This is a genomic window from Aquimarina amphilecti, assembly GCF_900109375.1.
Taxonomy (GTDB): domain Bacteria; phylum Bacteroidota; class Bacteroidia; order Flavobacteriales; family Flavobacteriaceae; genus Aquimarina; species Aquimarina amphilecti.
Map to the genome: position 1 here is coordinate 230,686 of NZ_FOAB01000002.1, position 115,343 is coordinate 346,028.

At 32.8% G+C, this 115,343-nt stretch carries 78 protein-coding genes, 1 tRNA gene and 1 other annotated feature (2 of these 80 only partly in view); of the genes, 28 read left to right on the plus strand and 51 right to left on the minus strand.

Annotated features, from left to right (window positions below; all coding sequences use genetic code 11):
* From BMY33_RS05455 to BMY33_RS05470, 4 genes are all read right to left on the minus strand, one after another.
* Window positions 1-715 carry the beginning of a Tex family protein gene (locus tag BMY33_RS05455; protein ID WP_091406467.1) on the minus strand. Its footprint begins 1,412 nt before the window's first position, so 715 of the gene's 2,127 nt are visible here — the first part of the coding sequence; it begins with the start codon at window positions 713-715; its stop codon lies beyond the left edge, outside the window.
* Between the two features lie 47 nt (window positions 716-762).
* A complete protein-coding gene (locus BMY33_RS05460; protein ID WP_091406469.1) occupies window positions 763-1,746 on the minus strand; it encodes a DUF4837 family protein in 984 nt (327 codons plus the stop codon).
* A 121-nt stretch (window positions 1,747-1,867) separates the two neighbouring features.
* A complete protein-coding gene (locus BMY33_RS05465; RefSeq protein ID WP_091406471.1) occupies window positions 1,868-3,499 on the minus strand; it encodes a LysM peptidoglycan-binding domain-containing protein in 1,632 nt (543 codons plus the stop codon).
* A 218-nt stretch (window positions 3,500-3,717) separates the two neighbouring features.
* Complete coding sequence (locus BMY33_RS05470; protein ID WP_091406474.1) at window positions 3,718-4,905, minus strand: phosphoglycerate kinase; 1,188 nt, start codon at window positions 4,903-4,905, stop codon at window positions 3,718-3,720.
* A 204-nt stretch (window positions 4,906-5,109) separates the two neighbouring features.
* Here BMY33_RS05470 and BMY33_RS05475 point away from each other — a divergent pair, with 204 nt between their 5' ends.
* Both BMY33_RS05475 and BMY33_RS05480 read left to right on the plus strand, forming a co-directional pair.
* Window positions 5,110-6,264, plus strand: coding sequence for a DNA polymerase III subunit (locus BMY33_RS05475; protein ID WP_091406476.1), 1,155 nt, complete (start codon window positions 5,110-5,112; stop codon window positions 6,262-6,264).
* A 45-nt stretch (window positions 6,265-6,309) separates the two neighbouring features.
* Window positions 6,310-6,708: a DoxX family protein gene (locus BMY33_RS05480; protein WP_170837013.1), complete on the plus strand. Its 399-nt coding sequence runs from the start codon at window positions 6,310-6,312 to the stop codon at window positions 6,706-6,708.
* A gap of 49 nt (window positions 6,709-6,757) precedes the next feature.
* On the opposite strand, the gene BMY33_RS05485 is transcribed toward BMY33_RS05480, so the two are convergent.
* From BMY33_RS05485 to BMY33_RS05535, 11 genes are all read right to left on the minus strand, one after another.
* Entirely contained in the window at window positions 6,758-13,306 is a 6,549-nt protein-coding gene (locus tag BMY33_RS05485; protein WP_091406478.1) for a PA domain-containing protein, read from the minus strand.
* A gap of 260 nt (window positions 13,307-13,566) precedes the next feature.
* A complete protein-coding gene (locus tag BMY33_RS05490) occupies window positions 13,567-14,544 on the minus strand; it encodes a PorP/SprF family type IX secretion system membrane protein (protein WP_091406479.1) in 978 nt (325 codons plus the stop codon).
* 5 nt (window positions 14,545-14,549) lie between these two features.
* A complete protein-coding gene (locus BMY33_RS05495) occupies window positions 14,550-29,525 on the minus strand; it encodes a T9SS type B sorting domain-containing protein (RefSeq protein ID WP_091406481.1) in 14,976 nt (4,991 codons plus the stop codon).
* Between the two features lie 54 nt (window positions 29,526-29,579).
* The gene (locus tag BMY33_RS05500; protein WP_091406483.1) at window positions 29,580-33,053 is read right to left on the minus strand and encodes a PorP/SprF family type IX secretion system membrane protein; all 3,474 of its coding nucleotides are present in this window, start codon (window positions 33,051-33,053) and stop codon (window positions 29,580-29,582) included.
* A 3-nt stretch (window positions 33,054-33,056) separates the two neighbouring features.
* Window positions 33,057-35,093, minus strand: a complete 2,037-nt coding sequence (locus BMY33_RS05505) for a T9SS type B sorting domain-containing protein (protein WP_091406485.1) — start codon at window positions 35,091-35,093, stop codon at window positions 33,057-33,059.
* A gap of 672 nt (window positions 35,094-35,765) precedes the next feature.
* Entirely contained in the window at window positions 35,766-36,287 is a 522-nt protein-coding gene (locus BMY33_RS05510) for an OmpH/Skp family outer membrane protein (RefSeq protein ID WP_091406487.1), read from the minus strand.
* Between the two features lie 229 nt (window positions 36,288-36,516).
* Window positions 36,517-37,365: a class I SAM-dependent methyltransferase gene (locus BMY33_RS05515; protein ID WP_091406489.1), complete on the minus strand. Its 849-nt coding sequence runs from the start codon at window positions 37,363-37,365 to the stop codon at window positions 36,517-36,519.
* A 163-nt stretch (window positions 37,366-37,528) separates the two neighbouring features.
* The gene (locus BMY33_RS05520; protein ID WP_091406491.1) at window positions 37,529-38,008 is read right to left on the minus strand and encodes a hypothetical protein; all 480 of its coding nucleotides are present in this window, start codon (window positions 38,006-38,008) and stop codon (window positions 37,529-37,531) included.
* Window positions 38,008-39,879, minus strand: coding sequence for a tRNA uridine-5-carboxymethylaminomethyl(34) synthesis enzyme MnmG (mnmG, locus tag BMY33_RS05525; RefSeq protein ID WP_091406493.1), 1,872 nt, complete (start codon window positions 39,877-39,879; stop codon window positions 38,008-38,010). Before mnmG ends, BMY33_RS05520 begins: the two co-directional genes overlap by 1 nt.
* 84 nt (window positions 39,880-39,963) lie before the next feature.
* The gene (gene ybeY, locus BMY33_RS05530) at window positions 39,964-40,386 is read right to left on the minus strand and encodes an rRNA maturation RNase YbeY (protein ID WP_091406495.1); all 423 of its coding nucleotides are present in this window, start codon (window positions 40,384-40,386) and stop codon (window positions 39,964-39,966) included.
* Entirely contained in the window at window positions 40,379-43,750 is a 3,372-nt protein-coding gene (locus BMY33_RS05535; RefSeq protein ID WP_091406496.1) for a DUF4175 family protein, read from the minus strand. Before BMY33_RS05535 ends, ybeY begins: the two co-directional genes overlap by 8 nt.
* 102 nt (window positions 43,751-43,852) lie before the next feature.
* Between BMY33_RS05535 and BMY33_RS05540 the strand changes: the two genes are divergently transcribed.
* The 5 genes from BMY33_RS05540 to BMY33_RS05560 all read left to right on the plus strand — a co-directional run bounded on the left by BMY33_RS05540 (window position 43,853) and on the right by BMY33_RS05560 (window position 48,634).
* Window positions 43,853-44,890 (plus strand): alkane 1-monooxygenase, encoded by a 1,038-nt coding sequence (locus tag BMY33_RS05540; protein ID WP_091406498.1) that lies wholly within the window; start codon window positions 43,853-43,855, stop codon window positions 44,888-44,890.
* Between the two features lie 114 nt (window positions 44,891-45,004).
* Entirely contained in the window at window positions 45,005-46,516 is a 1,512-nt protein-coding gene (gene gltX, locus BMY33_RS05545; protein ID WP_091406500.1) for a glutamate--tRNA ligase, read from the plus strand.
* 130 nt (window positions 46,517-46,646) lie between these two features.
* Entirely contained in the window at window positions 46,647-46,826 is a 180-nt protein-coding gene (locus BMY33_RS05550) for a DUF4177 domain-containing protein (protein ID WP_170837014.1), read from the plus strand.
* A 63-nt stretch (window positions 46,827-46,889) separates the two neighbouring features.
* Window positions 46,890-47,834, plus strand: coding sequence for an SPFH domain-containing protein (locus BMY33_RS05555; RefSeq protein WP_091406504.1), 945 nt, complete (start codon window positions 46,890-46,892; stop codon window positions 47,832-47,834).
* A gap of 287 nt (window positions 47,835-48,121) precedes the next feature.
* The gene (locus BMY33_RS05560) at window positions 48,122-48,634 is read left to right on the plus strand and encodes a hypothetical protein (RefSeq protein WP_139195595.1); all 513 of its coding nucleotides are present in this window, start codon (window positions 48,122-48,124) and stop codon (window positions 48,632-48,634) included.
* 58 nt (window positions 48,635-48,692) lie between these two features.
* Here the strand turns inward: BMY33_RS05560 and BMY33_RS05565 are convergent, their stop codons facing one another.
* Entirely contained in the window at window positions 48,693-50,744 is a 2,052-nt protein-coding gene (locus BMY33_RS05565; RefSeq protein WP_091406508.1) for a glutamine--tRNA ligase/YqeY domain fusion protein, read from the minus strand.
* Between the two features lie 152 nt (window positions 50,745-50,896).
* Here BMY33_RS05565 and folB point away from each other — a divergent pair, with 152 nt between their 5' ends.
* Both folB and BMY33_RS05575 read left to right on the plus strand, forming a co-directional pair.
* Window positions 50,897-51,253 (plus strand): dihydroneopterin aldolase, encoded by a 357-nt coding sequence (folB, locus tag BMY33_RS05570; protein ID WP_091407192.1) that lies wholly within the window; start codon window positions 50,897-50,899, stop codon window positions 51,251-51,253.
* Between the two features lie 53 nt (window positions 51,254-51,306).
* A tRNA-Cys gene (locus BMY33_RS05575) sits at window positions 51,307-51,377 on the plus strand.
* Window positions 51,378-51,412: 35 nt separating this feature from the next.
* Here the strand turns inward: BMY33_RS05575 and BMY33_RS05580 are convergent.
* From BMY33_RS05580 to rnr, 3 genes are all read right to left on the minus strand, one after another.
* Window positions 51,413-52,108 carry a LysE family translocator gene (locus tag BMY33_RS05580; RefSeq protein ID WP_091406510.1) on the minus strand — a complete coding sequence of 232 codons (696 nt, stop codon included), beginning with the start codon at window positions 52,106-52,108 and terminating at the stop codon, window positions 51,413-51,415.
* Window positions 52,109-52,148: 40 nt separating this feature from the next.
* Complete coding sequence (locus BMY33_RS05585) at window positions 52,149-52,823, minus strand: head GIN domain-containing protein (RefSeq protein WP_091406513.1); 675 nt, start codon at window positions 52,821-52,823, stop codon at window positions 52,149-52,151.
* A 66-nt stretch (window positions 52,824-52,889) separates the two neighbouring features.
* The gene (rnr, locus tag BMY33_RS05590; RefSeq protein ID WP_091406515.1) at window positions 52,890-55,088 is read right to left on the minus strand and encodes a ribonuclease R; all 2,199 of its coding nucleotides are present in this window, start codon (window positions 55,086-55,088) and stop codon (window positions 52,890-52,892) included.
* Window positions 55,089-55,323: 235 nt separating this feature from the next.
* Here rnr and BMY33_RS05595 point away from each other — a divergent pair, with 235 nt between their 5' ends.
* The 4 genes from BMY33_RS05595 to BMY33_RS05610 all read left to right on the plus strand — a co-directional run bounded on the left by BMY33_RS05595 (window position 55,324) and on the right by BMY33_RS05610 (window position 57,271).
* Window positions 55,324-55,506, plus strand: a complete 183-nt coding sequence (locus tag BMY33_RS05595) for a hypothetical protein (RefSeq protein ID WP_091406517.1) — start codon at window positions 55,324-55,326, stop codon at window positions 55,504-55,506.
* Between the two features lie 55 nt (window positions 55,507-55,561).
* Entirely contained in the window at window positions 55,562-55,801 is a 240-nt protein-coding gene (locus tag BMY33_RS05600; RefSeq protein ID WP_027394514.1) for a hypothetical protein, read from the plus strand.
* 579 nt (window positions 55,802-56,380) lie between these two features.
* The gene (gene rpiB, locus BMY33_RS05605; protein ID WP_091406519.1) at window positions 56,381-56,812 is read left to right on the plus strand and encodes a ribose 5-phosphate isomerase B; all 432 of its coding nucleotides are present in this window, start codon (window positions 56,381-56,383) and stop codon (window positions 56,810-56,812) included.
* A gap of 9 nt (window positions 56,813-56,821) precedes the next feature.
* Window positions 56,822-57,271 carry a GNAT family N-acetyltransferase gene (locus tag BMY33_RS05610; protein ID WP_170837015.1) on the plus strand — a complete coding sequence of 150 codons (450 nt, stop codon included), beginning with the start codon at window positions 56,822-56,824 and terminating at the stop codon, window positions 57,269-57,271.
* A 56-nt stretch (window positions 57,272-57,327) separates the two neighbouring features.
* Here the strand turns inward: BMY33_RS05610 and BMY33_RS05615 are convergent, their stop codons facing one another.
* From BMY33_RS05615 to BMY33_RS05650, 8 genes are all read right to left on the minus strand, one after another.
* On the minus strand, window positions 57,328-58,950 hold the full coding sequence (locus BMY33_RS05615; protein ID WP_091406521.1) for a S41 family peptidase: 1,623 nt from the start codon (window positions 58,948-58,950) through the stop codon (window positions 57,328-57,330).
* Between the two features lie 38 nt (window positions 58,951-58,988).
* Window positions 58,989-59,369, minus strand: coding sequence for a ribonuclease P protein component (gene rnpA / locus BMY33_RS05620; RefSeq protein ID WP_091406522.1), 381 nt, complete (start codon window positions 59,367-59,369; stop codon window positions 58,989-58,991).
* Between the two features lie 104 nt (window positions 59,370-59,473).
* Complete coding sequence (locus tag BMY33_RS05625) at window positions 59,474-62,188, minus strand: T9SS type A sorting domain-containing protein (RefSeq protein WP_091406524.1); 2,715 nt, start codon at window positions 62,186-62,188, stop codon at window positions 59,474-59,476.
* A 245-nt stretch (window positions 62,189-62,433) separates the two neighbouring features.
* A complete protein-coding gene (locus BMY33_RS05630) occupies window positions 62,434-64,266 on the minus strand; it encodes a M1 family metallopeptidase (RefSeq protein WP_091406525.1) in 1,833 nt (610 codons plus the stop codon).
* Window positions 64,267-64,277: 11 nt separating this feature from the next.
* Complete coding sequence (locus BMY33_RS05635) at window positions 64,278-65,981, minus strand: S8 family peptidase (RefSeq protein ID WP_244542984.1); 1,704 nt, start codon at window positions 65,979-65,981, stop codon at window positions 64,278-64,280.
* Window positions 65,965-66,825, minus strand: a complete 861-nt coding sequence (locus tag BMY33_RS05640; RefSeq protein ID WP_091406527.1) for an MBL fold metallo-hydrolase — start codon at window positions 66,823-66,825, stop codon at window positions 65,965-65,967. The genes BMY33_RS05635 and BMY33_RS05640 overlap by 17 nt, the downstream gene beginning before the upstream one ends.
* Before the next feature lie 43 nt (window positions 66,826-66,868).
* Entirely contained in the window at window positions 66,869-69,127 is a 2,259-nt protein-coding gene (locus BMY33_RS05645) for a SulP family inorganic anion transporter (RefSeq protein ID WP_091406528.1), read from the minus strand.
* The gene (locus BMY33_RS05650; RefSeq protein WP_244542985.1) at window positions 69,128-69,985 is read right to left on the minus strand and encodes a universal stress protein; all 858 of its coding nucleotides are present in this window, start codon (window positions 69,983-69,985) and stop codon (window positions 69,128-69,130) included.
* Between the two features lie 131 nt (window positions 69,986-70,116).
* Between BMY33_RS05650 and BMY33_RS05655 the strand changes: the two genes are divergently transcribed.
* Both BMY33_RS05655 and BMY33_RS05660 read left to right on the plus strand, forming a co-directional pair.
* Window positions 70,117-71,967: a cation:proton antiporter gene (locus BMY33_RS05655; RefSeq protein ID WP_091406530.1), complete on the plus strand. Its 1,851-nt coding sequence runs from the start codon at window positions 70,117-70,119 to the stop codon at window positions 71,965-71,967.
* 101 nt (window positions 71,968-72,068) lie between these two features.
* Window positions 72,069-72,350, plus strand: a complete 282-nt coding sequence (locus BMY33_RS05660) for a hypothetical protein (protein WP_091406532.1) — start codon at window positions 72,069-72,071, stop codon at window positions 72,348-72,350.
* A 51-nt stretch (window positions 72,351-72,401) separates the two neighbouring features.
* Here the strand turns inward: BMY33_RS05660 and BMY33_RS05665 are convergent, their stop codons facing one another.
* Window positions 72,402-73,457, minus strand: a complete 1,056-nt coding sequence (locus BMY33_RS05665) for an endonuclease/exonuclease/phosphatase family protein (protein ID WP_091406534.1) — start codon at window positions 73,455-73,457, stop codon at window positions 72,402-72,404.
* Between the two features lie 125 nt (window positions 73,458-73,582).
* On the opposite strand from BMY33_RS05665, the gene BMY33_RS05670 reads away from it, so the two are divergent.
* Both BMY33_RS05670 and BMY33_RS05675 read left to right on the plus strand, forming a co-directional pair.
* On the plus strand, window positions 73,583-76,537 hold the full coding sequence (locus BMY33_RS05670; RefSeq protein ID WP_091406535.1) for a TonB-dependent receptor: 2,955 nt from the start codon (window positions 73,583-73,585) through the stop codon (window positions 76,535-76,537).
* Between the two features lie 29 nt (window positions 76,538-76,566).
* Window positions 76,567-77,976 carry a DUF5689 domain-containing protein gene (locus BMY33_RS05675; RefSeq protein ID WP_139195596.1) on the plus strand — a complete coding sequence of 470 codons (1,410 nt, stop codon included), beginning with the start codon at window positions 76,567-76,569 and terminating at the stop codon, window positions 77,974-77,976.
* Window positions 77,929-78,044: a sequence feature (His leader region), on the plus strand. (Overlaps the previous gene by 48 nt.)
* Before the next feature lie 315 nt (window positions 78,045-78,359).
* On the opposite strand, the gene BMY33_RS05680 is transcribed toward BMY33_RS05675, so the two are convergent.
* Window positions 78,360-79,334, minus strand: coding sequence for an endonuclease/exonuclease/phosphatase family protein (locus tag BMY33_RS05680; RefSeq protein WP_091406538.1), 975 nt, complete (start codon window positions 79,332-79,334; stop codon window positions 78,360-78,362).
* 106 nt (window positions 79,335-79,440) lie between these two features.
* Here BMY33_RS05680 and hflX point away from each other — a divergent pair, with 106 nt between their 5' ends.
* Window positions 79,441-80,649: a GTPase HflX gene (hflX, locus tag BMY33_RS05685; protein WP_091406540.1), complete on the plus strand. Its 1,209-nt coding sequence runs from the start codon at window positions 79,441-79,443 to the stop codon at window positions 80,647-80,649.
* Between the two features lie 9 nt (window positions 80,650-80,658).
* On the opposite strand, the gene BMY33_RS05690 is transcribed toward hflX, so the two are convergent.
* On the minus strand, window positions 80,659-81,684 hold the full coding sequence (locus BMY33_RS05690) for a DUF3078 domain-containing protein (protein WP_091406541.1): 1,026 nt from the start codon (window positions 81,682-81,684) through the stop codon (window positions 80,659-80,661).
* 166 nt (window positions 81,685-81,850) lie between these two features.
* Between BMY33_RS05690 and BMY33_RS05695 the strand changes: the two genes are divergently transcribed.
* Window positions 81,851-82,282, plus strand: a complete 432-nt coding sequence (locus tag BMY33_RS05695; RefSeq protein WP_211482375.1) for a GNAT family N-acetyltransferase — start codon at window positions 81,851-81,853, stop codon at window positions 82,280-82,282.
* Between the two features lie 57 nt (window positions 82,283-82,339).
* On the opposite strand, the gene BMY33_RS05700 is transcribed toward BMY33_RS05695, so the two are convergent.
* From BMY33_RS05700 to BMY33_RS05720, 5 genes are all read right to left on the minus strand, one after another.
* On the minus strand, window positions 82,340-83,287 hold the full coding sequence (locus tag BMY33_RS05700; protein ID WP_091406542.1) for a DUF3078 domain-containing protein: 948 nt from the start codon (window positions 83,285-83,287) through the stop codon (window positions 82,340-82,342).
* A gap of 193 nt (window positions 83,288-83,480) precedes the next feature.
* Window positions 83,481-83,990 carry a DUF2480 family protein gene (locus tag BMY33_RS05705; protein WP_091406544.1) on the minus strand — a complete coding sequence of 170 codons (510 nt, stop codon included), beginning with the start codon at window positions 83,988-83,990 and terminating at the stop codon, window positions 83,481-83,483.
* A 20-nt stretch (window positions 83,991-84,010) separates the two neighbouring features.
* A complete protein-coding gene (locus tag BMY33_RS05710; RefSeq protein ID WP_091406545.1) occupies window positions 84,011-84,337 on the minus strand; it encodes a DUF59 domain-containing protein in 327 nt (108 codons plus the stop codon).
* Window positions 84,338-84,389: 52 nt separating this feature from the next.
* Entirely contained in the window at window positions 84,390-84,812 is a 423-nt protein-coding gene (locus tag BMY33_RS05715; protein WP_091406547.1) for a SufE family protein, read from the minus strand.
* Window positions 84,813-84,906: 94 nt separating this feature from the next.
* Window positions 84,907-86,121, minus strand: coding sequence for an aminotransferase class V-fold PLP-dependent enzyme (locus tag BMY33_RS05720; protein WP_091407201.1), 1,215 nt, complete (start codon window positions 86,119-86,121; stop codon window positions 84,907-84,909).
* A 78-nt stretch (window positions 86,122-86,199) separates the two neighbouring features.
* Here BMY33_RS05720 and BMY33_RS05725 point away from each other — a divergent pair, with 78 nt between their 5' ends.
* Together BMY33_RS05725 and BMY33_RS05730 are read left to right on the plus strand one after the other, a co-directional pair.
* Window positions 86,200-87,552 (plus strand): serine hydrolase domain-containing protein, encoded by a 1,353-nt coding sequence (locus BMY33_RS05725; protein WP_091406549.1) that lies wholly within the window; start codon window positions 86,200-86,202, stop codon window positions 87,550-87,552.
* 141 nt (window positions 87,553-87,693) lie between these two features.
* Window positions 87,694-89,658, plus strand: a complete 1,965-nt coding sequence (locus tag BMY33_RS05730; RefSeq protein ID WP_170837016.1) for an alpha/beta hydrolase family protein — start codon at window positions 87,694-87,696, stop codon at window positions 89,656-89,658.
* Between the two features lie 58 nt (window positions 89,659-89,716).
* Here the strand turns inward: BMY33_RS05730 and sufD are convergent, their stop codons facing one another.
* Genes sufD through BMY33_RS05755 form a run of 5 tightly spaced genes read right to left on the minus strand, consistent with a single transcriptional unit; the run spans window position 89,717 to window position 94,072 of the window.
* A complete protein-coding gene (gene sufD / locus BMY33_RS05735) occupies window positions 89,717-91,030 on the minus strand; it encodes a Fe-S cluster assembly protein SufD (protein WP_091406554.1) in 1,314 nt (437 codons plus the stop codon).
* Window positions 91,031-91,032: 2 nt separating this feature from the next.
* Window positions 91,033-91,785, minus strand: coding sequence for a Fe-S cluster assembly ATPase SufC (sufC, locus tag BMY33_RS05740; RefSeq protein WP_091406557.1), 753 nt, complete (start codon window positions 91,783-91,785; stop codon window positions 91,033-91,035).
* A 30-nt stretch (window positions 91,786-91,815) separates the two neighbouring features.
* Window positions 91,816-92,226 carry a hypothetical protein gene (locus tag BMY33_RS05745; protein ID WP_211482376.1) on the minus strand — a complete coding sequence of 137 codons (411 nt, stop codon included), beginning with the start codon at window positions 92,224-92,226 and terminating at the stop codon, window positions 91,816-91,818.
* 26 nt (window positions 92,227-92,252) lie between these two features.
* On the minus strand, window positions 92,253-93,698 hold the full coding sequence (gene sufB / locus BMY33_RS05750) for a Fe-S cluster assembly protein SufB (protein ID WP_091406560.1): 1,446 nt from the start codon (window positions 93,696-93,698) through the stop codon (window positions 92,253-92,255).
* Window positions 93,699-93,742: 44 nt separating this feature from the next.
* Entirely contained in the window at window positions 93,743-94,072 is a 330-nt protein-coding gene (locus BMY33_RS05755) for a HesB/IscA family protein (protein WP_027394541.1), read from the minus strand.
* 347 nt (window positions 94,073-94,419) lie between these two features.
* Between BMY33_RS05755 and BMY33_RS05760 the strand changes: the two genes are divergently transcribed.
* From BMY33_RS05760 to BMY33_RS05770, 3 genes are all read left to right on the plus strand, one after another.
* On the plus strand, window positions 94,420-95,124 hold the full coding sequence (locus BMY33_RS05760; RefSeq protein ID WP_091406562.1) for a LytR/AlgR family response regulator transcription factor: 705 nt from the start codon (window positions 94,420-94,422) through the stop codon (window positions 95,122-95,124).
* Window positions 95,125-95,136: 12 nt separating this feature from the next.
* Window positions 95,137-96,441 carry a sensor histidine kinase gene (locus BMY33_RS05765; RefSeq protein WP_091406563.1) on the plus strand — a complete coding sequence of 435 codons (1,305 nt, stop codon included), beginning with the start codon at window positions 95,137-95,139 and terminating at the stop codon, window positions 96,439-96,441.
* 197 nt (window positions 96,442-96,638) lie between these two features.
* Window positions 96,639-97,586, plus strand: coding sequence for a hypothetical protein (locus BMY33_RS05770; RefSeq protein ID WP_091406565.1), 948 nt, complete (start codon window positions 96,639-96,641; stop codon window positions 97,584-97,586).
* A 59-nt stretch (window positions 97,587-97,645) separates the two neighbouring features.
* Here the strand turns inward: BMY33_RS05770 and BMY33_RS05775 are convergent, their stop codons facing one another.
* The 6 genes from BMY33_RS05775 to BMY33_RS05800 all read right to left on the minus strand — a co-directional run bounded on the left by BMY33_RS05775 (window position 97,646) and on the right by BMY33_RS05800 (window position 106,242).
* Window positions 97,646-98,698, minus strand: a complete 1,053-nt coding sequence (locus BMY33_RS05775; protein WP_091406567.1) for a cytochrome-c peroxidase — start codon at window positions 98,696-98,698, stop codon at window positions 97,646-97,648.
* The gene (locus BMY33_RS05780; protein ID WP_091407202.1) at window positions 98,699-99,469 is read right to left on the minus strand and encodes an MbnP family protein; all 771 of its coding nucleotides are present in this window, start codon (window positions 99,467-99,469) and stop codon (window positions 98,699-98,701) included.
* Window positions 99,470-99,471: 2 nt separating this feature from the next.
* Window positions 99,472-100,836, minus strand: coding sequence for a hypothetical protein (locus tag BMY33_RS05785; RefSeq protein ID WP_091406568.1), 1,365 nt, complete (start codon window positions 100,834-100,836; stop codon window positions 99,472-99,474).
* 21 nt (window positions 100,837-100,857) lie between these two features.
* Window positions 100,858-103,344: a choice-of-anchor B family protein gene (locus tag BMY33_RS24005; protein WP_091406570.1), complete on the minus strand. Its 2,487-nt coding sequence runs from the start codon at window positions 103,342-103,344 to the stop codon at window positions 100,858-100,860.
* Between the two features lie 206 nt (window positions 103,345-103,550).
* Entirely contained in the window at window positions 103,551-104,993 is a 1,443-nt protein-coding gene (locus tag BMY33_RS05795; protein WP_091406572.1) for a choice-of-anchor B family protein, read from the minus strand.
* A 34-nt stretch (window positions 104,994-105,027) separates the two neighbouring features.
* On the minus strand, window positions 105,028-106,242 hold the full coding sequence (locus BMY33_RS05800) for a choice-of-anchor B family protein (protein ID WP_091406574.1): 1,215 nt from the start codon (window positions 106,240-106,242) through the stop codon (window positions 105,028-105,030).
* 445 nt (window positions 106,243-106,687) lie between these two features.
* On the opposite strand from BMY33_RS05800, the gene thiL reads away from it, so the two are divergent.
* Window positions 106,688-107,734 carry a thiamine-phosphate kinase gene (thiL, locus tag BMY33_RS05805; protein WP_091407204.1) on the plus strand — a complete coding sequence of 349 codons (1,047 nt, stop codon included), beginning with the start codon at window positions 106,688-106,690 and terminating at the stop codon, window positions 107,732-107,734.
* Window positions 107,735-107,736: 2 nt separating this feature from the next.
* Here thiL and BMY33_RS05810 read toward each other — a convergent pair whose 3' ends face one another.
* Both BMY33_RS05810 and BMY33_RS05815 read right to left on the minus strand, forming a co-directional pair.
* Window positions 107,737-108,006 (minus strand): hypothetical protein, encoded by a 270-nt coding sequence (locus BMY33_RS05810; protein WP_091406576.1) that lies wholly within the window; start codon window positions 108,004-108,006, stop codon window positions 107,737-107,739.
* 220 nt (window positions 108,007-108,226) lie between these two features.
* Entirely contained in the window at window positions 108,227-109,006 is a 780-nt protein-coding gene (locus tag BMY33_RS05815) for an alpha/beta fold hydrolase (protein ID WP_091406578.1), read from the minus strand.
* A gap of 62 nt (window positions 109,007-109,068) precedes the next feature.
* Here BMY33_RS05815 and brnQ point away from each other — a divergent pair, with 62 nt between their 5' ends.
* Window positions 109,069-110,346 (plus strand): branched-chain amino acid transport system II carrier protein, encoded by a 1,278-nt coding sequence (brnQ, locus tag BMY33_RS05820; RefSeq protein WP_091406580.1) that lies wholly within the window; start codon window positions 109,069-109,071, stop codon window positions 110,344-110,346.
* 125 nt (window positions 110,347-110,471) lie between these two features.
* Window positions 110,472-111,812, plus strand: a complete 1,341-nt coding sequence (locus tag BMY33_RS05825) for a cytochrome-c peroxidase (RefSeq protein ID WP_091406582.1) — start codon at window positions 110,472-110,474, stop codon at window positions 111,810-111,812.
* Here the strand turns inward: BMY33_RS05825 and BMY33_RS05830 are convergent.
* From BMY33_RS05830 to BMY33_RS05840, 3 genes are all read right to left on the minus strand, one after another.
* Window positions 111,809-112,192: a VOC family protein gene (locus BMY33_RS05830; RefSeq protein ID WP_091406583.1), complete on the minus strand. Its 384-nt coding sequence runs from the start codon at window positions 112,190-112,192 to the stop codon at window positions 111,809-111,811. The two genes, BMY33_RS05825 and BMY33_RS05830, sit on opposite strands and share 4 nt — an antisense overlap.
* 143 nt (window positions 112,193-112,335) lie before the next feature.
* A complete protein-coding gene (locus BMY33_RS05835) occupies window positions 112,336-113,625 on the minus strand; it encodes an aminopeptidase P N-terminal domain-containing protein (protein WP_091406585.1) in 1,290 nt (429 codons plus the stop codon).
* A 135-nt stretch (window positions 113,626-113,760) separates the two neighbouring features.
* Complete coding sequence (locus tag BMY33_RS05840; RefSeq protein ID WP_027394558.1) at window positions 113,761-114,042, minus strand: hypothetical protein; 282 nt, start codon at window positions 114,040-114,042, stop codon at window positions 113,761-113,763.
* 181 nt (window positions 114,043-114,223) lie between these two features.
* Between BMY33_RS05840 and BMY33_RS05845 the strand changes: the two genes are divergently transcribed.
* Window positions 114,224-115,343, plus strand: the 5' portion of a protein-coding gene (locus BMY33_RS05845) for a VPS10 domain-containing protein (protein WP_091406586.1). The gene runs 1,733 nt beyond the window's last position; only the first 1,120 of its 2,853 coding nucleotides appear in the window; its start codon is at window positions 114,224-114,226; its stop codon lies off the right edge, out of view.

The following is a 115,343-nucleotide window of genomic DNA, read 5'->3' on the forward strand; positions in this document are numbered from 1 at the left end:
GGACAGTAATTTTTACCCTTACTATCTTTTCGTTTTCGGCTCTAAGAATAGCTAATAATCGATGAGAAGGGCATTTATGTAATGGTTCTTCCCACTCAAAATATTGTTGGTACTTCTGCGCCTCATCTTCATCTTTTTTAGTTTTAATGACCGCAGAACTTATTGCAGCTCTACGTTGATATAATCTACGAAGTCTATTTCTAATCTTTTCATTTTCATTTACCCATTCTGCAATAATATCTCTTGCTCCTTGTAGTGCTAATTCTTCATTGATAATTGTGTCATTAATATATCTAGAAGCAACAAATAGAATCTCCTCTTCTCGTTGTTCCATGATTATTTTAGCCAAAGGTTCGAGACCTTGCTCCTTAGCAACGGTTGCTTTTGTTTTTCTCTTTTTCTTATAAGGAAGATAAAGATCCTCTACTTCAGACAACGTTTGTGCAGTTTCTATACGTTTTTGTAACTCTGGTGTTAGCGCCTCCTGTTCTTTAATTGAAGTAAGAACACTTTCTTTTCTTTTTTGTAAGGCTTCAAATGCTGTTTTATACTTTACAATTTCACCTATCTCAACCTCATCCAAATTACCAGTCATTTCCTTACGATATCTGGAAATAAATGGAATAGTAGCGCCATCATTTAGTAATTCGATGGTTTTGTTGATTTGCTTTTCTGAAACAGGAACCTGTTTAGAAATAAAAGAAACAATATTCATTGGTTACATTTTTTGAACCGCTAAATATATTATAAAATTACCTATTTCTACTCAAATTTAATAGACTTGATGATCGCTTCTAATTCGAACATAAAATTTCTTTTTCTTACGGATGGGGCTAAAACAAACCCTTCTATTACAAGCTGTCGATCGTTAGCTACATCATCAATTACGTAATTAACGAAAGGTCCTGCCATATAACGATCCTTAATTTCCCAAGTACCTTTCGTTTCGAAAGCAAATTTATCATCCAACTTAGTTTCATAAAGATAAGGCGCATATGCTTCTTCCGTAATAAATTTCCCAGAATTAGTAGGAATTTTTAGCATTCCTACGGAGTCTCTTACTTTTATAATTTTAGCAATTGTATTAGAGTCTTTAGGAATACTCCCCATAGGAAGTTCGTATATCATAAGGTTCATATCTCCATTGGTAATATCTTTACGTAACCAAAAGAATTTATCTTCTTCATTAGCAATTCGATATGCAGAAGGTATTTTTAGCGTAATACCCATTTTCTCTTTTAATTGTGGAATATATTCTACCGATTTTTTAATTCGAGATTGTTTTTCTCTCATTTCCAGTTTTTTATACTTCTTGATCATATCTGCTGATCGTTCTTGAATAAGACGCATAATTTCATCCTGACTAGTTCCAGTAATCACATATCCCAATTGTGGGGTCGCATATTTATTGTTTGCAACATATACTTTAGACTCCTCTCCTTCTTGAATCTTAAGAAATGTACGATTTCTTCTAGATAAACCGGTAAAAGCTTCTGTAGGAAGTTGTCTCATAGAAAACACTGGTTCTTCTTGTGGTAAACCAGGAACTTCCGCTCCGAAATACTTGCGTATCGTATCCCCTAAACTACCTGTCCAAAGTTCGTTATCTATAATTACAGATAGTTCGTTTATTTTACCAAAAGATTGTGCAAGTGAACCTTTTATTTTTTCTGAAGTATTTTTTTTAGTTTCTGTACAACTTGCTATACAGAATACACAAATAATGGCTAGAGCTAGTTTTTTCATAATGCAAATATACTTGGGATGTTATAATATTAAAAATAATACTATCCAGATAACGGATATCCTTCGGGTTATAACATCATAAACCGTTCCAATTGCACTTTTTAATAAACAAAATCGAAGATTAAGATTTAGATAATTTTAGCTTCATACCAGGTTTAATTCCTGTGCCACTGATATTATTCCAACTACGTAGGTTCTCTATCGAAACTCCTTTAAATTTTTGAGAAATACTCCATAAAGTATCACCAGACCTTACTGTATATGTTTCAGAATTACTGGGGTTGGTACTTGCTACGGCTTTTTTGGTATTTGTTTTCTTTTTTGGTCTACTAACTACGGGACGACGTGGATAAATAGTTAATCTCTGTCCAATTCTAAGATTATTACTTCGTAATCCGTTCCATCTTTTTATTTGGCTAACACGGACTCCGTATCTTCTAGCAATTTTTCCCAAAAAATCACCACTACGCACACGATATCTTATCTTGTCATTAGCTTCAATAAGCTTAGGCAGTGGTTTTTCTCTCTTATTAAACTCTTCTTGTGCTAGTGCGTATATTTGATTTTCATTAGCTACAAATTTACCTACTTGATCTAACGGCAAACGTAACACATAATTTTCATCCTTTATATGAGGAATTATATCTAGCTTATAAGAAGGATTTAAAAACTGTAACTCTTCCATATTAATATCCATAACTTCTGAAACCTGATCCAAGGTGATCATCTGCTTTACTTTAATGGTATCAGTTTCGAAATATGCAAATTCAGGTTTTCTTGGTTTGAAACCGTGTTCTTCTGCATACTCAAAGATATACATCGTTGCTAAAAATGCTGGTAAATACCCTGCAGTTTCTCTTGGTAGGTTATGACGAATATTCCAATAATTTGTATAACCACCACTTCGTCTGATTGCCTTTGTTACATTTCCTGGTCCCGAATTATATGATGCTAATGCTAGATCCCAGTCCCCAAATACTCGATAAAGACTAGCTAAATATTTACAGGCAGCTTGAGTAGCCATAATAGGATCCATCCGTTCATCTACATATGAGCTTACCTCTAATCCAAACATTTTTCCAGTTCCAAACATAAATTGCCACAATCCGGTTGCTCCTACTCTTGACTTGGCTCTAGGTTTTAATGCAGATTCTACAATCGCTAAGTATTTTATTTCTAAAGGAATATTCTGATTATCTAATTCTTGTTCGAACAATGGGAAATAAAATTCACTTAATGCCATTAACCTCTCAAGATGCTCATGGCGATTTTTAAGGTAGTTCTTAATTACACTTTCTAATGAGGTGTTATATTCAACGTTAAAAGGTGTACGTGCATTTAATTCCGCTAATCTAGCCTTCAACGTATCCGTAGGAAGATCTACATATTGAACGGGCTCATAATCTAATTCAGTTACTGATTTATAAATGGTATCGAATAAACTAGAATTATACAACTCCTCTTTCCATATAGAATCTAACTTGGCTAACTGTGGATGATCCTTAACTGCATACATCACACTATCTTTAACACTTGTCCTTGTAAACGTAGTTGTTTTAAGTTCACCAACCGCACTAATGACTTTGGTGGTATCGACTACCTGAACAGTATCTTTTTGTAAAGTTAATTCTTTATCAAGTGTTACTATTCTTGATGGCTTCGTTTTTGTGCTAATGGATGGGATTGTATCTTGTGCTTGCAATGAAGCTAGACAAAAAAGAAAACTAAGATAAAACCAACAATTTTTAATCATTTCAGATATTGTTTACAATTACTCAAACTAACGGATATTTAAGTGCAATTAGTGTTATGTTTCAACAAGTTATTAACAACACTCCTGCGAAAGTCGTATTTTTTTTCTAAAATCCAAAAAATCAACAAGTTAAAAACATAAAAAAATCAGTCGAAACGACTGATTTTTAATAACTTTTGGGTTTATTAAGACTTTTCTTACAACATTTTAGCCTATTGTTAATTTTTAATTGCCGCTATACCTGGAAGAGTCTTTCCTTCTAAACTTTCTAACATGGCTCCACCACCCGTAGAAACATAACTTACCTTATCTCCAAATCCAAACTGTTTTACTGCAGCAACAGAATCCCCTCCACCTACAAGAGAAAAAGCTCCTTTTTCTGTAGCTTCTGCTATAGAATGTCCTAAAGCAATTGTTCCATTAGCGAAGTTTTCCATTTCGAAAACACCTAAAGGTCCATTCCAAAGTATTGTTTTTGAATTTAAAATTACTTGATGAAAATTCTTTATCGTTTCTGGTCCTGCATCAAGTCCTTGCCATCCATCAGGAATTGCATCCACACTCATCGCTTTTGTATTTGCATTGTTATCAAACGCATCTGCTCCTATCACATCTACTGGCAAATGTATTTGTACTCCTTTTTCTTCAGCTTTCTTTAAAATCTCTAATGCTAATTCTTGTTTATCATCTTCGCAAATAGAGTCTCCTATTTTTCCTCCTTTCGCTTTGATAAACGTATAAGTCATTCCACCACCTACAATAAGGTTATCTACTTTGTCTAAAATGTTTTCTATAATTGTGATTTTAGAAGAAACTTTAGATCCGCCTAAAACTGCTGTAATTGGCTTTTCTCCACTTTTAAGTACTTTATCAATACTTTCGATTTCTTTTGCTAATAGACTTCCAAAACACTTGTTTTCCGGAAAAAACTGAGCAACTATAGTTGTAGAGGCATGTGCTCTATGCGCTGTTCCAAAAGCGTCATTTACATAAACATCTCCTAGCTTTGATAGTTGTTCTGCAAAATTAGTATCACCAGCTGTTTCTTCTTTATGAAATCTTAAGTTTTCTAATAATAATACCTCTCCTGGGTTTAACTGAGAAACTGCAGCTTCTGCTTCCTCTCCTATACAATTAGATACAAATTTCACCTGAACTCCAATTACATCTGCAACTTGTTCTACGATATGATTTAATGAAAACTCCTCCTGAACTCCCTTAGGGCGACCTAAATGCGACATTAAAACAGCGCTTCCTCCATCTTCTAATACCTTAATAATAGTTGGTTTAGCAGCTTGAATTCTTGTGTTATCAGTTACTTTAAAATTTTCATCTAAGGGAACATTAAAATCTACTCTGATTAATGCTTTTTTATTTTCAAAATTGAAATCATTAATTGTTTTCATCGGATTGGATTGATTTTGGTAAACGAAAATAATTTTATTTCCTCAAAAACACTGAAAACTATTAGAAAAATTAAACTAATTTTTCTGCAAACTTCCACTTTTATCGATTTTTAGCAAAAAGATGCTTTTCAATGAAAAAATCACATTTTATTTATATCTATTCTCCTAGTTAAATATTGTGCATTATTAAATTATATTTGCTCTATGCTTTTTTCAGAAATATTGGGGCTTGCACATATTAAAAGTTACCTTACTACAAGTGTAGAAAGAGGACGTATTCCTCATGCTCAACTTTTCGTAGGGCCAAGTGGTAGCGGTACTTTACCAATGGCTATTGCATATGCTCAATATATTTTATGTCAAAATACTGGAGGTGAAAATACGGGAGGTAATTCATCTTGTAATATAAAATTTGATCATCTCGCGCATCCTGATTTACATTTTGCGTATCCAGTTGCCACTAACGATAAAGTAAAAAAACATCCTACCGCAAATCACTTTGCTGAAGAATGGAGAACTTTTATAAATGATAACCCTTACGGGAGCATTTTTGATTGGTACCTTTCTCTAGGTATTGAAAAAAAACAAGGGCAAATTGGTGTTGATGAAGCATTAGATGTTGTAAAGAAATTATCTTTAAAAAGTTATGAAGGTGGTTATAAAGTCATGTTAATATGGATGGCTAATAAAATGAATATAGCTGCTTCTAATAAGTTACTTAAACTAATTGAAGAACCACCTGAAAAAACCGTTTTCATATTAATTACTGAGGATGAGGAGCAATTGATACAAACCATTAGATCTAGGTGTCAAGTATTGCATTTTCCTCCTTTAGGCGAACAGGTAATAAAAGATGCTTTAAAAGCATCAGAAAACCTTTCTGATACAGAAGCTTTAAAGATTGCACACCAGGCAAACGGTGATTATAGTAAAGCATTACATTTATTGCATCATGATGGTGGCGATGAACAATTTGAAGATTGGTTTATACAATGGGTACGAACAGCTTTTAGAGCTAAAGGAAATAAATCTGCAGTTAATGACTTAATTAGTTGGAGTGAATCTATTGCTGGTTCTGGAAGAGAAACGCAAAAGAGGTTTCTGAATTATTGTCTTGATTTTTTTAGGCAAGCGTTATTATTAAACTATAATGCGGAGGATCTTGTATTTCTTCAACCCAAAACCAATGGTTTTAAACTTAAAAATTTCGCTCCATTTATTCATGGAGGTAATATAATGGATATAAGTAATGAACTGCAAGACGCAATTTACCATATAGAACGTAATGGTAACGCTAAAATCATTTTGACCGACCTTTCTATTAAACTTACTAGATTACTACATAAAAAGGTCTCGTAGGCTTTTTTAGAACTTATTGTTTATCTCAAAACTAAACTCAATTTTATGGATAATTTTATGACTCATATTGTCTCGATTACAATTTTACTGTTTTTACTTATTACTTTTTTACAATCAGGTATTGATAAGATTGCAGATTGGAAAGGGAATCTAGGTTGGTTAAAAGAACATTTTTCAAAAACATTTTTAAGTAATATGGTACCGTTACTTTTAGGATCTATATTAATTATTGAAATCATAACTTCGATACTTTGTATCGGCGGTATTTATCATTTAATAATGGATAATCATACTGGATTTGGAATTGCAGCAATGTTCGCTGCATGTATCACTCTTTTAATGCTTCTGTTTGGTCAACGAGTTGCTAAGGACTATCCAGGCGCTTTAACTATTACATGCTATTTTATAGTAGCTGTTTTTGGATTATATGTAATTACCTCATAAAAAAAGAGCACTATAAAAGTGCTCTTTTGTATTATGAAAATAATTAATGCTATTGCTTTACTAATTTTATAATTTTCTTAGCACCTTTACTAGTTTCAACTTCTGTAAAATACACTCCTTTTTTTAGTAAACTAATATCAAAAGAGTTCTGGATACTTTGTAACACTAACTTTCCAGATACATCAAAAACTTTTATTAAACTTATATCTGTATTAATACTTACTACAGTATTTGCCGGGTTTGGATATAGATGAATATTTGTCTTTTCATTGTCTATTACATCTAATGTATTCCCTTCTGCTCTAAAATAATATATTTCTGTGCTTTGTGTTACTCTATTAGCAAATGTAATAATCACTCTATACTCTCCAGGTTCTAAGACCATACAATCAGCCCCTGTTTCAAAATCAAACCAATCCGAACTACAACTATCATCTGTAGTTGGACAAGTGTCATCAAGTGGTCTATTACAAGAAATATCATCCAATCTTTGCCATACAATAGATGCTGCATTTGTAAAAGACACATCGACCTCTTCTCCATTTTCATCCTGAATACTAATAACCGGATAACTCTGTCCTATCAATGCACAGAATAGAATTTCATCCGCATAATCAATGATTGGGTTTTGGTTAGTTATTGTTACCGTAATCGATTTTAAGACTTCACAACCATTTACATCTAGGACTTTTACCACATATTCACCTGAAACATCAACATCAAAAGTATTACTTGTTTGTTCTGGGAAGAGCATCGTAATTCCATCTGCACTTAATAATTGATAGGCATAAACTGGTGTGCCTCCACTGGCATTTACGATAATTGTTCCTGTTTCATCAGTATCTACGGATACCAAAAGTTCTGATGGATCTATCAGTGTTATCGGAATAATAAAACTACAACCTAGGCTATCTTGTGCTAAAAATTCATAAGATCCCGCAGGAATGTCTGTAAATGTATGTTGGCCACTAACACCATCCTCATTATCAGAATAGAACAAAGATGGGTTTATAGAAGATGCAAAAGCGTAAGGCGGCGTTCCACCTGAGACTTCCAGTCTTACAATTCCATCGGCCTCACCATTACAACTTATATCAGATACTAACTCCCCTGTTACAACTAATGGAGTTATAGGATCTATTCTATAATCTTCTGTATAACTGCAGCCATCATCTGTTCTTACCTCAAAGGTGTAGGTGTATCCTTGTTCCAAATCAGCAAACATATTTGACGTTTGCCAAGGAGTTGTTATTGGAGCGCTAATTCTATATTCAAAAAAGCTGGTATCATTAGTACCAGTTGCAACTACTGTAATACTGGTAGAAGAAGTAGAACAAGTAATGTCTGTAGCTGTAAAATCAAGATCTACTATCTCCTTGATTGGATCTATGTTCAAGGTTCCTAATAAAACAGGACAAGTAATTGTATTAGAGTCTCTAATATAAACAGTATAATCCCCGTCTATTAATCCTGTAAATTGATTATTCCCCGACCAAATTATAGCATCCAAGCTGTATTCATATTGCCCATTTCCTCCAGTGGTGTTTGATACTGTGATTTCTCCAGATGTATCACAATTGTAATCTTGGGTAATCGCCATATCTGCCGTAATCGGAATGTCATTCTCTGTAGATATCACAGTGCTGAAAGAACAAAAAGAAGTTATTCCTCGTCCGTCATCAGTGGCAACTACAATGTAATCTCCCGAAGACACTTCAGTATATACTCCAGTAGTATTTCCTGTTATATTAGCAGTAGGTGTTCCAGTACTATCCTGTAACTCATAAGATAATGTACCTTGCACAGCACCAGATGTTATTGCTGTTATTACTCCATCAGCGTCTCCACAAGTAGGAGTCGTGGTAAATGCCGCGCTAATTATTAACTCATCATAAACCCTAATGATCGTATTCATTGAACACCCAGATTCATCTGTAATGGTTATTGTATAGGTTCCAGAGGTCGCTACAATAAATTGGTGATTATTATTATCTATATTACCTACTACTGCAGCTCCTTCATCCAACTGATACAATAGAGTACCAAGACCTGTTCCTTCAACATCTATTACGTTATTATTATCATAAACACAATCATCTATAAAACTCGCTACAACTGTCGGAAGAGGGTTTACTATTACATTAACATCTACTGGCCCAAAACTACATCCATTAGCATCTGCAACCCATATATCAAAATCACCAGCGACGTTACCCAAATCAATTATATTGCTATTTATAGGATAAACGCCTGGGTTACCAGCTCCATCAGCTGTAAATGCATAGGTATAACCATCAGCCGTCTGAGAAATATCAAACGGAGTACCACCATCCGTTTGCATTATTATCTGTGCATTATCACCACAACTATTCGCTGGTGTTATATTTGTTGGAATTGAATACAATGAATCGGGAATATCTATCACAAAATCTTGTCTAGCTGGACAACTCGTACCATTTTCTCTAACAATTACGTAATATTGACCTGCTGAAAAATTTGATATAGTTACCGGAACGTTGGTTCCAGTTAGGTTCGTTGCAGTTCCAAAATACGAGGCTCCTAAAGAAACGTTTGTAGTTTGAGAAAACACTTCCCATGAAACTTGAGTTACGGATGGGTTGTATTCCGAAATTTCAAAACTAATTTCCCCGTCTCCTGAATCTGATACCTGTGCACAACTTGCATCTGTAACCGTAAGATTCAAAATTTTTGGTTCAGACGGAGGATTAATTGGTGAAATTAATTCCCTATAGACACAATTTGTAGCATTATCTCTAACTTCAATCGTGTAAGCTCTATAAAATGCTAAACCATAATATTTATGATCTCTTATTGGTGTATTAGCATCTACTATTGTTGATCCTCCTTCACCATCATTTAGCGGCACAAAATCTCCAAGACCTGGGGATGGTTCACCTACAATGCGTATATCAAAACCTGGTGGCGGATCCACTGGGGGATTTATACCTGCGCCTCCTTGTACAATGACATCTAGAATAATACCCTCTGAACAACTAGGGCCTACAGTTATATTAGCTACTAAATCATCTGGTGGAGATACCATATTATAAGGTCCAAATGATACTTGACTGCAGCCATTGATATTATCTGTACCCTGAACGAAAATATAATACTGTCCAAAATTAAGTCCTTCAAAGCGAACTTCTGTAGCCGTTGTTATAATTGGATTCGAAGAAATCGTTATAGAAGGAATCAATGGTGTAATTGCTATATTTGCAGCATCTACTAAAGTATATGTATATGATCCTGCACCTCCACTTATAGTTAAATCTATAGCTCCTAAGTCAGTAATAATATCTGATCCTCCACAAGTTACTGGTGTAATCGTATTAGACACCTCTATAATAGCATTAGATTCATTAATAATAACATTTTCGTAATTTTCGCATTGGTTACCATCTATTACTTGGATCTCATACCCTCCAACGGCTACATTATCAAAAGTTATTGTGTCATCTTCTACGGGTCCAATTTCAACATTTCCATCCAAAATATAAGTAAATGGAGGTGTCCCGTCCGTAATTACAACTTCTATTCGTCCAAGTTCTTCTGCACATACAGGATCTACGGTAGTCACAGAAACTACAGGATCGATAGAAGGTACATTAATGGTTGAGACATATTCACATCCAGGAAAGTTAGTATCTATGGCATAAACCGTTACATCTCCGGGCGTAGAAATAACAAATGTTCCTGTAGTATTCGTATAAGGTCCTCCAGAAGTTAAACTAAAAGCAAAATTAATTGGTACGTTTACAACACTAACATTACCTTCATTATCACAACCTATAGGATTCATGGAAAGTTCTTGTTGATACTCGTTTTTAAATACACTAAAATAAAATGGAATGATACATCCACCTTCAAACTCTGCAAAAATTCTATAATCACCTGCTTCTGAAACCGTATATCTTGAAGTATTACCACCTGTAACTTCTTCCCAGTTAGCATCTGTACAATTACCATCTAATAAAGAACAAGGATCATTAGAATTTGCCTGGCAAGTACCTGAATAACTTAAACGTTGCCAAGAAATACCATCCAAAACAGATGAATCGAAATTAGTTTCTAAAAATAAACTTTGATCACCACATAATAAAATTTGTGGAATAGAAAGACCATTACAATCTTCAGTTACTACAGTGGTTCCATTAACATAGTCCAAAATTGGATTCTGGATATCGTTAAAACCTTCGACGTTGAATTCTTCGACTGATGTTGCACATTGTGAATCCGTGCCATCCACATCTTCTTTTGCTACTTTAAAAACACCTGTCTGAGGATTTGGAACTTGAAATGTATTACTTGTAGTAACTACCGGAGTAGAAATACCCGGTCCAGACCAAGTATAATTACTATAGCCGGCACCCGCTATTAATAATAACTCTCCACCACAAAATGGTACATCAATTTGACAAGGAGCAAAATTTACAATAGTATTTCCCATTACTTCTGGTGTAGCGTTACAACTTTCTGAAGAGACTCCAATATCATCCACAACAGCTATTCCTGAGAATAATCCTGTATATGAAGCTGTAGTTGTATTAATAACTTGGTCAGAACAAGCATCTATTAAATCATTACAACTGGTTACTAATTGGGTTCTAAATCGAATGGATATCGCATCACTTGTTACTTCCAATAAGCTACTTGGTACTAAAAATTGTAATATTCCTGGAGATATCTCTGTATACGTTACTCCTGTTGGCAGCGTTGCGTCAGCAATACCCAATAAATTTGTATTTACCGGAAGTATATCTGTAATTATCACCGATCCATCAATGAAATCTTCGTTACCAATATTTTCTATTTCAAGATCATATATAATTTCATCTCCTAGCTCAACATTTCCTCCGGTGATTTCAACCGTTCCATCTGCGTTAAAAACACGTTGTACCAAACTAAGTTCGGGTTCCATTGTTGTGGTAGAAAAAGAATTTAAAAAAACACTAAATCTATCTCTAGTCGTTATTAATTGAAATACTGCGGAAGTTTGACCATTCCCAATAATTGAATTACTTGGATTTGGTAAATCAAAAATATCGATGTCAAATCCTTGGGTATTCCTAGAATTAGGATTTCTGCTAGTAAAGTATGCTCCTTCAGAAGAAATTGAACTATTAAAAAAATTTGTAGTTGGATTAGCCGTATTAGACCCTTGTCCTAATGCTACATAATCACCACTTGTATTCAATACATTTAATTGGTCTCCATCAAGACTAAAGTCTCCTTCCAATGATGCCACTCCATATCTAGTAGATACTGGCAGATTTCCTTGTGGTGTCATAAAACCATTATATGTAAATTCTATTGGGTCATCTCCACTAAATATCTGAGCAAATCCATCGCTAATACTTATGTATTTTGCATCATCTTGAGGGTCTTCATAAATAGCAACTAAAACCCATCCTCCGCAAGCTCCATCTCCACCACTTGTAAAACCTTGTGTTGCATTCATATCCGCAACGGTATACGTTCCAAAAGGATTATCTAGATCCAATAAGCTAGTAACATCCGCATAACATACATAAGGAAATTCATCATTCGCGGTATTTCCTAAAGGATTCGTAGGTGTATTGCTGTATCCGTCAAAAACTACACTAGTAGCAGCAACATCTAGATAGGTACCTCCTGGAATTTTAAATTTTACATTTCTAAAATCTGCAGGCCCCTGTTTTCTTGGATCAACAAGGGGAAGGTCTGTTAAAACATCGTCTCCCTGATCCGTAGATAACGTAGCTAGCACTACGTTAGTTTGTGACTGAAGAAGTGTTACTAAATCTTCATCAAGAAAATTAGCATTACTAATATCGTCATTACCTATAGATACTACAGGTACTGTTATCTCCGGTCCGTTCCCAATAAGTCTTGGCAAAAGACCATTATCATTTACAATAACTACTCCTACCGCACCGGCATTTTGAGCATTTACAACTTTCTCTCTTAAAGAACAAATACCTCCTTTTCTAAGCACCGCTATATTGCCAGTTAGCTCCGCCTCATTAGTAATACTACAACCATCAATAGGTTCTGCTGCTACCAAATAAGAAGTTACCGGACTTCTTTGTATATCTACATTATCATTATCAAACTCAGCATTTCTTACCGTATATTGTTGAGCTAATGGGCCATTATTTATAATTAATGCCGTATTCGTATCGGAATTACTAGCGATTTCAGCATCCAAAAAATTATTAGGACTATTCGCTCTAGTCATATAATAATTTGCTGACCAATATAATCCAGCATACACCAATTTACTGCACTCTTCTCTAGGGGCTGTTAACCTAGCTTCACTTGAACTAAAAGTAGTTGGATCATCATCTACATCTATATAAGCAGTAACGGTATTACCATTATTATCAATACCGTTATAATTCCCATTAGGATTTGTAAACCTATTTCCATCTTTGTCCTCAATCATACCAACAATATCGTTGCCGGTCATGATCAAATCTCCTTTAACCCCTGAGATAGATTTTCTAATCTTAAATGGAACAGTTTCTTGACTAAAAATGGATGTACTAACAAATAACAAGCATATCGCTATTAATTCGAGACGTAATTTTTTATTCATTTTTTCTAAAATTGATAAATCTGGTTTTTAATGTAAGTATCATAACAAAGGAAAATGTTACCATAACTTTACTTTTTATTTGACTTATACACCAAATATTCTCTCTTTTTTATTTTAATAATGATTTAGTAAATTATTTTATGTTTCTAAACATAATAATAACTGCATTTTAAAGGCAAAAAAAACACCTATCTAATAGATAAGTGTTTCCAATATTTATATTTTACCGTAGTAAAAAGAGTCTTTATGTACAATTCATTTTAATAAGTACATCCACATTTACTTTGTCTACATCCGAAATCGATTCCTAATGTAATCATATGTGATCCTGCCGCATTACTTGCATCAAAAACTTCATTAACATTTACTTGATATCCATACGCTACATAAAAGTTAGACTTCTTTATACCAATCATTGGAGAAATAGATAAAGGTTTGAAATCCTGATCTACTAATGATCTTAAACTTATCCCTGCCCAATAATAATCTCCTCTGTGCAACTTACGTACCTTTAGGTTAAGATCTGCAGTACTTCTGCCATCTCCAGCAAAGTTTTGATATAATACAGAAGGTTCTACTTCTATGTCGCTAAACCGATCATAAAAAGTATATCCAGAATACACATAATAATTCTGTATTGAAGAAGGTTCTGTTGGGTTAAAATCATCAATCTGCTTCTGCAATAAATTTACTGCATTCGCACTTAAGAAAAACCTTCCTAATCTATACAGTACTCCAATATCAAAGTTAGAGTTGTTTACTGTAACGTTCTCTAAACTCTCACTTGGTGGCAAATTAGGATCACCATCATTGAACTGAGATGTATCTATACCAAACTGAGTAAACTTATAACTAATACCAAAAGAAAGGTATTGATTCGTATACTCATTCAATGTTAAGTGATGAGCAAAAGATAACTGTACTCCTTTTTGGGAAGTTGCACCATTTTTATCATTAAACAAAATAGCACCTACACCTGAACGATCTGATATACGACCATCTATAGATATCGATTGTGTTCCGGGAGCATCAGCAATATCAACCCATTGTTCAAACCCTGAGGCACGAACTTGCCAACAATCTCCTATACCTGCATAAGCACTAGATATCAAATATGGATTATCTGCAATGTATTGGTTCTGAACTGGTGCAAAAAACTCCTGGCCATAACTTCTATTGCTTACTACAGTTGTCAATAAAACTATAGCTATTATTATATGTCTTGTGTACGTTCTCATACTTATTATCTATATAAAGTAAAGTGACCTGTAAACTCTCTGTTATCAATGTCATTAAGGATAATGGTAAACCAATAATCACCAGATGGTAACTCGCTTCCTTGGTAAATTCCATCCCATCCATTATTTGTTCCTTGATCTCCCATAAACTCAGCCAATAATCTACCATATCTATCGAATACTTTGACTTCCATATCATCAAAGAAGAATGGATCTCTAAATGGATCTTGTCTAGGGTACCAAGTATCATTTGTACCATCACCATCTGGAGTAAAGTAATTAGGAATAATAATATTAATAAATATCAATTCTTGAACTCCAACTACTTCACAACCCATATTATCTATAACTCTTAATGCATAAATCGCAGTTTCGTCAATAGAGAAGATATTACTATCTAATTCTCTATAATCAGAGTCTGTTAAATCATTTACAGTTAAGCCATTTGGTATAATTGCTACAAAATAGGTGTAATCTCCACTACCTCCTGTGACAGTAATCTCATACTCATTAGGATCTTGAGGATTATTTGTCATCTGAGCAATAGGAGTTGATAAAGGAATATATTCTTCTATAGTAATTGCTCCTAAATCAAATACACATCCTGTAGGAGTATATGTCATGGTTCCTTGGTATTCTCCTGGCTGTACAATAAATGTTGGAGATAAACTATCTCCTGGACTTACACCCCCATCTAATGATACTAGGTTATAAAGAATATCCGTATCTACAGAATCATCTCCAAGTATAAAGTCTATATAGTATACAGGCGGTTGATTTATCGAACCATCCGTATTTATTATCGGACAATCCACTCTAGGACTCATTACTCCGTTAAGAATAGCACCTTCTGGAATATCTACTGGTAGATTGATTCTACAATTATTAGCATCTCTAATAAAGATTGTAGTAGTTCCACCTGGAAGATCCATATACGTTAATACACCATCCATAAAATCTCCATCATTATTCGTAATATTTGTCGAATACGGTGGTGTACCTCCTGTAATATCAATAGTAACTGCTCCATCACTATCTCCAAAACAAGTTTCTGGAGTTATTGCTCCAACTATATTGGCCATTAACTGATCCGGTTCGCCAATAGTTACATCATATACTTGTCCACAACCATTAGAATCCTGAGAAAATACTTGATACACTCCAGGAACTAAATTTGTAAACGTGTGTTGATTAGGAACATTATCCGATTCATCATTAAAGAACTGACCAGGATTTGTACTTATTGCAAAAGAATAATCCGGTGTACCTCCAGCTGCAAATACAATTATAGATCCATTATCTTCTCCGAAACAAACTACATCTGTAATCTGAGGTGGAATATTTTCAAACTCCGCAGGATTTATAATATCGAAATCTACTTGAGAAACACAGTTTCTATCACTTCTTACTAAGTACGTATAATTTCCTGGTGGAAGGTCTATAAATTCGCTACTGTTTTGAGGTCCCCAAGTTTGAGTAGTAGTATTATTTGTTAATTCAAAAATATAATCTCCAATACCACCTGTAACTATTGCATCAATTACAGCAGTTGCTTCATTGAAACAGTTAATATTTGCAGCACTCGTATCTAAAGCAATCATTATCTGACTAATTGGTATTACAGGTACTGGTGAAGATAATTGAGATCTACAACCATTTACATCCTCCACAAAGAATTGATACTCTCCTGCTCCAAGACCTGTGAAAATTCCAGATCCACCATTTGCTACTTGATTACCATCTTGATCTACGTAATAATATTCCGTAATTGCTACATCACTAGTTCCACTAATTGTTACATCTATTGTGTTAATATCACAAGTAACTTCCGTAACACTATCAATACTAACAGTAACTTCACTAGGTTCATTTATAATAGCAGTCGTTGTTGCTGTACAATTCAAATTATCAGAAACAGTAATCGTATAAGTTCCTGCACCTAAATTATTAAACACATTAGTAGATTGAGGTCCACTAGTAGTAACTCCATCAGGGAATGTTAACGTGTATAAATACGTTCCTGCTCCTTGACCTCCACTAGCAACTACTGTAATACTACCATCAACATCATCAAAACAAGTTACACTACTATCTGCAATAGGATCAACGATGATAGCGTTAGGCGATTGTATCGTAAACTGCTCATCATCCGTACATCCTTGACTATCTTCCGCAGTAACTGTATATAATCCTGCTGTTAGATTTTCAAATAACCCTGTAGTATTAGAGATAGCACCAGGAGTTAACGTATATGTAACTGTTCCCTGAGCTCCAGTAACAGAAGCTTGGAAAGATCCATCGCTACCAGGTACACAAGATTCTATAGTATTAATTGCTGATATCGCCGTTACAATTGGTGCGCTAGGGCCTGTGACTGCAATAGCATTAGACCTTTCTGTACATAATGGATCCGCAGTTTCCACAATTTCTACAATATATACACCTTGCGGTAGATTTACTGGTAAAATATATGGATCTGGATCCGTAGTTGTATCTCCTGTTCCGGTAAACGCTGTTGGATTACCGTTTTCATCAAGAATCGTAAAATTATAAGGTCCTGAATATCCAGTTATTGAAATATTGATTGTACCGTCCGCGTCTCCTAAACAAGTTTCAGGCGTTTCTTGTGCAGCTACTAATTCCACAAAATCGAATTGATCAATTTCATGAGTAACAGTAATCGTACACATTGTAATCTGATCTGTTATTCTAAACGTGTAAATACCTAAGGTTCTTGGCAACACAAAATTAGCAGTTGACACACCAGCAGGAGTATCTACAGGAGCAGGTGGATTAATTACAGTACCAGTATTATCAATTAACTCGAATAAGAAATCACCAGAACCTCCTTGCACAGACACAGTAACTTCTTCATCTACAGCACACGTAATATCCGTTACTATAGCAACAGCTGGGTTTGTCATAATTGGGAATGGTGCTACTGTTTCTGTTTCAGTTACAGGGTTTGTAGCACAGCTATTACTATCAGTTACTGAAATTAAATAATCCCCTTCTTCATCAGCGGTAATTTCATAATCTATTTCAGGTGTACCTAAATTAGCATCAGCTATATCCAATTCAGTAATAACAACTCCAGAAGGTGTTTCATAAGAAATACTATATGGTGCAGTTCCTGTAGTTATAGTCACGGTGATTATAGGGAACACAGAACTATTATCAGGAGCACAACTATATGGACTTTGTGAGATTGCTACAGCAACTTGTGTAGCATTAGCTACAGTAATAGCAAACTGACCAGAACAACTTCTCTCTGAAGTTACAACAACAACATAGTCTCCAAATGGTAAATCAGTAAATACTGGATTATCTATTTGATCAACTCCAACCTGTTGCGCTAAATCAGGGTTTCCTGTTCCATCATCAACATATATTTGATATGTATAAGGTCCATCTAAATCAGTACCTGTTTGCAATGTTACGGTAACTGTTCCATCTGTCGCTCCTATACATGATACAGCAGTTGACGTTGCAGATGGAATAGGATCCAACGGCACCGTTAATTCTGGAACATCTATCGTAATTGTACATGGCGTAGTAATAGCAGCAATATTGATATCCGTAATTTCCACTATATAATCACCCGCAGCTATCGGAGTAAAAATATTATTTCCAACCTGAGGTCCAGCAACGATCGCAGTTGTAGCTTCATCTCTTAGAGTAAAAGTAAAATTACCTGGATTGACAGCAAAATCTGATCCACCATTAACTGTTACTGTTATAGTTCCATCAACATCTCTACAAGTAGGATCCGTCGTGAAATCCGCAGTAGCGGTTAATTCTGGTAATATCGTGATTGATTCTACATTAGAAGGACATCCGTTTTCATCATAAGCAGTAACCGTATAATTTCCAGGAGTAGCTACAGTGAATGTATGCGCAGTACTTCCATTATTAGCATCTTCTATGACACCAGTATCTAATTGGAACCTTAGTATCCCTGAACCTGGTGGTACTGGAACATTACTAGTTCCTGATGCAGATATTACATAACTTCCATCATGGGTACATACATCATCTACAGTAAGTGGATTAAGTACAGGATTATCAGTTCTATTTACCGTAACCACTATAGAAACAGGGTTAGAAGTACAAGAATTATCATCCACAACGCTAATTGTATAATCTGTACTAGCGCCAATAACTGGTAAATCAAATATTCCCGTAGTACTTGTTGTTGTAAAAGTCCCACCACTTGGCACGTCGGTAGCAGTAAAAGTATAAGGAGCCGTTCCTCCAGAAGCTGTCACTACAACTCTTCCATCATCGTTACAATTCGCATTAGTATTTGAATCCAAAGCTAACAGTAATTCTGTCGGTTGTGCTATATTGACAACATTTGATATGTCGTTACAAGTAGAAACAGGATCAACAATCGAAACTTGAATGCTTCCCGCCTCTAAACCAGTTATGGTGATAGGATTCTGTACCGTAGTATCTGCACCTATAGGACCTGTAACTGTACCTGTAGTCGTATTTGTTACGGTATAATTATAAGGACCTGTATGCCCTGTAACCGTAAGCTCTATATTACCAGTAGCATCACCAAAACATAAGATATTTGGGGTAACCACGGCAATTTCAGCTTCTATTGTATCATAAGGAGTAATTTCATAAGGTAATGTCTCAATAGAACATTGAGTTCCTTGATCAAACACTCTAAAAATATAATTACCTACACCAGGTAAAAAGAATGAACCACTTGTAGTCGTAGCTCCTCCAGAAGCAACTCCTATCTGAGATGGCACTGCTCCATTGATTTCTATAAAATCAAATGGACCTGTTCCTCCAGTTACTGTAACCGTAACCTCTTCTGTGTTGGTCGTACAGTTAATACCTGTTACTAAATTTACTACTGCGTCTGTCATTACAGGGAACGCAGGAATATTAAATGGTACTAGGACATTAGGACAGTCATTAGTATCAAATACAGTAAAAGTATAATTACCTGATTCGTTTGCTATAATCTGAATTCCTGCTAAACCAGTATCAGTATCCAATGTAGCTGGATCTACTGGTCCAACTATATTTCCTGATGGATCTGTATAAGATATAGTGTATGGCGAATTACCTCCACTAAAGTTATCCACAGTAATTACAGGAAGATTTACTGCAGCACCAGTACATCCATAAGGTGTCTCCAATACAACAGTTGCTACAGGAAGTGAAGGTTGATCTATAATATAATCTTCGGTATCCAAACAAATCACATTTAAAGCTCCATTTGGCTTAGTAACCGTTACTTGTACTGTATACGTACCAATACCTAATCCAGAGAATACCGGACTAATCTGTGATGGTCTTGTAACCGGTCCTGCTATTATTTCGTATTCATATGTTACTGCTGGATCCGAGTCCGTTGAAAGAGCAGTTAATGCAGCCGTTATCACACCGTCGGTATCACCTATACAAGTAACAAAAGTAGTTTCAGGTACAAGTACTGGAGGCGTTGGAGCATCTATACTCACCGGAGCAGAGAACGAACAAAATGGTGCAATAGCTCCACGCCCATCATCTGTAGCAACTACGATATAATCGCCAGGAGCAACACCTGTATAAATTCCATTAACATCACCCGTTACATTTCCTGTTGGGGTTCCAGTTCCATCTTGTAGTACATATGTTAATGTTCCTTGTACAACACCTGATGTAACCGTTGTAGTAATAACACCTGTAGCATTTTCACAATCCGGAGCTGTTGTAAATGCAGCACTTATTACCAATTCGTCATATACTGTTACCGGTGTAGAGGCTGAACAACCTGAATCATCTGTAATCGTTATAGTGTAAGTTCCTGGAGTAGATACAATAAATTGGTGATTATTATTATCTATACTACCAGTAACTGCAGTTCCTCCATCAATTTGATATAATAACGTTCCAAGACCGGTACCATCTACATCAATTACATTACTATTATCGTATGCACAATCGTCAATAAAACTAGCTACAACAGTCGGTAATGGGTTAACCACAACCGTAACATCTACAGGACCAAAACTACATCCATTAAAATCTGCTACCCAAATATCAAAATCTCCCGCAGTATTACCTAGATCAATTGTGTTATCATTTAATGGATACGTACCTGGATCACCAGCACCATCAGCCACTACAGCATATGTATATCCATCGGTAGTTGGTGGTATTCCAAAAGGTGTACCGCCATCAGTATCCATAATTACCTGTGCATTCGTACCACAACTATTAGCAGCGGTAAGATTGGTAGCTACAGAAGTTAGTGGATCGGGAACAAGTATTTCAAAATCTCTTCTAGATGAACATTGTGTGCCATCTACTTCTTCAGCTATTACATAATATCTTCCCGGAGGAAAATTAGAAATAGTCACAGGAACATCTGCTCCTGTAAGTCCCGTAGCGTTACCTGAATATACCGCTGGTGCAAGACTAACATCTAAAGAAATATTAGTAAACTGATCAAAAACTTCCCAACGCACTTCTGTAACAGGCGGAGGTGGAGCAGTTGTATATCCAGAAATATCAAAACTTATTGCTCCATTATCTAATGCCGGCGTCTCATTACAAGTGATATTTGTCTGAGTAAAATTAATAATATCTGGATCAGAAGGAGGAGTTACAGGTGGCACCAATTCTTGATACAAACAACCCGTAGCATTATCTCTTACTTCTAAGATATAAGTTCTATTAAACTGAAGAACATCAAAAGCACCAGCAGTCATTCCTCCATATCGATGAATTCTTATTGGGTTAGTAGGAGTTGTAACTGTTGCGTTCAATGGTTCATCATTTAAAGGAACAAACGTACCTAATGGTCCAGTTTCTCCAACAATACGAATATCAAATCCTAAAGGTGGATTTGTAGTGTTATCCTGACCCACACCACCAACAACATCTATATCAAAAATTACACCGGCAAGACAATTACCAGTTGCAACAACATTCTGAACTAAATCACTTGGTGGTGAAAATATATTAAACGGCCCAATAGGATCCGGATTAGAAACACAACCATTATCATCTTCTACAAAGATGAAATACTGACCAAAATTTAATCCTTCGAATCGAACTGTTGTTGAAGCACTTAGTACAACAGGATTCGTTGAAGTAGTATTAGTAGAAGGAACAATAGGTCTTGTTGAAACATCACTTGCATCTACCAATGTATAAGTATATGTTCCTGAACCACCACCTATTTCTAAATCTATCGCTCCTAACTCCGTAATAATAACAGATCCACCACAAGTAACCGGTGTTTCTGTTCTACTAACTTCTAGTATCTCATCTGGAGCTATTATCTCTACTGTACCTATTTCAAGACAACCTCTAGCACTTCTTACAGTAAAATCATACACTGCTTCTGAGAGATTAGGGAAAGTTATTTGTGTTCCTGTAATCGTTACAAACGTTCCTGTATTCTCGAAATCAATTTCATAAGGAGTTTCTGTACCAGTAACTGTAATTACAGCAGTACCTGTATCTCCAAAACAATCTACATTAACATCGTTCGCTGTTATTGCAATTGGTGCCGGATCTGTAACCGTAAAAGGAGAAGTAGTAAATGTACATCCTCTATCATCAGTAACTCTAAAAATATAAGTTCCAGCTCCTGAAGTAGCTACATAATCAACAAATGGTGTAGTACCATTAGTAATATGATCTACAAAAGCACCTCCATTAAATGAAACCGCAATGTCATAAGGTGTATATCCTCCATTCACAACAAAAGAAAAAGAAGCATCTTGAGGAACACCTGCGGCATTACACGCAATATCCGATACTTGAGTAACATCAAGTGAAACTGCCTCTGCAATAGTTTCCGTAAGTGTTACTGGACAACCATTGCTATCTGTTAATGTAATTGTATATGTTCCTGCCTGTGTTAATGCAGGCGTTGTAGTAAAAGTAGTAAGCGCACCCACATTAGTGTCAGGTATTACTATCGTTCCACCTAATGCAACATTATAAATGTAATCTGGGGTTCCAGAGTTTGTTCCGTCAATGTTTATAGTAAAACTTACCGTTCCATCATCTAAACAGAAATCAGAACCAGTATCTACTGTAGCTGCTATCTGTGGTAATTGATTAATATCTAAAGTTTGTGTAGCAGATACACAAGAGTTACTATCTGTTACTATAATTTGATATCCTGTTCCGTTCGGAACATTTAAATAAGGATCAGTAACTGGTCTACTTGGACCAACAGCAGTTCCTCCTGAATCATTTAATATCCAAGTGTAACCAACACCACTTCCACCCATCACATTACTAATGCTAACTGTATTTGTATTAGCAACACAATCTTGATCAATAGGATCTATAGTAAAAGTAATAACATCAGGTTCTCCAATAATTACTTGATCTGTAGCCGTACAATTAGTCCTTTCATCTGTAACTAAAATATCATATGTTCCAGCTGCTAGTATATCACCTGTTGGAATAGTTGCGGCATTTTGACCTGTTGCCTGTGCAACAATAGTACCACCAATAGAAACCTCATATTCATATGTTTCTGTAGTCAAATCAATTCCTGAAACTGTAAATGATAATTCCCCTGTACTTTGTCCATTACATAAAGGTTCATTTACAATAGTAGCATTCACTGCTATTAAATCAATAGTAGGGACTGTAAATGTTTCAGTATATACACATCCGTCAGTATCTGTTCTAGCTAAAAATGTATATGTTGTTCCAGAGGTTAACCCTGTAAATACATTAGATACCTGAGGGCCTACTGTTATTGGAGCGGTAATTTCATACATTACGGTACTCGTTCCATCTAAAGTTGGAGTCAACGTAACATCTGCTTCTAAAGCAGGACATTGAACTTGTGTTGCAGCAAAAGAAAGATCTGTAACCTGAACTAACGGATCAATTGTTAACTGACCTAAGTTTATTGGACAAGAAACTGTATTTCCGTCTCTAATAAACAATGTATAAGTACCATCTGTTAATCCTGTAAATATTCCTGTTGTATTACTAAAGTCTACACCATCTATACTATATGCATATGGCGGTGTACCGTTTGCAGGATTAGATACCGTAATTGTTCCTAATTGAGGAGTTGTACTTGATCCCGTAGCATCACATCTATATTCTTGGGTAATAGCTATATCTGCTGTTATTGCAACTGGAGCAACAATTGTAGCGTTGACATCCAATGTACAAGCGGGACTAGCTCCCGATCCATCAGTAATAGTTATTGTGTGTGGTCCTACTGGAACATTATTAAACGTTATTGGCCCAGTTCCTGTTGGTCCTTGCGTAGTAGTTGCGTCTCCATCCAACACATACGTGAATGGTCCTTCTCCTGCTGTAACCGTAATTTCTATGCTTCCGTTATCTGTAGGACAATCTGGATTTGTAATTACAGGTGCACTTGTAGCAATAGCTTCATATGCTGTAACAGTTTCTGGATTCGAGAAAGCTGTACATCCTTGATCATCCGTAACCTGAACAACATATGTTCCTGGTGTTGAAATTGTATGAGGAGATGTAATATTAGCTTGTACTAATGTTGGTGGTGAACCTTGAGCATATAAATCAAACTGCGTATACACTGTACTTCCTCCTACAGGAACAAAAGTTAAACTAGCATCTTCATTACAATTAATATCATTAGCCAAATCTGCAGTTATCGTCAGTTCGGGATTTATCGTAAACGGTAATGCCGCAGTAGAACAATTTGTAGCTGTATTTGTAACAACTACTGTATAATTTCCTGGCGTTAAATTAGGAATCTCAAATGTGTTTGCTGGAGCAGGTGTTGCTACCGGTAAAAACGTTATCAAAACTCCTGTTCCTCCATTAAGACTGTACTCAAAAGGACCTAAAGGAGTAGGTATCCCTGGAGTAATTGTTACCCATTGAGTTGCTTGATCCGTTCCATCATAACAATTATCTCCTCCTGTTGCCAATGCTATTGTAGGCGAAGCAGATTGAGTAATCGATTCAGTATTATTGATTTCACAAGCAGCAGTAGAATTACCGTCTCTTACAAAAATAGTATATGTGTCAACTGCAAGGCCTGTAAATACATTATTTGTGTTAGGGTAATCGACAATTACTCCACCACCACTATCTACTAATCTATATTGATAATTTCCTCTTCCACCATTAGCAGTTACCGTAATAGTACCAGTATTAGCACCACAATTAGTCTCAGTAGCCACTGTGGTAAAGGTAAGTGGTGTTGCTGGCTCTGTTATATCTACAGTTGCTGTATCAGAACAGTTTAACGGTGAACCTGAACCTCCTGGATTAGTATCTGTAACAGTAATAATATACGTTCCTGCGGCTAATCCTGTAACATTTACAGGACTTGTAGTAATACCATTCCCCGAGTCAACAGTAGTTCCTCCGAGTGTAACTGTATAATCAAAAGAAGTACTATTTGTTACCGTAAAAGATAACGCTCCATTACTTTCGCCCACACAAACTACAGGTGTAGTTTCTACTGCATTAGTTATATCTATAGGATCAATTACATCTACTCTGTAATCATCACTAAATGTACATTGATCATCACTTCTTCTTGCAGTAACAGTGTAAGTTACTCCTTGTGCAATTGTATAACTATTTGTAGTTAAAAACCCTGTGTTTCCTGTAGCACCTGTTCCTGTAGCTGGATCAGGAGAGACATCATATTCATAAACAACTCCAGCTGTTATATCAGCTGCTGATAATGCTGGTTGCGCTTCGAAACTTACTTCTGAACTTTGACTTGTACAATCACCGTCTCCAGGCGTAAAGGTAATAGAATCAATAGCTACAAGTGCAGGTACATCAATAGCAAACGGAGCTGCACAATCTCCACTTCCTTGGTTTCTAATATATATTGTATAAGATCCATCTGTACTTACTAAAATATCAAACGGAGTAGTTGTTACATTCGTAAAAGTAACATTATCCAAACTCCATTCGTAATTACCAGAACCTCCTGCTATATTATCTACTTGAATAATCGCATCTTCACTTCCAACGATACAACTCAAAGGTCTATCAAGTGTTACATCCGCTGTAATACCTACGGGAGATGTAATAGCAAAAATCGATTCTCTAACCGGACAAACTGTTGGTTCCGGAACAGGAAAAGCACAATCAGCATTAGTAATCGCTGGTGTTGTATTCGCGTGTAAAACTGTAACAGCGTATGAATTTCCGTCAGGAACTCCTGTAAAAGTAATCGTTTGGCTTCCTGTAGAAGCAATTTCATTAACCAAAGTCCACAAAGTCACATCCCATGTCGTTTGATCAGTATTACCACAATTTGGATCTGTTGCACAATCCCAAAGTTGATATGTATAAATTCTTCCTGCTACTGTTGGTGATACATCTACCTGTATTTGTCCCGTATCTCCAGGACAAGGAGGTTGAGTAACTGTTACATTATCTATTACAATAGGTTCATATGGTGTTATATTATCAATACTTGCAGAAATAACACAAGCTGGTGAACCACTAGGAATACTATTATCACTTATCCTAAAGGTATATGTTGTAGCTGGATTTGCAGGACTAGGAATCTCGAAAATATTACAAGCCACAAAATTACCATCACCATTATCATATAAATAATCTCCTGAACCATTTAGAACATTTACCTGTACTAAAGCTCCACTATCACAAGTTTCAGGAGCTAATAATACTACTTCTGCGTCAAAAGCAGGTGCAGGATTAATAGTTACCGTAGCATCAAAAACACACTCTGGTGTAGGTCTATTCGAAATTACTTCTACATTATAGGTTCCAGCAGGTAAATTATTTTGCGTATAATTTCCATTGTTTGCACTACTATTAGGAACAATTATTGGATCTGCTGCTCCTAAAGCAGGGCTAGAAATAGTATATTGATATTCAGGTATTCCACCTGTAACACTTATATTAATTCTTCCAAAACCAGTTCCATTATCATCATTGACACAAGTTGGGTCAACTCCTGTAACACTAAATGTTGGGTCGATGGAAGGAACGTTTATTGTTTCTGAATATTCACATCCAGGAAAAGTAGTATCAATTGCATATACTGTAACATCTCCAGCCGTAGAAATTGGAAAAACACCAGTAGTATTAGTATAAGGACCACCAGATGTTAAACTAAATGCAAAATTAGTAGGCACATTTATTACGCTAACACTACCATCGCTACCACATTCTATTGGGTTCATAGAAAGGTCCGGTTGATAATCATTCTTAAATACACTGAAATAAAATGGTATAATACATCCACCTTCAAATTCGGCAAGAATTCTATAATCACCTGCTTCAGAAACAGTATAGCTCGAAGTATCACCTCCTGTAACCTCCACCCAATTAGCATCGGTACAATTACCATCTAATAATGAACACGGATCATTCGGATCTAAAACACAAGATCCCGAAGGAGTTAATCTTTGCCAAGAAATATCATCTAAACTAGATGGATCAAAATTAGTTTCAAGTAACTGTGTCTGATCACCACATAATAAAATTTGTGGAATTGGAACACCACTACAGTCTTCAGTAACTATAGTAGTCCCATTTACATAATCCAAAACAGGATTTGTTATATCTCTAAAAGCAGTTACCGTAAATTCTTCAGTAAGCGACATACAACTAGGATCAACACCATCGGTATCTGCTTTAACCACCATATAAACCCCGGTTTGAGGGCTTGGTACATTAAAAAAGTTAACGGTAGTTACTACCGGCGTAGTAATACCAGGTCCTGTCCACGTATATTCATTATAACCAGTTCCTGCTACTAAAAGTAACTCATCATCACAAAAAGTCACATCTAATTGACAGGCAGGGATATTAACAAGTATATTAGAAGCCTCATTTAATTGATCTCCACATATTCCTAATTGTGAACTACTTGTAGTACTTCCAAGCGTACCAGATTGTAATCCAGTATAAGTTGCTGTAGCTGAGTTTGTAATTACATCAGAACAAGCATCTCTTAATTCCTCACAACTACTTACTAATTGCGCTCTAAATCGTATAAAAATAGGGGCATCACCATCACCGATTGGTTCGTCATTGGGAGTCTCTACTATACTTGCAGGTATATTAAATTGTAATACTCCAGGCGAAATTTCAGAATAAGTAACGCCTGGTGGTAATGTAGCGTCAACTACATTTAACAAATTCGTATTAGGAGGTAAAACATCTGTTATAGTAACAGTACCATCTACAAAATCTTCATTACCTATATTTTCTATTTCGAGATCATAAAACACTTCATCACCTAGTTCTACATTATTTCCTGTTATTTCTGTAGAACCATCTAAATCGAAAACTTTTTTAATAATTCTTAATTCAGGTTCTATAATGGTAACAGAAAAAGCATTAAAAAATACACTATACCTATCTCGATCCGTAAATAACTCAAAGGTGGCGGATGTTTGACCATTACCGACCAGGTCTTTTGTAACATTCGGAAGTTCGAAATAATCCATATCAAACCCTTGTGTATTCTCAGAATTAGGAGTTCGATCAGTAATATAATTACCATCGAAGGATATAGATCCATTAAAAAAGTTAGTTGTTGGATTGGCACTTGCATTTCCTTGTCCTAAGGCAGTAAGTCCTCCAGCTGTATTCACTATTCTTAATTCATCTCCACCTAAACTCGTATCTCCTTCTAAAGAAGAAGTACCAAATCTTACATTAACTGGTTCACTGGCTCCTGTAGGTGTCGTAAATCCACTATAAGTAAACTGTAATGGCGTTTGACCACTAAAAATCTGAACAAACCCATCACTTGTGCTAATGAACTTAGCCGATTCCTGTTGATCTTCATAAATAGCAACTATAAACCATCCACCACAGGCACCATCACCACCACTGGTAAAACCTTGCGTAGCATTCATATTAGCTACCGTATAAGTACCAAAATTATTGTCCGGATCTAATAAACTTGTTACATCCGCATAACAAACATAAGGAAGTTCATCATTAGCATTATCTCCTAAAGGGTTCGTAGGTGTATTTCTGTATCCATCAAAAACAACACTACTTGCCGTTACATCTACATATGTTCCTCCTGGCACCTTAAATTTTATATCTCTAAAATCAGCTGGTCCCTGTTTTCTTGGATCTGTAAGAGGTAGATTATTTAAAATATCATTTCCTTCATCCGTTGATAGCGTAGCTAGAACTACATTACTTTCTGCCTGAAGAAGTGGTATTAAATCTCCATTATTAAAATTGGCATTATTTATATCATCATTTCCTACCGATACGGAAGGAATATTTATTGCCGGTCCATTACCTGTAAGTCTAGGTAAGAGTCCTCCATCATTCACAATTACAACTCCAACAGCTCCAGCATTCTGAGCGTTTACTACTTTTTCTCGTAACGAACAACTACCACCATCCCTAATCACAGCTATATTCCCCGATAGCTGAGCTCCATTAGTAATCCCACAACCATTCACAGGTTGTGCTACTACTAAATATGAGGTTACAGGATTTCTTTGTATATCTGAGTTGTCATTACTAAACTCTGAATTTCTCGCAGTATACTGTTGAGCGAGTGGACCGTTGTTTATTATTAAGGCTGTATTAGTATCCGAATTACTCGAGATTTCATTGTTACTAAAATTCCTTGGACTATTACCTCTAGCCATATAATAATTGGCAGACCAATATAATCCAGCATATACTAGACGGCTACAGTCTTCTCTAGGCACTGTTAGACCAGCTTCACTAGAACTAAACGTAGAATTATCGTTATCTACATCAATAAAAGCTGTTGTATAATTACCGTTATTATCATTACCATTATAGTTCCTATTTGGATTGGTAAAAGTAGTTCCATCATCATCTTCGATTACACCGACAATGTCATTACCGGTCATTACCATATTACCTCTAATATTATCGAATTGGGCTCCTGGCCTTGGTGTAAGAGGTACCGATTCTTGCGCACTTATATTATATACCGCACTGATAATCATCAATATTAACAGTACAGCTTTTTTGGGGAATAGTGTTTTCATAAGCTGCTTTTTATTTGAGTTGAGTTATTCATTCTTATTTTTTTGGGGTGCTCACTATTCTATTTTTAAAATATATAGATCGCCATTATATGTATTATTAACATTAGAAAATAAGCTTTGTTTTGCATTATCTAGTGTGTCAAATTTGTTTAAATAAACATATATGTAATTATCCTTTGGATTCCTGAAAAACTTAGGTTCTAAGCCCTGAGATTTTAATTTTTCCATTCCTCTTTCGAAATAGTTTTCTCTTTTGAAAATATTTGTTATTAAGTAATAACCATTCTCGATATTATGTCCTCCGATATAGGATAGGCTTTCTGTTAAAACCGTATCATCTTTTACAGTATCCTTAATCAGTCTCGATTCTTGAACCAGTCTTTTTAAAGACTCCACTCTACTTTTAGCAATATTTAATATCCACATATCACCAAAGTATTTATTTCCAATGTTATTCAAGTAATTTTCTGCCGCTTCTTCCTTATTAGCATAATACTTAATAGCAACGTATTGGTACTGGTTTTCTGGATTTACTATTACCTGAGAATCATTAAAACCTAAATCTTTCAACTTATTCGTAAAGCTTTCTGCATAAGTTCCTCCTCTAAATACATTACCAATCAAATAAAACCCTTCTGGATATCCAGGTATATATTTAGTAGCATACTTAGCCTCAGGTCTTGTTGCTTCAGCAAACTTGATAAATCTATTTTTAGAAGTAAGTCTTTTAGAACTTGTAGGATCATTATTATTCTTAACCTCTTCTGCTTGGTCGTTCATACTTACTAAAGACTCTAAAAGTTTATTAAACTCTCTTTTATCTAAGTTTTTTGAAGATGTTAATAAAGAATCTCTAGAAGCAATTAATTTATCCGTAATCCTACTACTGTTGTCTAATTCTTTTTGTATCTGTTCTAGATCTTCTCCTCCATTATTTTCAGCTTCTGCTTCTTGTCTTTGTCTTTCCTCTTCAGCTAATCTTGCAGCTTCCGCTTCTTGTCTTTGTCTTTCCTCTTCAGCCAATCTTGTAGCTTCCGCTTCTTGTCTTTGTCTTTCCTCTTCAGCCAATCTTGTAGCTTCAGCTTCTTGTCTTTGTCTTTCCTCTTCAGCCAATCTTGCAGCTTCTGCTTCTTGTCTTTGTCTTTCCTCTTCAGCCAATCTTGTAGCTTCAGCTTCTTGTCGTAACCTTTCTTCCTCAGCCAATCTTGTAGCTTCCGCTTCTTGTCGTAACCTTTCTTCCTCAGCTAATCTTGCAGCTTCTGCTTCTTGTCTTTGTCTTTCCTCCTCAGCCAATCTTGCAGTTTCAGCTTCTTGTCGTAACCTTTCTTCCTCAGCTAATCTTGCAGCTTCTGCTTCTTGTCTTTGTCTTTCCTCTTCAGCCAATCTTGCAGTTTCAGCTTCTTGTCGTAACCTTTCTTCCTCAGCTAATCTTGCAGCTTCTGCTTCTTGTCGTAACCTTTCTTCTTCAGCTAATCTTGCAGCTTCCGCTTCTTGTCTTTGTCTTTCTTCTTCAGCCAATCTTGCAGCTTCTGCTTCCTGTCTTAACCTTTCTTCTTCAGCTAATCTTGAAGCTTCTGCTTCCTGTCTTAGTCTTTCTTCCTCAGCCAATCTTGCAGCTTCTGCTTCTTGTCTTAGTCTTTCTTCCTCAGCCAATCTTGCAGTTTCAGCTTCTTGTCTTAATCTTTCTTCCTCAGCCAATCTTGCAGTTTCAGCTTCTTGTCTTAGTCTTTCTTCCTCAGCTAATCTTGCAGCTTCTGCTTCCTTATCTTTTTGTACGGAAACTTCTCTCTCTAATGTTTTTTGAGATTCTTCTCTTCTTTTTTGTTCAGCCATCTCAAGTTCCAACTTCTTCTGAGCAGCTAATCTTTCTTCCTCAGCTTTTTGCTCGGCCATCTCAAGTTCTAACTTCTTCTGAGCAGCTAATCTTTCTTCTTCAGCTTTTTGCTCTGCTATCTCAACTTCTAATTTCTTCTGGGCAGCTAATCTCTCTTCTTCTTGCTTAGCGGCTTCGGCATCAGCTTGTTGTTTCGCTTCTGTAGCAGCTATTTCCTGTCTCTCTATCTCTGCGGCTTCCTCTGCTGCAAGTCTAGTAGCTTCTTGTGCTTGTCTTTTTTGTTCAGCTACAGCTTCCGCAGCAGCTTCTTGTTCTTCTGCCTCTGCTTCTCTTGCAGCTTCTTCAGCAGCTATTCTTGCTTCCTCTGCTTGTATTCCAGCAGCTTCTTCCGCTTTTCTTCTTTCTTCAATTTCTAATTCAAGATTTTTCTGAGTTGCCAATCTTTCTTCCTCAGCCTTTTGCTCTGACATTTCCAGCTCTAATTTCTTCTGAGCTGCTAATTCTTCTGCTTGCTTATTAAGTAATTTTACTTCTTCTTCTCTTTGTAAAGCTAACTCTCTGGCTTTTCTGGCTTCTTCTTCTTTAGCTTCTTGAATAGATCGCTCTAACCTATTCATTGTTCTTTGTGCCTGACTAAGAGAATCTCCTCCAGTTTTTTGTAGTTCTCTTATTATTTTATTTTGATCTAAGATCTCTTTCTTAAGTCTTCTAATTTCAGAATCCCTTTGTAATGAGCTTTTTGAAGAAATATTTCTTCTTTTACTCCTACGTTCTTCTTTAGCAAAATTAAACGCCAACCCAAATTCATGAGTAGCTCCAAATTCTGCAGCCGTTGCATCACCTCCTATACCAGGTTCCACGGTATAGCCTATAGAAACTGTTTTTGTAATATTTGCTCCAATTCCTATTGATCCTCCATAAAAACTATTGTAACCAAGTTGCGCCCAACCATATTTTGGGATTTCGAATAATACATTACCCCCATATCTTAGATCTTGTTCACCAGGCTTAGAAGCATAAACCATTCCTCGAAGTTCATTATCTATTCTTCTCCAATCAAGTTCGGTAGTATACATTACGTGACCTGAGTATTCGAAATTATCAGTTAACAATTCACTAGCAGTAAGATTGTAAGTCACTAAATTTCCTACGGATACACCAACGTCAAAATTCCCATAATTGAAATTTACTCCAGGACGAAGTAAAAACACAGAGCTATTTTCATAATTATTAATTATGTCATCATTTACTTGAGCCTCATCAAGATTACTCTTTAAGGCACTCTGGGAATAACTTAAATTTACCCCAAAAGTAAAGTTCATGTCTCTATTTAATTCAATATTATATGCATAGTTTAAAGTAGCACCAAAAAACCTAAATATTCCTACATTTTGCTGAAATAAACCAACACCTATTCCGGTTTTTTCTTCAAATCTAGCTGAATAATTAAGGAAGTACGTCTGAGAATTGTCACTAAAACTTGCTCTAGGGTTTCTATTATATATATTTATTGAATTTTTGTTTTCCCTAACTAAAGAAAAAGTCGGGTTAAACATAAATCGATTATATTTAAGAGAATTATGTAATGGAATATCTGATGGTAATATACCAGATGTATTAGATGATCCATCCTGTCCGTTGACAAGATGAGAGCAAAAAATGAATGCGGATATATAAAGTATTTTTTTAATCATAAATTATCTCATTACTGTAATTGTCCCCTTTTTTACAACTGTACTACTTCTAGAAATTATATAATAATAAATCAGTTCACTTGCTTGAGATGCAGAATTGTTTGGCCAATCTGCATTATAACCTCCACTTTTCTGGAAATCTATCTTTCCGTTAGATGAGTATATAGTAACCTCTACATCATTTTCACTAAATGAATTCGGTAGAACCCAGGCATCATTTGCTACATTACCTCCTGGTGTAACAACATTGGGGATTAATTCTGATAATGCTGTTGGTCCTCCAACTGCAGCAACTTGCGTATCGGCCGTACATAAAGAAGTACTTATTCTTGCAAAATAACTTCCTTCCTCCGTTACGGTTAACGTATTGGTTGTTTCACCATCTATTAGAACTTCTTCTCCATTTTCAATCAAATACCACTCATACGTAAAATTCGCATTTAACGGCGCTGTCAATACTACTGATTCTCCTGCTTCCAATACTGGCGGAGTAATATCTAATACTATATCACTAGCTAAAAAGTCAATAGGTAAATTATTAGAAACTGCATCTGGTAGGCCTCCTGGTCTAAAAACAGCTCTCAATTCGAAACTTCCTCCACTATCAGAACGACTTACATCTAATGATAAAGAAGTCTCACCTGTTGAGACTCCATCATTAAACCATTCGAAATCGAAAAAATCAAATTGCTCTGTAGTAAGTGGAACTCGATCTCCTGATGAAGTTATACCAACCATTTCTATTAGAGCTATTGTAATTGGGTCCTGCTGACAATCAACAACTTCATCCGGTGCTATAACCAGATCAATTCTAGTCGCTGCAAAAACACTTGTTTCTGTAATTAAAAACGTGTTACAAGGGTCATCTGCCTCAATTTCAATTCTATAATCTCCGACAAAAGGAGCTGGAAATGTTAATGTTTGACTTGTTGTTACTCCTTGACTTTGAATATTTGTATCTACAATAAATCTAAAAACACTTCCTACTGGTGCGTCAGTCTCTATAGTTAAATTCAAAACCTGAGTCGGTAATAATATTAAGCTTTCGGGAAGTGGAACTGTTATACTAGAACCTTCATTCGTAACGGTAACTAGATCTGTAATCAACGTACAATCTTCGCTTAATTCTATTCGTAATGTATATTCTCCTCCAAAATCATTATCTGGTAAAATTATTGTCGGCGATATTTCTCCTTCTAATTCTACATCATCTTTCAACCATTGATAATTATATGAGAAATCTATAACACTTGCTTTTAATTCTTTAAACTCATCTGGACAATAAGAAAAATCAGCAGCGTCAGTTATTATTGTTATATCACCAGGATTAACTAAAGAGGCATCTACTGCATTTGATCTATTCAGAGGGTTGAAAAAATTATTACACAACCCTAGAGGAACTCTAGCGATATATCTCCCTACCTCAGTTATTATTAAAGAAGGGTTATTTTCTCCGGGAATTATTGCACCATCCTTTAACCATTCCCATTTCAATGTATTAACATCAACAGAATTATCATTTTCATCTCTTACTTCTATAGCAATCTCTTTTGCAAAAGAAGCTACATTACAAAAAATTACTTCATCTCTACCATTCAATATTATTTCTAAATTATCATTAAAAAAGTGGAACGGTATCGCATCAGAAATGTCACTTGTTATATCAACCTCAGAAGCTCTAACTCGTATTCTAAAATCATCACTATTCGCGTTTGTAGGTACAGAGATACCCACAAAATCAATATTAGAAGTAGCTCCAGTTCCATTATTTGGCCCAGTTACTCTTCCTAATTCGGTAATGTCTGATTGATTTGCAAAACTTCCAGTTGCATCTGAAAGCTCTAATATAAATTGATTATTCGTAGGTAGAGCATTACCTGGAGATAGTTCTGTACTAAAGTCGAAACTATTTGTTAAAGTACCGCAAGCTTGAGGCGCCGAAGTAAGAGAAGGCGGACCTATATTACGCTGCGCTTTGGCAACATGGATTCCCATTGCCAAAACTATCATAACGATTACGAGGTTAAGTCTTTTCTTCATAGTTATCACATCAGTTAAATTTGTGTGAATATATGCAACATTAATCAAGCGATTTGGGGCGCTTGTTGATAATATTGTTAATATAAATATTGTAAAGTCATAAAATTATGAATTAAAAATTTATATCAAACCAATTTTTCATTTTTTTTTGTAATAATATTCTTACTCTCTTCTGAAGAGTATGATTACATCTCTAAAAACAAGAATTGAACCATAATAAATTTGATTATAAAATATTGTTTGTCAGTGTTTTAATATACATATATATTTGTAATTATCAACCAATAAAAACAACATTTTTCAGATATTCTAGCGAAATATCAAAAAATATTTGACTAAAAAATGTAAAAAAGTAATTATTTTTTAAGGTTAATGCTATAGTCCAAATATCTAAAAAAGGCAGTTTTTGCCGATTAAGTGTTACTTTTTTTTCTAATAATTCATCAATTTCTGAATTATTAACAGCTAAAATATTTACCTTAAAAACGCCATAGAATTATAACCAAAAACACTTAGCATATTTCTCATTAATAATTTAAAATTAAACACCAAAAAAAGGTCTAATTTTTTACATTTTTAAATCTAAATTAAAGGGAATATTCCCTAAAAATAGACATAAAAAAACTTTGAAAATCACTTCCCAAAGTTTTATGTATTTAAACGTTTAAAATATTACTCTTTAGGAGTAGCTTCACCATTAAGTTCCTCTATAATTTTATCTGTTAGATTTAACTCCTCTTTAGCATAAAAAATATTCTTAACTTCTGTTTCTCCATAGATATATGTATATCCATTCTTCTTTCCATAATCCTTTATAAAACCTTCTACTTTTGCAATAATAGAATCAATTTCAACTTGGCTACCTTGTTGAATCTCTTGCATTCTTGTCTGCTGCTCTCTTTGTAAACCTTGTTGCTTAACCATTAATTCTTGTTCCTTCTTTTCTCTATTAGACTGAGACATAGATTTCATAATATTTTGATATCCTTGTACCTCTATCTGAAATTGCTTAGCCTTCTCTTCTAATTCTGCACGTACCTCATTGTTTTTTTTCGTCCACTTTTCCTTAGCAGTTTTCATCTCATTAAAATCAGATACTACTTTTGTGTTATTTACATAACCAGTTTTTTCAATTTGTTGATTGCAAGAAGTCATTGTTATTACGGCAATAGCAATCCATATAAAATTTCTCATTATTTTAAAATTTAGTTCTGCGCAAAAATATCAAAGTTCATTTGATGTTATACCTAATAGTACATCAAATTAATTACGTATAAGAAAAAACAATAGTAAAAGCACTTGCTATTACAAAAATCAATAATTTTTAATTAAAAACTAAAGGTTCTAAGAGGTTTTTAAAAAAAAGCAAGGTAATTGAGCATAAAATCATTAGAAAACCTTTAAAACTTCTTAAAAAAAGAAATCATGAGTTTTTTAAGATATAAATATGTGATGAATATTCTTTTGATTGCTTTGCTTTAAAATTAGAAATAAAACCAATCCAAACAGCTCTTATGTAATTCATTGTTCCATTCTTATATTTCTCTGATAACAATGCGACATAAAAAGAATCAAAAATCAGAGGTAATGTTTTTTCTAAATAAATATCTTCTTTTGCAAATAGTGCTTTTATTGAATTTTTAGAAAAATGCCATAAATGTCTTGGCACATCATATGCAGCCCAATATGAATTATAATATTCTGCATCGAATGATTTAAAATTAGGAACTGCTATAACAACATAACCCCCCGGTTTTACCAAACGTTTCAATTCTTTAATCTGATCAGTTAAATCCGGAACATGTTCTAGTACATGCCACATAGTAATAACATCATATTCGTGAGAAGGTAAATCGGCTGTGTCAGATTCTAAAAGAATTCCTTTTTCTTTGGCCAATTCTTTAGCCTGTACACTTGGTTCTACTCCTTTTACTTTCCAATATTTTAGATCAGCCTGAATTAAAAAATCCCCTGTACCCGCTCCTATATCCAAAAGCGATCCTGAACCTTTATTCAAAGTAGATATAAGTTTTACTTTTTTATTAAGTGAATACTTCTTAATATAATGATAGAGTTTCTCAAAAACACTTCTTTTGGAATCTGTATGAGAAATATAATCTTCGCTTTCATAATATTTACCTAGATTTTCATTAGCTGGTTTAGGTAACGTTACTAACATATCTAGGTCTTTATCTTTATATAATTTAAAACTCTCCCCAGAAACCGTAAAATCCTCGCACTTTATATAAAAATCTAATTCTTCTTTATTCATTTTAAAAATTAAAAACGATTCCTGTTTTATAAAACATTAATATCTTTTAGATGTAATACCAAATCCAAACAAACATCTTTGGTTAATTTTTCTATCAAACACAAAACGATCACATCTCTTAAACTAATCTATAAACAAAAAAACAAAAATGTTCCACGTGGAACTATAATTTCGTAGCGTCATAAATTTCTACATCTAACAACTCACTAAGCGAATTAGCTATACTAAAAGCATTCTTATATTTATTCGTCTTATATACTGTTACTTTCCTGTTATCTGTAAAAAAACGTACTGCAAACTTTTCATGCCTTTCTTTAGTACCTATTCCACTAACCGCTCCCCATTCATTACTTACACTAAAAGAACCCGAATAAACAGAAACATAATTAGGGAATTCTAATTCCAAATTAATTTCAAACAAAACAATACCGAATACCGAAAATAATTTTTGATTAATAAAATTTTTATTAATCTTATACGAAACCGAAAAGCCAAAAACCAATAAAGCTCCAATTAAAAACAGTACTCTTACTTGCAAAGGTTCTGATGTTAAAAAAAGCCCCGCAATAGAAACAACCAAAACTATCGTAGTCAAAATCCTTGCCTTTAATGCTCTTTCCTGTTTACAGATTACACTTTCCATTACCTACCCATATATACTAACAAAACCGAAATATCACTTGGAGAAACTCCACTAATTCTGGATGCTTGAGAAATAGTAGCTGGTCTTATTTTACTCATCTTCTCACAAGCCTCATAAGAAAGAGATTTTAACTTCGTATAATCAAAATCCTCAGGTATTTTAACATTTTCCAAACGATTCAGTTTATCAGCATTATTTTTTTCCTTCTCTATATATCCAGAATACTTTACTTGGATTTCAGTTTGTTCTAAAACTTCTTTATCCAAATTGTTTTCCTCAATATATTCAGATACTTTACTCAAACGTTTCATATCTTCCAAAGTAATCTGAGGTCGTGCAAAAATTTTAAACATCTTACCACTTTGATTGATCTCGGAAGAATTTTTTTCCTTTAAAACTGGATTTGCCTCATCTGGAGTAACACTAGTGTCTTTAAAGAACTGAACAAAATTCGTTGCTTCTTTTTCCTTCTTTTCCATCCTTCTCAATCTATCATCAGTTGCTAGTCCAATCTTATGAGATATTGGCGTTAATCTAAAATCCGCATTATCCTGTCTTAACAGTGTCCTATATTCCGCTCTAGACGTAAACATACGATAAGGTTCTTCAGTACCTTTCGTAATTAAATCATCAATTAAAACACCTATATAAGCCTCACTTCTTTTTAACGTAAACTCTTCCTCTTCCTTTACTTTAAGTGCGGCATTTATGCCCGCCATCAACCCTTGAGAGGCTGCTTCTTCATATCCCGTAGTTCCATTAATCTGTCCAGCAAAAAACAATCCAGAAACTAATTTAGTCTCTAATGTATGTGTTAATTGTGTTGGTGGGAAGTAATCATATTCTATTGCATAACCAGGTCTAAAAAACTTTACATTCTCAAAACCAACCACAGATCTTAATGCCTTAAACTGGACATCTTCTGGTAACGAAGTAGAAAAACCATTTACGTAAACCTCGACAGTATTCCAACCCTCTGGCTCTATAAACATTTGATGTCTTTCCTTATCGGCAAATCTATTTATCTTATCCTCTATAGAAGGACAATATCTGGGTCCTATACTTTTTATCCTACCATTAAACATTGGCGAGCGATCAAAGCCTTCTCTTAATAAATCATGTACTTCTGCAGAAGTATATGTCATATAACACGATCTTTGATTAACTAAAGGTTTTGATAAATCCGAATAACTAAACTTTTCAGGATTATCATCACCCGGCTGTTCGGTCATTTTAGAATAATCTAAAGATCTTCCATCCACCCTAGGAGGAGTACCCGTTTTCATTCTTCCTGAATCAAATCCCAAATCTACTAGTTGTTCCGTTATACCAGTAGCCGCTCTTTCACCCGCTCTACCTCCGCCAAATTGTTTTTCTCCAATATGAATTAACCCATTTAAAAAAGTCCCATTGGTCAACACAACCGTCTTAGCTTTAACTTCAATTCCCAAAGAAGTTCTTACACCTGTTATCCTATCATTTTCTACAATAAGACCACTTACCATATCCTGATAGAAATCTAAATTATGAGTTTGTTCTAAAAGTAACCTCCACTCCTCTGCAAACCTCATACGATCACTCTGAACTCTTGGACTCCACATCGCAGGACCTTTAGATTTGTTCAACATTTTAAACTGAATAGCAGTTCTATCACTTATAATACCACTATATCCACCAATAGCATCAATCTCTCTAACGATCTGTCCTTTTGCAATACCTCCCATCGCAGGATTGCAACTCATTTGAGCTATGTTTTGCAAATTCATTGTAATCAACAATGTGCTACAACCTAAATTTGCGGCTGACGCCGCAGCTTCACTTCCAGCGTGTCCAGCTCCAACCACTACTACATCATACTCTTTATCAAACATAATATTCCTATTTGTTCCACGTGGAACACTTACATGTTATACTCTTAAAAAAATGTTCCACGTGGAACATTAATAAACGAAAAATTAGGGATGTTCCACGTGGAACATCCCTAATTTTTCGTTTTCCTTTTGTCTCATAAGAAGACTTTCCTCCTCCGTTTTATCTTTATACCCACAGAAGTGCAATACCCCATGAGCAATTACTCTTCTAATTTCTTCCTCTATTTCAACCTCAAAAACTCCAGCATTTTCTATTACCCTTTCTATAGAAATAAAAATATCTCCAGCCACTATATTTCCTAACCCATTACTAAAACCTATAATATCTGTATAAGTGTCATGGTTCAAAAACTTCCGGTTAATTCTTAGTAAATATTCATCTTTACAAAAAATATAATTAATATCACCCTTCTTCTTATCCTCTGAAGAGATAACATTACTTAACCATGCAATCGTAGAAAGTTCATCAATATCAACCTCTACTTCTTCATAAAAAAAATTAATCATTTTCCTTTTTAAAATATTCCTTCACTTTACGCTTGTAATTCTGCCGCAAAGGTAATACTTGTCTGTTTAATATCTCAGTTGTATTAAAATATTGTTTAGCCTTCAAAATCTGTTCCTCATTATTATTGCGAAACAACTTATTATTACTCTTACTTTCTCTTTTCTCTTCTTCTCCTTGTTCTATAGTAGCATCATCCAATTTTAATAACTCATGTTTGAGATCCATCATTTTACTTAAAGTATTATTATCAAAACCCTTCTCCAACAAATCACTTTCTATCTGTTCCATTTTTTTAAGAAGATCACTGCCATTCCCATTTCCAATTCCTTCCTTTTTTAACTTATCCTGTAGCGCATTTCTTAATTTCTGTTGTTGTTTATATATTTCATAAAGCTCCCCATTCATGTCCTCTTTTTGCATTTCAGATTCTCCCTCTCCGTTCTTTCCGTCTTTCCCATCTTTACCCTTCTTATCTCCTCCTTTTCCTTTACCACCTTCACCATTCTCACCTGACGAACCACTATTAGAATCCCCCTTTTCTTGACCTTCTTTCTTTCCTTTTCCTTTCTCTGCTCCTTCTTTCATTTTTTCATTTAATTCCTCTTGTTTTTTTATAATATCAGGCAATTGAAAACCTTGAGATTTACTACCGCTTTTGCCCTTACCGGAAGCTGACATACTATTCTGCATCTGATCCAAAATAATACTTAAAAAATATGCGAGATCATTCGAGCCTGTTACAGAATACTGCTGATTCGCTGTTCCCTGTATCACCTGATTCTCTGCCAAACGTTCCAATGATTTATCTATATTAAATTCTATATCTGTTAACTTCCCCGTTACCTCATCAGATATTTTAGGTCTACGTAACGCCAATGCATATAAACTATCATCTATATGAATAAAATTTTCTCTGAGAACACTTTGCTTTTTTAACTTGGTAGAATACGTAGGATTATCTATATCTATACCCTTAAAACCCTTCATCAGTTTTTCTTGCTCAATAGAAAAATCAACCAAATTGTCCAATATTTGTCTCAACATTTCCATGTCCTCTTGCTCTTGTTCTCCACCTCCCATTTGCATTTGCATCTGCATTCCACTACTCATCTGTTTCATTTTCTCAGCAGCGCTTTTTTGATTTTTCTTAGCGTCCGATTTATTGTCCTTTTCTAAATTATCACTAGCCTTTTCCTGCTCCTTAGAAATCTCCTCCTCATCTTTTTTATCCTGATCTAAATTCATTGGCTTCTTAAGATCTTTATTATCTTTTCTTAAATCATCCATTTCCTTTTTAAACTCATCGAATTCTTTGTTTAACTCATCTTGCTTTTCTTTGGTATTACTATCTTCTTTTTTAGATAACTCTTCCTGTTCTTTAGACATCTCATCCAACTTGCTTGCCAACTTTTCATGTTTCTCTATAACATAATATCTCTTAGTCAACTCCAATAATTGCTCTAAGTTTTTCTTTAAATTCTTATTCTCTTTTGCAAGCTCCTCTAATTTTTCAGTTAACTCTTCCTTCTGCAATTTCTCAGCTATCTTATTTATCTCATCTAACAGTTTTTCGTTTTTCTTTAGCTTCTCCTCATTTCTCTCCAGCATTTCCTTTAGCGCATCTTTAAAAGGTTCTTCCTCTTTTTTATCCTCTATACTTTCTAAATTATCTTTCAATTTCTTTGAGAAGTTTTGCATCATTTTTTCCTGTTCCTTCTGTCGTTTCAAATAATCTTCTAACTTCTTTTTATCATTGTAATCTAATTGCTTCTTCTCCTTTTGAAGCTTACTAATACTTTTTAAATCCTGCTCCTGTGACTTGAATTTTTTTAATGATTTGTTTAAACCCGAAATAGCCTTGCTTTGTTCATTTAATTTTTTCTCTTCTTCCTCACTTTTAGTTAATTTTCTATAACTAAAAACTTGACTTCGTGTACTCTTATTACTATTAACAGCATCATTGTCAAACACCTCAAAATAAAACTCATAATTAACACCATCCTTAAGTCCTAAATTTCCAGGAAAAGCATAAATAAATTCATCAAAACTTGACGAATTAATAGCTATACTCTCAGACTGTTTATTTAATTCATCCTCACTATTATAGTACATCAATCGTAGTCCATTTAAACCATAGTCATCACTAACCCTACCAAAAAAATACATTGTACTATTATCTACCGTATCTTTTTCAGTTGTCAAATTAATCTCAGGATATTGATCCTTTATAACATTAATATTAAAAGAAAGATTGTCATAGTCCTGTACATTTTTATTAGAAGTTGTTATTCTATAATCCCAATCACTATATAAAACTTCGTTATAATTAAATTCGGATTTACTTTTTTCAAAAACACGTGTAGAATCCTTCATAACAAGGTTTACATTTTCGGTATTTCTAGTTCTAACTTTCCATTTCACCTTTGTCCCCTCAGGCACAACAGCATTTCCAGAACTTTTTAAAGATTCATCCTTTTTCTTTGTATATGCAGGATAATCAAGATCCATAACAAAATCTAATAATGTAGGCACTGGAACAACCTCTAATACATACTCCTTGGAGACAACTTCATTAGAAAACAAAACAAAATCGACTGACTTTTTTGGTTGTGCAAACGTATATTCATAAGCTCCCACACCTGTATTCTTTAAAAAATAAATCTCGTCATTATAACTAATTTGAACATCTTCTGGTAAAACGTCTCCTGTAGTTTTTACCTCCAAAATAAAATCTTTATTCTCCAGAGCATTAAGCGTATTGTTTACTATAAAGAACTGAAACGGGGCAGGTGGCTCATATGCCGTTTCATAATTAACAACACGTTTATAACTTTCAGAAAACCAATCTTTACTATTGGATAAACTTACTAGTAAAAAAACCAAAACTGGAATTAAAGCATATTTCAAATACTTAGAATTTCTCTTAAAATCAATCGCCAATTTAAAAGGTATTGGTTTTAATTCTACAGACTTCTGTTCTATACTAGCTAATAATAAGGCTGACGATGAACTATCATTTTGTAACTGTAATAAGTTTAATAATTTATCATTCACATTTGGAAAATGATCTCCAATAATTTTAGACGCATTCTCATAGTTAATTCCATTAGCTATTTTTAACAGCTTTGCTACCGGTATCGCAATGAACTTAATAAATAGGGAAATTTCCACTCCTATAAACAGCCAAAACAAAACAGTTCTCCAAGTACTATTTAACCAAAAAGCGTATTCTATTAATAGCGTAACCAAAAAATACAACACACCAATTGCGAAAAATAATATAACTCCTTTTATCAATTCATTGATATAATATTTTCTTATAAACTGTTCTAATTTCTCCTTTATGAACTCAAAACTACCCATAGCGCTATCATTTTCTATTTCAGTAATCTATAAAACTACAACTTTATTTCTTATAGATTTGTTATATTTATTATAATTCAAACCCCTATCAAGTACGTTATTATGAAAGATTTAAAGTATATATCCGCATACACGATTCCAATTGTAGCCTTACTAAGTATATCGATACAAGGGGTCTATACCTATTTAACTCCTTTTTATGTATTTGGTATTATTCCTTTTATAGAACTATTTACCCCTTCATCAATTGAAAACTTAGATGATAATAGCCGTTTATCAAAATCTAAAAAACAGTTGTTTGATTGGTTATTGTATATCAATCTTCCCATCATTTATATCGTATTATTTTATGCTATTTATACAGTTACAAAACATCAACTATCTACTTATGAAATTGTAGGTATTGTTATCTCTACAGGAATAGTACTTGGTGCTAATGGCATCAATGTTGGCCATGAATTAGGTCATCGTTTTTCCAACGAAAGATTTATTGCTAAAGCCTTATTGCTTCCTTCATTATATATGCACTTTTATATCGAACATAACTTTGGACATCATCTAAAAGCTGCTACCAAAGAAGATCCAGCCACTGCCAAATATAATCAGCCAGTATACTTTTTCTGGTTTACATCTGTTTTAGGTCAATACATTAGTGCCTGGAAAATCCAAATCCAATTATTAAAACAAAATAATCTGTCTTTTTTTTCTCCTAAAAATGATATGTTCTGGTATCTAATTTTTACTGCAAGCTATCTTATTAGTATTTATCTTTTATTTGATATTACTGGTTTTTGGATTGCAATTTCCAGCGGAGCCGTTGGGTTTCTTTTATTAGAAACTATAAATTATATTGAACACTATGGTCTTAAAAGAAACAAAAACAAATCAGGTAGATACGAACGTGTTAAAGAAATTCATTCTTGGAACTCCAATCATTTATTAGGCCGTATTCTTCTTTTTGAACTTACAAGACACAGTGATCATCATTATCGCGCTTCGAAGAAATATCAAATTCTAGATCATCATGATAAAAGTCCGCAATTACCTTTCGGTTATCCGACATCAATGGTAATAGCACTCTTCCCTCCTCTATGGTTTATGCTTGTGAATAAAAGGGTGCCAAACGAAATGAAACCCTAAATATATACGTAGTTCTTCTTTCGATTTATTAGACTAAATCTTTTTCAAACACTTATTTTAGATTGTATCTTTGCGTTCTCTTTTGCACACCTTTTTGGGTTAAAAACAAAGATTATGACAAAAAACATTAGGGTACGATTTGCCCCAAGTCCAACAGGACCTCTTCATATTGGAGGCGTAAGAACTGCTTTATTTAACTATCTTTTTGCAAAAAAAAATAAAGGTACTTTTGTGCTAAGAATAGAAGATACAGATCAAAACAGATATGTTTCTGGTGCCGAAGACTATATCACAGAATCCCTTAATTGGTGTAACATTCCATTTGATGAAGGACCAGGAAAAGAAGGTAAGTTTGGACCATATAAGCAGAGTGAAAGAAAACACTTATATAAGCAATACGCAGATCAGTTAATAAATAGTGGTGATGCATACTATGCATTTGATACAGCAGATGAACTAAATGATCTTCGAAAAAATCATGAAGCACAAGGAAAAACTTTTATCTATAACTGGCATAATAGATCTAAACTAAACAATTCCTTATCACTTTCAGAAAATGAAACACAACTAAAAATTGATTCTGGTCAACCTTACGTAATCCGTTTTAAATGTCCAACGAATGAAACTTTACATTTAAAAGATGAAGTGCGCGGTGATATTACAATCGATACAAATGTATTAGATGATAAAGTATTATTTAAAAGTGATGGTATGCCAACCTATCATCTTGCCAATATAGTAGATGATCACTTAATGGAAATATCTCATGTTATTCGTGGTGAAGAATGGTTACCGTCTCTAGCTTTACATGAATTACTTTATAAATCTTTAGGATGGCAAGCTCCTAGTTTCTCTCATTTACCTCTTATATTAAAACCTACTGGTAAAGGAAAATTAGGAAAAAGAGATGGTATAACCGGAGGGTTTCCTGTTTTTCCTTTGCAATGGACCGATCCAAAAACAAATGAAGTTGCATCTGGATACCGTGAAGATGGGTACTTACCAGAGGCAGTAATCAATATGCTCGCTTTTCTTGGTTGGAATCCTGGAACAGAACAAGAACTTTTCTCTCTAGAACAACTAATCAACGAATTTGATCTTACAAGAGTTAATAAGGCGGGAGCCAAATTTGATCCCGAAAAAACAAAATGGTTTCAGCAACAACATTTTCAGCAGGCCAATAACTCTTTACACGTGGAACAATTAAGCAAAACACTTTCTGAAAAGAATATTTCCACTTCTTATGATCTAAATGAAGTAGTTGACTTAATTAAGGAAAGGGCTGTTTTTTCAAAAGACTTATGGGATCTTAGTAAGTTTTTATTTATCGCTCCATCAGAATATGATGAAAAAGCAACAAAGAAAGCATGGAAACAAGACACTCCTGATCTTATGCATGAGCTAACAAGAATTATTAACGACATTCATGATTTTAATTCTGAAAACATTTCTAATACTATTAAAAATTGGATAAAATCTAAAGAAATTGGGTTTGGTAAAATAATGATGCCGCTACGCATTGCGTTAGTTGGATCATTACAAGGCCCTGATATTTTCAGAATTATAGAGATTATAGATAAAAAAGAAACCCTTAAGAGAATAGAGGTTATTATAGAAAAACTTTAGAACCTCTTAGTATTATAATTGTATAAACAGCCTTTCGTCTAATCTAGATAAAGGGCTGTTTACTTTTTTATTTGTAACATTTTGACATTAATACATACTCATATAGTAAGTATTTTAAATAATGTCAACTATGGGAAAACAATATAAAGTCCTTAAATTATCTAATTTATGGTCTACCGAAAAATTACGAAAACAAGCTGAAGATACATTAAACAAAGCTTCACAAGATGGATGGGAAATTATCTCAGTCGCGTTCGGGACTTCTAGCAGTTCTGGTATGTCCACTGCAATGATAACTATCGCCAAATAATGTGTAATGATTTACAATTAATTAGTAACTTCATTTCAACTATTAACTTTTAATATAAAAACTATGGGACTATATTTAATACCGTTAGTGATATTCGGTTTTATAATTCTTATATCAGGAATATTCACAGTAAAACAACAGACTTCAGCGGTCGTAGAGCGCTTTGGTAAATTTTTAAGCATTAGAAATTCTGGATTACATTTTAAAATTCCAATTTTTGACCGTATCGCAGGTAGAATAAATCTAAAAATTCAACAATTAGATGTGCTTGTAGAAACAAAAACAAAAGATGATGTATTTGTTCGTTTAAAAATATCTGTACAGTTCCAAGTAATTAAAGCTAAAGTATATGATGCTTTTTATAAATTAGAAAACCCGCACGATCAAATTACCTCTTACGTATTCGATGTAGTACGCGCAGAAGTTCCTAAAATGAAATTAGACGATGTCTTCGAAAGAAAAGATGATATTGCTATTGCTGTAAAACAAGAACTTAATGAAGCTATGATAAACTATGGTTATGATATTATAAAAACGTTAGTAACCGATATTGATCCCGATCTTCAAGTAAAAGAAGCAATGAATAGAATTAATGCTGCCGAACGTGAAAAAGTTGCTGCAGAATATGAAGCCGAAGCTGAACGTATTAAAATAGTTGCTAAGGCTCGTGCTGAAGCAGAAAGTAAGAGATTACAAGGTCAAGGTATTGCAGATCAAAGGAGAGAAATTGCTAGAGGATTAGAAGAAAGTGTAGATGTTCTAAACAATGTGGGGATCAATTCTCAAGAAGCCTCTGCCCTTATCGTCGTAACACAACATTATGACACATTACAATCCATAGGAGAAGAAACTAATAGTAATTTAATATTATTACCTAACTCTCCACAAGCTGGAAGTGATATGTTAAATAATATGATTGCTTCATTTACCGCTTCTAATCAAATAGGAGAAGAAATGAAAAAACAAAATGCTAAAAAAGGTATCGGTGGAAAAAAACCAGATGCATAAGATTATCTTATAAATTAACAAAACCCGATCACATTTTATGATCGGGTTTTATTTTTTATCGATTTTACAAAAATCTATGTTCACAAATTACTAATTTTACAAAAAAATTGAATTGGACGGTTTTAAGAGCATTTTTATAACAAAGACATAAATTTATATTATGCAACTTTTATTTTCCCTTACAGTCTTTAATATAAACTCGTTTTTAATAAGAAAAAACTATGTAAAATTATAAACTATAGTTATTTCTGATAAAACAAAAAATAGTCTTTTATAAAAAAATGAAAATGAAAAATTACCTATTTATACTTCTTTTTGTTTCCGGAAGTATATTTTCCCAAAATGTAAACAAATTAAAAAAAGAAGCCTTAAGAGATGCCAAAGCAGTTTCTGAAGCCTCTCTGAAAAAAGATGTGAATACTATTTTAGAATATACACATCCAAAAATATTTAAAGAATATGGTGAAGAACAATTAAAAAATGGAATTGACCAAGTCTTTAAAACAATGACTGCTCAAAAAATAAAAATTGTTAGCTCAAAGATTGATGAAGTAACTGAAATTAAAAAAGAAAAAAAAGAATACCGTTGTCTTGTAAAGAATACTATAAAAATGGATTTTAATGGTCGTAATGTAACATTAAAAAGTTCTCTATTCGGTTTTTATAATAAGAAAAAAGAAAAGTGGTATTTTATTGAATCTAATAAGTTATTGGATGATGATGAAACCAAAAAAATATTTAAAAATTTCAAAACAGAAATTGAAATACCTCAAGATGAGCATATAGCAGCTGATTACTAGATAAAAAAAGAGATGAATAAAATTTATTCATCTCTTTTTTTATGCTCATATATTTCTATTAGATGTTATAATTATTAGCTATAACCCCTGCTTCTTTACTTAACAATTCATTAGAATCTTCTTTCCCTTTTAATATAAAATCTTTAGCTTCTTGATCAGGTTCTATATTTTTTGTTTTTAAAACAACTCCTAGCGCTATAGTAACAACAATACGAGTTCCTATTTTTTTTGCAGCCGTACCATATAGAGGAACCAATTCATCTATTTCTACTTTTTTCGCTGCTTCTAAAAGCTTTGTTTTAAGAGCTTCTCTTTTCTCATCTGGTAAGTTAGTATACTTCTTCCCTGCTCTCTTAATTTCATCGATTGCAAGCACTTCTCGTTGCTTATTTTGATGTGGTTTATTATTACTGTTAACTTGTTTGTTTGAAACAGGCTTAACTTTAGCCCAAGTATCCCTCAGGCCCACAGTTTTGTTAAAAACTAAAGAATCTGATTTACTATCAGGATCTACATTAAAATAACCTAATCTTTGGAATTGATATTGTTCTAATAGCTTAACTTCTCTAAGGCTTGGTTCTACATATCCTGTAATCACTTTTAAAGAACTTGGATTAATAAAATCCATAAAATCCTTTTCCTTATGACTATCAGGAGCTTCATCATTAAATAAACGGTCATACAATCTAATCTCTGCCTTAATAGCGTGTTTTATAGATACCCAATGTAAAGTTCCTTTTATATTACGCTTAGATTCCTCTGTACCACTACCCGATTTACTCTTAGGGTCATATGTACAATGAATCTCGATAATATTTCCTTGATCGTCTTTTACAACACTTTCACCTTTTATAATAAATGCATTCTTAAGACGTACTTCCTTACCTAATGTCAATCGAAAATATTTTCGACCAGCTTCCTCTTTAAAATCTTCTCTTTCTATATATAATTCTTTAGAAAAAGGAACTTTTCTAGAACCTGCTGACAAATCTTCTGGATTATTCTCCGCTTCTAACCATTCCTCTTCATTCTTAGGATAATTAGTAATTACCAATTTTACCGGATCTAATACAGCCATAACCCTATCCGCCGTCTTATTAAGATCTTCTCTTATACAAAATTCTAGTAAAGAAACGTCAATAACATTTTCTCTTTTAGCGACACCTACTGTTTCTACAAACTTTCGTATGGATGCCGGAGTATATCCTCTTCTTCGTAACCCAGAAATAGTTGGCATTCTCGGATCATCCCAACCTTTTACTATACCATCATTAACCAATCTGAGTAATTTACGCTTACTCATAATTGTATAGCTTAAATTAAGACGTGCAAATTCTCTTTGTTTAGGCCTTATATTCTCATTATTATAAATCTGATCCAAAAACCAATCATACAGTTTTCTATGTGGCTTAAATTCTAATGAACATAATGAATGAGAAATGTTTTCTATATAATCACTTTCTCCGTGAGTCCAATCATACATTGGATATATACACCATTGATCACCAGTTCTATGATGAGATTTTTTTAATATCCTATACATCAACGGATCACGCATTAACATATTAGGATCTGCCATATCAATTTTTGCCCTAACTACATGTGCTCCTTCATCAAATTCTCCCGTTTTCATGCGTTCAAATAAATCTAGATTTTCTTCTACCGATCTATCTCTGAAAGGACTATTTATACCTGGTTCTGTAGTTGTTCCTTTTTGTTCAGCTATTTTCTCGGAAGATTGGCTGTCTACATATGCCTTTCCTTCTTTAATTAAAATCACCGTCCAATCATATAATTGCTGAAAGTAATCAGAAGAATAACATTCTTTATCCCATTGATATCCCAACCAAGAAATATCTTTTTTAATAGCATCCACGTATTCCTGTTCTTCTTTTGCAGGATTAGTATCATCAAAACGAAGATTTACCGGAGCATTATAAGTTAAACCTAATCCAAAACTAATTCCTATAGCTTTCGTATGACCTATATGCAGATATCCATTAGGTTCTGGAGGAAAACGAAAACGTAAATCCTTTGGATTCATACCATTCGTTAAATCTTCTTCTACAATATGCTCTAAAAAATTGAGTGATTTTTTTTCTTCTGTCATTGGATAAAAATAAAATACAAAACTACCTAATATTTCTAATGATACACAACAATTGTATCATATCTATTTTATTGTTCTAATACCAATCCGTAAAAAGGTTGTTTTCCTCTAAATTCTTTATAAAGATTCTTATTACCTTTGAAAAAAAATTTGTGGGTTTAATTACACTAAAAAACATCAAGATATATGCATATCACGGATGTCTTGTAGAGGAGAAAAAAATTGGTTCTGATTATAGAGTTGATTTAAAAATTAAGGCTAATTTAAATACATCTGCTAGCACAGATAATCTTTCTGATACTGTTGATTACGTGCATCTTAATCATATAGTAAAAGAAGAAATGGCCATTCGTTCTAAGTTATTGGAACATGCTGCAGAACGAATTTTAAGTCGTATATTAAAAGAGCTACCTTTAGTAGATAAAGCAACAGTAGATGTTTCTAAAATTAACCCTCCAATAGGTGGAAATGTGCAAATGGTTACAATTACTAGGAGTAAAAAAAGATAAATAAATCTGAAGTAATCATAAATTTTTTTACATTTGCCCTCGAAGATCAAAAGGGTGTCGTGGCCGAGTGGCTAGGCAGTGGTCTGCAACACCATCTACAGCGGTTCGAATCCGCTCGACACCTCAAAAAAAAGTCCTGTAAATTTTACAGGACTTTTTTTATTTAAAACCAGATTCTGGTGTAATTTTTTCAATTTTATCTTGAATTCTTTTCTCCATAGTTTCTGGTAATACTCCTTTTATAATGAGGAAAATTCCAAAAACTACCATAATTATACTAATTGCTCTTTTTATTAAATACGTACGCTTAGGAGTTAATTTTCTTTTTAAACGCTTTGCTAGTAACATTTTAAGCACATCTATAAACAAATACGTAGCAAGCACCATTGCAAAAAAGACAAAAATTCTATTAGTATTCATATCCATTTGAGGACCGGCTACTACTATAACCCCAATCCAAAACCCTAAAACACCAATATTTATAAAGTTTAATAAAAAACCCTTAAAAAAAAGCACAAAATAATTGTGCTTGTTAATAATTTCTACAGAAGTATCTCTAAGTTTATTATAGTTTTTTCTCTCTTTAATGAAAGATATCGCTCCATATGTTGCTAATAACATACCTCCAAAAACAAACAAAGCAGGATCATCTTTTATCTTTTCTAAAATCTGATTAGTACTGAAATACGCTATTAAGATAAAAACAATATCAGCAAATATTACTCCGAGATCTACAGCTAAAGCTGCCCTAAACCCCTTAATTGCAGCTGTTTCTAGTAAAACAAAAAAAACAGGCCCAATTAAAAAGGCTAATATAAATCCTAAAAATATTGCTGCTTGAGCGTCTTGAAACATAAAATGTAAGCGTATTTCTTACAAAGTTAGAAAATACTACTTAGTTTACCTCTATAATTTTGCCACCAAAAACTTTTTTTCCATCCACTTCTTTCGGATTTCCATAAATTCTAATAGTACCACCAGCTGCTGTATTTGCTTTTACATAATCACTAGCATTTACATTTGCTCTTCCACCAGCACTAATTTTTACTTGAGTACTTCTAGTTTTTAAATCTTCAGCAATAAATTGTCCTCCTGCTTTTACAGTTACTTCTTGTTCATCTGCTTTACCTTCTAAATGCAATCCACCACCACTTACAGCACGTGCTAATAATTTCTCAGTTTCAATTTCCGCGTATATATCACCACCTTCTTGCGCACGAAGATCTAATTCACTTCCTATAAGTGCACCTTTAACCATAATTTTAGCTCCTTCATTTACATCTAACTTCTTTATATTAGTATAATAAACAATAACTTTAGTATCATTATTATCCCAAGTATTACTTAGTGACATCTTAATTTTTAGAACGTTATCTTTAATAACGACATCTACTTCTTTTCTACTAATACCTGAAACTTCTACTTTATTTTCTGATCCTTTAATAAGTTTCACTTCTATCTTATCAAAGACTTTAAGTTCATTAAAATCTCCTACATTCTTTGTTATAACCTTTTGAGCATTTAGCATGGATACAACAAATAATAACGAAAGGAATATTACTTTTTTCATTTCCTAAATAAATTTAAAATTGATAAATGTGTGATTTATATTTTGATTAACGTTTACTATTATTCTTTATTCTATTTCTTGTTTACTACCAAGTAATGTGAAATCTAAATGTCTTTTTATTAAATCTGCATTTTTAACTTTTACATATACTTCATCACCTAATTGATAGGTTTTTTTAGAGTTTTGACCAATTACAGCATATTCATCCTGATCAAATATATAATGATCGTCACTCATATCTTTGAGTCTAATCATTCCTTCACATTTATTGCTAATAATTTCTACATAAATACCCCATTCAGTTACCCCAGAAATTACTCCAAGAAATTCCTCATTTTCATGATCCTTCATAAATTTAATCTGCATATACTTTATAGAATCTCTTTCTGCACTAGCAGCTAAATTTTCCATAGAGCTACTATGATTACATCGTTCTTCATATTCTTCTTCTGAAGCTGATTTTCCATTATCTAAATAGTATTGTAGCAAACGATGTGCCATAACATCAGGATAACGTCGTATTGGTGAAGTAAAATGAGAATAATAATCAAAAGCTAACCCATAATGTCCAATATTATGAGTTGTATACTCTGCTTTACTCATACTACGTATTGCTAATGTATCTACAAGATTTTGTTCTTTTTTACCTTGAACATCTTTCAATAATCCATTTAATGAATTCGTTGTAGTCTTACGATCCCTTAAATCTAATTTATAACCGAAACGACCGATTACATTTTGTAATGCTGCTAGTTTTTCATCATTTGGTTCATCATGCACTCTATATATGAAAGTTTTCTTTGGATTTTGTTTTCCAATGAATTCTGCTACCTTTTTATTAGCAAGCAACATAAACTCTTCAATAAGTTTATTAGCGTCCTTAGAAGTCTTAAAAAACACCCCTACTGGATTGTTTTCTTCATTTAAATTAAACTTTACTTCTACTTTATCGAAAGAAATAGCTCCTTCTCCCATACGTTTAGAACGCATAATTTTTGCTAATTCATCCAATTTCAATACCGCATTTGCAATTTTTTCATCTGCTTCATATTCCTTACCTGTAAGAGAAATATCTTTTGGTATAACATTTTTATTAGTTTCTATAATATGCTGAGCTTCTTCATAAGCAAAACGTGCATCTGAATATGTAACAGTTCTACCAAACCATTGATTTTTAATTTCTGCTTTATTATTTAATTCAAAAACAGCTGAAAAAGTATATTTTTCTTCAAGAGGTCTTAATGAACAAGCGTTATTGGATAAAACTTCTGGAAGCATAGGTACTACCCTATCCACTAAATACACAGAAGTAGCTCTTTCATAAGCTTCATCATCCAAAATTGTTCCTGGCTTTACATAATGTGATACATCCGCAATATGTATTCCTATTTCATAATTACCATTTTCTAAAACTTCGAAAGAAAGTGCATCATCAAAATCCTTCGCATCCTTTGGATCAATCGTAAACGTTAGCGTTTTACGCATATCCCTACGTTTCTTAATCTCAGATTCCTGAATAGAAGTATCTAAATCGTTGGCAAAAACTTCTACTTCTTTAGGAAATTCATATGGTAACCCATATTGCGCTAATATTGAATGAATTTCCGTATTATGTTCTCCTGGTTTACCAAGTACTTTTATTACTTTACCAAATGGTGAGTCAGCTTTTTCAGGCCAATCTTCTAATTTAACAAGTACTTTATCTCCATCTTCTGCATCCTTTATTTTATTCTTTGGAATAAAAATATCAGTGTACATCTTAGGATTCTGCATATTTACAAATGCATAATTCTTTTGTATTTCTATAACACCTACAAATTCATGTTTCTTTCTAGAGATGATTCTCGAAATTTCACCTTCACTTTTACCTCTTCGCTTTCTTTTATAAATGTATACCTCTACTTCATCACCATTAAGCGCTTTATTCAGATTATTATTTGGTATAAAAATATCATCTTCTAAATCATCAACTATTACATATCCAGTTCCTTTTGATGTAATCTCTAAGATTCCTGAGTACGTATTAATATTCGGCACAATTTTAAATTTACCTCGTTCTTTTTCTTCTATTTCTTTTTTAGCAGCAAGTTGTGCTAATTTTTTTATAATCTGATTTCTACTACTCGGATCATCTACACCAAATTTAGCAGCGATCTGTTTATAATTAAATGTTTTATTAGGTTCTGATTTAAGTATTTTGAGTATTCCTTGAGTAATGTTTTCTATTTTCGGAGACTTTTTTCCTCTTCTTCTTTTTCTTTTCATTAATGTCTTTTAAATAATATTATATAAAATTACAGCTTATCTTTTAACATATGTTGTTTTGTATATAAACTTTTATTAAATATTGAATATTACTATTGTTTATAGTTAAAAAAATATATTATCTGTAAATCAATTAATTACAAATAATTAATATCAACAAATCTTATTATTTTTCTTAAAATTTACTTAATTTTAATATACCAAGATTGTTATTTATTCGTTTAGGGTAAAGTGTATGATACGTAAAATCAAAAAAATTCATAAGATTATATTCCTATTCTTACTAATATTTTTAGTGGGTATATATTATTCTACAGTTTATATAGGAAATACTATGGATCAGAAAACAGATACCAACGAAAAATCAGAAATCAATGGAGGTATACATTCTGATAAGGAAGCTACACAAATCAACTAATTCTTTTTTTTAGATAATTTGTATATTTAGATAATCTATTACCTGGATTATTTTTATGAAAGATTTTATTACAATTGCAACCTTTACTTATCCAAACGATTATGCAATATTACGACTTCTTTTGGAAAGAGAAGGAATTTCTTATTTTTTTGAAAATGAAACAATGATAGGAGTTTTTCCATTTTACTCCAATGCACTAGGAGGAATTAATCTAAAAATTCATTCAAAAGATAAAATAAGAGTTCAAGAAATAATCGACGATCTTAACTCTAATTCCCATTTAAGAATTATTTAATTCTAATACTTCTATAATTTAATAGTTGTCAACATATATTATATATAATACTTTTTCTTTCTTTAAATTTAAAAAATAAAATAGTGATTATTATGTAGTGTTGATAGCGGTATAACTTTTTTAAATTTTAGTTGTTTATTAAGTTAGATTGATTTTTCACAACTATATTAACAACATATAACATGGTTAAATGATTGAAAATCTTATAAAACTAGATTTTAATTAACAACTGTTGATAGTTTATAAACACATATTTTTATTAATATTTTTACGGAAAAACCATAGTTGATAACAATGAATTAATGTTTAAAAACTTCGCAAGAAAAAGATGGTAATAAATTTTGATTTATGATAAGTAATCCTGTATTCGAATAATAATTAAAATCACCAAAAAAAGTTTCTCAATTTTAAGAACTATTTATTCACATCTAATGTTAACAGACTATAGGGAGTTATTAACATTGGGGTAACATTAAGGTAATTTGTTGGTTTTTTGAACTTTACTTTTTTTGTTTGAATTATCTTTGTCATTAATAAGTAATCTGAAAAATTCTATAAATAATTTAAAATTTAAAAGTTGTGAAAATAGCTATTGGAAATGATCACGCAGGCACTGAATATAAATTTGAGATAATAACATATTTGAAATCTCAGGGAATAGAGGTTGTAAATTATGGTACTGATGAAAATAGTAGTGTAGATTATCCCGATTTTGTTCACCCGGTTGCAAAAGATGTAGATACGAATGCTGTTGATTTTGGAATATTAATATGTGGTAGTGGAAATGGTGTTTCGATGACAGCTAATAAATATAAAAATGTACGTGCGGGTTTATGTTGGACTAAAGAGATCACTGAATTAACTAGATTACATAATAATGCTAACATTATAAGTATTCCAGCTAGATTTACGTCGTTACCGCAAGCTATAGAAATGGTGAAGACATTTTTAGGAACTGATTTTGAAGGAGGTAGACATCAAAATAGAGTAGAAAAAATTTCTATGTGCTAAAACTTTTATATGAGTGATATTCTTTTTCTGACAAAAAGGTTTGATGAACTTTCTACATCTGAATTATATAATGTTTTACGTTTACGTGCTGAGGTTTTTGTTGTAGAACAGGATTGTGTTTATCAAGATGTTGATAATAAAGATCAAAAAGCACTTCATGTTATTGGTTATAAAAATAATAATATTGTAGCGTATACAAGAATTTTCGATGCTGGGGATTATTTTGAAGAAGCAAGTATTGGTAGAGTTGTGGTATCAGAAACTGAAAGAAAATATGGTTATGGGCATGATTTAATAAAGAAAAGTATTGAAGCAATAAAAGAGTTATATAAGAAGAATGATATTAAAATATCTGCACAGTGTTATCTAAAAAAATTCTATGAGAAACATAATTTTAAGCAAATAGGAGAAGAATATTTAGAAGATGGTATTCCTCATATTGCTATGATAAGAGTTTAGTAAATAAAAAGCCAGCTATATTATAGTTGGCTTTTTATTTATAAAGAATATTTAAATTATTTTAAAATTTTCTCATATTTATTTTTATTACTTAAAATTTCTTTACTTTTTTGAATTTCCGGGTTATGCGAAATATAGTAGTCATACAAACCTTCTCTATATGCATAACGTTTTACAATCTCATCTGTAAGTAAATTTTGAATTTCAGTTTTATAAGTATCCAATCCTTTCTCTTTAGAAACTTTTATCGTTGCAATTAATGCATTATAACTATCGGAGATATCAGCATCTAATTTATCTTTTTTAGCAACTTGTAGAGATTTTCTAAGTGATTTTTCAGTCTCGGTCTCATAATTAAATCCACTTTGTTTGACAAAAATTTTGAAATCTTCATAATCTTTATCAGTAAGTTTAAAATTATTAATATCCATATTTTGGTGACTGTAATAATATTTTGTTCCATAATCAAATATGGCATCTGATTGAAGTAATGAAGTTGTTATATTACTAAATTTTGAAGTTTCTAGTTCGATATCTGGCTGAATTCCACCACCATCATATACTGTTCTTCCATTTTTTGTTTTAAAGGCTTTAAAATCTTGTTCATTAATTCGCACGGCTTTATTATTTTCATCACGATTCCAGTAGTCCAAAGCTTGAATACATCTTCCACTAGGTGTATAATAGCGAGAAATAGTTATTTTTAATTGTGTACCGTAGGTTAATTTTTTAGGACGTTGTACTAATCCTTTTCCAAAACTTCTTGCGCCAATAACAACTCCTCTATCCAAATCCTGAATACTCCCCGCGACAATCTCACTAGCAGAAGCGCTCCTACCATTTACTAGGACTACCAAAGGAATATCAGTATCTATAGGTGTTTTTTTCGTAAAATACTCTTTGTTATATTTTTTTACTACTGATTTGGTTGTTGTGATTAACTCACCTTTTGGAACAAATATGTTCGTTACATTTATAGCTTCGCTAAGTAGCCCTCCTGGATTACCTCTAAGATCAAGAATTATTTTATCTGCACCTTTAGCTTTTAGGTCTTTTAATGCAGCTATGGTTTCTAATGAGGCTTTATTATTAAATTTGGATAAAACAATATATCCAGTGTTATCATCTAATAATGTAGAAAATGGAACAGCTTTTACCTCGATTTCTTCACGAGTTAGAATTGTATTTTTTGTTTGATTTTGTCTTTTGTAAGTAATTTCTACTTCAGTTCCACTAGCTCCTTTAAGTAGTTCTCCGGCATCTTCTTCAAAATCTGACACAACTACATCACCAATTTTAATAATTTTGTCTCCGGCTTTAAGACCAGCTTTATCAGCTGGGTAATCTTTATAAGGTTCTACAATAATTATTTTGTCTTTTACAGTTTTTACAGAAGCTCCTATACCTGTATATTCTCCGGCATTTCTAATTTTAGAAGCTTCTACATCTTGTTCATTCCAATATTTTGTATATGGATCAAGATCGTCTAACATAGCTTTAATAGCAGTATCCATAAGTTCTGCAGGATTTGTTTCATCTACATAATTCATGTTTAATTCTTTAAACATTGTAGTGAAAATTTCGATTTGTTTTGCGATTTCAAAAAAATCGGATTTAAAACTTACCGTGGATAGCAGCAAAATAAGTGCAAGAGCAGGATAAAGAATTTTCTTTTTCATATGTTTGATCTTTATTACTAGCAATAAGAAATTGAAAACTATTGTTTTTCAATTTCTTTACTAATGAACTTCTGTAATATTTCTTTTATTTTAGATTCAACAATTATAGAATCTGGCATTTTATTGCCAGTATATAAAAACATAAAAGTAAAGTGATGGGTGGTGTTCTTGCTTACAAGATACTTATTTTTTCTATAACTTTCGCGTAACAAACGTTTAATACGATTACGATCTGGAGCCTTTTTAAAATTACGTTTACTAACAGAAACAGCGGTCTGGATTGTGAAATTTTTTTCTGTAGTAGCTTCTCTATAGATAAGTCGAATAGGGTATTTAGCAATTGATTTGCCTTCAGAAAAAAGAAGTTCTATTTCTTTTTTGCTTTTCAGTCTTTCCTTTATACCAAAAGTCGCTTTCATTATTGGGTAAAAGTACTGATAAGATTTGAAATGAATATTTTGTAAATAAAAAAATCCGGCGTTATTAGTTTAACGCCGGATTTAATTTATAAATTTTAAAAAATTTATTTCTTGTTAAAAACAATTGCTTTTTGCTCAGAAGCAGAGTTTAATTGTAAAATATAATTACCCTGAGCTAAATCATTAACATTAATTTGTTTATTACTATTTAGCACACCATTTTTTAATTGTTTTCCGGTAATACTGAAAACTGTATAATCCAAATCACCTTCTACGAATGAATTTTCTACTACAACATTTAATACATTATTAGTAGGAATAGGCCAAGCTTTAATAGAATTTACAATATTAGGTTGATCAACTACAGAAAGCGTTGATGTTTCTAAGGTTGCTTCATACATACCATTACCGTGAGTACCTATTAAAAGTTTATTGTTAGAAGGCTTATACGCTAAAGCACTTACAACAGCAAAACCAATTTGATTTGGAGCTTCTATTTCCCAATCTTCGTTAACTGGATCTGTAGAACTGTATAATCCTCTAGCAGTACCCACAAAATATCTTACTTCACCACCTACTTCTGTAATTGCAGCCGAACGTATAGAAAATGCATCTAGGTTTCTTTCTGCCACAGTCCAAGTAGGTCTACCAGCAGTGGCATTTGTTGTTACAAAAATATTGGTAACACCATAGTTAGAATATGTAACCATGGCAATATCATTATTATTTGGATTCACTGCAATACCACTAACTACACCAGAAGCACCTGGTGGTGTAACATTTCTTAACGAAGATAAGGTTCTATTTAAAGGGTCGTTTAACTTAAATAATGATCCAGAATCAAGACCTATGAATAAATAACTATCTGTACTATAAGCGCCCCAGCTAGCTACCATTTGTCTAATATTTTCTCCAGAGCGTACTGCACCTAAATCTGTCCAAGTTGCAGATGTAACGGCACTAGATGCATCAGTTCTATATAAAATATCTCTACCGGCATAGTATAATGCATTGTTATTACTAGGGTCCATATAGAAATAGGTTACGAATTGGCTAGTTGCTCCAGTAGGAGTAATTTCTCCTCCATCAGGACAATCTCTAAAAATTCGACCATTCTGAACACCTAAAAAGAAAGGAACACAATCATTATCTCGTGATATAGCTACTGCAACTCCATCTCCACCGAATTGAGTAGACATAGTAGTAAGATCAGGACTGGCATCAAACCCTCCAGCTGTAGTACCATTATCCTGAGCTCCTCCAATTACAATATTTGAACTTGCTTCTGGATCCGTCGCTACATTGTAATATTGATAGGTTTGATAATTATTATTTAAATTAGTCCAAGCAACAATAGCAGCTGTTGCATCAGCTCTATGAACACCTCCATCTGTACCACTAAACAAAATATCTGGATTATTAGGATCAAATTCTAGGGCATGAATATCTGGATGATGTGAATCACCACCACCAAGGTTGTATAAACCATAGCTTTGATTACTAACATAACCTCCAATTCTAACAAACATAGGATCTGTAGTTATATTTTCTATTTTGTATGCATTCGTTCCACCAATAACGACAAAATTTTCATTATCAGGTTTTACATTTACTACAAGATCATAACCTCCTTGTATTGCTATAGGATCATTTCCCGCAAGATCAGCTACAGTATCAGGGTTACCTGGATCTGGATCTGGTTCATCAGGCATTGTATTAGTTCTATCCACCCAACTATCAGAACTATCATTCCATTGCCATAAACCTGCTTCAAATGTTCCGTTAGAAGAATGAAACGCATAAACAACATCTTCATTTGAAGGTGCTACTGCTACCACTATTCTTCCGTTTGATCCAAAGCCAGGAGTTGTGTTTGATCCTATTCTTGTATAAGAACCAACACCTGTTGGTGATTGCCATACTCCATTAGTTGTAGCAGAACTACCGGAAAATGCAGCATATACAATTCCTGTACTAGTAATTGCTAAATCAGAAAAGAAATTTCCTCCAGAATCTAGTTCAACAGTCCAAGTTGTACCATCAAATCTTCTTATTGCTCCACCAGCACCAGCGTATAGATCACCAGTAGTTGGATGCACAGCAATTTTATACATAAAATCAAAAGGAGAATCACTTTCTTCTTGTACAGAAGCAGTACTTGGTAATTGATTCCAAGTTAAACCACTATCAGTAGATTGCCATATTCCTTGACCTAAAAAAGTAGCGCCAGAAGCAGAAGCAGAATTACCTTGACTTTCTCCTGTTCCATAATACCAAATATTTTCAAAACCACTTCTAGGATCTTGAACTATTGTAGTTACATTATGGATTTCATTATTAGATGAAACTTTAGTCCAACTTGCTCCTCCGTCTGTTGTTCTAAAAACTCCACTACTTACTCCTCCTGCAATAATTGTGTTACTAGTAGCATCTGTTCTATCAATCACTAAAGAACGAGTTCTACCACCAAGATTAGAAGGTCCTCTAGATATAAACGTAGCGTCACTTGCTCTTTTAGCATTTTTAGAAATAGATTTAGACATCATATCTCTAGCAAAGAGAGCTTCTTTTTCTTTTTCTTCTTGTGGAATTTTACCTGTATTAGGATTTACCTGAAGGTCAAATTCATGTTTCCATCTTTCTTCCGTAAAGCGACGACGTTCTTCCATCGTCTTTTTTTTCTTTTTTTCTTTTTTAAGAGAAACAAATTTTTTGCTAGTTTGATTTTTAATGTCTTGCTCTTTGTTAAAATAAGTAACAAGGGCTACAAGAGAAATCAAGACTACCGAAATAGGTATAAGTAGTTTTCCTTTTTTCATACGTAATAATTTAATTATACTAACAATTTTTCTTTTAATAATACTTATATATAACAGTTAAGTAATTTAAAACCCTAAAAAATCATAATAAAATATTAAAGAAGCCCAAAATAAGGGCTTTTTTAACAAAAAAACAATGATCTCATTTATTTAACATTAAACGACTTAGAGTCAATATTCAAAAAAGACCCCTACATAAATATTTATGTAGGGGTCTTTTTTGAATATTTTAAGTAAACTATTATTTATTGAGAGAAACTATTATTGTTACTATTTACATCAGCCATTTGTTTAGTAATGTCAATTTCAATTGACTTTATACTAGATTTAGGTTTAGATATATCTAGTGAATAGTTTGGGTTGGTCCATGCCCAATCAGATAAAATTGTACGATTCATATCAGGAAATGGATTGTTTTTATCTTTTCTCATCATTCTTAAAGGAATGTAGAAAGATTCTTTGGTTCCATCCATATATTCTACATACAGATCAATAGGCATTGGCATTAACCCAAGTCGTTCTAGCGTAATTGAAGTAGTATTTTCTTTTTCTGAAACATCTTTTATTCCGTAATCTACTGTATTTGTGGTTTGAGTCCAATCAGTAAGATACCAATCTAATTGTATTCCTGATACCTTTTCCGCTACTCTTTTAAAATCATTAGGTGCAGGATGTTTAAATTTCCATTTATCGAAGTATTTATGAATTGTTTTTGATAAATTTTCATTTCCAATAACATATCCAAGTTGTGCCATAAAAACAGCTCCTTTAGCATATGCAGAAGCACCATAAGCACCATTTCTTGTATAACGATCAGCATGTGTAGATTGTGGTTGTTCTATACCAGAAGTAGCTAATTGAAAATATCCTTGATACATTCCTGCCATAGGGTTTTTTTTATTTTGTTGCATTACCTCATTCATTGCTAGTGTAGAAATATAGCTGGTAAAACCTTCATCCATCCATTCGTGTTTAGCTTCATTGGTAGCTAGGATATGTTGAAACCAAGCATGAGCCATTTCGTGAGCGGTTACCCCTACTAAACTTCCAAAATTTCTTCCACCTGTAATTAAAGTACACATTGCATATTCCATCCCTCCATCTCCTCCTTGGATAATTGAGTATTGATCATACGGATATTTTCCAATTGTAGCACTAAAATATTTCATTAGCTCTACAGATTTAGGTTGTAATTTCTTCCAGTTTTCTAGATATTCTTCTTTGTTTTTATATAAAAAATGAAGTACAGGTCCGTTGGGAACTTGAACTACATCATGTATATATTCTGGATCAGCTGCCCAAGTAAAATCGTGTACATTTGGGGCGATAAAGTGCCAAGAAAGTTTTTTTCCTTTACGTTTTACTTTAGTTCCGGGTTTTTCATAACCATACCCTATTTCTTGTGGGTTTTGAAGATAACCTGAACCTCCTATTATATAATTTTTATCAATATTTATAGTAACATCAAAGTTACCCCATACACCATGAAATTCTCGAGCGATATAAGGGTCAGCGTGCCAACCTTCAAAATCATACTCAGCCATTTTAGGATACCATTGTGTCATTGATAATGCTATATCTTCTTTACTATTACGTCCAGAACGGCGTATTTGATTAGGAACTTGACCATCAAAACTCATAGAAAATGTAGTTTTTTCTCCAGGAGCAATAGGCTTATTGAGTTGAACTTCTAGAACAGTTCCTGCTACTTTATAGGTTACTTTTTTTCCATTTTGTTTTAAAGAAGATATTTTTATGTACCCTATTTCTTCTGGAGTAAGTTTACTAATTCTATCCATTACCCTTGGATCTGGATCTTCAATATTTCTTGAACGTACATCCATTTCACTTCCTGGCTGAAACGCATTAAAATATAGGTGATAAAATACTTGATATAATGAATCAGGTGAATTGTTTGTATATACAAGTTCTTGTGTTCCTTTGTACTGGTAGTTTTCAACATTCATGTCTACGTTCATCTTATAATCAACATGTTGTTGCCAGTAGCTGGTATTATTTTGTGCCGAAACACCTAAAACGGATAATAAAAATCCAATAGAGAATATTTTAGAGATCATTTTATTGTTTTTTATTTAGATAATTTTTCAGCCAAAATCAAGGCATTATATAAGTTTACCATTTTACCAGATTTAGATAATTCTGTAAACTTATTAGATTTAGTCGAATCTCCACCAACCATTACAGTTGAGGTTGTACTTAATCCACTATCCATTAATATTTGTTTTACTTGAGAAGCTTTTAATTTTGGGTAATAAGATCTAATAAGAGCCGCAACGCCAGAAACTGCTGGAGCAGCCATGGATGTTCCTTGGAGATACTCGTAAGTATTAGACGGGGTAGTAGCCCATATTTTAACTCCAGGAGCAAAAGCATCTACATTATTTTTTCCATAATTGGAGAAATTAGCAACAAGATTAGAGCCATATTCATAGTTTAGAGCACCTATTGTAATAAAATTGTTAGAAATTTCAGATGAATTATCTGTTTGATCATTAGGGTATACTTTTTTCTGATCTAAATCTAACCCTTCATTACCAGCCGCATTAACAATTAACACATCTTTTTCTCCTGCATATATAACAGCTTCTCTAACCCATTCTGGATGTGTAGAATAGTATTTACCAAAACTTGTGTTTATAACTTTAGCACCATTGTCTACGGCATATCTAATTGCTAATGCAATATCTTTATCATATTCATCACCGTTAGGGACAGCTCTGATTGCCATAATCTTTACATTTTTTGCTATACCATTAACTCCTTTTCCATTATTACGCTCTGAAGCTATAATTCCAGAAACATGGGTTCCATGCTTTATGCCTTCTTTATCCGGGTTTGGTCCCATTACATTATTATTTCCGTAATTAGTATCAGCTACATCATCTACATTATCACCAACTTTTGTTCTTCCATCAAAATCTACATTAAGGTGGTAGTTTAATTGTTCTGTAAAATAATCAACACCATCATCTAAGTTTTTAATAAAATCTGGTATAGTATCGCCTTCTTCCAGAAAACCAAACATATGAGAAAGTAAAGCAACATGTTGTTGCATTTCTGGAGTATCAGCTTTTATGGCAAGTAATTCTTGTTGAGAATAATTTTCTTTACCAATTACTGAACTAATTTTTTTATGAGACGGTTTTACTTGTTGTAAGATCTGTTCATATTGTGTTTTACTGCCAATTGCTTGTTGGTATTCTTTTTCCAATTCAGCTTTAGCTTCAATATACATTTGATATTCTTCTTTATCAGAAGCATCAACTGAAGCTAAGTTTTTACCTGTATATTTAGGTTTTAATTTTTTTACAATTCTGGTATATTCTAAATTTTCATTTTCAGAATCTCCAAGAAAATTCCAACCATGAATGTCATCTACATATCCGTTTTGATCATCATCTTTTCCGTTATTTTTAATTTCTTTAGGGTTTGACCAGATTACACCGTCTAGATCTTCGTGTTCAATATCAACACCACTATCAATAACTCCTACAATTACAGTTTGGCCTTGTTTGTTTTTGATTAACTCATTATACGCTCTATCCACACTCATTCCTGGAATAGTGTCCTTTGTTAAATCAGCAGAGTTCCAGTTTTTTAATTGAGTCTCTGTTAATACTACATTTTTTAACGGAATTGTATCAATATTTTCTATTGGAGTGGAAACTATCGAAGGAGCACCACAACTACTTAGTAATATTGAAGAAGTAATCGAGGCAACGAGTAATTTATTAGACTTGGCAATCATAGAATTTTTAATTAAATATTTCATTACAAGTAAAAGTTTCTTTGTATCGTACACCTTTTTCAGTTTGTTGTACGGTAATTAATTCATTATGTGCATCGTGTTCCATAAACAGATACCAATTATTTAAGGCCGCATTTTCCAAAAATAATTTTTTCTCAGGTAATGTTAGTAATGGCCTAGTATCATACCCCATAACATAGGGTAGTGGAACATGACCGGCTGTAGGCAGTAGATCTGCCATAAACACAATCGTTTTTTCTTTATATTTTATATGTGGGATCATTTGTTTTTCTGTGTGACCATCTACAAATAATACGCCAAAACCCAATTCAGTGTTTTTTTGAAATGTTTCTCCTGTTCTAGAAACAAAATGAAGATGCCCACTTTCTTGAATTGGAAGAATATTTTCTTTTAAAAAAGAGGCTTTTTCCCTAGCATTTGGTTCTGTGGCCCAATCCCAATGATTATTATTACTCCATATCTTAGCATTTTTAAAAGCTACTTCATATCCTGTTTTGTTTTTATTCCATTGTACAACACCTCCGCAATGGTCAAAATGTAAATGTGTAATAAAAACATCTGTAATATCATCTCTGTTAAACCCTTTTTCTTTAAGAGATTTATCTAAACTATCGTCACCCCAGAGAGAATAATATCCAAAAAATTTGTCGGACTGTTTATTTCCCATCCCAGAATCAATAAGAATCAATCGATCTCCATCTTCAATTAATAAACATCTTGCAGCAATATCTATTAGATTATTAGAATCAGCGGGATTGGTTTTATTCCACAGGACTTTGGGAACGACACCAAACATGGCGCCACCATCAAGTTTAAAGTTTCCTGCTTTTACAGCATGTAATTTCATAATTGGTATAAAAATCTTTGCAAAATAGAAAAAATGCTAAGGATCAGGATTTAATTTGTAGACTTTTTAACAATATTTCATCAGAATTGATTTGAGAAATAATTTTTTCTAATCGAATTCCATAATCTAATAGGGCTTTAATTTCTTTTACACTTGCAACACGTTCCTTTCTCATTAATAAAAGAGTTCGTCCATTGGATTCGATATGATAGTATGAATTACTTTCAAAAAACAAGACCAATTCATCTGTAAAAAATAATTTAATTTGTTCTATATCTTCTCCTAAAAGATAAAAACGTTTAGAAAAGTCTGGATGATTTTCGATCAAAATGTCCTTAAACCCAGCAATTTTATAGACAAACTCAATAAAACCTTCTCGATCTAAAGTAAAGACTGGTATTTCCTTTTTTAGATGAATGGTTAAAAATGTTGTTCTAATGTTTTTTCTCGCAATAAATTCACCCTCTGAAAACTCAACATCCGAAATTTCGAAAGAAGAATTTTCATTAAATATACTGTTATAGATATATTTTACTTTTTTGATTTTGAAAAATAGAAAATTATTAAGGGAACTTATGTTTTCTTGTTTTTTAGGGTTGTAATTCCAAGAAAAATCATGTGCTATTTTTTGAAGGTCTTCTTGTCTTTTTGTGAGATTAGCTCCAATTTTAAACTTTCTAGAAATAGAAACAAGACTTCTTACAGCAAGCGGATGTTCAGATGCCGTACCGTGTTTGTCAAGACCAGTAATCTCAAAAGAACCACCTTTTCTAAGAAAAGTTCCTTGATAACCAATGAGGTTTTCTTGTACCGTGTAATCAACAAAATCACAATGAGAAAAATCGACAACAACATCACCATCTTCAGGAATTGAATCTAGGTTTCTTTTTAGTTTGTAATAATTAAGAAAACTTGAAAAATTCTTTACACTTACGAAATAAGTACCGTTTACCTCTTCTTTAAACATAAGAACATTTGGTTTGAAGAGGTTTCTTGCAAAAAGCATAATACTTTTGTTAAGTATAAAATGAATGATTAATGTAGTTAGAATACCAATAAAAATACCACTAATTAAATTTGTGGTGATCGTACCAATTATGGTAGCTGAAAAAATAATAAATTGTTCTTTACCAATTTTGGCGGCATCTCTTAAGTTTCTTGGTGCAGCTAGTTTATAACCTGTAAATACTAGAATTGCTGCTAATGCTGTAAGTGGAATTCTGCTTAACTGATCTTGGAATAATACTACAAACAATATAAGGAATACTGAATGGAAAAAATTAGCTGATCTATTACTACCACCATTATTTACATTTACAGAACTTCTAGCAATAACGGTTACTACATTTAATCCTCCCAGAAAACCACTTACAATTGAAGCTATCCCTAGAGCTGTTAGATCTTTATTGGTATTAGATCTTCTTTTTTCGGGGTCCAACTTATCAACTGCTTTAATGCTTAATAGAGATTCTATACTGGAAATTAATGTGATTGCTATAACAACTCCAATAAATTTAAGCTCAAGTATTGATGAAAAATCTGGCGAAGGAAAACTTGAAAAGACTTTATTGGGGATCTGAACAAGAAGAGAGTCGTTTATCGGATAGGTTTCCGATGAAAAAAACTCGTAATAATAACTTAAACCAATTACTAACAAAACGATCCACATTGGAGCCGGAACTAATTGAAGATATTTATTTCGAATTTTCCCATAAAAGATCATTATTAGTAAACTAATTATACCGACTACAGCAGCAATTACAAGATGATAATATTCAGGAGAAAATAATGAAATTATACTATTAGGAATGTCTAAAAGAAGAGAGATAGTATCTCCTTTTGCACCTGTATTAGCTAACATTACGTGAAATTGTTTTGCAAAAATACTAATACCAATTGCTGCCAACATACCTTGAATAGCAGAAGAAGGAAAGAAATCACCTAATATTCCTAAACGTAATAACCCTATAAGAATCATTAAAACACCAGAGCATATAATTGCTGCAAGCGTAAAAAGATATCCTTGAAATAAATCTCCATCAGCTAGGGTGGTAATTGCTCCTAATAAAACCACTACCAATCCATTACCTGGACCTGCTATGGTTACATTAGAACCTCCAAAAACAGAGACTATTATTCCTCCAACAATAGCAGCTATTATTCCTGATATTGGTGGAGCTTCTGATGCCAAAGCCAAACCTAGTCCAAGTGGCAACGCGATTAAAGAAACAACAAAACCTGAAAAAATGTTTTTGGGTAAGCTGGATAAAAATCCAGATGCGTTATTTTGTAAATTTTTCATTTATCTAATTATTAACACATCGGTTGGTAATTCTGTCAAAATATGTTCGAGATCATGTGGGAAAATTCGATCTAAAAACGTCGTTTTCCCAGGTGCGTTCATTATTAATAAATCAGCGCCAATAACTCGTGCATAGTGACCAATAGAATATCCTCTTTTTCCAAAAATGGGTTGTGTTTTTATATGCAAGTTAGATTTAAGTTCTTTAGGAACGTTGTTAAGAATATCCTGAACTCTAAGGTGTTCTTTTTTAGTTATTTGTTCTTTCCTTTTTGTCGCCTTAAGAAGGGATTTGTCATCTTGTACTATAACATGTACTTCTTGTTCAGATATTTCTTCTACAATTGTTAATTGTTGTGCTCCAAGATTTTGAGAAACTTCAAAAGCGGAAAGAATGGTTTGTTTTGTTTTATCATCTTTTAGTCCATTTACAACTACATGATGGCAAGGTCTAAGATCCTCAGAAGGTTTTATGAGTAATAAAACTGAGCAATGAGCATTTCGAGTTATTTTTCTTGCAATAGATCCAATATAAAACTTTAAAAAATCTTCTCTTGGTGTTGCTCCAAGCATAATAAGATCTGCGTTGTTTTGTTTTGCAGTTTTTATAATAACATTTACTGGGTCTCCTTCTTGCCAAATTATTTTAACTCTTTCAGTATCTTCAGAAAAACCTGAGATTAATTTTTTTATAGCGTTTTCTTTTTCTTTTGTTTTCGTTCCTACGTGTACAAGTATTAAATTAGAGTCAAAGAAATCTACCATCCGCATGGCTTCATATACATTGTTCTTAAGGTTAGGGGAGAATGCAACTCCTATAAGTATGGTTTTAAATTTATGATCTAAAAATTCGTTCAATATATTTTGGGTCTAAAAATTTCAGGGGCAGAATATACTGTTAATTTTCCGAAGTATAAAATTGACTAAGAGATATGTATTTTTTAAAAAAAATCTCATATTTTGCTAATTGTAATAATTATAATAAAACCATGGTAGAACTAGCGGGTATAATCATATTAGGAATTTTAGCGCAATGGGTAGCTTGGAAATTTAAGATTCCGGCAATTTTACCACTTATTTTAATTGGGCTTTTGGTAGGCCCTATTGCTACTCTTTATACTGGAGATGGCACTAAGTTAATACAACCCATTTATAATGGAGTGGAAGGTTTATTTCCTGGCGAGAGTTTGTTTTACTTTGTTTCTTTAGCCATCAGTATTATTCTTTTTGAAGGTGGTTTAACTTTAAGAAGAGATGAAATTTTAAATGTTGGGCCTGTAATTCTTAAGTTAATTACGGTAGCGGTAGTAATAACTTTTTTTGGTGCAGGTTTAGCAGCTCATTTTATTTTTGGTCTAAGTTGGCCTATTTCTTTTTTGTTTTCATCTCTTATTATTGTTACGGGACCAACTGTAATTACTCCAATTTTGAGGAATATACCATTAAAAAAGGACATTTCTGCTGTATTAAAGTGGGAGGGAATTCTAATAGATCCTATTGGAGCTCTGGTGGCAGTTTTAGTTTTTGAGTTTATAAGTGTCGGAGAAGGAGAAGCGTTTACAAAAAAGGCTTTTATAGAGTTCGGTAAAATAGTTTTGTTTGGTTTCACTTTTGGTTTCACTTTTGCTTATGCATTGGCTTTTGGGATTAAGAAAAAGATAATACCACATTATTTATTGAATGTTTTTACTCTTGCAGTAGTGCTAGGTGTTTTTGTCTTATCAGATGTTTTTGCACATGAATCAGGCTTATTATCTGTAGTGGTTATGGGTATGGTATTAGGTAATATTAACCTTCCTAATTTTGAGGAATTATTGTACTTCAAAGAATCATTGAGTGTGTTGTTAATTTCGATATTATTTATTCTTCTTTCGGCCAATATCAATATTGAAGAATTACAGTTAATATTCAATTGGAACGCTATTTTACTTTTTGCAGCTGTCGTCTTTATTGTCCGACCTTTAGGTGTGTTTCTCAGTTCAATTAATTCAGGACTTAAGATTAATGAAAAATTATTCATTAGTTGGGTAGGTCCAAGAGGAATTGTAGCTGCAGGTATTGCCTCTTTATTTGGTCTGAAACTAGCTAAGAATGGTGTGCCTGAGGCAGAATATATTACACCATTAGTTTTTATGATTGTGCTTGGAACGGTTCTTCTTAATGCAACAACGGCAAGATTGTTTGCTAAAGTTGCAGGTGTATTTCTTACACGATCTGAAGGTATACTAATTATAGGAGCGTCAAAAGTTTCGCGCTTGATAGCTTCTTATTTAAAGAGTAACCAACGACATGTAGTTTTAGTAGATAGTAATCGTGATAATGTTAAAATAGCTAAGAGTTTAGGTTTGGATGCTTTAGAAGGAAGTATTTATAATGATCAATTAAAAAATAATATAGAATTAAATGATGTCGGATTTTTAATGGCCCTTACAGGAAATAGTGATATTAATAAGTTTGCCATTAATCAATTTAGAGATCAGTTTGGAGAAAACGGATCTTTTAGATTGGTTAGTTCTGAAGAGATGAATGATCCAGAAAATAACCCTAATGAAGGTTTGTTTTCTCATACGGATGATTATGATAAGTTAATGAATCTAGCTGAAAAGTATCCCGGTATTCAGGAAATTAAAATTGATGATAGGTCACATTACGATTCATTAATTGATATAATTAAACATGATGATGATATTATCCCTTTGTTTATTAAAGATTCAGATAACACTATTAGAATTATATCTGCCTACAGTGAAAAAATGGAAGAGATCAAAGAGGATAGTTTTTTAGTTTATATAGGAAAACCTATAGACGTAGAAGAAATAAACCTACTCGATGAAAAGTAAGAATTTTCGTCAAACAACACAAATTTAACAGAATTTTTTGTTAATAATAAATTAATGCTCTATATTCGGCTTTTTAAAATTTAATTTTTAAAACCCAAATTATGAAAAAACTTATGTTTGTTGCTGTTTTCGGAATGGCCTTAGGATTAACTTCTTGTGGAGAAGATGATGTAGTAGATTTTGCCTGTGACGCCATTGATTCGGAACTTAGAGCACCTGTTGTAGCAGCTTTAGCTGCATATGACGATAATGCTACTGTTGCCGCTTGTGAGGCTGTTAAAAATGCTATTGATGTTTACAGATCTACGGACTGTGGAGCAGCAGATGCTTACACAAATGAGCTTGCAGCTTTACCTGATGATTGCTCAACTCTTGCGAACTAATATAGTCGTAACAATATTATATATAAAAATGGAGGCAATTGCCTCCATTTTTTATTTATCTTCCTTAATTAAATATATATATACAGGAAAGTGATCACTATATCCACCGGTATATGCACCGTTTGCAAAACTACGATACGGATATCCTTTATACCTACCACGTGGGTTGGCTAAATAGTTTTTATTATAAACTCCTGCTTTGTAATATTTATAAGAACTATAATCTTTATCTAGTAACCCTTTAGAAACAATAATTTGATCGAATAAATTCCAACTATCTCTCCAGGCAAGAGATCCTATTCCCTTTTTTGACATATTATACATCGGATTGTACAATCCTTTTAGTTTTACATCTTTTTTTTCAGCTTTAGCGGCCAATACTTTTTTTACACTAGAGTTATCAGGATCATCATTAAGATCACCCATGGTTATAATTTTAGCATAGGGATCTATATCAAAAAGTGAATCAATAATCTTTTTATTTAGTTCAGCAGCTTTTTCTCTTTTACGTCTACTTCTAGCTTCACCCCCACTTCTCGATGGCCAATGATTGACAATTACATGTATTAAATCTCCATCAAGGTATCCACTAACTAATAATTGATCTCTTGTATATACTCTTTTAGTAGCATCATTTGTATTATATATCAATAGTTCATGCTTACTAGTGTTGATGGGTCTAAATAGTGCTTTCTGATATAGTAATGCAACATCTATACCTCTTCGATCTGGAGAATCGAATTGAACAATACCGTAATCTTTAGATAAAAGGGCTGGTTCATTAGCTAAGTCTTCTAGTACTTTTCTGTTTTCTATTTCCGCCACGCCTAAAATTGCGGGAGCATTTTTTGTTACCTCAGAACCTATTTCAGAAATTACTTTAGCCATATTTTTTAGCTTATCTTTATAGATGTCCTCAGTCCAATGATCTTTTCCATTAGGTGTTCTATCATCATCATAGGTAATGGGATCATCTTCTGTATCAAAAAGATTTTCAACATTATAAAAAGCAATTGTATTAACTTTATATGTTTTCTTTTCTTGAGAAAAAATAACAAGCAAAGGGCATAATAAGAATGTTATGGAAAGCAAATATTTTAATTTCATTATCTAATTGATTATTAACTTATTGTAAAATGTAATCCAAATTTTGAGCCAAAATTAGCTTTTCTATTTAAAACATGTACTTTTGCGCGGCAGAAATGTTAAATTTTTAACTAAAACAACTATTAATGAAAGTGTCACAACTCAAAAAGAATCTATTCTTTTTAATGATTTTTTTAAGTTCTGTTGGGATGTCTTATGGACAACAAACAGGATTAAAGGGTAAAATTGTTGACGCATCTTCAAATGAAAACCTTTCAGAAGTGTTAGTTATTATTGAAGGAACAAATGTTTCTACTATGACTGATATTTCAGGGGAATTTGATTTTGGGAGTGTTCAATTACCTTTGGGAGAACAAATTGCAGTTTTATCCAAAAATGGATATATAACAAAACGGTATCCTATTATTATTAATGAAGGAAGTGTATTGGATCTAAAAACTATAGATCTGGACTATGATGTAAACCAAGAACAAATACAGATAGGTACTATAAGTCTTACTGATAATGAACTAGATGAAGGTGATGATGATGCCTCTGCCAATGTATCAGGTTTATTACAAGCATCAAGAGACGTATTCCTTAGTGCAGCAGCTTTTGATTTTAGCGCTACATTTTTTCGTCCAAGAGGTCTTGGGAATGAAAATGCAAAAGTACTGATCAATGGAATTGAAATGAACAAACTTAACGATGGTAGACCTCAATGGGGTAATTGGGGAGGATTGAATGATGTACAACGTAATCAGGAGTTTTCTATGGGAATTTCTGCTAACGATTATACTTTTGGAGACCTAGCTGGATCTACTAATATTATTATGAGAGCTTCTCAGTATCGTCAGGGAGGTAGAATATCTTATGCCGCTTCTAACAGAAGTTATACAGGTAGAATGATGGCCAGTTATAGCTCTGGATTAATGAGTAATGGTTGGGCATATACGGTTTCATTAGCGCGTAGAATGGGTAATGAAGGCTATATTGAAGGAACTTTGTATGATGCGAATTCAATCTTTGCTTCTGTTGAGAAAAAGATTAATAATAAACATAGTATAAACCTTACCAGTTTTTATACACCTAATCGAAGAGGAAGGTCTACTGCAATTACTGAAGAAGTATTTAGGTTAAAAGGAAGACAATATAATCCAAATTGGGGGTATTTTGATGGAGAAAAGAAGAACTCCAGAGTACGTGAAATAGAGGAACCAGTATTTATGTTAAACCATTACTGGAATATTACTGATAAGACTACTTTGAATACTAATGTAGGATACCAAACAGGTAAAATAGGAAACAGTCGTTTGGACAATGGAGGAACTGATTTGGTTAATTTTAATGGACAAGAAACCTATACAGGAGCTGGAGCTAGTAGAGATACGAATCCAATTCATCAAAGCTACTTACCTAGTTCTTTCTTAGGTGACCCAAATCCAACACCACTTGATTTTCAAAATGCCTTCTTAGCACAGCAAGCATTTGTAAGAGATGGGCAGTTAAATTGGAATCAGTTAATAGAAGCAAATCAATTAAATGCGCAACAAGGACTTAATGCTACTTATATTTTATACGAAGATAGAATTGACGATACACAATGGAGTTTCAATTCTATTTTAAATAGCCAAATTACAGACAATATAAGTATAAACGGAGCTATTAATTATAGAACGTTAAAAAGTGAAAACTTTGCAGAAGTTCTTGATCTATTAGGAGGAACAAGATTTTTAGATGTAGATTCTTTTGGGACAAATATTGATAATGATGTTCCGGTAGATCTTGGTTTTACACCAGAAGAATTAGCTGACAGAGCGCAAAGTGATTTACGTAATCGTAACCGTACGGTTGGTGTTGGTGATCGTTATGATTATAATTATGAGATTGGTGCAGATGTTGTAAGCGGTTTTGCACAGGCTCAGTTTAAAACAAATAAAATCGATTTCTTTTTAGGAGGAAATATTTCTCAAACAACTTACCAGAGAACAGGATTGTTTGAAAATGGATATTTTCCTGGGGAAGGACGTTTAGGTTCTTTTGGAAAAAGTGACAAATTAGATTTCACTAATTACGGTGCTAAAGGAGGTTTTACTTATAAAATTAATGGACGAAATCTAATAGATGTTCACGGAACTTATTTTACAAAAGCTCCAACCATTCGCAACTCTTTTGCTAATTCAAGACAAAACAATAGAACAATTGCACAATTAATAGAAGCAGAAGAATCTATTGCTGGAACACAGGAAAGTGAAAAGGTACAATCTATTGATGTTGGTTATATTTTAAGAACTCCTAAATTGAAAGCAAGATTGACAGGATATTATACTAAAATAGAAGATGCTACTGATATATCTTTCTTTTTTACTCAAGCAATTTCTGGTTCTGATGTAGGTTTTGTTCAGGAGATTCTTACAGGAATAGATAAACAACACTTTGGAGCAGAATTAGGAATAGAATATCAAATAACACCAACGATTAAATTAAAAGGAGCTGCGGCAATAGGCCAATTTACGTATGCTAATAATCCTGACTTATTTTTAGCAAGTACCAGTAGTTCATTTTTAGGAGAGTCAATCACCGAAGGGTTGAATGGTACACGATACGAGGGTAAATCAGCGTTAAAAGATTATCGTATTGCTGGTGGTCCGCAGAATGCTGCACAATTAGGTTTTGAGTATAGAGATCCTAATTTCTGGTGGTTTGGTACTACAGCTAATTATTTTTCTAATGCTTATATAGATGTGAGCCCTTTTGCAAGAACATCAAACTTTAATCAAGATGTTGATGGGTTACCATTTAATGACTATGATGATAGTATTGCAAGAGATTTATTAAGACAAGAGCAGTTTGACGATTATATATTGGTAAATGCAGTAGGAGGTAAGTCCTGGAGAGTTAAAGATTATTATATAGGATTCTTTGCAACGATTAATAACATTTTTGATAAGCAATACAGAACAGGTGGTTTTGAGCAAGCTAGAAATGCAAATTATAGATTGGCTGTAGAAGAATCTCAGAGAGAAACTCCTGTTTTTGGACCTAGATACTTTTATGGATTTGGTACTTCGTATTACCTTAATGTATACGTAAGATTTTAATGATGAACACAACAAAAAAATATTATAAAATGAATTCAAATAATTTAAAGAAACTAATAAGCATTTTGGTTTTGGCAGTTACGTTTACTGCTTGTGTACAAGATGATGATTTTAATACTCCGGGATTGGTTATAGAGGAACCAACATTTCCTGCAAATAGTACATTTGTTCAAATAGGTGGTATTTTAGGAGATTTAGCACAGGCGCAAAATGATGATGGGCCAGAAGCAAAAGTCACCTTTGAAGTTGAAAATCAGTATTTAGAAGGGTATGTAGTATCAAGTGATAAAGCAGGTAACTTTTTTGAAGAGTTAGTTATTCAGAATTCACCAACTACTCCAACAGCAGGATTAAGAGTATTAATAGATGTAAATCCTTTATTTACAAGTTATGAGTTTGGTCGTAAAGTATATATTGACTTAGAAGGTTTATCAATAGGAACTGAAAATGGAGTAGCAACTCTTGGCGTACTTTCTAGTGATGAAGTAGATCAAATACCTTCTTTTTCTCAGGAAGATATAATTTTAAGATCGGCGGAGATGGCTGTGATTACTCCTTTAGAAATTACTTTCGAAGATTTTTCTGATGATCTTACTAATCTTTATGTTAAGATTAACAATTTACAGTTTAATAGAAATGACGTATTAGGAGATGATCCTCTTACGTTTGCAGGAGAACCAAGTGATGATTTTGATGGAGAGAGAAATATAGAAAGTTGTGATAACGGAGCTACAGCAGTTTTAAGCACAAGTACTTTTGCTGATTTTAAATCATTAACCTTACCAACACAACAAGGAAGTTTTGAAGGTGTTTTAACTAAAAATTTCTTTGGAGATACTTTTAACTTAGTGTTGAATAACCCTACAGGATTAGTATTTGACAATGAAAACCGTTGTGATCCTGATGTATTAGAATGCACTGGAACTAGTGGAGGAGCAAATGTAGTTTTTGCAGAAGATTTTACAGGAGTAAGTATTAGTGATTTAGAAAATTCTGGATGGTTAAATGTAAATACTACAGGTGGAACTTTAGACTTTGTGGTAGGAAGCTTTAGTGGTAATCAGTATGCTCAGATTACAGGATTTAGCTCAGGTGAAAATCCTTTTGAAGTTTGGTTAGTAACACCAGAGATTGACTTAACAGCTTCGACAGCAGAAGAATTATCTTTTGATATTCAGGCTAATTTTGACAATGGTAACATACTTACTGCTTTTATTACCGATAATTTTACCGGTGATGTAACTACTACAGAATGGTCTCAATTAGATGCTTCAATTCCAACAGGTCCAAGTGGTACATTTGGAAGTTTTGAAGGAGTAGGGCCAATTAATATTTCTTGTGTTGATGGAAATGTACGTATTGCATTTCGTTACGCAGGAGCAGATCCAGGACCAACTACAAGATATCATATCGATAATTTAGAGATTTCCGGAAACTAAGTAGTTTCTTGTTTATAAAATAATACAATAAAAGCTCCCTGAAGAATTTCTTCAGGGAGCTTTTATTTAGTTTTAAAAGAATAATTAAATTGATTTGTTTAATTATTGGACACAAGGTATCCTCTTTTTTTAACTCCTGCAGAGTTTCTGATCCATTAAATTTATTGTATTAGTGAAATTAGAACTATAAGTTATACTATATAAATTGTGAGTATGAGCTTCTAACTAACAAAAAGGAAATTTAATTATTCGAAAAATCCTACTATTGAAAAACAAGAGATTACTATTTTGATAAGGGAAAATTTTCGTTATAAGAAGGGTTGTGTCATCTATCACTATATAGTGACTTCACTTTAATGGCATAAAGTTTTTTGCTGTGGGAATTATATATTATGTTTTAGACATATATATACAGGAAAGTGATCACTATAACCTCCTTTATATTTTCTTCCTGCATAAGTTCTGTAAGGGTTTCCTTTGTATCTACCTTTATATATTTTTAAGAAACTATCATCAAAAATATTAGCTTCAGAAAAGCTATGCGTAGCTTCTTCATATTTATGGAAGTTATTACTAAAGATAATTTGATCAAATAAATTCCATTGACGTTTATAGGTTAATGTACCACGATGCCTTGTGTGTAAACGTTCCATCGGATTATAAAAATCCTGTAATACTAAATGTTTTTTAACACTTTCACTATCAGGATCATCATTAAAATCACCCATAACGATAATTTTTGCTTCAGGTTTTTTTTCTATAATTTGATTTATTATTTCTCGGTTTCTATCAGCAGCGGCAATTCGTTTATATGATGTGAGTTCTGCTCCATCCCTTCTAGAAGGCCAATGATTTACTAATATGTGAACTTCTTCATTATGTAGAGATCCTGTTACCCATAAAATATCACGAGTAAAATCTCTTTCACCAAATTCATTGTCTACTAAGACCTGAATACTTTCGGAATTGGTAACCGTAAAGATTTCTTTTTGGTATAACAGTCCTACGTCTATTCCACGTTCATCTGGTGACTCATAATGAACCACGCCGTAGTTTTTGTTAATTAGATGTTTAGTTCTTACAAGGTCTTCTAAAACAGCTTTATTTTCAACCTCAGCAACACCTAAAATAACAGGGGCTTTTCCGGTTTTTTCAAATCCAATATTAGAAATAGCAGTTCCTAGTTTAAATAATTTTTTTTCATACCTTTTTTTGTTCCACTTTTTTTCTGAGTCTGGCAAAAAATCATCATCTAATGTATTAGGATCATCTTTGGTATCAAATAAGTTTTCTAAATTGTAAAAAGCAATCGTATGTAAGTTTGTATGTTTCTTTTTAAAATAAAGCTTTGAAGACATGCAATTAAAATTTGTTGTAAACGTCTAAAGTACAAATTCAAATGCATACAATATTGTACCTTTGTAGATTAATTATAGAAATATATCGCTAGATAAATAGGCGCTGATGATAGAAAAGGAAAAAACAGTATACGAAAAAGCAGTTTTAATAGGTATTATTACCAAAAATCAGGATGAAGACAAGTTAACTGAATTTTTGGATGAATTAGAATTCCTTACGTATACGGCTGGTGGAGAAGTGGTAAAACGATTTACCCAAAAAATGGATGTACCTAATCCTAAAACCTTTATTGGATCTGGTAAAATGGAAGAAGTACTGGCATATGTAGAGCAACATGATATCGGAACGGTTGTTTTTGATGATGAATTAACGCCTGGACAGCAACGTAATATTGAGCGTCTTCTAAAAGCTAAGATCATCGATAGAACCAATCTGATTTTGGATATTTTTGCACAACGAGCTCAGACAAGTTATGCCAGAACTCAGGTCGAGTTGGCACAATGTCAATATTATTTGCCAAGACTAACAGGTTTATGGACTCACTTAGAGCGTCAGCGAGGAGGTATTGGTATGCGTGGACCTGGTGAAACTGAGATTGAAACAGATAGAAGGATCGTAAGAGATCGTATTTCTTTATTGAAGAAAAAACTACTTACAATCGATAAACAAATGGCTACCCAGCGGGGTAATCGTGGTAAAATGGTAAGAGTAGCACTAGTTGGGTATACGAACGTAGGTAAATCTACGTTGATGAACGTGATTGCTAAAAGTGATGTTTTTGCAGAGAACAAACTTTTTGCGACTTTAGATACTACGGTAAGAAAAGTTGTTATTGGTAATCTTCCATTTTTATTAAGTGATACGGTTGGTTTTATTAGAAAATTACCTACTCAACTAGTAGAAAGTTTTAAAAGTACGTTAGATGAGGTTAGAGAAGCTGATTTATTACTTCATGTAGTAGATATATCCCATCCTCAATTCGAGGATCATATAGATTCTGTGAGCAGGATTTTGGAAGAAATTGATAGTGTTGATAAACCAGTAATTATGGTTTTTAATAAGATTGATGCTTATGAACACGAAACTATTGATGAAGATGACCTAACTACAGAAAAAACAGAAATTCATTATACCTTGGATGAATGGAAACAAACCTGGATGAGTAGGATAGGAGATAACGCTTTGTTTATATCTGCAATTAATAAAGAAAATATAGATACTTTTAGAAAAAGAGTGTATAAAGAGGTAAGAGATATACACGTAACTCGTTTTCCTTATAATAACTTTTTGTATCCTGAATTTGTAGAGGAGTAATTATAGCTCTTAAAACTCATAGTTAAGTCCTAACCCAATTACCTCTCGTATCTGGAATCCACTTGCGGCATTATCATCATAAATTGCCTGAAATGCGAAACTCCCAGATATGTATTTGTTGACAACCAAATTTAGGTTTAATGTATAATCAATATCAACGTTATAAGGATCTTCAATATAATTGGAATACAGATTAAGAATATTTTCAACAGTTATATTTTTGATGATTTTAAACTTAGTATATGCTGCCAAAGATCCACCAAATTCAAATCGTGAATTTTTGCCAGCATCTACTCCAAAATAATCGCCGTCTACATAATCAGGAGTAGTTGTAAATTGATCATCTACAAAAATCATACGGGAAGTAACAGGAGCAATATTAAAGTTAAAATCATCACTCTTTTTCCAAAGTAATCCAGGACCAATCTGTATAAAAGCTGGAGAAAAGAAATGAGTTTCTTCAGTACGTATAGTTTCGTCAGTATCTGGATCTTTAGTAAAACTATATCCTTTTGCAAATTGAGATCTAAAATTAATAAACAAAGAATAGTTCCAGTTGGTCTCTCCAATTCTTTGCCCTAATCGTGAGTTTAGTTCTATTCTATCATTCGTTTTTCGAGCAAAATTTTCTCCTTTTAGAAATGTAAGACCATAATCCGCTAAAATTTTATTGTCCCAAGTAAGGCTGTTTTTTTTGTAATTGAATTCATAATTTAAAGCAGTATTACCTGCAATATTAGAAGTTCCACCTCCTTGCCAATCAAAATTAAAGGCAGATTGATTAAAGAAAAATGAAAATTTACCAAATGATTTCCATCCCACATGTGGTTTTTTGACAGGCTTAGGGTTTAATTTTTTTAAGAGATTGTTTAAAACAATAATGTTAAGCTCTTTAGTAGTATTTTGGAGTAAACTGTCTAACGATCTGGTCAAACGAACTTGGATAGAATCCAGTTGTTTTATTTCTTTCTTCTCTTGCCCACTTATATTGGAAAGAGAAACAAATAAAAAAATAAATAAAACAATCCTTCGCATGGTATAAACATAAATGGGCACAAATATACTTTATGCATATAGCTTATTCAAATCTGAATAATTTGAACTAAAAACGTATTTCGTAGATGGTGATTGTTATGATTAAAAAACTATTATTTTTTAAGATTAGTATATATTTATTTAAAAATTATTCGGAAAAAATAAGATGAACATAGAACTTATCAAAGCTAAAGATGAAGATATTGTTTTTTTATTACAGTTAAGAAAGCAAACAATGATTGAACATTTAGAAAAAGCAGGGTTGTTTTTATCAGAAGATCAACATCTAGCTAGAGTGAATTTTCATTTTGATAGTTCATATGTAATACAGCTAAATGAATCAAAAGTAGGTGTGCTTAAGTATTTAGATACTAATGGTGCAATAGAAATTCTTCAGCTTCAAATATTACCAGAATTTCAAGGAAAAGGAATAGGTAAATATTTACTTAATCACATCATACAACTGTCTGATGATTTGAATAAAGTTGTTAGACTTAAAGTATTAAAAGAAAATCCAGCGAAGTTTTTATATGAACGGAATGGTTTTAAAATTGTTGGAGAAGATCCATTTGAGTTTCATATGGAATTTGTACAATAAAAAAAGGATCAACTATATGCTAGATGATCCTTTTTTGTAAATATATTTTTATTTACTCTAGAAAGAGTAACTCAATCCAAGATTCCAGAAAGATTGTAACTCGTTATCAGTGTTTTCTAAAGTAGGAGTAACTGCTGGAGGAGGAACTGCTAAAGCCGCTTGTCCTAGCGCATAATTAAATGCCTCTTGTTTGTTTCCTCTAAGACCAAAATCAAACCCTACACCAATCGATTTCCATAAAGTATAAGAAAAAGAATTAGTCCAAGTCCAGTTAGAATAATCACCATCTTCATAACTTAAGAAAGCAGATAGGTTAGTTTTAAAGTTGATAGCTCCGATTTTACGAGTATAATCTGCAACTATTTTTGCACCAAGAGAAGACTCATATTCTGCTGCACCTTTACTAAACACAAAGTTATAGTTTAAAGGGTGTACAACTACAATTAAATTGCTAATAGGAGTCCAAGTGATACCTACACCAAGATCTAAATATCCAGGGTCATTAAAATTATTTAAAACGGTAGTTCTATATTCTCCTAAAGTAGAAACTGCTAGAGTTTCAGTTAATTTATATCCAAATAAAGAAGAAATATTAAATACATCAGTTGATTCTCTAAAGCTATCATCATCAGTTGGGTCATCTTTATCATCTAGTTTTACCCAAGCAAGATTAACGTTAGCACTATTTCTCCAGAAATATTTGTCTTGTAATAAGTTAGCGTATGCGTTTACAGTAATACCAATAGTACCTGCGTCATTATTAGGAATTCCTTGCGAAAACCAATTGTTAAATCCCGAAAGACTTCCTCCGATGGTACCAAAAGCTCCAATTTTCCATCCTGGTAAAGCATCTATTTGCGATTGGATAGCATTAGCTCTTCCTTGGATAGCAGCAATAGAATCTTTTTTGGCTGATAATGTTGTTTTCAATTCTTCTTCTGTTTGTGCAAGACCAATTTGGATACCTGCTAATAGAAAGATAAACGTGAATACGATTTTTTTCATGATTATTAGTTTTAAGTAGATTGTTATATAACAAAAGTATTCTAAATTTATGAATTAACTTTTGTAAAACAAGTTCAAGATTTATGTAAAATTTTGCGTTGGCAAATATAAGTGAAGTAACGTTTTTCGATTTAATTCAATACAATTGGATATAGAATTTTCGACGAACGACATTTTTTTACGATGAAATGAGTTATTTTCGTTTGAAAAGAGGGACTGATGAACAAGCTTCGCCATACATGATACTTTTGGCAATAGGCTGTAATTTTTGAATAAGTGCTATATAGGCACTCTCTGGAACAGGTTTATTAGAACAACCTTTAATGATTAGAAATTTGTCTTGATATTCTGAAACATCAAGTTCATCAATAATATGGGTAAAAAGGATAGTCTCTATATTCTCTAATGAGCCAACAACAACTTTTTTCGCAAAAGGAATTAACCTAGTTGTTAATAGAAGATAAGCCCAACCAGGAATGATTGCATCAGTAGAGCAGTGTAAGGCAATATATTTATTCTGATATTGGCTCCAATCGTGATTAGCTACGCTTTCTCTAAAATCTTTTTCTCGAAGAATAAAACCCTCAAAAAGCCAGTCTTTTATGTCAAATAAGATACGATCACCCTCTGGATAATAGTCTTCCAGATCAATGGTGATCAGTTTAGTGTTGTTAGCGACTCTATTGATAATTTCTTCTGCCATGGGTTAAAAGTTATTTGTTTTTAAAGCATGCCTAGTTCTAATTTTGCTTCTTCACTCATTAAATCTTGCGTCCAAGTAGGTTCGAATGTTAGTTCTAGTTCTACATCATTAACAGCGTCTAATGATTTTACTTTTTCTTTTACTTCTTCTGGTAGAGATTCCGCAACAGGGCAATTAGGTGATGTTAATGTCATAAGGATTTTCACATCATAATCTTCATTTACAAAAACATCATATATTAACCCTAGTTCGTATATATCAACAGGAATTTCAGGGTCATAAATTGTTTTAAGTACTCTTACAATTTTTTCTCCAAGCTCTGTTGTATCTATATTAGTCTCGCTCATAGTATATCTTTAGTCGTCTATAATTAACTTACCTTAAAAAGAGGCAGACGAATTAATTTAGTTGCGTTTGGTATGCAATTGCATACATTTTTAATTGTTTGATCATACTCACCAGTCCATTTGCTCTAGTTGGTGATAAATGTTCTTTTAAGCCTATTTCATCAATAAATGAAGTGTCAGCTTCTATAATATCCTTTGGGTGTTGACCAGAAAATACCCTAATCAGAATTGCAATAATACCTTTGGTAATAATAGCATCACTATCTGCAGTGAATTCAATTTTTTCATCATTCATTTCTGCGTGTACCCACACTTTACTCTGACAACCTTTTATGATATTTTCATCAATTTTATATTTCTCTTCGATTAATGGAAGGGATTTACCTAGGTCGATCATATACTCGTAGCGCTGCATCCAATCATCGAACATACCAAATTCATCAACAATCTCTTCCTGAAGTTTTTGTATTGACATATACTTACAATTTTTTTACAAAAATACAACAAGAATAGTTGCCATTCAATACTTTCAGTTAATCATAAGATAGTATTAACTAATAGTGTATTTTTTAGGACAACATCATTGTCGCTTTTTTCAAAGCAGCTACCAGAATATCTATTTCTTCTTTGGTATTGTAAAAAGAGAAAGAAGCACGAATTGTGCCTGGAATTTTATAAAAATCCATTATTGGTTGTGCGCAATGGTGTCCTGTACGGACCGCTACACCAAGTTTATCTACTATGGATCCAATATCATATGGATGAATAGCGCCTATATTAAAGGAAATAACGGACGTTTTGTTTTTAGAAGTTCCATATATCTTTAATCCTTCTATTTCTAAAAGTTGCTGAGTTCCGTAGTCTAGTAATTCTTTTTCATATTCAGCAATAGCATCAAAACCAATACCGTTCATATAGTCTAAAGCGACCCCGAAGGCTATACCACCACAAATATTCGGCGTTCCAGCTTCGAATTTATGGGGAAGACCTGCATAAGTGGTTTTTTCAAAAGTTACTTGATCAATCATTTCACCACCACCTTGATAAGGAGGTAACTTATTAAGCCATTCTTCTTTTCCATATAACAATCCAACACCGGTAGGTCCACAAAGCTTATGAGCCGAAGCTACATAGAAATCTACATCAAGTTCCTGAATATTTGGTTTGATATGTGGACAAGATTGTGCACCGTCAATTAATACCGCTGCGCCCACTTGATGAGCTTTGTTTATAATTTTTTCTATAGGATTAATGGTTCCTAAAGCATTCGAAATATGATTAGTAAAAACAAGTTTTGTTTTCTTAGAAAGTAATTGATCATAGACATCCATTAACAACTCTCCTTCTTCATTCATTGGGATTACTTTTAGAATAGCTCCTGTTCTTTCGCAAAGCATTTGCCAAGGAACTATGTTGGAGTGATGTTCTAAAGCCGAAACAATAATTTCGTCTCCTTTAGTAAGTAGATTAGTGAATCCAGTAGCCACGATATTAATACTGTGGGTAGTTCCAGAAGTTAGAATAATTTCATGAGGATGTGCAGCGTTAAAATGGTTTTGTACTTTTTTACGAGCAATCTCATATGCATCTGTTGCTTCTTGTGATAATGTATGTACACCACGATGAATATTTGCATTATAATTACTGTAGTAATCTACAATAGCATCTATTACTACTTGAGGAGTTTGTGATGTGGCTGCATTATCAAAATATACCAAGGGCTTCCCGTTTACTTCTCTTTTCAGAATAGGAAAATCTTCCCGTATTTTCTGTACATCTAGCATATCAATTTCTTTCTGCAAAAATAGGAACTATTTCTAAGTGATATTGTTTATTTTTAAAAGGATTTAACACTTTACACAATGAAACGATTTAAAAAGATTTTAGGCTTTGTTTTTATAGGATTAATTGGATTCATAGTCATTGCTGTTTTTTGGAATTACCCTAAACTGACAATACTTTCCGGATACTCTGCTAAGAATATGGCTTCTTCTGTTTTTATTGGAAATCGTAGTGTAGAATTTACAGATAATAACGATAATAATTTTGCTCCAGTGCATCTAGCAGATGATGAGGTAGATATGACCGAAAAATCTGTAATTGCATCGGTTTTTGGATTGAATGAAAGAAAAGCTGTTTATAGAGAAGGGTTAGGAAGCGTAGTAATTGATGATGATTTTGATGAAAATGCGTCGTATTTGACTCCTAAAAGAAGCAAAGTTAAAACGAATTTACCTTTTCCATATGGTAGTTTATCACAAAAGGATACTGTTTTTAATACTGTTGATTATCAAAAAATAGGATCTATAGTTACTTCTATTTTTGATAAAAAAGATGAAAATATACAAAAGACAAGAGCGGTTCTAGTGATACACAAAGATCAGATAATCGCAGAGAAATATGCGGATGGATATGATAAAAACTCGGTTTTATTAGGATGGTCAATGACTAAGAGTATTTTAGCTACTAACTATGGAATATTACAAAAACAGGGTAGGATTAATATAAATCAGAAAGCTCCAATAGAAGAATGGCAAAATGATGAACGAAAAGAAATTACAATCAATAATTTGTTGCAAATGAATTGCGGTTTAGCATGGGATGAGGATTACGGATCTATTTCTGATGCAACAACAATGTTATACCTTGATCAAGATATGACAAAACCTCAGATTTATAAAGAAGCTATTCACAAACCAAATGAATATTGGTATTATTCATCAGGTGTTTCTAATTTACTATCAGGTATTTTGAGAGGACATTTTGAGAGTTACCAAGAGTATCTTGATTTTCCGTACCGTGAATTTATTGATAAAATAGGAATGAATTCTATGCTTATAGAAACTGATATGGCGGGTAATTATGTGGGTTCTTCTTATGCGTGGGCTACAGTTAGAGATTGGGCAAAATTTGGGTTGTTATATCTTCATAAAGGGAATTGGAATGGAGAACAAATTTTTAACCCTGAATGGGTTGATTATGTTACTACTCCAACTGCAACCTCCGAAGGTGATTATGGAGGGCATTTTTGGTTAAATGCAGGAGGTTTTTATCCTGATGCTCCAAAAGACATGTATTCTGCTAATGGGTTTCAGGGACAACGTGTTTTTATTATTCCTTCTAAAGATTTAGTAATTGTACGATTTGGGTTGATTGGTGATGCAGGAGTAGATTTTAATAGTTTTTTGAAGGAGATAGTAAGTAGTATAAACTAATAGAAATATTTTATATAAGTTGTTTAATAAAAAATAAATTATCACAATAATTCTTACGAGATTTATATCCAATAATTCTAAAAAACTATAATGAGGGGCTTACGGTTTAAACAAAAAAGAAATGGAGTATTATTATGTACAATGTTTATATCATTAACAATATTGGCACAAGAATTACAATTAAATTCTGGGTATAATGTAAAAGAATATCTCTCGCAGATTAGTGTAAATACTATTTCGATTTCTCCTAATGGAAATTACATCGCAGTGATTACTTCTAATGATGATATAGAAGAAAATACAACAGAAAAGATGTTGTGGCATTACGAAATAAATGATGAAGGTGAATTAATCTCTAAAACTAAAATAGATTTTTTTAGTAATACAATATCTCAACTAAATTGGACTAACGACAGTCGCTATTTGATTTTTAAAGCAAAAGACAGTATAGGATATAGTTTGTTTAAGGCACTTAGTAAGAGTCCTAAAAAAATAACTCCAATATTAAAAGAAAGAGAAAAATTTAAGGAATTATCATCTTATAAAATATTAGATAGTACAACTCTCATCTTTTTAGAATCTAAAGCAAAAAATAAGGAGAAAGGTCAAAAAGATATTTTGAGTTTTCCTAAAACAAAGAATGAGATTCATACAACTTTTAAGAAAATGAATTTTGAGACTGGTAAGATAGACTCATTGTTTACTTTAGAAAGTAATGTAGTTCATTTTGATATTTCTCCGGATCAGAAGCATATGATTTATGCGAATTATAATCATTCTTCATATTTTGATAATAATTCTTATGCTGATTCCCATACTTATATTATAGACGCGACAAATGGGAGTTTAAAAAAACAGCTTACAGATGATTATGTTTGGGATGAATCTAATTGGTTTGGAGAAGATAAAATCTTATCTTTTTTTAACGGAAACCCTGAAAAAAAGCACTATAATCCAACGTTCAATGGGCTTTGTATTATTAATCCTAATAATGGAAATCGGAAAAAATTAGATAATTTTAAAGGAAGAATTAGTAGTTACATAACATTAAATAATAGTGAAATTATTATTAATGCTCAGCAATCAACGACATCTAATTTTTATACTTATAAAAATGACCATTTTGAAAGAATAAGCGATCACAAAGGAACAATTAGCAATTTTAAAAACAATAAGAACAAAAGTCTGATGGCTTTTACGATGATTACTAATTCTTCTTTCGAAGAGGTATATATAGCAAGAACAATAGAAGAATTAAATAATCCAATTAGAATTAGTGATTTTAATAGTTCTCTGAGTGCTCAACCAATTCCGGAAATAGAGAAAATAAGTTGGAAGAATTCTTCTGGAGAAACAATAGAAGGAGTATTAATGTGGCCTCCTGGAAAAAAAGGTGTTCAAAATCTACCTTTTGTTGTTGATATTCATGGAGGCCCTAGGTCGAGTAGATCTGAAGCGATATCACTAGGAGGATTACATTATTATTACGCGCCTTCATTATTGGCATCGAAAGGTTTTCTAGTACTATTACCTAATTATAGAGGTAGTACTGGTCGTGGGCAAGAGTTTATGGAAGCTTTAAATGGTCATCCTAGCTCTAAACCATCAGATGATATTCTAACAGGTGTAACTTATGTAATAGATAAAAAATGGGCAAATAAAGATAAGATGATCATAAAAGGAGCAAGTTATGGCGGTCATTTAACAAATTGGATAATAGGGAATACTGATATTTTTAAAGTTGCATTGCCAAGTTGTGGAATATGGAATGAGCGAGCAAGTTATGGGACTGGAGATGGTGATATAGGACAACTTATTAAGTTTAATCAACTGCATTATTGGGATAATCCAGAATTGTTTGATAAAGAGAGTGCTTTTCTTTATGCAAAAAACATTAAAACTCCAACATTGATAACTCATGGAGGAAAGGATGTAAGGGTTCCAACACATAACGCTTATGCGATGTATTATACGTTAAAAGAGCAAGGGGCAACAGTAGAACTTTTAATTTATAAAAATGAAGGACATATATATAGAAAACCCCATAATAAGTTACATAAAGTAGAGGCGGAATTACTTTTTATAGAAAAGCATTTAGGAAATTAAAAAAAAAACCTCTTCATATTTTGAAGAGGTTTTTTTTAATAACTATAGTACTTTATTGCTACAAATCGAAGCCAATATTTACTCCAAGTTTGTTAGCTATTAATTTATTGATTCGTTGTTTTAGCTGAGGTATTTTTACACTTTCTAATACATTATTAGCAAAAGCATACATTAATAATGCTCTAGCTTCCTTCTCTCCAATTCCACGAGATCTCATATAGAATAGAGCCTGATCATCTAATTGGCCAATAGTACAGCCATGCGAACATTTTACATCATCTGCAAAAATCTCTAGCTGAGGTTTAGAGTTAATAGTTGCCTTATCACTTAATAAGATATTATTATTAGATTGAAAAGCATTCGTTTTTTGTGCCTCTTTGTTTACAATGATTTTACCATTAAAAACACCTGTAGCTTTTTCGTCAAAAATACCTTTATAATCCTGATGACTTTCACAATTAGGTTCTGTATGATGTACTAATGTATTATGATCTACGTGTTGTTTACCTTCAATGATAGTAACTCCATTAAGTATAGAGTCAATACCTTCTCCGTATTGGTAAAAGTTTAGGTTATTTCTGGTAATATTACCTCCAAAAGCAAATGTATGTACTGATGCTACACTCTGCGCTTGTTGTTTAATATAAGTGTTGTCGATTAATGAAGCATTTTCATTATCATTCTGGATTTTATAATAGTCCACAAATGATCTTTTATCGGCAAAAATTTCTGTAACAGAATTTGTTAAGACCGGATTATCGGTTAAACTCTGATGCCTTTCAATAATCTGTACATGTGAGTTTTCTTCTACTACAATAAGATTACGAGGTTGTAAAAGCTGTGTTGATTCTTTTCCTGTAGAAAAGTGAATAACCTGTATTGGCTTATCAGCTAATTTATTTTTTGGAATATAGATATAAGCACCTTCTCTAGAGAACGCTGTATTTAATGAAGTTAGACCATCTTGTGGAGTTGCTTTATTAAAGTAATTATCAATAATAGGCTTATACTTCTCATGATTTAGTGCAGAAGACATTAAACACACATCAATTTTGTCATGTGTGGTTTCTGATAAATGCGAAGAGTACTTACCATCAATAAATACAATTTTATACGTGTCTAGATCATGGAGAAAGTATTTTTGTACATCCTTAAATTCTAGTGCATTTTCTTCTTTTGGAAAGATGCTATAATCATGCTTTAAAATAGCATTTAACGAAGTATATTTCCAAGCTTCTTCTTTTTTAGTAGGAAATCCTTTTTCTTCAAAGTCTTTTATAGCTTGACTTCTGATATCATGAACAGGAGCATCTACATCTACCGTATTTTCAAAAGCAAGAAAAGAAGATACTAATTTTTCTTTCAGCTCCATAATTATGCGTTTATCTCTTCTTTAATCCAATCGTATCCTTTTTCTTCTAATTCTAAAGCAAGTTCTTTAGTTCCGGATTTTACAATTTTACCATCATATAAAACATGTACATAATCTGGTACAATATAATCTAATAGTCTTTGGTAGTGAGTAATTACAATAACTGCATTGTCTTTACTTTTTAATTTATTTACTCCGTTAGCAACGATTCGTAAAGCATCAATGTCTAAACCAGAATCTGTTTCATCCAAGATCGCTAATTTAGGTTCCATCATTGCCATCTGGAATATTTCATTACGTTTTTTCTCTCCACCAGAAAACCCTTGGTTAAGGGAACGAGATAAAAATTTGCGATCAATATCTAATAATTCAGATTTTTCTCGAATTTTCTTTAGCATATCCTTTGCAGGCATCTCCTCTAATCCTTGTGCTTTTCTAGTTTCGTTAATTGCGGTTTTCATAAAGTTAGTAACCGTAACTCCAGGAATCTCTACAGGGTATTGAAATGAAAGAAAAACGCCTTTATGGGCTCTTTCTTCTGCAGCTAATTCTTCTATATCTTCACCATTTAAAAGAATATTACCTTCTGTTACTTCATATTCTTCTTTTCCTGCGACAATACTAGCCAATGTACTTTTACCAGCACCATTAGGACCCATTATTGCGTGTACTTCTCCTGCTTTTACATTTAGGTTAAGACCTTTTAAAATCTCTTTATCTTCAACGCTAGCGTGTAAATCCTTAATTTCTAACATCTTGTATTTTTGTTTCTTTTAAATATTTTTTTAATGATTATGACCTTCGTGTCCTGATGCGTTAGGCTGTAATGTCGAATCCGAAGATTTTATCTTAGTAGGCAATTCTGAAGTTGGTTCACTAACACCCACAATTTCTTTTATTTCTACAACTTCAGGCCAACCTTCTTCAGTATTCTTCTTCACAATTCCTTTAATTACTACAGGAACCATATCATATTCTTCTCTTTGTAAGGACTTTATTTTTTCGTTTAATTCATTAGCTAGATCGTCAATGATTACACCGTAAATAAAATCTTTACCTTTTATAACACCGGCATTATCAATCAATATAAACTCTCCACGTATTAAAGTGGTTTCTGTATCTGATGATTGAGTTTTTTCGTTTTTACACGAAAAAATTAAAAAGCTTACGATGATAAGGAGAAATGATTTTTTCATTTGTGTGAATTTGTTAGTTATACACTTTATCCAACAGAACCTTCAAGAGAAATTTCTAAAAGTTTTTGAGCTTCTACTGCAAATTCCATAGGAAGTTTATTTAGTACTTCTTTACTGAAACCATTAACGATTAGAGCAATTGCTTTTTCTGTATCAATACCTCTTTGATTACAGTAAAATATTTGATCTTCTCCAATCTTACTAGTAGTTGCTTCGTGTTCTATTTGAGCAGTTTTATTCTTTGCTTCAATATATGGAAACGTGTGAGCTCCACATTCATTGCCCATAAGTAGAGAATCACATTGAGAAAAATTTCGAGCATTGGTTGCTCTACTATTAATCTGCACTAATCCACGATAACTGTTTTGGGATTTTCCAGCAGAAATTCCTTTAGAGATAATAGTACTTTTAGTATTCTTTCCTAAATGGATCATCTTCGTTCCTGTATCTGCTTGCTGAAAATTATTGGTTACAGCAATAGAATAAAATTCACCAACAGAATTATCCCCTTTAAGAATACAAGAAGGATATTTCCATGTTACAGCTGAACCTGTTTCTACTTGAGTCCAAGAGATTTTGGCATTTGCTTCACAAATACCGCGTTTAGTTACAAAATTGAAAACACCTCCTTTTCCTTCTGCATTACCGGGATACCAGTTTTGTACAGTAGAATATTTAATCTCCGCATCATCTAATGCTATTAATTCTACAACTGCTGCGTGTAATTGATTTTCATCTCTCGAAGGAGCAGTACAACCTTCCAAATAACTTACATAACTGCCTTGATCAGCAATCACTAAAGTACGTTCGAATTGACCTGTCCCTGCTTGATTAATCCTAAAATATGTAGATAACTCCATAGGACATCTAACACCTTTAGGAATATAACAAAAAGAACCATCACTAAATACTGCTGAGTTTAGAGCAGCATAAAAATTATCTTTTTGGGGAACAACGGATCCGATATGTTTTCTTACCAGTTCGGGATGTTCTTGTATTGCTTCAGAAATAGAACAAAATATAATGCCTTTTTCTGCAAGAGTATCTTTAAAAGTAGTTGCAACAGAAACAGAGTCCATTACAATATCTACTGCAACACCGGCTAATTTTTTTTGTTCATCGAGAGAGATACCTAATCTTTTGAATGTGTCCAGTAATTCTGGGTCTACTTCATCAAGACTATCATATTTAGGCTTTTTATTAGGCGCCGAGTAATAAGAAATATCTTGGAAATTAGGCTTTTCATAATTTACATTTGCCCATTCAGGCTCCTCCATCTGTTCCCACACTTTAAATGCCTCTAGTCTCCAATCGGTCATCCATTGAGGTTCATTTTTTTTCTTTGAAATCGCACGAACAATATCTTCATTTAGACCAACAGGAAACGTTTCAGATTCTATATCAGTATAAAATCCGTATTCGTATTCTTTGGTTTCTAATTCTTTTTTTAAGTCGTCTTCAGTATATGCCATCTTATTAAGTCTTAAGGGGTAGCTTAAGATCTTTTTTTAAATTTTTAAAGGGAAAAACTTTCTCCGCAACCGCAAGTTCTATTTGCGTTTGGGTTGTTAAAAACGAAACCGGTTCCATTAAGACCTCCGGAATATTCTAGGGTAGTACCGATAAGATATAAAAAGCTTTTTTTATCAACGATTATTTTTACACCATTGTCTTCAAAAACTTTATCTCCTTCTTCTTGAGTTTTATCAAATTTTAAGTCATATGATAAACCGGAACAACCTCCACTTTTAACACCTACACGAACGTAGTCTGAAGAAGCGTCATAACCATCATCACTCATCAATTCTACGACTTTCTTTTTAGCTGTGTCTGATACCTTAATCATATTATATATATAGATTAATTCTAAATTGAATGCAAATATACTACATAAGTAGGTTTTATTTACATAACCTAACATTTATCTAGCACATATTAGAATAGGTATAATCTATAACCAATAAACTTATGATATATGTTTTGTATTTAATTGCAAAATTTACGAGGCAATAAATAACAAATAAAGGATTGATTTTCTCACACCTATATATGTAATTATTTGGACGCTTTCACAAAACTATAGTATTATAATAACATTTCTTTATGATGTGCAGTAACAATTTTAACGTTCCTTGAGTTAAGGAAATCAGTATTAGGAGAATTACTTTTTTGGAATCGTAAACTTTATTAGAAATGAATTCAATTAAGTCAATTTTAATCGACGATGAAGAAGATGCAATACAATCATTGCAATGGAAAATTTGTCGATACTGTCCATATATTGAAATTGTTGAAACAATTTCCAATCCTTTAGAGGCAATAAAAATTATTGAAAACACAAACCTAGATTGTGTTTTTATAGATATAAAGATGCCAAATATTAATGGCTTTGACATTTTAGAAGCACTACATCAAAGAAATTTCTTTGTTGTGATTACATCGGCTTTTGAGAATTATGCACTAAAAGCTATACAGTTTTCTGTATTCGATTATTTATTGAAACCCATTGATAAGGATGACCTGATGCGGGTTTATAAAAAACTTTGTCAAGACATTAATGTTAATACTACTTTTGAAACCGCAATCATAAAACTTTGTGTAAACGGAGTAATTCATTTTTTAAAAAAGGATGAAATTATTATGCTTAAAGCAGAAGGAAATTATACTAAAGTATTTTTAATCAATAATCGCAAGTTGTTTTTATCAAAAACATTAAAAGAGGTTACGGAGGTTTTACCCGACAGCTGCTTTTTTAGAGTTCATAATTCTTATTGCATCAATCTTAGTCATGTACAAGAATATAGAAAGAATCAAGGAGGTGTAATAATTATGAGTAATGGTCAACATGCTAGTATTAGTAGAAATCGGAAAAACGAATTTCTAGTAAAGATGTATTAATCCTTTTTTTGTTTGAAACCGCAAGACTTCAATATATGGTTACAAGGTGTATTATTTGTTATTTCTTTATATCCTCTATTGATATATTTTAGAAGTAAAAACAAAATATTTCTTTTTTATAGTCTTTACGTAATTTGCCTTCTTTTTTATTTTTCGTATTACGGATCGATTGTTTTTTATGATGTTTTTTTTTCTTTTAGAAAACCCATTATTTTTTACGGAGTGCAGTTTTTAGCATATTCTTTTTATATCTCGTTTATGCGCGAATTGCTAGAAACTAAAAGATATATTCGTAAATGGGATTTTGTATTGAATGCTACAAGATGGGTTTTTATAAGTTTTATTTTCCTTATTGGGGTATTAGATGTTTTCGTGTCACCAAAAGACCTTTTTGTATTTGTTGCTATCGTATTAATCCTAATGACAGTTTTCGCTTTTGTAAGTTATTTCGTAGTATATAAAATAGAAGCTTCACAAGTTAAATTACTTATTATAGGTTCCTTTATCTATGTAATTATGGCCAACATAAGCCTCTATTTTTCTTCTGTTAGTAACGATTTATCATATGATTCTATAATTTTTATGGAAATAGGAGCAATTCTAGAAATTTTGATTTTTGCCTTGGCGATTGGAAATAAAATCAAGAAGATTTCTGATGATAAAAAAGAAACCCAATTGAGGTTTATGAGGAGCTCGCTAGAAGCTGCTGAGCTTAAGACAATTGCGCTTAAAGCACAAATGAACCCTCATTTTATCTTTAATGTTCTTAATTCTATAAACAATTATATTCTTAAAAACGATATTGAAAAGGCATCAGATTATTTGACTAAATTTTCTAAACTAATTAGAAGGGTATTGAAAAACTCTACAGAGAGAACAATTTCATTATCGCAGGAAGTAGAAATTGTTAAAAATTATATAGAGTTGGAAAGGTTAAGGATGAAGAATAACTTTTCTTTTTATTTCGAAAAAACCGCAGATTTAGCTAACACACAGATTCCTCCACTTTGTTTACAGCCATTTATAGAAAATGCTATATGGCACGGCCTTCATCATAAAAAAGGAGAAAAACTATTAAAAATTAAAATTTGTCAACCTGATAAGCACACTGTGAAAATAGTAATCGTAGATAATGGTATAGGAAGAAAAAAAGCGTCTGAATTGAAAAATACTATGAAGAACAGTTCATTTGGGTCTAAGGTCACAAAAGAAAGAATTCTTGCTATGCATCCTAAAAATAGTTTGTTTATAGAGAACTTTGAAAAAGAAAATGTAATAGAGCCTGGAACCAAAGTAACAATTCATTTGCGTAAATGACAAACTATCATTCATTTGTAACCATCCACTAAATATTTTAAACCATCTACTAATATTCAGAACTCAGTAGTAGTTAACTTCTATAACTTTGATAGTGTGTCTATTTTGAATATATACCTGTTTAGACATGAAATTGATTTTGCGCAAATCAAAAAATCTTAGAACTATATTGTTCACTAACTCTTAAAACCATTTTTATGAAAACCGTAAACAAAATTATCGTTAAAATGATGCAGATTGCATTGGTTTTAATGCTAATATTTTCTTGTACAAAAGATGAAACAACCGAAGTATATCAAGAACCAGATGCATTGTTGGAATCAGAATATGGACTAACGTCTATTACAGACAAAGAAATTCCTCAAGAAGTGCTAAATCAATTAGAAGCAACAAAAGAGAATTTAGAAAAATACATGGGAGGAATCTTACAAATTATTGATTATAATATCATAGGAAAAGTCCCTAATACAAAAAGTTTGGACATGACTTTTGATGCTTTATCAAAATCTTCTACGACTGTGGCTTATGGTAATATTATGGATCCTAAAACGGTAGTTATTGGGGATTTAGATAAGTTACTTCCTAGTAAGACACAAGAGGGTAGTGATCTTTTAAAAGAATATGCATCAGATCAGATTAAAGTGGGGGATAAAGCAATGGAATTGACATGGAATTATAAAGGAGAAACTTTTAAAACAACAACTTTTTATAGTGATGCAGGTATTACCTGGGATAACCTCATGATAGGTCTTATTATGATGAATCCAGAATCTGAAACTGAACTTAAGAATAATGATAATGAAAAAGCTGGAGTTAGATGGAATTCATATAAAAGAAGTTGGTATGGAAATTGGCTTTGGGGTTCGAGAAGAGGAACTATTTATTATGAAATTACAGTGTATCATACTAATGGTACGGTAAGTAATACTGATATTACTGACTATGGACATATGAATATTGGCTCTGCTAAATCGGAAAGTAAGGTTTTAAAAGAAACAGGAAGTTATGGTAGAGGTCAATATGCTTTAGGACTCTGTACACCTATTGCTTCGTTAAAATTTAATGAAGAAAAGTTTGAGGTTTCTGTCAGTGGAGTAGGAAGTAACATTATTTCTAATGGAACCAAATCTCTTTATCCAAATTAATTTGGATAAAACATTAAAATAAACTGTGGATCAATCTTTAACTTGTATTCACAGCTTTTTTAGAATTCAGAAAAACGATTGTCATTTACAAAATCATCATCTGTAAGGGTTTTTAAGAAGGAGATAATTTGATTTTTTTCTTCTTCTGTCATTGGAATTCCCATAACCGTTCTATCAGGGTTTTTAAAAAGAGGATCTATAGTTTCTGAGTCAACCATACCATCACTATAATGATCCAATACATCTTTCAGTGTTTTTAATCTACCATCATGCATATAGGGAAAAGTTAATTCGATATTTCTTAACGTAGGAACCTTAAATTTGTGTAGATCAGAAGCAAGACCAGTGACACGGTTGCGGCCTATGTCATTATACTGTGGATTGATTGACAAGCCATTATTACGATATGACTGATCCGTAAATAGTGTTCCAGCATGACAAGAAGCACATTTAGAAGCAAACAATTCAAAACCTGCAGTTTCTTCTGCGGTAAAAACAGAACCTTCGTTTCTCTCAATTTTGTCGTATTTAGAATTTGATGAAATCATCATAATCATGAATTGTGATAACGCTTTGAGCAAATTTTCGGAGTTAATTTTTTGATCTTCAAAAGCCTCGGCAAATAACTTTACATATTCAGGTTGTTCTTCGAGTTTTTTAATAATCCCCGTAAAAGATTCGTTCATTTCTACTTCTGCTGTAATAGGTATAATTGGTTGCAGATCTAAATGTATAGCAGCTCCATCCCAAGTAAACTCGTTCATAAAAGCCAGATTGTGTAAAGGCTGTGCATTACGTGTACCAAGTGCTCCGTTTACCCCATGACTTACGATATGCGTATGATGCGTAAATGCAAAATCTTGAATATGACAAAATCCACAAGAAATAACACCATCAGAGGATAAGCGACCATCATAAAAAAGTTTTTTACCTAATTCGAATCCTTTTTCTGTAGGAGGATTAAGTGTTACATTATAAGTTGGTTCTGGAAAATTAGAGGGAATTGTAAATTCTAAAGATGAATTTTGATCAATAGGTATATAGTCTTCTTTATCGGAGCCACACGAGACTCCGATAAGAATTAATACTATGTAACCTAAGTTCTTTATCATTTAATTAGATGCATTATTTATAGAAAACATTGTGCTTATGTTCTCTGCTAATATAGGAGCGTTTACAGGGTCTACTTGTACATCACTTTTCTGTTCAAGAGAATGAGTATTTGTACTATCAAAAATTTTAGCGACATCTGTATCAATTGCTAAGTCCGAATTAGTTTGATCTTCTATGGTAATAGTATTTGAGATATCTAAAGTAACTTCTTTATAATTATCCAAAACTTCTCCATGACTTCCTATATGCAGTAAAAAATCACTAGAAGTTCCTCCTTGAGGAGTAAAAGAACCTTCAAATTTAACAAATTTATATCCAGCTGACCAAGACCATAACATCCCTTGTTCTTCTGCTGTAGGAATAAAATTAGCAACTCCATTTAGAGGGTAGTTAGATTGATCAACTCCAATACCAAACTTTATTTTAGTATAAACACCAGTATCAATATTACTAAGAGAAATTTTCTTACTCGATGATACTTCCTCATTGATTAAGAAATAACTATCTGCAACTGGATATGTAAACTCATCTCCGTTTTCTTTGATTAAAACAATATTACTAATGATATATTTTAATTCAGAAATCGTATAACTTTCATTGCTTTGGTTATTATAAGATTCAGTATCCAGTATTAAAAGATTTGCCCCCACCTTGTTAATGAAATCTATATCTAATGAACCAAATTTAGGATTGTTGTCCATATTTGGATCATCATCTTTACAAGATATTAAAGTTATTAAAGCGAGTAGTATTAGTGTGAATTTTTTCATTTTCATTTGTATTTAATAATTATAACGTCTTTACCTCCTTGATTATTAGAAATGTCTATGTCATTGCTTTCGGTACTTCCGACAATCAAGATCTTCTTGTCTTGTGTCTCCATACACCCGACTGCAAATTCTGCTGAAGTCCCTCCAATAGTAGATTTCCAAGTTACATCTCCATTGCTATCAATTAAGATATTCCAGATATCACTTTGCCCTTGATTTTCATCAACATCTCCGTTGTTACTTCTGGAATTACCAGTGATAATAAAACCACCTTCTTGCGTAGTATGAATTCCTCTTGCTGTATCAAACTCTGTTCCTCCTAATGATTTTTCCCAGATTAAATTTCCATTGTCATCAATTTGAATCATCCATAGATCTGCGTTTCCTTTAGCATTAGAAATATCACCATCAGTACTTCTAGAATCTCCTACAATAATATATTTTCCATCACCAGATGTTGCAATTGCGTATCCAACATCAATCTCAGAACCTCCAAAGGATTTTTCCCAAACTTTAGTTCCTTCAGTATTAATTTTAACGACCCAAAAGTCGTAACTACCTTTACTTGCGGTAACATCAAAATCATTACTTTCCGAGGATCCTATCATTAAAAAACCCCCATCTTGAGTCTGTACAGTATCATAACTTCTATCATTATCAGTTCCTCCGAAATAACGTCTCCATTCTTTGTTTCCTGAAGCATCTAATTTAATTCCCCAGAATTCTCCAACTCCATGTTTGTCAAAAAATGTTCTATTGTCATTTCCCTCACCATTACTAGCTGTAACGTCTAGAAAACCGGTTAAGAAGTAACCATTATCAGAAGTCTGTACAATAGAGAATGCTCGATCAATCCCGGGAAATCCAAAAGATTTTTCCCATTCCAAATTTCCTGAAGCATCAATTTTCACCATCCAATAGTCTTGCAATCCTGCATTTTCACTTACATCACCATCAGTACTTCTGCTATAGCCAACTAATGCGTAGCCACCATCTACGGTTTTAATAATTCTTTGTCCGCGATCATCTCCGGTACCACCATAGGTTTTACTCCAGACAATAGTTCCTTCTGTAGAAAGTTTTAAAACCCAAAAATCACTATCTGTAGCATCTTTATCAGATATGTCGCCATCAATACTTTGAGTATATCCAAAAACAACATAGCTCCCATCGTCAGCTTCTATAATAGATAAAGCATCATCTTCACCACTTCCACCAAAAGTTTTAACCCATTCTACAGTTCCTTGAAAACCATCATCAGGATTTATAGGAGGCTGGGAGGTTGTGTTATCATCACTACTACAGGCTACAATACTTGTAACAATAAAAATTAATAAGGATTTATAAAAGAACTTGAGTTTACACATTTGTTATTATTCAATATTTAATTATCTTTTTATTAAACGTTTGGTAATCTGGTTGCTATCATTAAAAACTTTTAAAAGATAAACTCCAGGATTTAAACTTGAGACGTCTATTGTTTTTGTAACGTTTCCTTTACTTATCAATTGTCCCGTAATAGATATAATTTCATACGATGCAGTTTGATCCATATTTAAAAATACTTCTAAGACTTGACCAGATACTGGATTGGGGTAAATTTTCAATGCCATAATATCTTCATCTTCATTACCGAAAACAGGAATGATACTAGAGGTTACTATTTGTTGGTTATTATATCTTCCGCAAGAGCCTTCATAGATTTTTATAGAAGAGAAATCCGAGTTATTACCAGAACCCCCATCATTGTCATTAATAAATACCAACCTGTCCATCGTTCCGGTATAAAAACTTCCCACTGGAATTACATATGTTGTAAAATCATTACCAGAATAGTTGTCATAATTGGTAACCCCATAATTTTGTGTACCATGTACTTTAAAATATCTAGTGGAAGTTAGAGTATTATCGTTTTCAAAACCAATAGCATGAATTTCTCCTTGTGATGAACTTCTGAATTCAAACTCAATTACAGTATTAGGAGTTACCGTATAGTCATAAGGAATATATTTCCACGTATTATTGGTAAGTGACAATGTTGTTCCAGTATTATTTACAACAAAGTCACCAGCTGAATCCTGATTGGAAAACGGAGTGATCTGAAAATTTCTAAAATCTATACTATCACATGTCGGAGGAGGAGTGGTTTCGTCTATTATACTTATATCATCTATAGCAATATCACTCTGCCACCCCTGAGAACCATTTCCTGTTATGACATTAAATCGTAATTGAACACTTGCTTCTCCAGAATATGAAGATAAATCTATTGTTTCGGTATTCCAGTTACTTCCTTGAGCTCCGTTTCTGCTAAATATAGAAGACCAATTTCCTTGGTTATCAATTCTTGCTTCTACGGTTAAATTGTTAATTGCACTTCCTAACATGTGATATTGGAAGGTAAGACTTGGCGAAGTAAGATTGGTGAAATTTAAACAGGGAGAATTTAAAACTGCACTTTTGTTTGGATAACCTGTTCCATTACCAGAAGCTTCTACATAGATATAAGTATTACCATCTGAGGCTGCGGTTGGACCTGTTCCCGTGGAAGGAGTACCTCCAGAATTTCTAGTCCAATTCAGATCATCATCAGAAGCGTTTTCCCAAAATCCAAAACTAGATTCGAAACTTTCATTGAATGGAAAAGAAGTTACTACTGATGAGCAGTCACCTCCACCACCATCTCCAGGTTCGCTTTTTCTTACTAAGAAGAACCCTCCTTCTATGTCACTTATTACTATATTTCCGCTGTTAAAATATGGATAAATATTCCAAGCCCCATTAAAAGAAGCACTATTACTAGATGGATACGTGTCAAAATATCCAATTTCATTAATATTTGTATTTCCTATATCCGAAATATCAATAACTCTAAATCCGGCTCTATAATTAGCTAAATAAAACTTATCTCCTTTTACATATCCATTATGATCAATAGCTGGAGTAGGTCCATTGTATATCATGTGTTGTTGCGGATTATCTAGATCTTCAAAATCAAATATGATAGTTCGCGTATTAAATCCTACACCTTGCTCATCTGTTTCATCTCCTAAAAGGAAATATCTCATATCATCAGTGAACCACCCTTGATGAGTATATCCAATATTTGTGTATTGTATTGTAGAGATTGTTACCGGATTGGACTTATCTGTAATGTCTGCAATCACTACTTCGATCTCGTTACTTCCGATAAGAATTTCTCTTCCGTTATAATCTGGATCAGGACCGTTATAGGTGACTACTTGAGCATCATGAGTATATGCTCTTTGACCTCCAGATAAAAAACCACCTGCATTGGTTGGATTTTTAGGGTCTTGAATATTCACAAACAAAGGGCCTCCATTATATGGTCCAGAACCTCTTTGTGCTCCTACAATGTAAGCAAACCCAGTATCTTCATTAATTACAATATTATGTGCGTTTCCAAATTGAGTATATCTGGTATCTGCAGAGAAAGTTGAAGGAGGATTAGAAACGTTACGCAATCTAGTTAGATCAAAAACCTGCATTCCATGACCTGAAGCTTCACTTACAATAAAAGCATGGTTGTTATAGACCTTAACATCTCTCCAAAGACTATTGCCTGTGGCCGTAGGAAGTTTTCCCAAATAAATCGGACTGGTAGGGTTAGAGATATCTATGAATGCTGTACCATTGTTTAATCCAATAATTGCATATTCTTTAGATGTTTGGGTATCAGTCCATCCCCAACTGTCATTTCCAGAACTAGCATTCATTTGAGAAAGTGAAATAGTAGACATAAGGTCGTAATCTTTACATGGATAAGATCCGGCAAATCCATTAGTACAAGGTGTTTGACTTCGGCAAATAGTAGAGCATACTATGAAGCATAAAGCTAAGGTTAGTTTTTTCATGAGTTTGTGTAATTTAGTAGTTAGCTTAAACTAGTTCTTGAAAACTAGTGAATTACACAAAATTAGTCTAAAAAACTCCAAACTCAGTCCTAGCTTTCCACACTATTTATCCGGTTTAACCATCTCGTAATCAGTATTTAATTGTTTTATATTCTATTTATAGCTGTTGAGTTATTAAATTTTAATTTTTCAACGAAAACTAGAGATTATTTAATAATTAATTTTTTGGTAATATCATTTATCCTAACTAAATACATTCCAGGTGCATATGCTAGTGGTAATGTGATATTTTTGGTATTGTTAGGGTTATTGAACTCATCGATTTTTTTACCAATAACATTATAGATTTCTATTTTTTCTAATCCTATCGCGTTTCTTCCTTCAATTGTAATGTTAGAATTTGCGGGATTAGGGTGGATTGCAAAATTTGATTTTTCTTCAAAATCATTAGTACTTAATGTATTAGTTTGTCTAACAAGTAAAAACCCTCTTTCTATATCACTGATTACTATATTACCACTATCAAAATAAGGGTAGATGCTCCAGGCACCGTTAAAAGCTGCACTGTTACTAGATGGATAAGTATCAAAAGAACCTATTTCAGTTACATTATTATTGGCAATATCAGAAATATCAAGAACACGTAATCCAGCTCTATAATTGGCCATATAGAATTTATCTCCTTTTACATACCCATTATGATCAATTGCAGGAGTGGGGCCAGTATAATTCATGTGGAAAGCTGGATTGTCAAGATCATTAAAATCAAAAATGATAGTTCTAGTATTAAATCCTACTCGACTTTCATCTCCTTCATCCCCAAGTAAAAAATAACGCTGATCTTCTGTAAACCACCCTTGATGAACATATCCGATGTCAGAATAACCAATAGTAGATATGGTTACTGGATTTGACTTATCGGTGATATCCGCAATTACGATTTCAATTTCATTGCTTCCAATTAGAATTTCGCGACCAGTGTAATCTGTATCCGGACCGTTGTAAATTACAGCTTGCGCATCGTGACTATATGCTTCTCCTCCTGTAGAGAGAAATCCGCCAGCATCAACCGGATTTTTAGGATCTCGAATGTCAATAAATAAAGGTCCTCCTTGATATGTTCCGGATCTGCTTGTTCCAACAGCATAGGCAAATCCAGAATCTTCATTAATTACAATATTATGCGCATTTCCAAAACCAGTATATCTATTATCTTCAGTAAATGTTTCTGGAGGATTTGCAATGTTTCGTAATCTAGTAAGGTCAAACACTTGCATTCCATGACTACCGGACGAAATAAAATCAGCGACTATATAGGCGTGGTTTTGGTATACTTTTACATCTCTCCAAGAACTTGATCCAACTGCAGAAGGTAATTTACCAAGATATATTGGACTTATTGGATCAGAAACATCAATAAAAGCAGTTCCGTTGTCTAATCCGATAATCGCATATTCTTTACCATCGCTAGAATCCGTCCATCCCCAGCTATCGCTACCTTCATTAGCATTCATAGTTGATAATGGAATTTGAGACATTAGATCATAATCATTACATGGAAAAGAACCAGCCATTCCATTATCACATATTGTTTGAGATTGTAAAATGAATGGTAAAAAAATTAAATTAAGTAGGAATGTTTTTTTCATTGGTTGATTTTTAAGAGTATAATTGTGTTATTTTTTAGGGGTTACTTTCTTTTACCAATATAAATCCTGAGTTAATATCACTAATGACAATATTACCACTTTCGAAATATGGATATACATTCCAGGCACCACTAAACCCAGCACTATTGTTTGATGGGAAGGTATCTATATATCCTATTTCGGTCATCGACATAGATGCAATACCTGAAATATCAATAATTCTAATACCCGCTCTATAATTCGCTAAATAAAATTTATTTCCTTTTACATATCCATTGTGATCTATAGCTGGAGTTGATCCTATATAATTCATATGAAATTTTGGGTTATCCAAATCTTCAAAATCAAATACAACTGTTCTGGTATTAAAACCTACTCTTTGTTCATCAAGTTCGTCTCCTAACAAGAAAAACCGTTGATTCTCTGTAAACCATCCTTGATGAGTGTACCCAATATTTTCATAATTGATAGTAGAAATGGTTATAGGATCATTTTTGTCAGTAATGTCAGCAATTACTATTTCTATCTGATTACTACCAATTAGAATTTCGCGACCGGTATAGTCAGTATCAGGGCCATTATAAGTTACAACTTGCGCATCATGACTATAAGCATCTCCTCCATCAGAAATAAAACCTCCTGCTGCCACAGGGTTTGTAGGGTCTTGAATATTTACAAAGTGAGGTCCTCCACCAAAAGTAGATGTTCCTACCCCATATGCATAACCGGTGTTTTCATTGATGACAATATTATGTGCACTGCCAAAACCAGTGTATGTTGTATTTGCTGTAAAGGTTTGTGGCGTATTAGTTACATTTCTCAAACTAGTTAAATCAAAAACCTGCATTCCATGGCCAGCAGCTTCACTTACTATAAAAGCATGGTTTTGATATACTTTAGCATCTCGCCAAGAACTATTTTCAGTTGCTGTAGGAAGTTTTCCTAAATAAATAGGGGATTCGGGAGTAGAAATATCAATAAAAGCAGTACCGTTGTTTAGGCACATAATTACATATTCTTTTCCATTGCTAGGGTCAGTCCATCCCCAACTATCATTTCCTCCGGTAGCTCCCATTTCGGAAAGTGATATTGAAGAAACGAAATCAATCCCACAACTTTGATATATACCTCCATCACTTTCAGTTGAGCAAGCACTAGTTGGAGGATTTGTATTCTCATCATCATTACTACAGTTTACAAAAGATAAAAGGATCGAAATAAATGCGACGGTACTAAAGTATTTTTTCATGTTTAATCTACTAGAATTAATTATTGATGAAGAGTACATATATATAACAGGTTAATTAAGAAATACCCTATAAACCCATAGTATTGAAGCTACTTAAAAGGTAATTTAGAGGGGTTATTTTTTGTCTATACTTTGGTTAAAAAGGTAACAAAATTTTATGACTGTTGATATAAGGATGTTAAACGAAGAAATTATTGAAAATTAAGTTTGTAGAAATATAGTATTAAGAACGTAATGGAAATGAAAGAAGTTTCTATGGCTAATCTCTCTATAGCTAGAAATTGGAGTTAAGTGGTGGCTTTGATAGTACTTATAATTTAATTGTACTCTTTTTACAGAGGAAGAAGCAAGGAGAATGTTTGTAATTAGATTTGGAATTATTAAAATCCCGATTTTCAGGATTTTTTTGTGCAATCAAATCACCTTGTTCCCTACCTTTGCATTTATGATTGAAGATAAAAATACATCTAGAACATCGCTGTCTGAATTAGGAGAATTTGGATTGATAGATCATTTGACTAAAAATTTTGAAATTCAACAAGAATCTACTATTCTTGGTATTGGTGATGATGCAGCAGTATTAGATTTTAAAGATAAAAAATGTGTTCTTACCACCGATCTTTTGATTGAGGGTGTGCATTTTGATTTATCATATGTACCACTTAAACATTTGGGTTATAAAGCTGTAATGGTAAACCTTTCCGATGTATATGCAATGAATGCAACTGCTACACAGATTACAGTTTCTATTGCAGTATCAAATAGATTTCCTTTAGAAGCTTTGGAAGAATTATATGCAGGAATTGAAACTGCAGCAAAAATATATAATGTAGATGTAGTAGGTGGTGATACAACGTCTTCTACGACAGGTTTAATGATTAGTATTACTGCAATTGGGCAAGCCGATAAGGATAGTTTAGTGTATCGTGATGGTGCTGGGGAAAATGATTTATTAGTGGTTTCTGGGGATTTAGGAGCTGCTTACTTGGGCCTTCAAGTTTTAGAAAGAGAAAAACAAGTATATAAAGCTAATCCTAATTCTCAACCGGATTTAGATCAGTATTCTTATTTAATAGAAAGACAACTAAAACCAGAAGCTCGAAAAGACATTAAAGAACTTCTTAAAGCGTTAGATGTAAAACCAACTAGTATGATCGATATAAGTGATGGTTTATCTTCTGAGGTTATTCATTTATGCACAAAATCTAAAGTTGGTGTTAATCTTTATGAAGAAAAAATACCTTTAGATCCAGCTGTAATTTCTACTTGTGAGGAGTTTAAATTAAATAGTACAACAGTTGCACTTAGTGGAGGTGAAGATTATGAATTACTCTTTACAATTAAACAAGAAGATTTTCCCAAGATTAAAGCAAATCCTAATCTTACAGTAATAGGACATATTACTGATGAAAAAAGTGGAATTGGACTAGTAACCCGAGCTAATGAGAAGATTCAATTAGTTGCACAGGGATGGAATCCTATAAAAGAATAATTTTAAGAAGCGGCTTGTAACTTTATTTTACCTTTAATTCTTGCTGCTTTTTTAGCGTGAACAGAAGCTAAAACATCATTAATTTCTTTTAGTTTAGGAGTCATAACTTCAAGTCTTCCTCTACTATTAGTAGTTGCTTGTTCTCCACAATGTGAGCACGTATATTCTTTTATATGATGCGTAACTTGTTTAGAAGTTACATAATTGTGACCAAATAAAACACAATATATTTTTGATATGGAGAATGACGAATGTGGGGTATATTTCTTCATATTTTAGGGGTTAAAAGTTCATTATCAGTACAATAATAACATTTTTTTAGTTATTAACAATTTTTTGTAAGAAAATTTTTTGAAAAAACGTTAAATTTTGCTGATAAAATGTATTTTATAGTGTTTTTGACCTTTAAAAACGTATTTAATCGGATAAATGAGACCTAGATATGGTGTTTTTATTAGAAGATGATATGGTTAGTAAATATGGGAGAATAGTTTACTTGTTTGATAGGAATTGATCTAATGATTTTAATAGATCGTCTTTATTTTCGATATAAGACATGTGGCCTCCTTCAAAAGAGATGAAATCAGTATTACAGAGTTTTGATTCCTCAAGATTTTGTTGATAAGATAATACAGGATCTTTTTTACCAGCAAAAATTATTTTAGGTTTATTAAACGTAAGTAATGTTTCCGTATAATCTTTTCTGATCTTCATACCTTCTAGAGCCGAAATAATTCCTTGCAATGGGTTTTTTGAAGCTTCATCTTTTATTTTCTCAATCTGAGATTTATATTTAATTCGATTTTCTTTGGCAAAAAGATTTGCAATTGCCATACTTGTGTATGCATTTGGATTTTTCTTTACAATACCAATTGCGCGACTGCGGTTAATTTTTCTTTCTTCACTATCTGAGAATGATGTCGAATTTAACAATACTAGTCCCGATAACTTTTTAGGAAATAAATCCAAATATGCTAATGAAACATATCCTCCCATAGAATGACCTATTAATACTGGTTGATCCGTTATGATATTATTAATAACTGCATCTACCGCTTCTGCCATATCTTCCATTCTATGTATGTAACCTATGCAATCGGTTTTTCCATGTCCTAATAAATCAATTGTAATACAAGTATAAGTATCAGAAAAATAAGAAACTATCTCATCCCACATTGTTAGATTTTCTAAAAAGCCATGTAAAAAAACTATAGGAGAGCCTTTTCCAGAAACATGGTAATTAATTTCAATCCCTTTATATGCTAATGTCATTTTGAAATTTTATATTTCAACTTTTTAATCAATATTCGCTAAAGCGATATAAACGTAACCAAATGCGATTTAATAAAGAAACTTTTATAACAGGATTTGCTTTGTTCTCTATGTTTTTTGGAGCAGGAAATTTGATTTTACCTCCTAATCTTGGTTTTAAAGGAGGGGATATGTGGTTTTGGGTTACCATTGGTTTTATTATATCGGCAGTTGTACTTCCATTACTTGGGATTTTTGCGCATGCAAGATTACAAGGAACCATGTTAGATTTTGGAAAAAAGGTTTCACCAACATTTAGCCTTATTTATTGTTTGATTGTATATGCTATATCTATTTCTTTACCATCACCCAGAACAGCTTCTGTTACTCATGAAATGGCAATTCAACCATTTTTTGGGACAAGCTCTCTTCTTACAAGTAGTATTTACTTCGTGATTGTATTATTCTTTGTACTTAATAGATCTAAAATTTTAAACATCCTTGGTAAATTTCTTACTCCTATTATTTTTGTTGTAATTCTTAGTATCATATTGATTGGTGTTTTTTCTACGCACTCCCCAATGAATATTTCCGTTTTTGAGACTCCTGTAATAGAAGGACTTCTAGAAGGGTATCAAACTTTTGATGCAATCGGTGCAGTTGTAGTAGGTGGAGTGATAATTATTTCACTTCAATTGAATGGAAAAAAAAGTTTTGAAGAAAATCGATTATTGATACGTAATTCTGGATTGATTGCAGGAATAGGTCTTTTTATTGTGTATGCAGGGTTAATATATAACGGAGCTTTATTTAATAATGATTTTGAACAGGGAATTAGTAGAACAGAACTACTATCTGGTTTAAGTATAAAAACCTTAGGAAATATAGGAAGTACTTTTTTAAGTGTTTTGGTCTCTCTTGCTTGCTTTACTACTGCGGTTGGAATAGTTACAGGTACAGCAGATTTTATAAAAGGAGTATTTAAAGAGTCTCAGTTGGCATATATTATAACTTCTGTCGTAGGATGTATTCTAGGTGTTGTAATGGGGCAGTTAGATGTGCACGATATTATTATTGTAGCAATACCAGCGCTAATGTTTATATATCCAATAACGATTGTGTTGATTTTATTAAATGTTTTACCAGATCGGTTTACTTCTGTAATAGTGTTTAGGTCCGTGGTAATCATAACAATGGTATTTAGTTTACCAGATTTTTTAGCTTCAATAGGATTTAAAGAGCAGGTTCAGAATGTTTTAGAAATGATTCCTTTGGGAAACTATAGTTTAGCCTGGTTATTACCGGCGATGTTTTGTTTTGTTTTGAGCAATGTGTTTATCAAATTAACTTCTAAAAAATAGATTAATTATATTTTTAAAAAGTAATTAACATACGGTATTTCCTTTTTTATTAAATTCGCAATCTTTAACATTTAATTAAGAATGTTAGTAGGGGAAATTTTAAAAAGAGGGAAAAACATATATCCATGAAAAAACTATTACTTATTGCTGCAATTATTTTGTTAATATCTTCTTGTTCTAAGGATGATTATATTCCAATTGAATCTGATCTTGATACAGAGTTATTAAATGTGTTAGATGAGGCTTCTAATGGAATAGGAACGTCTTTTTTTATGTTACCAGAGAGTAATGATTATGTAAGTATTCCTCAAGATCCTTTAAATCCAATTACTGAAGAAAAAGTTGTTTTAGGAAAATTATTACTACACGAAACTGCTACTGGAGGAAATCCAAAAATTATTGAGATGAAAGCAACATATTCTTGTGCTTCTTGTCATCAGGCGGCAGCTGGTTTTGCAGCTGGAGTGAGACAAGGAATCGGAGAGTGTGGAATTGGTTTTGGGATACGAGGAGAAGAAAGAGTAGCGGATACTTCTGTTCCTAGAGATTCTATAGATGTACAACCAATCAAGTCTCCAACATTATTAAATGTTGCTTATCAGGATGTTATGCTTTGGAATGGACAGTTCGGAGGAACAGGAACAAATGCGGGAACAGAAGCTAGTTGGACAGAGATTCAAGAAAATTTTTTAGGATTTCAAGGTGTAGAAGTTCAGGCAATAAAAGGACAAAAAGTGCATAGACTACAGATAGATGATGAGTTTGTAAATACTTTTGGATATAAAGAACTTTTTGATGCTGCATTTCCTGATGTGGTAGAAAGTGAAAGGTATACAAAACGTACTGGAGCTTTGGCTATTGCTGCTTATGAAAGAACTTTATTAGCAAATAAATCACCTTGGCAGAATTGGTTAAAAGGAAATAATGAATCACTTACTGATACTGAGAAAAAGGGAGCGATTGCTTTTTTTGGAAAAGGAAAATGTTATGAATGTCATACAGGACCTGCATTAAATGATAAAGGTTTTTATTCTTTTGGTATGGGTGATTTTGATAATGTAAATGGTGCATTGCTTTTATATGATGTAAATATTGATAAGGTTAAAAGAGGAAGAGGTGGTTTTACGAATAATCCGGTGGATGATTTTAAGTTTAAAACACCAACACTTTATAATTTAATAGACAGTCGTTTTTATGGTCATGGAGGAACATTTACTTCAATAAAAGATGTAATATCGTATAAAAATGAAGGAGTTCCACAAAGCACAGAAGTACCATTAGAAAATCTAGCTCCTCAATTTGGAACTATACAATTAACAGCAGAAGAAATAGATAATATGACTTCATTTATTGCCAATAGTTTAAGAGATCCCGAATTAACTAGATATGTTCCTGAATCTATTAATTCTGGAAATTGTTTCCCAAATAACGATAATGTATCTAGAATAGATTTAGGTTGTGATTAATTTAAGGTAGCAATCCACCAAGTATTACCGTAAGGATCTTTAAAACCTGCTCCGCGAGCTCCGTAATCTTCTTCCATTGGTTCCATAAGGGATTTGGCGCCTGCATCTATCGCATTATAATAGGTCTGATCTGTATCTTTTACATATACATACATGGATGTGTTTTGTGCTGGGTAGGTTGTAGAAGCTTCTGTTATCATTAAGGTGGTATCACCAATCATTACTTCGGAATGTTCGATTTTATAAGAAGGATCTACTTTTCGAATCATTTCCTGTGCATTGAAAATTTTTCGGATGAAGTCGATAAAATCCTCCGCATTTTCAACAACCATATATGGCATTGCTTGTTGATGGCCTGCTGTAATTTTCATTCGTTGCATTCTGATGCTTTAAGGTTTTGATATGCAACGATGAAACGGGTATAAATATTCTATAAAATTTCAAAAAACGATCATAAAAAACCCGATAGTTCTAGAACTATCGGGTTTTTTATCTGTTTTGATATTAAAATCTAGTTTTATTACTAGTTCATCAATTCTTCTATTTCTTCAGCGTCTATAGGAATATTTGCCATTAAATTAAAGGGTTCTCCCTTTTCTTGTATTACAACATCATCTTCTAATCTGATTCCAAAACCTTCATCGGGAATATAAATTCCAGGTTCTACAGTAAATACCATATTTGCTTGCATAGGTTCTGTTAGAATTCCATAATCATGCGTATCTAATCCAATATGGTGTGAGGTACCGTGCATAAAATATTTTTTATACGCTGGCCAGTCAGGATTTTCTTTTTGCACATCTGCTTTATCAATAAGTCCAAGTCCTAATAATTCAGAGGTCATAATTTTACCAACTTCTACGTGATAATCAGCCCAAATAGTGCCTGGTACTAACATTTTAGTAGCTTCATTCTTAACGCGTAAAACAGCATCATAAACTGCTCTTTGTCTATCTGTGAATTTACCTGAAACAGGAATTGTACGACTTAAATCACTGGAGTAATTGGCATACTCTGCAGCAATATCCATTAAGATAAGATCTCCGGCTTTACATTGTTGGTTATTTTCAATATAATGTAAAACGTTTGCATTATTACCGCTAGCTATAATAGGAGTATATGCAAAACCTTTAGACCTATGGTTTATAAATTCGTGCAGTAATTCCGCTTCAATATTATATTCCCATACATCTGGTTTTACAAAACCAAGTAATCTTCTAAACCCTTTTTCAGTGATATTACAAGCAGTTTGCATTAGATCAATTTCTATTGGATCTTTTACAGAACGTAAGCGCTGTAAAATGGGATTACTTTTAGCAACAGAATGAGCTGGATATTTTGCTTTCCACCAAGTAGTAAAACGATCCTCTCTTGTTTCGGTTTCAACATTTGCTCTATAATGCTCATTCGTATTTACATATACAGTGTCACATTGTGTCATAATCTCAAAGAATATTTTTTCGAGGTCTTGTAACCAATACACAGTTTTTATTCCAGAAGTTTCAAAGGCTTTTTCTTTAGTTAGCTTTTCACCTTCCCATATAGCGATTAATTCACTTGTTTCTTTCAGAAATAAAATTTCACGATGTTTTTCATTTGGTGCGTCAGGAAATAATACCAAAATACTTTCCTCTTGATCAACACCACTTAAATAAAAAATATCTCTATGCTGTTCAAAAGGCATGGTACTATCAGCACTAATAGGGTAGATATCATTACTATTAAAAACGGCAATACTATTTGGCTTCATCTTAGCCGTAAAGTTCTTTCTGCTCTTTATGAAAAGATTTTTGTCTATTTGGTGATATTTCATGTGTTCTATTTTAGTAAAGATGTGTTTTCAAAAATAGAATAAATATTTGCGGAATAAAAAAGGGAACTCATAAGATTTGAGTTCCCTTTATAAAGTATCTAAATACCTAATATTTTATTATCTAAAATAAGTATTTTATTTACTTATTGCTTTTTTAATAAACCCAATAATGGCCATTAAAACACCACCACCAACGCCACCACCAGCAACACTGCCTAGTATTCCTGCTATATCCATTCCTCCAGAAGTGTCAATTCCGAGATAACTTAATAGATAACCACCTATTCCTCCTCCTAGAATTCCAAGTATTGAGTTTCCAATTTTTCCAAAAGAAGCATTTTTTAATAATGAGCCAGCAATATTTCCGCCTACGGCTCCACTGACTAATTGAATAATTAACGGCAAGTATTCTTCCATAGTTGTTTAATTTATTGGTTAGTTATCAATAAATTAACAAAAAAACGCAACAAATGTAAAAAACAAGTAAATCAGGAATTTGTTTTTAAAGAATTGTTTAAAACGTATTGTTAAACAATATCTAAAAATTTTGACACTATTTTAGCATTCTATACTTTCAGCCAACTAAATTTCCATCGTAATGAAAACATATAGCTTAACTTTTTTACTATTACTCGGTAGTATTTCAATTTTTTCTCAACAATTAGCAACCTCTGCTGATGAAATTCAGAAAGGTTTATTACAAAAAACAAAACTCGAAAAATCGTCATTAGTAAAAAATGTTCCTTTTGAAAACATAGGACCATCAGTGATGAGTGGACGTGTAGTAGACGTTGATGTAAATCCAGAAAATACTGCAGAATTTTATGTGGGTTATGCTTCTGGTGGCTTATGGTATACTACCAATAATGGAACAACCTTCGAACCAGTTCTAGATAATGCAGAAACGATTAATGTAGGTGATATTGCAGTAGATTGGAAAAAAGGAATTATCTGGGTAGGTACAGGAGAAAATAATTCTTCTAGATCATCATATGCCGGAATTGGAATTCTAAAATCAACGGATAAAGGTAAAACATGGAAAAATGTTGGACTTATAGATTCTCATCATATTGGTAGAATCATACTAAATCCATCTAATTCTGATGAGGTTATTATTGGTGTAACTGGTCATCTTTACTCTAATAATGAAGAGAGAGGAATATATAAAACTACCGATGGTGGTATAACTTGGAAAAAGACCTTATTTATTAATAACGAAACTGGGATTATTGATGTTGCTTATACTCCAGAAGACTTTAATACTATGTATGCAGCTGCTTGGGATAAGGATCGTAAGGCTTGGAATTTTGAAGGTAATGGATCAGGTTCAGGAATTTATAAAAGTATAGATGCAGGTAACACTTGGAATAAAATTTCATTAGAAGGAAGCGGTTTTCCAACAGGAAATGGCGTTGGTAGAATTGGTTTGGCTGTTTTTGATTCTAATACTTTATATGCAGTGCACGATAGTCAATTTAGAAGAGATGGAAGTAAAAAAACGGAGAAGAGTTCTGGACTGACTAAAGATGATTTTAAGGCAATGTCCGTTGAAACTTTTTTGAGTTTAGAAGATAAAAAGTTAAACAGATATTTAAAAACGAATGGATTTCAGGAAAAGTATCGTGCAGAAAATGTAAAGCAAATGGTACGTAGTGGTTCTGTAAAACCAATTGATTTAGCGAAGTATTTGGAAAATGCAAATGCTGCACTTTTTGATA

Excerpts from the sequence above, each read along its gene's own strand:
- BMY33_RS05460 (WP_091406469.1), bottom strand. The coding sequence starts at position 1,746 with ATGAAAAAACTAGCTCTAGCCATTATTTGTGTATTCTGTATAGCAAGT.
- BMY33_RS05465 (WP_091406471.1), bottom strand. The coding sequence starts at position 3,499 with ATGATTAAAAATTGTTGGTTTTATCTTAGTTTTCTTTTTTGTCTAGCT.
- BMY33_RS05470 (WP_091406474.1), bottom strand. The coding sequence starts at position 4,905 with ATGAAAACAATTAATGATTTCAATTTTGAAAATAAAAAAGCATTAATC.
- BMY33_RS05475 (WP_091406476.1), top strand. The coding sequence starts at position 5,110 with ATGCTTTTTTCAGAAATATTGGGGCTTGCACATATTAAAAGTTACCTT.
- BMY33_RS05480 (WP_170837013.1), top strand. The coding sequence starts at position 6,310 with ATGGATAATTTTATGACTCATATTGTCTCGATTACAATTTTACTGTTT.
- BMY33_RS05485 (WP_091406478.1), bottom strand. The coding sequence starts at position 13,306 with ATGAATAAAAAATTACGTCTCGAATTAATAGCGATATGCTTGTTATTT.
- BMY33_RS05490 (WP_091406479.1), bottom strand. The coding sequence starts at position 14,544 with ATGAGAACGTACACAAGACATATAATAATAGCTATAGTTTTATTGACA.
- BMY33_RS05495 (WP_091406481.1), bottom strand. The coding sequence starts at position 29,525 with ATGAAAACACTATTCCCCAAAAAAGCTGTACTGTTAATATTGATGATT.
- BMY33_RS05500 (WP_091406483.1), bottom strand. The coding sequence starts at position 33,053 with ATGATTAAAAAAATACTTTATATATCCGCATTCATTTTTTGCTCTCAT.
- BMY33_RS05505 (WP_091406485.1), bottom strand. The coding sequence starts at position 35,093 with ATGAAGAAAAGACTTAACCTCGTAATCGTTATGATAGTTTTGGCAATG.
- BMY33_RS05510 (WP_091406487.1), bottom strand. The coding sequence starts at position 36,287 with ATGAGAAATTTTATATGGATTGCTATTGCCGTAATAACAATGACTTCT.
- BMY33_RS05515 (WP_091406489.1), bottom strand. The coding sequence starts at position 37,365 with ATGAATAAAGAAGAATTAGATTTTTATATAAAGTGCGAGGATTTTACG.
- BMY33_RS05520 (WP_091406491.1), bottom strand. The coding sequence starts at position 38,008 with ATGGAAAGTGTAATCTGTAAACAGGAAAGAGCATTAAAGGCAAGGATT.
- mnmG (WP_091406493.1), bottom strand. The coding sequence starts at position 39,879 with ATGTTTGATAAAGAGTATGATGTAGTAGTGGTTGGAGCTGGACACGCT.
- ybeY (WP_091406495.1), bottom strand. The coding sequence starts at position 40,386 with ATGATTAATTTTTTTTATGAAGAAGTAGAGGTTGATATTGATGAACTT.
- BMY33_RS05535 (WP_091406496.1), bottom strand. The coding sequence starts at position 43,750 with ATGGGTAGTTTTGAGTTCATAAAGGAGAAATTAGAACAGTTTATAAGA.
- BMY33_RS05540 (WP_091406498.1), top strand. The coding sequence starts at position 43,853 with ATGAAAGATTTAAAGTATATATCCGCATACACGATTCCAATTGTAGCC.
- gltX (WP_091406500.1), top strand. The coding sequence starts at position 45,005 with ATGACAAAAAACATTAGGGTACGATTTGCCCCAAGTCCAACAGGACCT.
- BMY33_RS05550 (WP_170837014.1), top strand. The coding sequence starts at position 46,647 with ATGGGAAAACAATATAAAGTCCTTAAATTATCTAATTTATGGTCTACC.
- BMY33_RS05555 (WP_091406504.1), top strand. The coding sequence starts at position 46,890 with ATGGGACTATATTTAATACCGTTAGTGATATTCGGTTTTATAATTCTT.
- BMY33_RS05560 (WP_139195595.1), top strand. The coding sequence starts at position 48,122 with ATGAAAAATTACCTATTTATACTTCTTTTTGTTTCCGGAAGTATATTT.
- BMY33_RS05565 (WP_091406508.1), bottom strand. The coding sequence starts at position 50,744 with ATGACAGAAGAAAAAAAATCACTCAATTTTTTAGAGCATATTGTAGAA.
- BMY33_RS05580 (WP_091406510.1), bottom strand. The coding sequence starts at position 52,108 with ATGTTTCAAGACGCTCAAGCAGCAATATTTTTAGGATTTATATTAGCC.
- BMY33_RS05585 (WP_091406513.1), bottom strand. The coding sequence starts at position 52,823 with ATGAAAAAAGTAATATTCCTTTCGTTATTATTTGTTGTATCCATGCTA.
- rnr (WP_091406515.1), bottom strand. The coding sequence starts at position 55,088 with ATGAAAAGAAAAAGAAGAAGAGGAAAAAAGTCTCCGAAAATAGAAAAC.
- BMY33_RS05595 (WP_091406517.1), top strand. The coding sequence starts at position 55,324 with ATGATACGTAAAATCAAAAAAATTCATAAGATTATATTCCTATTCTTA.
- BMY33_RS05600 (WP_027394514.1), top strand. The coding sequence starts at position 55,562 with ATGAAAGATTTTATTACAATTGCAACCTTTACTTATCCAAACGATTAT.
- BMY33_RS05610 (WP_170837015.1), top strand. The coding sequence starts at position 56,822 with ATGAGTGATATTCTTTTTCTGACAAAAAGGTTTGATGAACTTTCTACA.
- BMY33_RS05615 (WP_091406521.1), bottom strand. The coding sequence starts at position 58,950 with ATGAAAAAGAAAATTCTTTATCCTGCTCTTGCACTTATTTTGCTGCTA.
- rnpA (WP_091406522.1), bottom strand. The coding sequence starts at position 59,369 with ATGAAAGCGACTTTTGGTATAAAGGAAAGACTGAAAAGCAAAAAAGAA.
- BMY33_RS05625 (WP_091406524.1), bottom strand. The coding sequence starts at position 62,188 with ATGAAAAAAGGAAAACTACTTATACCTATTTCGGTAGTCTTGATTTCT.
- BMY33_RS05630 (WP_091406525.1), bottom strand. The coding sequence starts at position 64,266 with ATGATCTCTAAAATATTCTCTATTGGATTTTTATTATCCGTTTTAGGT.
- BMY33_RS05635 (WP_244542984.1), bottom strand. The coding sequence starts at position 65,981 with ATGAAATATTTAATTAAAAATTCTATGATTGCCAAGTCTAATAAATTA.
- BMY33_RS05640 (WP_091406527.1), bottom strand. The coding sequence starts at position 66,825 with ATGAAATTACATGCTGTAAAAGCAGGAAACTTTAAACTTGATGGTGGC.
- BMY33_RS05645 (WP_091406528.1), bottom strand. The coding sequence starts at position 69,127 with ATGAAAAATTTACAAAATAACGCATCTGGATTTTTATCCAGCTTACCC.
- BMY33_RS05655 (WP_091406530.1), top strand. The coding sequence starts at position 70,117 with ATGGTAGAACTAGCGGGTATAATCATATTAGGAATTTTAGCGCAATGG.
- BMY33_RS05660 (WP_091406532.1), top strand. The coding sequence starts at position 72,069 with ATGAAAAAACTTATGTTTGTTGCTGTTTTCGGAATGGCCTTAGGATTA.
- BMY33_RS05665 (WP_091406534.1), bottom strand. The coding sequence starts at position 73,457 with ATGAAATTAAAATATTTGCTTTCCATAACATTCTTATTATGCCCTTTG.
- BMY33_RS05670 (WP_091406535.1), top strand. The coding sequence starts at position 73,583 with ATGAAAGTGTCACAACTCAAAAAGAATCTATTCTTTTTAATGATTTTT.
- BMY33_RS05675 (WP_139195596.1), top strand. The coding sequence starts at position 76,567 with ATGAATTCAAATAATTTAAAGAAACTAATAAGCATTTTGGTTTTGGCA.
- BMY33_RS05680 (WP_091406538.1), bottom strand. The coding sequence starts at position 79,334 with ATGTCTTCAAAGCTTTATTTTAAAAAGAAACATACAAACTTACATACG.
- hflX (WP_091406540.1), top strand. The coding sequence starts at position 79,441 with ATGATAGAAAAGGAAAAAACAGTATACGAAAAAGCAGTTTTAATAGGT.
- BMY33_RS05690 (WP_091406541.1), bottom strand. The coding sequence starts at position 81,684 with ATGCGAAGGATTGTTTTATTTATTTTTTTATTTGTTTCTCTTTCCAAT.
- BMY33_RS05695 (WP_211482375.1), top strand. The coding sequence starts at position 81,851 with ATGAACATAGAACTTATCAAAGCTAAAGATGAAGATATTGTTTTTTTA.
- BMY33_RS05700 (WP_091406542.1), bottom strand. The coding sequence starts at position 83,287 with ATGAAAAAAATCGTATTCACGTTTATCTTTCTATTAGCAGGTATCCAA.
- BMY33_RS05705 (WP_091406544.1), bottom strand. The coding sequence starts at position 83,990 with ATGGCAGAAGAAATTATCAATAGAGTCGCTAACAACACTAAACTGATC.
- BMY33_RS05710 (WP_091406545.1), bottom strand. The coding sequence starts at position 84,337 with ATGAGCGAGACTAATATAGATACAACAGAGCTTGGAGAAAAAATTGTA.
- BMY33_RS05715 (WP_091406547.1), bottom strand. The coding sequence starts at position 84,812 with ATGTCAATACAAAAACTTCAGGAAGAGATTGTTGATGAATTTGGTATG.
- BMY33_RS05720 (WP_091407201.1), bottom strand. The coding sequence starts at position 86,121 with ATGCTAGATGTACAGAAAATACGGGAAGATTTTCCTATTCTGAAAAGA.
- BMY33_RS05725 (WP_091406549.1), top strand. The coding sequence starts at position 86,200 with ATGAAACGATTTAAAAAGATTTTAGGCTTTGTTTTTATAGGATTAATT.
- BMY33_RS05730 (WP_170837016.1), top strand. The coding sequence starts at position 87,694 with ATGTTTATATCATTAACAATATTGGCACAAGAATTACAATTAAATTCT.
- sufD (WP_091406554.1), bottom strand. The coding sequence starts at position 91,030 with ATGGAGCTGAAAGAAAAATTAGTATCTTCTTTTCTTGCTTTTGAAAAT.
- sufC (WP_091406557.1), bottom strand. The coding sequence starts at position 91,785 with ATGTTAGAAATTAAGGATTTACACGCTAGCGTTGAAGATAAAGAGATT.
- BMY33_RS05745 (WP_211482376.1), bottom strand. The coding sequence starts at position 92,226 with ATGAAAAAATCATTTCTCCTTATCATCGTAAGCTTTTTAATTTTTTCG.
- sufB (WP_091406560.1), bottom strand. The coding sequence starts at position 93,698 with ATGGCATATACTGAAGACGACTTAAAAAAAGAATTAGAAACCAAAGAA.
- BMY33_RS05755 (WP_027394541.1), bottom strand. The coding sequence starts at position 94,072 with ATGATTAAGGTATCAGACACAGCTAAAAAGAAAGTCGTAGAATTGATG.
- BMY33_RS05760 (WP_091406562.1), top strand. The coding sequence starts at position 94,420 with ATGAATTCAATTAAGTCAATTTTAATCGACGATGAAGAAGATGCAATA.
- BMY33_RS05770 (WP_091406565.1), top strand. The coding sequence starts at position 96,639 with ATGAAAACCGTAAACAAAATTATCGTTAAAATGATGCAGATTGCATTG.
- BMY33_RS05775 (WP_091406567.1), bottom strand. The coding sequence starts at position 98,698 with ATGATAAAGAACTTAGGTTACATAGTATTAATTCTTATCGGAGTCTCG.
- BMY33_RS05780 (WP_091407202.1), bottom strand. The coding sequence starts at position 99,469 with ATGAAAAAATTCACACTAATACTACTCGCTTTAATAACTTTAATATCT.
- BMY33_RS05785 (WP_091406568.1), bottom strand. The coding sequence starts at position 100,836 with ATGTGTAAACTCAAGTTCTTTTATAAATCCTTATTAATTTTTATTGTT.
- BMY33_RS24005 (WP_091406570.1), bottom strand. The coding sequence starts at position 103,344 with ATGAAAAAACTAACCTTAGCTTTATGCTTCATAGTATGCTCTACTATT.
- BMY33_RS05795 (WP_091406572.1), bottom strand. The coding sequence starts at position 104,993 with ATGAAAAAAACATTCCTACTTAATTTAATTTTTTTACCATTCATTTTA.
- BMY33_RS05800 (WP_091406574.1), bottom strand. The coding sequence starts at position 106,242 with ATGAAAAAATACTTTAGTACCGTCGCATTTATTTCGATCCTTTTATCT.
- thiL (WP_091407204.1), top strand. The coding sequence starts at position 106,688 with ATGATTGAAGATAAAAATACATCTAGAACATCGCTGTCTGAATTAGGA.
- BMY33_RS05810 (WP_091406576.1), bottom strand. The coding sequence starts at position 108,006 with ATGAAGAAATATACCCCACATTCGTCATTCTCCATATCAAAAATATAT.
- BMY33_RS05815 (WP_091406578.1), bottom strand. The coding sequence starts at position 109,006 with ATGACATTAGCATATAAAGGGATTGAAATTAATTACCATGTTTCTGGA.
- brnQ (WP_091406580.1), top strand. The coding sequence starts at position 109,069 with ATGCGATTTAATAAAGAAACTTTTATAACAGGATTTGCTTTGTTCTCT.
- BMY33_RS05825 (WP_091406582.1), top strand. The coding sequence starts at position 110,472 with ATGAAAAAACTATTACTTATTGCTGCAATTATTTTGTTAATATCTTCT.
- BMY33_RS05830 (WP_091406583.1), bottom strand. The coding sequence starts at position 112,192 with ATGCAACGAATGAAAATTACAGCAGGCCATCAACAAGCAATGCCATAT.
- BMY33_RS05835 (WP_091406585.1), bottom strand. The coding sequence starts at position 113,625 with ATGAAATATCACCAAATAGACAAAAATCTTTTCATAAAGAGCAGAAAG.
- BMY33_RS05840 (WP_027394558.1), bottom strand. The coding sequence starts at position 114,042 with ATGGAAGAATACTTGCCGTTAATTATTCAATTAGTCAGTGGAGCCGTA.